The sequence below is a fragment of the Xanthomonas albilineans genome, from assembly GCF_009931595.1.
GTDB classification, from domain to species: domain Bacteria; phylum Pseudomonadota; class Gammaproteobacteria; order Xanthomonadales; family Xanthomonadaceae; genus Xanthomonas_A; species Xanthomonas_A albilineans.
In genome coordinates this window covers 2164030-2279372 of the sequence record NZ_CP046570.1, presented here as the reverse complement: position 1 = coordinate 2279372, position 115343 = coordinate 2164030, and the positions used below count along the sequence as shown (strand labels likewise).

The 115343-nt window shown below is 63.7% G+C and carries 84 protein-coding genes and 2 pseudogenes (2 of these 86 only partly in view); 56 read left to right on the top strand and 30 right to left on the bottom strand.

The genetic code is table 11. From position 1 onward, the window contains the following. From XaFJ1_RS09515 to aptA, 4 genes are all read right to left on the bottom strand, one after another. On the bottom strand, positions 1-1987 hold the start of the coding sequence (locus XaFJ1_RS09515; RefSeq protein WP_012916460.1) for a CHASE domain-containing hybrid sensor histidine kinase/response regulator. Its footprint begins 2126 nt before the window's first position; 1987 of the gene's 4113 nt are visible here — the first part of the coding sequence; its start codon is at positions 1985-1987; its stop codon lies beyond the left edge, outside the window. A 177-nt stretch (positions 1988-2164) separates the two neighbouring features. Further along, complete coding sequence (locus XaFJ1_RS09510) at positions 2165-3466, bottom strand: DUF445 domain-containing protein (protein ID WP_230596774.1); 1302 nt, start codon at positions 3464-3466, stop codon at positions 2165-2167. Between the two features lie 174 nt (positions 3467-3640). Next, a complete protein-coding gene (gene ald / locus XaFJ1_RS09505; RefSeq protein WP_012916458.1) occupies positions 3641-4753 on the bottom strand; it encodes an alanine dehydrogenase in 1113 nt (370 codons plus the stop codon). Positions 4754-4813: 60 nt separating this feature from the next. Continuing rightward, positions 4814-6193, bottom strand: coding sequence for an omega-aminotransferase AptA (gene aptA / locus XaFJ1_RS09500; protein WP_161525172.1), 1380 nt, complete (start codon positions 6191-6193; stop codon positions 4814-4816). 224 nt (positions 6194-6417) lie between these two features. Here aptA and XaFJ1_RS15900 point away from each other — a divergent pair, with 224 nt between their 5' ends. The 3 genes from XaFJ1_RS15900 to XaFJ1_RS09485 all read left to right on the top strand — a co-directional run bounded on the left by XaFJ1_RS15900 (position 6418) and on the right by XaFJ1_RS09485 (position 10875). Next, entirely contained in the window at positions 6418-7275 is an 858-nt protein-coding gene (locus XaFJ1_RS15900; protein WP_012916456.1) for a hypothetical protein, read from the top strand. After that, the gene (locus XaFJ1_RS16185) at positions 7272-10085 is read left to right on the top strand and encodes an XVIPCD domain-containing protein (protein ID WP_012916455.1); all 2814 of its coding nucleotides are present in this window, start codon (positions 7272-7274) and stop codon (positions 10083-10085) included. Before XaFJ1_RS15900 ends, XaFJ1_RS16185 begins: the two co-directional genes overlap by 4 nt. 100 nt (positions 10086-10185) lie before the next feature. Further along, positions 10186-10875, top strand: coding sequence for an HAD family hydrolase (locus XaFJ1_RS09485; RefSeq protein ID WP_012916454.1), 690 nt, complete (start codon positions 10186-10188; stop codon positions 10873-10875). Between the two features lie 78 nt (positions 10876-10953). Here XaFJ1_RS09485 and XaFJ1_RS09480 read toward each other — a convergent pair whose 3' ends face one another. Next, a complete protein-coding gene (locus XaFJ1_RS09480) occupies positions 10954-11661 on the bottom strand; it encodes an AraC family transcriptional regulator (protein ID WP_012916453.1) in 708 nt (235 codons plus the stop codon). 172 nt (positions 11662-11833) lie between these two features. Between XaFJ1_RS09480 and XaFJ1_RS09475 the strand changes: the two genes are divergently transcribed. From XaFJ1_RS09475 to XaFJ1_RS09430, 10 genes are all read left to right on the top strand, one after another. Continuing rightward, entirely contained in the window at positions 11834-12775 is a 942-nt protein-coding gene (locus tag XaFJ1_RS09475; protein ID WP_012916452.1) for a 4-hydroxyproline epimerase, read from the top strand. Next, positions 12772-13872 carry an NAD(P)/FAD-dependent oxidoreductase gene (locus XaFJ1_RS09470; protein WP_012916451.1) on the top strand — a complete coding sequence of 367 codons (1101 nt, stop codon included), beginning with the start codon at positions 12772-12774 and terminating at the stop codon, positions 13870-13872. The genes XaFJ1_RS09475 and XaFJ1_RS09470 overlap by 4 nt, the downstream gene beginning before the upstream one ends. Further along, positions 13869-14117: a (2Fe-2S)-binding protein gene (locus tag XaFJ1_RS09465; RefSeq protein ID WP_012916450.1), complete on the top strand. Its 249-nt coding sequence runs from the start codon at positions 13869-13871 to the stop codon at positions 14115-14117. Before XaFJ1_RS09470 ends, XaFJ1_RS09465 begins: the two co-directional genes overlap by 4 nt. After that, positions 14110-15474, top strand: a complete 1365-nt coding sequence (locus XaFJ1_RS09460; protein ID WP_012916449.1) for an NAD(P)/FAD-dependent oxidoreductase — start codon at positions 14110-14112, stop codon at positions 15472-15474. The genes XaFJ1_RS09465 and XaFJ1_RS09460 overlap by 8 nt, the downstream gene beginning before the upstream one ends. Next, a complete protein-coding gene (locus tag XaFJ1_RS09455; protein ID WP_012916448.1) occupies positions 15471-16376 on the top strand; it encodes a dihydrodipicolinate synthase family protein in 906 nt (301 codons plus the stop codon). Before XaFJ1_RS09460 ends, XaFJ1_RS09455 begins: the two co-directional genes overlap by 4 nt. Position 16377: 1 nt before the next feature. Then, complete coding sequence (locus tag XaFJ1_RS09450; RefSeq protein WP_012916447.1) at positions 16378-17970, top strand: aldehyde dehydrogenase family protein; 1593 nt, start codon at positions 16378-16380, stop codon at positions 17968-17970. Then, positions 17967-19175, top strand: coding sequence for a M24 family metallopeptidase (locus XaFJ1_RS09445; RefSeq protein ID WP_012916446.1), 1209 nt, complete (start codon positions 17967-17969; stop codon positions 19173-19175). The genes XaFJ1_RS09450 and XaFJ1_RS09445 overlap by 4 nt, the downstream gene beginning before the upstream one ends. A gap of 136 nt (positions 19176-19311) precedes the next feature. Then, the gene (locus XaFJ1_RS09440) at positions 19312-21150 is read left to right on the top strand and encodes a DUF885 domain-containing protein (protein WP_012916445.1); all 1839 of its coding nucleotides are present in this window, start codon (positions 19312-19314) and stop codon (positions 21148-21150) included. A gap of 106 nt (positions 21151-21256) precedes the next feature. Further along, a complete protein-coding gene (locus XaFJ1_RS09435) occupies positions 21257-22828 on the top strand; it encodes an APC family permease (RefSeq protein WP_012916444.1) in 1572 nt (523 codons plus the stop codon). 93 nt (positions 22829-22921) lie between these two features. Continuing rightward, positions 22922-25252 (top strand): S9 family peptidase, encoded by a 2331-nt coding sequence (locus XaFJ1_RS09430; RefSeq protein WP_045756917.1) that lies wholly within the window; start codon positions 22922-22924, stop codon positions 25250-25252. A gap of 117 nt (positions 25253-25369) precedes the next feature. Here the strand turns inward: XaFJ1_RS09430 and XaFJ1_RS09425 are convergent, their stop codons facing one another. Beyond that, positions 25370-25783, bottom strand: a complete 414-nt coding sequence (locus tag XaFJ1_RS09425; RefSeq protein ID WP_152625071.1) for a hypothetical protein — start codon at positions 25781-25783, stop codon at positions 25370-25372. Between the two features lie 233 nt (positions 25784-26016). Here XaFJ1_RS09425 and XaFJ1_RS16180 point away from each other — a divergent pair. The 12 genes and pseudogenes from XaFJ1_RS16180 to XaFJ1_RS09365 form a co-directional block, all read left to right on the top strand. Then, a pseudogene (locus XaFJ1_RS16180) lies at positions 26017-26248 on the top strand (hypothetical protein); the annotation flags it as partial. Positions 26249-26380: 132 nt separating this feature from the next. Further along, positions 26381-26689, top strand: coding sequence for a flagellar basal body protein (locus XaFJ1_RS09415; RefSeq protein WP_012916441.1), 309 nt, complete (start codon positions 26381-26383; stop codon positions 26687-26689). 155 nt (positions 26690-26844) lie between these two features. After that, positions 26845-29202 (top strand): glucosidase family protein, encoded by a 2358-nt coding sequence (locus tag XaFJ1_RS09410; protein ID WP_012916440.1) that lies wholly within the window; start codon positions 26845-26847, stop codon positions 29200-29202. 326 nt (positions 29203-29528) lie between these two features. Then, positions 29529-32360, top strand: coding sequence for a TonB-dependent receptor domain-containing protein (locus tag XaFJ1_RS09405; protein WP_012916439.1), 2832 nt, complete (start codon positions 29529-29531; stop codon positions 32358-32360). Between the two features lie 53 nt (positions 32361-32413). Beyond that, a complete protein-coding gene (locus XaFJ1_RS09400) occupies positions 32414-36712 on the top strand; it encodes an Ig-like domain-containing protein (protein WP_012916438.1) in 4299 nt (1432 codons plus the stop codon). Continuing rightward, entirely contained in the window at positions 36709-38313 is a 1605-nt protein-coding gene (locus XaFJ1_RS09395; protein WP_012916437.1) for a family 43 glycosylhydrolase, read from the top strand. Before XaFJ1_RS09400 ends, XaFJ1_RS09395 begins: the two co-directional genes overlap by 4 nt. Positions 38314-38393: 80 nt before the next feature. Beyond that, entirely contained in the window at positions 38394-40703 is a 2310-nt protein-coding gene (locus XaFJ1_RS09390) for a S9 family peptidase (protein ID WP_012916436.1), read from the top strand. Between the two features lie 242 nt (positions 40704-40945). Then, positions 40946-44035: a TonB-dependent receptor gene (locus XaFJ1_RS09385; protein ID WP_155393675.1), complete on the top strand. Its 3090-nt coding sequence runs from the start codon at positions 40946-40948 to the stop codon at positions 44033-44035. 196 nt (positions 44036-44231) lie between these two features. Then, on the top strand, positions 44232-44483 hold the full coding sequence (locus XaFJ1_RS09380; protein WP_045756915.1) for a hypothetical protein: 252 nt from the start codon (positions 44232-44234) through the stop codon (positions 44481-44483). Then, positions 44480-46912 carry a glycoside hydrolase family 127 protein gene (locus tag XaFJ1_RS09375; RefSeq protein WP_012916434.1) on the top strand — a complete coding sequence of 811 codons (2433 nt, stop codon included), beginning with the start codon at positions 44480-44482 and terminating at the stop codon, positions 46910-46912. Before XaFJ1_RS09380 ends, XaFJ1_RS09375 begins: the two co-directional genes overlap by 4 nt. Next, complete coding sequence (locus XaFJ1_RS09370) at positions 46909-48549, top strand: glycoside hydrolase family 27 protein (protein WP_230598075.1); 1641 nt, start codon at positions 46909-46911, stop codon at positions 48547-48549. The genes XaFJ1_RS09375 and XaFJ1_RS09370 overlap by 4 nt, the downstream gene beginning before the upstream one ends. A 541-nt stretch (positions 48550-49090) precedes the next feature. Beyond that, positions 49091-51970 carry a TonB-dependent receptor gene (locus tag XaFJ1_RS09365; protein ID WP_012916432.1) on the top strand — a complete coding sequence of 960 codons (2880 nt, stop codon included), beginning with the start codon at positions 49091-49093 and terminating at the stop codon, positions 51968-51970. Positions 51971-52185: 215 nt separating this feature from the next. On the opposite strand, the gene htpG is transcribed toward XaFJ1_RS09365, so the two are convergent. Next, positions 52186-54090, bottom strand: coding sequence for a molecular chaperone HtpG (htpG, locus tag XaFJ1_RS09360; protein WP_012916431.1), 1905 nt, complete (start codon positions 54088-54090; stop codon positions 52186-52188). Between the two features lie 214 nt (positions 54091-54304). Here htpG and rsmD point away from each other — a divergent pair, with 214 nt between their 5' ends. The 5 genes from rsmD to ggt all read left to right on the top strand — a co-directional run bounded on the left by rsmD (position 54305) and on the right by ggt (position 58143). Then, the gene (gene rsmD / locus XaFJ1_RS09355) at positions 54305-54910 is read left to right on the top strand and encodes a 16S rRNA (guanine(966)-N(2))-methyltransferase RsmD (RefSeq protein WP_012916430.1); all 606 of its coding nucleotides are present in this window, start codon (positions 54305-54307) and stop codon (positions 54908-54910) included. Then, positions 54907-55413, top strand: coding sequence for a pantetheine-phosphate adenylyltransferase (gene coaD, locus XaFJ1_RS09350; protein WP_012916429.1), 507 nt, complete (start codon positions 54907-54909; stop codon positions 55411-55413). The genes rsmD and coaD overlap by 4 nt, the downstream gene beginning before the upstream one ends. A 40-nt stretch (positions 55414-55453) precedes the next feature. Continuing rightward, positions 55454-55948 (top strand): hypothetical protein, encoded by a 495-nt coding sequence (locus tag XaFJ1_RS09345; protein WP_012916428.1) that lies wholly within the window; start codon positions 55454-55456, stop codon positions 55946-55948. A 157-nt stretch (positions 55949-56105) separates the two neighbouring features. Beyond that, a complete protein-coding gene (locus tag XaFJ1_RS09340; protein WP_045756914.1) occupies positions 56106-56399 on the top strand; it encodes a YfhL family 4Fe-4S dicluster ferredoxin in 294 nt (97 codons plus the stop codon). Then, complete coding sequence (gene ggt, locus XaFJ1_RS09335; RefSeq protein WP_012916426.1) at positions 56389-58143, top strand: gamma-glutamyltransferase; 1755 nt, start codon at positions 56389-56391, stop codon at positions 58141-58143. The genes XaFJ1_RS09340 and ggt overlap by 11 nt, the downstream gene beginning before the upstream one ends. A gap of 194 nt (positions 58144-58337) precedes the next feature. Here ggt and XaFJ1_RS09330 read toward each other — a convergent pair whose 3' ends face one another. The 3 genes from XaFJ1_RS09330 to XaFJ1_RS09320 are packed head-to-tail and all read right to left on the bottom strand — an operon-like array spanning position 58338 to position 62561. Further along, positions 58338-59513: an NAD(P)/FAD-dependent oxidoreductase gene (locus tag XaFJ1_RS09330; protein WP_012916425.1), complete on the bottom strand. Its 1176-nt coding sequence runs from the start codon at positions 59511-59513 to the stop codon at positions 58338-58340. Between the two features lie 3 nt (positions 59514-59516). Continuing rightward, entirely contained in the window at positions 59517-61580 is a 2064-nt protein-coding gene (locus tag XaFJ1_RS09325; protein WP_012916424.1) for a LodA/GoxA family CTQ-dependent oxidase, read from the bottom strand. A 9-nt stretch (positions 61581-61589) separates the two neighbouring features. Further along, positions 61590-62561, bottom strand: coding sequence for a ferritin-like domain-containing protein (locus tag XaFJ1_RS09320; protein WP_045756913.1), 972 nt, complete (start codon positions 62559-62561; stop codon positions 61590-61592). Positions 62562-63290: 729 nt separating this feature from the next. Between XaFJ1_RS09320 and XaFJ1_RS09315 the strand changes: the two genes are divergently transcribed. Further along, the gene (locus XaFJ1_RS09315) at positions 63291-64184 is read left to right on the top strand and encodes an MBL fold metallo-hydrolase (RefSeq protein WP_012916422.1); all 894 of its coding nucleotides are present in this window, start codon (positions 63291-63293) and stop codon (positions 64182-64184) included. A gap of 71 nt (positions 64185-64255) precedes the next feature. Continuing rightward, entirely contained in the window at positions 64256-65989 is a 1734-nt protein-coding gene (locus XaFJ1_RS09310; protein WP_012916421.1) for a glycoside hydrolase family 9 protein, read from the top strand. A gap of 152 nt (positions 65990-66141) precedes the next feature. Here the strand turns inward: XaFJ1_RS09310 and XaFJ1_RS09305 are convergent, their stop codons facing one another. After that, positions 66142-67638, bottom strand: a complete 1497-nt coding sequence (locus tag XaFJ1_RS09305) for an aminotransferase class III-fold pyridoxal phosphate-dependent enzyme (RefSeq protein WP_012916420.1) — start codon at positions 67636-67638, stop codon at positions 66142-66144. 129 nt (positions 67639-67767) lie between these two features. Between XaFJ1_RS09305 and XaFJ1_RS09300 the strand changes: the two genes are divergently transcribed. The 6 genes from XaFJ1_RS09300 to secF all read left to right on the top strand — a co-directional run bounded on the left by XaFJ1_RS09300 (position 67768) and on the right by secF (position 74102). Further along, the gene (locus tag XaFJ1_RS09300) at positions 67768-68199 is read left to right on the top strand and encodes an Lrp/AsnC family transcriptional regulator (protein WP_012916419.1); all 432 of its coding nucleotides are present in this window, start codon (positions 67768-67770) and stop codon (positions 68197-68199) included. Between the two features lie 116 nt (positions 68200-68315). Then, the gene (queA, locus tag XaFJ1_RS09295; protein WP_045757315.1) at positions 68316-69368 is read left to right on the top strand and encodes a tRNA preQ1(34) S-adenosylmethionine ribosyltransferase-isomerase QueA; all 1053 of its coding nucleotides are present in this window, start codon (positions 68316-68318) and stop codon (positions 69366-69368) included. A 64-nt stretch (positions 69369-69432) separates the two neighbouring features. Further along, the gene (tgt, locus tag XaFJ1_RS09290) at positions 69433-70572 is read left to right on the top strand and encodes a tRNA guanosine(34) transglycosylase Tgt (protein ID WP_045756912.1); all 1140 of its coding nucleotides are present in this window, start codon (positions 69433-69435) and stop codon (positions 70570-70572) included. Between the two features lie 245 nt (positions 70573-70817). Beyond that, a complete protein-coding gene (gene yajC, locus XaFJ1_RS09285) occupies positions 70818-71162 on the top strand; it encodes a preprotein translocase subunit YajC (protein WP_012916416.1) in 345 nt (114 codons plus the stop codon). 56 nt (positions 71163-71218) lie between these two features. Then, entirely contained in the window at positions 71219-73063 is a 1845-nt protein-coding gene (gene secD, locus XaFJ1_RS09280) for a protein translocase subunit SecD (RefSeq protein WP_012916415.1), read from the top strand. Positions 73064-73136: 73 nt separating this feature from the next. Further along, positions 73137-74102 (top strand): protein translocase subunit SecF, encoded by a 966-nt coding sequence (gene secF / locus XaFJ1_RS09275; RefSeq protein WP_012916414.1) that lies wholly within the window; start codon positions 73137-73139, stop codon positions 74100-74102. Positions 74103-74386: 284 nt separating this feature from the next. Here secF and XaFJ1_RS16375 read toward each other — a convergent pair whose 3' ends face one another. Both XaFJ1_RS16375 and XaFJ1_RS09265 read right to left on the bottom strand, forming a co-directional pair. Beyond that, on the bottom strand, positions 74387-76552 hold the full coding sequence (locus XaFJ1_RS16375) for a methyl-accepting chemotaxis protein (RefSeq protein ID WP_012916413.1): 2166 nt from the start codon (positions 76550-76552) through the stop codon (positions 74387-74389). Positions 76553-77064: 512 nt separating this feature from the next. Next, positions 77065-77892, bottom strand: coding sequence for an inositol monophosphatase family protein (locus tag XaFJ1_RS09265; RefSeq protein WP_012916412.1), 828 nt, complete (start codon positions 77890-77892; stop codon positions 77065-77067). Between the two features lie 120 nt (positions 77893-78012). Between XaFJ1_RS09265 and XaFJ1_RS09260 the strand changes: the two genes are divergently transcribed. Then, on the top strand, positions 78013-78771 hold the full coding sequence (locus XaFJ1_RS09260; RefSeq protein ID WP_012916411.1) for an RNA methyltransferase: 759 nt from the start codon (positions 78013-78015) through the stop codon (positions 78769-78771). Between the two features lie 481 nt (positions 78772-79252). Continuing rightward, a complete protein-coding gene (locus tag XaFJ1_RS09255; protein ID WP_012916410.1) occupies positions 79253-80530 on the top strand; it encodes a lytic murein transglycosylase in 1278 nt (425 codons plus the stop codon). Positions 80531-80724: 194 nt separating this feature from the next. On the opposite strand, the gene epmB is transcribed toward XaFJ1_RS09255, so the two are convergent. Further along, entirely contained in the window at positions 80725-81762 is a 1038-nt protein-coding gene (epmB, locus tag XaFJ1_RS09250) for an EF-P beta-lysylation protein EpmB (protein WP_045756910.1), read from the bottom strand. A 99-nt stretch (positions 81763-81861) separates the two neighbouring features. Here epmB and efp point away from each other — a divergent pair, with 99 nt between their 5' ends. From efp to XaFJ1_RS09225, 5 genes are all read left to right on the top strand, one after another. Beyond that, positions 81862-82428 (top strand): elongation factor P, encoded by a 567-nt coding sequence (gene efp, locus XaFJ1_RS09245; RefSeq protein ID WP_012916408.1) that lies wholly within the window; start codon positions 81862-81864, stop codon positions 82426-82428. Between the two features lie 281 nt (positions 82429-82709). Further along, positions 82710-84047 (top strand): TRZ/ATZ family hydrolase, encoded by a 1338-nt coding sequence (locus tag XaFJ1_RS09240; protein ID WP_012916407.1) that lies wholly within the window; start codon positions 82710-82712, stop codon positions 84045-84047. Between the two features lie 48 nt (positions 84048-84095). After that, a complete protein-coding gene (gene ubiG, locus XaFJ1_RS09235; RefSeq protein WP_012916406.1) occupies positions 84096-84836 on the top strand; it encodes a bifunctional 2-polyprenyl-6-hydroxyphenol methylase/3-demethylubiquinol 3-O-methyltransferase UbiG in 741 nt (246 codons plus the stop codon). Next, a complete protein-coding gene (locus XaFJ1_RS09230; protein ID WP_012916405.1) occupies positions 84823-85530 on the top strand; it encodes a phosphoglycolate phosphatase in 708 nt (235 codons plus the stop codon). Before ubiG ends, XaFJ1_RS09230 begins: the two co-directional genes overlap by 14 nt. Before the next feature lie 20 nt (positions 85531-85550). Then, positions 85551-86255: an isoprenoid biosynthesis enzyme family protein gene (locus XaFJ1_RS09225; RefSeq protein ID WP_012916404.1), complete on the top strand. Its 705-nt coding sequence runs from the start codon at positions 85551-85553 to the stop codon at positions 86253-86255. A 101-nt stretch (positions 86256-86356) separates the two neighbouring features. Here the strand turns inward: XaFJ1_RS09225 and XaFJ1_RS09220 are convergent, their stop codons facing one another. From XaFJ1_RS09220 to yidD, 6 genes are all read right to left on the bottom strand, one after another. Continuing rightward, on the bottom strand, positions 86357-88054 hold the full coding sequence (locus XaFJ1_RS09220; RefSeq protein ID WP_045756909.1) for a glycoside hydrolase family 28 protein: 1698 nt from the start codon (positions 88052-88054) through the stop codon (positions 86357-86359). An 11-nt stretch (positions 88055-88065) separates the two neighbouring features. Beyond that, complete coding sequence (locus XaFJ1_RS09215; protein WP_012916402.1) at positions 88066-89334, bottom strand: putative acyl-CoA thioester hydrolase; 1269 nt, start codon at positions 89332-89334, stop codon at positions 88066-88068. A 66-nt stretch (positions 89335-89400) separates the two neighbouring features. Beyond that, positions 89401-89616 (bottom strand): hypothetical protein, encoded by a 216-nt coding sequence (locus XaFJ1_RS09210; RefSeq protein ID WP_155393674.1) that lies wholly within the window; start codon positions 89614-89616, stop codon positions 89401-89403. A gap of 317 nt (positions 89617-89933) precedes the next feature. After that, positions 89934-90740, bottom strand: coding sequence for a M23 family metallopeptidase (locus XaFJ1_RS09205; RefSeq protein WP_012916401.1), 807 nt, complete (start codon positions 90738-90740; stop codon positions 89934-89936). A 59-nt stretch (positions 90741-90799) separates the two neighbouring features. Further along, positions 90800-92134 (bottom strand): dihydroorotase, encoded by a 1335-nt coding sequence (locus XaFJ1_RS09200; RefSeq protein WP_012916400.1) that lies wholly within the window; start codon positions 92132-92134, stop codon positions 90800-90802. After that, on the bottom strand, positions 92134-92406 hold the full coding sequence (yidD, locus tag XaFJ1_RS09195) for a membrane protein insertion efficiency factor YidD (RefSeq protein ID WP_080929717.1): 273 nt from the start codon (positions 92404-92406) through the stop codon (positions 92134-92136). Before yidD ends, XaFJ1_RS09200 begins: the two co-directional genes overlap by 1 nt. Positions 92407-92520: 114 nt before the next feature. Here yidD and dksA point away from each other — a divergent pair, with 114 nt between their 5' ends. Continuing rightward, positions 92521-93660, top strand: coding sequence for an RNA polymerase-binding protein DksA (gene dksA, locus XaFJ1_RS09190; protein ID WP_080929716.1), 1140 nt, complete (start codon positions 92521-92523; stop codon positions 93658-93660). A 297-nt stretch (positions 93661-93957) separates the two neighbouring features. Here dksA and XaFJ1_RS09185 read toward each other — a convergent pair whose 3' ends face one another. The 7 genes and pseudogenes from XaFJ1_RS09185 to XaFJ1_RS09155 form a co-directional block, all read right to left on the bottom strand. Next, complete coding sequence (locus XaFJ1_RS09185; RefSeq protein WP_012916397.1) at positions 93958-94632, bottom strand: hypothetical protein; 675 nt, start codon at positions 94630-94632, stop codon at positions 93958-93960. A 74-nt stretch (positions 94633-94706) separates the two neighbouring features. After that, complete coding sequence (locus XaFJ1_RS09180; protein ID WP_161525170.1) at positions 94707-95513, bottom strand: hypothetical protein; 807 nt, start codon at positions 95511-95513, stop codon at positions 94707-94709. A gap of 116 nt (positions 95514-95629) precedes the next feature. Further along, positions 95630-97288, bottom strand: coding sequence for an outer membrane protein assembly factor BamB family protein (locus XaFJ1_RS09175; protein WP_230596762.1), 1659 nt, complete (start codon positions 97286-97288; stop codon positions 95630-95632). Between the two features lie 47 nt (positions 97289-97335). Next, positions 97336-98235, bottom strand: coding sequence for a dienelactone hydrolase family protein (locus tag XaFJ1_RS09170; protein ID WP_012916394.1), 900 nt, complete (start codon positions 98233-98235; stop codon positions 97336-97338). A gap of 31 nt (positions 98236-98266) precedes the next feature. Then, complete coding sequence (locus tag XaFJ1_RS09165) at positions 98267-98842, bottom strand: 2OG-Fe(II) oxygenase (RefSeq protein WP_012916393.1); 576 nt, start codon at positions 98840-98842, stop codon at positions 98267-98269. A 60-nt stretch (positions 98843-98902) separates the two neighbouring features. After that, a pseudogene (locus XaFJ1_RS16530) lies at positions 98903-101091 on the bottom strand (peptidase domain-containing ABC transporter). After that, positions 101088-102362, bottom strand: a complete 1275-nt coding sequence (locus XaFJ1_RS09155) for a beta-barrel domain-containing protein (protein ID WP_012916390.1) — start codon at positions 102360-102362, stop codon at positions 101088-101090. The pseudogene XaFJ1_RS16530 and the gene XaFJ1_RS09155 overlap by 4 nt, the downstream one beginning before the upstream one ends. 436 nt (positions 102363-102798) lie before the next feature. Between XaFJ1_RS09155 and XaFJ1_RS09150 the strand changes: the two genes are divergently transcribed. Then, on the top strand, positions 102799-103908 hold the full coding sequence (locus tag XaFJ1_RS09150; RefSeq protein WP_012916389.1) for an alpha/beta hydrolase: 1110 nt from the start codon (positions 102799-102801) through the stop codon (positions 103906-103908). A gap of 22 nt (positions 103909-103930) precedes the next feature. On the opposite strand, the gene XaFJ1_RS09145 is transcribed toward XaFJ1_RS09150, so the two are convergent. From XaFJ1_RS09145 to cysS, 3 genes are read right to left on the bottom strand one after another with little or no spacing between them, the layout of a single operon-like run. Then, positions 103931-105178: an MFS transporter gene (locus tag XaFJ1_RS09145; RefSeq protein ID WP_012916388.1), complete on the bottom strand. Its 1248-nt coding sequence runs from the start codon at positions 105176-105178 to the stop codon at positions 103931-103933. Continuing rightward, entirely contained in the window at positions 105175-105615 is a 441-nt protein-coding gene (locus XaFJ1_RS09140) for a SufE family protein (protein WP_045756907.1), read from the bottom strand. The genes XaFJ1_RS09145 and XaFJ1_RS09140 overlap by 4 nt, the downstream gene beginning before the upstream one ends. Positions 105616-105661: 46 nt before the next feature. Further along, a complete protein-coding gene (gene cysS, locus XaFJ1_RS09135) occupies positions 105662-107056 on the bottom strand; it encodes a cysteine--tRNA ligase (RefSeq protein ID WP_045756906.1) in 1395 nt (464 codons plus the stop codon). Positions 107057-107199: 143 nt separating this feature from the next. Here cysS and XaFJ1_RS09130 point away from each other — a divergent pair, with 143 nt between their 5' ends. The 9 genes from XaFJ1_RS09130 to argH form a co-directional block, all read left to right on the top strand. Next, positions 107200-107730, top strand: a complete 531-nt coding sequence (locus tag XaFJ1_RS09130; protein WP_012916385.1) for a glycine zipper 2TM domain-containing protein — start codon at positions 107200-107202, stop codon at positions 107728-107730. Positions 107731-108029: 299 nt separating this feature from the next. Next, entirely contained in the window at positions 108030-109064 is a 1035-nt protein-coding gene (locus XaFJ1_RS09125) for an N-acetylornithine carbamoyltransferase (RefSeq protein ID WP_012916384.1), read from the top strand. A 66-nt stretch (positions 109065-109130) separates the two neighbouring features. Further along, the gene (locus tag XaFJ1_RS09120; protein ID WP_012916383.1) at positions 109131-110351 is read left to right on the top strand and encodes an argininosuccinate synthase; all 1221 of its coding nucleotides are present in this window, start codon (positions 109131-109133) and stop codon (positions 110349-110351) included. A gap of 134 nt (positions 110352-110485) precedes the next feature. Beyond that, positions 110486-110938 (top strand): GNAT family N-acetyltransferase, encoded by a 453-nt coding sequence (locus XaFJ1_RS09115; protein ID WP_012916382.1) that lies wholly within the window; start codon positions 110486-110488, stop codon positions 110936-110938. A 6-nt stretch (positions 110939-110944) separates the two neighbouring features. Then, on the top strand, positions 110945-112042 hold the full coding sequence (locus XaFJ1_RS09110) for an acetylornithine deacetylase (RefSeq protein WP_012916381.1): 1098 nt from the start codon (positions 110945-110947) through the stop codon (positions 112040-112042). Positions 112043-112098: 56 nt separating this feature from the next. After that, positions 112099-113415, top strand: coding sequence for an acetylglutamate kinase (locus tag XaFJ1_RS09105; RefSeq protein WP_012916380.1), 1317 nt, complete (start codon positions 112099-112101; stop codon positions 113413-113415). 14 nt (positions 113416-113429) lie between these two features. Further along, positions 113430-114047, top strand: a complete 618-nt coding sequence (locus tag XaFJ1_RS09100) for a GNAT family N-acetyltransferase (protein WP_012916379.1) — start codon at positions 113430-113432, stop codon at positions 114045-114047. After that, positions 114044-115015: an N-acetyl-gamma-glutamyl-phosphate reductase gene (gene argC, locus XaFJ1_RS09095; RefSeq protein ID WP_012916378.1), complete on the top strand. Its 972-nt coding sequence runs from the start codon at positions 114044-114046 to the stop codon at positions 115013-115015. The genes XaFJ1_RS09100 and argC overlap by 4 nt, the downstream gene beginning before the upstream one ends. 48 nt (positions 115016-115063) lie before the next feature. Continuing rightward, positions 115064-115343: the 5' portion of an argininosuccinate lyase gene (argH, locus tag XaFJ1_RS09090; RefSeq protein ID WP_012916377.1), read on the top strand. 1019 nt of this gene lie beyond the right edge of the window; 280 of the gene's 1299 nt are visible here — the first part of the coding sequence; the start codon lies at positions 115064-115066; its stop codon lies beyond the right edge, outside the window.

The following is a 115343-nucleotide window of genomic DNA, read 5'->3' as shown; positions in this document are numbered from 1 at the left end:
GCAGGTAGAGCATGCCCAGAATCGCATTCATCGGCGTACGGATTTCGTGACTCATATTGGCCAGGAAATCGCTCTTGGATTGATTAGCGGTCTCTGCCGCGTCGATTGCCAGGCGCAGCTCGCGCTCGCGGCGCATTTGCTCGGTGAGGTCGACGGCGATGCCCAGATAGCCGATCACTCGCTCGTCGTCGTCGCGCAACGTGCTCAGGGTGAGCAGCACCGGCAATGCGAGGCCATCTTTGTTCACGTAGGTCCATTCGCGGGTATCGCTGCGGCCCAGCGTGGACAATGCGGCGATGGATTCGAACGCGGGTTGCACCTTGATTCCGGACTGTATGGTCATGCGCTCGGCACGTTCGGCCAGTTGCTCCGGATCAAGGAATAAGCCGGTAGCTTTACGTCCGATCATCGCCTGCGCCGTATAGCCGAGCAGGGTTTCGGCGGCCGGATTGAATAGGGTGATGGTGCCTTCCGGGTCGGTGGCGATGATTGCATAGCCGGCATGGGCCAGGATCGCGCGCTGTAATGCCGAGTAGGTGACCAGTTCGCTGGTGCGCTGCGCGACCTGTTGTTCCAGTGTGGCGTTGAGCTCCAATACGCGCGCTTCGGCGCGCACCCGTTCGGTCACATCGTGCAACAGGTGCGAGTGGCCGATCGTGTTGCCGTCGACGTCGATGATGGGCGAGACGCTGGCTAGCACGTTGACTGTTTGGCCATTGCGATGATGCAGTTCGCGGACTTGCGTGTCGCCGTTGCTGGCATCGCGCAGGTGTGAGCCGAGCAGCGTGTGCAGCGGCTGGCCGATGGCCTGCGCCGCGGTGTAACCGAAGATGCGCGTGGCGGCGGGATTCCAATGGGTCACACGGCCCTGCAGGTCTTCTGCAACGATCGCCTCGCTGGTGCTGCCAACGAGTGCGGCCAATTGGCTTTGCTCGCGCAGGAACAGGTCGCGACGGTGGCGGTTGGTCAGGGACAGATACAGCAGCGCGGCCAGCAGCATGGAGACACCAGCGACCAGTCCGCCATCGAGCAGTGGCGAGGATTGGTTGAGCGAGCGCACGAAGCTCGGCGTGGCCTGCATGGTTAATCGCCATTGACGACCATACACGGGCAAACTGCGCACTGCGCGCAGGTTGGTGGCGCCCACCGCAGGGCTGGCGTGTCCGCTACTGTCGCCGCGATAGAACGGCTGGTCGGGCGACTGGCTGTCTGCCACTGTCAGGTACAGGTCGCTGCCGTGATAGGGCGAGGAGGCCAGCATCTCGGCAATGTTCAATGGCGCATAGGCCCAGCCCGTGGTGGCTTGCCAGCGCTGTTGCGGGGTCTCCAGTGGCATGCCTGCGCGGTAAATCGGCAACAGGAGCAGGAATTCGCTGTTGTCGTTGCTCGTGGTTTCGAACGGTTGGATCGGCGAGGTGATGGTCGAATTGCCCGAGTAAGCGGCGGCCAGCGCAGCGGCACGTTGTGCCGGTTCGGACGCGATATCGAAGCCTTGCGCGAAGTTGTTTTGCCCTGGCGGTTGGCTATACAGGATGACGAAGTGGTCGCCATCGTGCGGCGCCAATTCGCGGATCTGCAGCGCTGGCATGCCATCCTCGTGAGCTTCACTCAGGAATGCGGTTTCGTCGGCGCGCGCGACCCGGTGGATATAACCGAAGCCATGCACGCCTGGGAACTCACGTTTGTAATCGCGCGAGCCGCTGTAGCGCGCGAAACCCTCGGACGAAATGCGATCGTCACCGGCGACGATCACTGCGCCGCGCATGCCGAGCAGGCCGTGTTCGTAAACGTCCAGGTGCTGCCGCAGCTCTTCGGTGACATGGGTGGTGAGTTGCTGGAACCTGGTCTGGTCCTGCTGACGGTTATGTTTCTGCACGCTGTGCGCGACCAAAGCCGCGGCAACTAGGCCCGTGCCAAGCACGGCCAATGCGGCAAAACGCGCCGATCGTGTAGGGCCGGCGGTGAGTGTCCAGCGGTTATTCGGCATGCACTCCCTTTCCTCTGGTCAACGCTGGTGCGGCGTGAGCATCGGCATCCCCGTCGTCCGTGCGCGATGGCATTCATCCTGACCGTACAGGTCCGCACAACATGTGCGTCCAAGTTAGCGCGAACATTGCGACCGCACCAGCCCCCGTTGCTTGCGCGGGGAGCAACATCTGGACCTTTACGTAAGGAGTGTGACGGTGGCGTGTAGTATCACGCCGATCAGGCCGCCGACCAGGGTACCATTGAAGCGGATGTACTGCAGATCGCGGCCGACGCTCAGCTCCAATTGATCCACCAGGTGGCGCTCGTCCCATCCCTTGACGGTTTGCGCGATATGCGCGGTGACGCTGTTGCGCAGACGCTGGGTGAGTTGTTCGGCGCCGTCGAGCAGATGCTGGTTGAGTGCCTCGCGCAGCGCGCTGTCCTGAGCCAATGACTGGCCCAGCGTGCCCAGCGCGCTCCGCAAGTGTTGCGCCAGTGCGCCATCGTGACGCGATAGATCCTCGCGCAGGCTGGCATGGATCTGGCTCCACAGCCCTTGCACGTAGTCTTGCACGTCGGGGTGTTCGATCAGCCGCTGCTTGAGCGCCTGGACCTTGGCGGCGGTGGCCGGATCGGCGCGCAATTGCTGCACGTAGCCTCCTAGCCAGCGCTCGTAATCCTGGCGTAGCGGATGCTGCGGCTGCGACAGCACCTCCTGCAGTTCGTCCAGCAGCGCCTGCGCCAGGCGCTCGGCCAGGGTATCGGCGATGCCCTCCACCGGCTTCACCCATGCGACCGTGCCGACCAGCTTGGGCCATTCGCGTCGTGCGTATTTGACGATCATCGTCGACACGCGTTGTTTGACCTCGGCATCGTTCAGGTGGTCGCCGAGTCGGGTCAATGCTTCGTCTAGTAGTCTCTGATGGCGGCCGTCGGCGGTGAGCAGGCCGAGAATCTCGCCGACAGTGGCGGCGGCATCCCATTCGTGCAGGCGTGCCACCACGAAGTTGTGGATGCGGCGCCGCACTGCGGCTTCGTCGAGTAGGTTCAGCGCCTGTAACGCCCAGCCGCGGGCCAGCTCGGCCAGTTTGCCCGCCTGCTCCGGCTCGGCCAGCCAATGGCCTAGTCGCGCCGCAGGATCGAATACGGTGAGTTTGGCGAGCAGTGCGTCCGGCTCCAGGAAGTGATCGCGGACGAACACCGCAAGGCTGTCGGCAATGCGCGTCTTGCCGTGCGGGATGATGGCGGTGTGCGGAATCGGCAGACCCAATGGATGTCGAAATAGCGCCACCACCGCGAACCAGTCGGCCAGCGCGCCGACCGTGGCGGCTTCGAAGAACGCGCCGATCCAGGCCCAGGCGCCGTGCATACCCATGGCGTGGCTGAGCAGGAAACCGCATAGCATTGCCAGTAACAGCAATGTGGCCAGTCGTTTCATACGCCGCAACTGCGTATGGCGTGGATCGGGAGGCGATGGGAGATCGGAAGAGACGCTCATGCCGGGTCAGTGTACGCAGCGTAGGGTCAAGCTGGCTTCATTGCAGCACCCATTACCAGGCGGTGGAGTCGATTTGTGGACTCGCGATGCTCTTCGCTCGTGTGGCCTTCGATGCAATGGGGGCGCGTGTGCATATGCCGTCTTTGCGACAGGGAACAGTAGACAGATGCAGCGTCAGCCCAGTGCGTCCAGCGGACGCACGAACTCCAGGCCCAGTGCCTGCGCCACCGCGCGGTGGGTGAGCTTGCCAGCGTGCACGTTGAGGCCGTTGCGCAGGTCCTGATCCTCGCGCAAGGCCTGCACGCCGTGTTCGGCGAGCAGCAGCACGAACGGCAGCGTGGCGTTGGTCAGCGCGAAGGTGGAGGTGCGGGCGACGGCGCCTGGCATGTTGGCCACGCAATAGTGGACGATGCCATCGACCTTGTATGTCGGTTGCTCATGGGTGGTTGCATAGCTGGTCTCGAAGCAGCCGCCCTGGTCGATCGCCACATCCACCAGCACCGAGCCTGGCCGCAGCAGCGCCAGTTGCGCGCGCGAGACCAGTTTGGGCGCGGCAGCGCCGGGGATGAGCACCGCGCCGATCACCAGATCGGCATGCGGCAGGCAGTGTTCGATAGCGTCGTGGGTGGAGTACAGCGTGTTCAGTTGCTGACCGTAGAGTTCGTCCAGGTATTTGAGCCGTTCCAGTGAACGGTCCAGCACCGTCACTCGCGCGTGCAGGCCCATCGCCATGCGTGCGGCGTTGATTCCGACCACGCCGCCGCCGATCACCAGCACCTGCGCTGGCTTGACCCCGGGCACGCCGCCCAGCAGCACCCCGGAGCCGCCCTGGGCTTTTTCCAGCGCGTGCGCGCCGGCCTGGATCGCCATGCGCCCGGCGACCTCGCTCATCGGTGCCAGCAGCGGTAAACCGCCGTGACCATCGGTGACGGTCTCGTAGGCGATCGCGGTGCAGCCGGAGTGCAGTAGCGCGTCGGCCTGTCGCGGATCCGGCGCCAAGTGCAGATAGGTGAACAGCAGTTGCCCAGGGCGCAGTAGCGCGCATTCTTCTGGTTGCGGTTCCTTGACCTTGACGATCAAGTCGGCTTGGGCGAACACGCTAGCTGCGTCCTCGGCAAGGTGCGCGCCGGCGCGCTCGTACTCGGCATCGGTCAGGCCGATGCTCTGGCCGCCGCCACGCTGCACCAGGACGTGGTGTCCGTACAGCACCAACTCGCGGACTCCGGATGGGGTCAAGCCGATCCGGTACTCGTGGTTCTTGATCTCTTTCGGGACGCCGACCAGCATGAGCGGTTCTCCAGTTGGACGCAGCGTGTGGGGAGCGCGGGTGGATGGTTGGGTGGACAGTCAGAACGTGTTGCGGATCATCTCCGCCAGTACCGAAAACATGCGTTCGATGTGCGCGCGCTCGACGATCAGCGGCGGCGACAGCGCGATGGTGTCGCCGTTGACGCGGATCAGCAAGTCGCCCTCGTGGAAGCAGCGTTCGAAGATGTCGTAGGCACGCGCACCGGGCGCGCCCTCGCGCGGGGCCAGTTCGATCGCACCGATCAGGCCGAAGTTGCGGATGTCGATCACATGCGGCAGGCCGCGCAGTGCGTGGATCGCCTGTTCCCAGGCGGCACCCAGTTCGATCGCTTTGTCGAACAGGTTTTCTTCTGCATATGTCTCCAGTGTCGCCAATGCGGCAGCGCAGGCCAACGGATGGCCGGAGTAGGTGTAGCCGTGAAACAGATCGATGGCCGCTGCCGGGCCGTGCGTGAAGGCGTCGTGGATCGCATCCGACACGAACACGGCGCCCATCGGCACGCACCCGTTGGTCAGGCCTTTGGCGGTGGTGATCATGTCCGGTACCACGCCGAAGCGTTGCGCGGCGAACGCGTTGCCGATGCGGCCATAACCTGTGATGACCTCGTCGAAGATCAACACGATGCCATGTTTGTCGCACAACTCGCGGATGCGTTGCAGGTAACCCTGCGGTGGTAGCACCACTCCGGCCGAGCCGGAAATCGGTTCGATGATGAGCGCGGCGATGGTGGAGGCATCGTGTAGCGTGACTAGGCGTTCCAGGTCGTCGGCCAATTCGGCGCCGTGCGTCGGCAGACCGCGCGCGAATGCGTTGCGGCCGATGTCGAGCGTATGTCGCAGATGGTCCACGCCGGGCAGCAGCGGGCCGAACCCTTTGCGATTGTTCGGCAACCCGCCGACCGAGATACCACCGAAGCCGACCCCGTGATAGCCCTTTTCGCGACCGAGCAAGCGCGTACGCTGTCCCTCGCCACGGGCGCGGTGATATGCCAGTGCGATCTTCAACGCCGTATCCACAGATTCGGAGCCAGAGTTGGTGTAGAACACATGATTGAGTCCAGGCGGAGCCAATGCCACCAGTCGTTCTGCAAGCACGAACGGCAGTGGCGAGCCCATCTGGAAGGTCGGCGCGAAATCCAGCGTGGCGATCTGCCGGGCCACCGCCTCGACGATGCGTGGCCGCGCATGACCGGCGTTGCAACACCAAAGCCCGGCGGTGCCATCGAGGATCTGGCGTCCGTCCACGCTGCGGTAATACATGCCTTCTGCCGCGGCCAGCAGCCGCGGTCGTGCCTTGAACTGGCGATTGGCGGTGAATGGCATCCAGAACGCTTCTAAATTCAGAGGCATTTGTGTGGCGTCGTGGTCGGACAGTGCTTGAGGCGGGAGAGTGGACTGAGGATGCATCGCAGGCTCCATGCGAAGGACGTTGAAAAACTTTACCTCATGCCGGTACCGTAGGAGCGCACCAATTAGAACGGCTAATGAAACTGCTGCGTCGCCTCTGGACGTGCGGGAACAGTGCCCGGAATCCTCATATACACATCATGGGCAGTTCGTCAGTTGCGGCATCGGCCCTGTGGCGTAAGATCGCAAGTGCAGTGGGGAGGCTTGGTCAAAATCAAAAGGAGAGGTCACGCGCGATGAGCCAGGACACCGACGATCAAGACGATCACAGCGACAATCCCTATCGCCCGCGCAAACTCAAGGTGCGCGATCCGCTGCACGATCTGCAGCTGCTGCGCGATATGGCGATCATCAATGCGCGGGTGCGCGCCGAGCTGGGGCCGCTGCCACCCGGCGGATTGCCGGTGGAGCCCAAGCGTAAACCTGCGCGGCCACCGTACCTGCCTGCCGCCGTATCCGCGACCCATCCCCCCGAGGACGACCCGATGAAACTGCACCACATGGCCGCCACCGCCATCATGCCGCTGGCCCTGACCGCTGCGGGCTGCTCCAAAGGCATCGATGTCGGCAATGACGGCGCCACCGGCCACCTCAACCCGCACCCGGTCAAACGCTACGAAGTCATCGCCACCTCCCATGCGCCGGGGCCATGGGATACGATCAAGGCGTATATCGGGTATGACGTCATCAATGAGAAATGCGTGCCGATGATGCCGTTCGTTGGTGTACGACAGACGCCTAATACTGGTCTCGATGTTCCCATGACACAGGTGGACGATCACACGTGGAAGGGGTATTTTTATCGCGACGCCTTGCTGGACGAGGATTATTTCAAGCTTGGCGTGTGCCACTGGGATGCGACTAGCATAAGTGCCAATGCTGTCTCGCAAAGCATAAGATTTGGCTGGGGTGGCATGTTGGACGAACTCCTCAGTGGCAGCGCGGAGACTCGCTATTTCAAGAAAAGTGCTTACGGTGACATGTCTTTAGTTTCATCTGGTGCGCCAGACCTAGATCCTGCTGACGATGAAGTTATTAAACACCCGGATGCTTATTTTTCCGTCACCATCGCTGTCAAGGAAGCCAAGCCATGAAATCTACTGATCAAGCGGGTGCCGATGCGGCCATTGATTCTTATTTCAATCGTCTACATGGCGAAAATAAACAGCAAAGACAAGTGCGTCTAGACGGCAAGCCGTACCAAGTCTTTGGCTGCGCGAACGACCCGATTACAGGCTTTCACGCTACCGCTTATAAAAGTCTCGCGCAGCCGTATAACATCATCATCGCCTACCGTGACACCGACACGGATTTATTTACCGGTGAGACTAAGGCTGAAAAAGCGCAACATGCGCTCACCACACTCCAGGACATCGCCGTCGATGCCACGATGGTGCGCGATGCCGTCAATCCGCAAAAAGCTGCTGCCGATGCGTTCACGGCGCAGATGCTCGCCAAGGCCGCTGCACGAGGCATCCCCAAAGACCATGTGACCGTCGCCGGCCACTCCCTCGGCGGCGCACTGGCGCAGATTGAGGCGGCCAAATACGGCCTGGCCGGCTCCACCTACAACGCCTATGGCGCGAGGGGGCTGACCGATGGCACCCCGCAGCCCGGCTGTCACGTCACCAATTACCGCATGGCCGGCGATGTGGTGAGCGCGGCCAGTCCTCACGTCGGCAGCATGGTGCCGTTGGCCAGTCATGACGATGTGCAGAGCCTGCGCGCTGGCCGGTATCTGGATGCGCCCGTCGGTGCGCCGCCCCCGAATGTCCTGCTGGCGATGCGATTTGGCGACCACGGCGGTGCCCAGCACTTCGGCAGCCAAAGTCCGGACAACGTCCTGGCCCCGCATCATTTCAGCGAAGCGTCGCAGCGTTACGCGGACCATCAGAGTGCCTTCGAGCATTTCACCTGGGATGTGTCGCACGAACGTGCCGAACTGTCCCAGGCGCTACGCCAGATGCGCGCGCACCCTGACCAAACCCATCTGCCAGCGGATATCCAGCGGCAAGTGAACGAATACCTGGCGTTGAACTTGGACACGCCGCTGCGCGAGGCCATCGAACATAACGCGCACGTGCAGAGTACAGCACACAGTTTGCACGATGCCGGCGATGCCGCGCGCTCGGTTGGCCATGCTGTACACGACGTGGACGAGCGCATGGCCTCGGCGGCGCATCGGGCGGGCGTCGCGGCTTTCCCATTGAACCCCACGGCGTCGCTGGTCGGCTTGGCGGCGGGCGAAGCAGCGCATCTGCACGGGCGAGTTGCAGATGCTGCGGGCCGCTATGTCGGCGATCAATTCGAGTGGGCGAAAAACGCCGTCGAACAGGGGGCGCACCATGTTGCCGAAGCGGCACAGCGGGCCATCCATGATCCTGACGTCCAGGCGGCAGGGACCAACGTCGTGAATCAGGCGGTCGATCTCTATCATGGCGCGCAGTCCGCCGCACATTCATCCGCCGGACAGGCCGCTGGGCAAGCATACGACGGGATCAAAAACATCGTCTCGCCCGGCATCGAGGTGGTCGAGCACGCAGCCGGGCAAGCCTACGACACGCTGACGCATCCGGGACAGTGGTTCCAGCAGAGCGTACCAGCCGCGTCCATCCCTCCCACATCGACGAACCCGGATACGTCTTCCTCCTCTTCATCATCATCCGCTGCCGCGTCCATGCCGCCGCCGGCCATGGACAGGCACACGGGCCAGCAGGAAGACCACGCCTTCCAGCAGCGCCAGGAACACATACGGCAGGCGCAGCAGCAGGCAGTGCAACTGGCGCAAGCACACCGGCAGACACAACAGCCACCGGCTCACAGCAACCCGGCCCATGAAAAACCGGCCGGCGTGGACATGCAGGAACAGGCGCGGATCGCGCAACTGCAGCAGCAGGAACAGCAAGCGCAGGCAGCGCGCGAGCAACAACACCGCCTCGCGCAGCAACACGTGCAGTTGCACCGCCAAGCCATGGATGCGCAGCAACGCGAACACGAACAGCGCCACAGCCAAGATCCCCGGTCGCATCAACACGAACAGCGCCAAGCTGGCGAGACGATGTTGTACACCCCGCCGACGCGCCCACCGCGTTCGGATGAGCATCTCCAAGACTTCCGTCACCCGGACCACCCGCTCCACGCACGCTATACCCTGTTCAAGGACGCCCTCGCGCAGTCCCACGCCGTACCCAGGAATGGCGACAAATTACCCTACGGCCCGGAGCAGCAGGAACGACTGGCTGCCGCGTTCACCAATACCCTGGGCATCGATAAGAATTTCGAACACAGCATCAAAGGCTTCAAGCAACACGAAGGCCAATTGCTGGCCTACGAAAATCCGTTCTCGGTGTACGAGAAGAACAAAGTGCTGCGGATCGATCCCGAGCATGCGTTGGCGCAATCGCCCGAGCAGCATGCCGCCACCTGGCGTGCACGGGAAGCGACCCATGCACCGGCGCCGCCAAGCCGCGCCATCGCCCCTGTGGCGATCACCGCCGAGGATATGCGCCATCCTGCGCATCCGAGTCATGCGCTGTTCGAACAGGCGCGCGATGCCATCGCCGATGCGCATGAACGCTGGGGTCGTCCCGTGCCGGATGCGGAGCAGTTGGACCGCCATGCGGCACAAGTCGTCGTGGAGACGCGCAAGTTTGGCCATACCGAAGTTGACAAGATCTACCTGGGCCTGCCGCAAGGTCATACGACTCAGACGCCGAATTACGCGGCGAAATCCCACGGACAGATATGGGCAAGAGTCGATGCGCTGCAACTGACGCAAGCGCCGGACGTGGCCCAGGCCAGCCAGCAATTGCAGACGGTGGAGCAGCAGAACCTCGCCGAGCAGGCGATGCAGGCCCAGCGCGCGGCGCAGATGCAAGGGCAGGGGCTGGTCATGAAGCTGTAGGTGGTAATCGAAGCACCTCCCCAGCGCAGCCTTGGTTCTCGGGCATGCCGGCGTACACACGCTACACGGCATAATTGGGGTTTTACGAAGGAGTCCGCTGATGACGGACGCAACCCCGTTTGATTTGTTGATCAGCGACTGCGATGGCGTACTCGTCGACAGCGAGGTGCTGGCTGACCGGGTGATGTTCGACACGCTGAGCACGTATGTCCCTCGCGCCGAGTTGGAGCGCTTTCTCGACGGCAGCTTCGGCCAGACGACGCAGCAAATCGTGCAGCGCGTGCAGCAGCATTTCGCGCTCGACCTGCCGGCGGGGCTATATATCGAGATTCGTCAGCGTTCCGAAGCGCTGATCGCCGCACAGGTGCAGCCCATCGAGGGCGTGCGCGCGGCTTTGTCGGCATTCCCGCTGCCGTTGGCGGTGGCTTCCAACAGCCAGCGCGCGAGTGTGGTCGCGTCGGTGGCGCGCGCCGGGCTGAGCGAGCGGGTGGGCGGCCATCTTTTCAGTGCCGACATGGTGGCGCTGCCCAAGCCTGCGCCGGACCTATACCTGCTGGCCGCACACACCTTGGGCGTGGCTCCGGCGCGTTGTCTGGTGATCGAGGATAGCGTCACCGGCGCCACGGCCGCGCTGGCGGCCGGGATGACGGTGATCGGCTTCACCGGCGCTGGGCACATTCCCGCCGGTCATGCGGCGACACTGCGTCAGCTCGGTGTCGCGGCGGTGATGGAACACATGCGACAGTTGCCACGGATCTATGCCGATTTGTTGCGGGTTGCTGCAGTCTGACCACGATTGGATTACAACGCGTGGCGTGATGGCGATGGAGGGTGACCGCGACCGTGCCACTCCGATGCGTCAATGCCCCTACAGTTTGCCTTTCATCGCGCGGTAGTCGCGTGGGGTCATGCCGACGGTGGCCTTGAACTGGCGGGCGAAGGCGCTCTGATCGGCGAAGCCGCACAACTGGCCGATGCTGGCGATGCTGCTGTCGCCGTGCAACAGACGCATCGCCGCTTCGATGCGCATCTTGGTCAGCAGTTGTTGCGGGGTCAGTTGGAATACGCGACGGAAGTGCCGCTCCAGTTGCGCCACCGACAGTTCTGCCCTGTCGGCGAGGGTCTGTACGCGCAGGTTGTCGCCGTAGTGCGCCTGCATGTGTTCCATCGCGCGGCTGATGCGTTCGTAGGCAGAGTGCCGGCTGTCCGGTTGGCCCAGGTCGCGGGAGATACCGACCACGCCGACCACGTCTTCGTTCTCGCACAGCGGGCGTTTGAAGGTCAGGCACCAGCCAGGGGTGCGGTTTGGGAACAGATGCACTTCCAACTGGTTCTCGATCATCTCCCCGCACAGTACGCGTCGGTCCTGCATCAGGTAACTGCCGCCCAGCGGCAGTGGGAACAGTTCCGCGGCGGATTTGCCGATCAGGTCGCTGCGGGACTTCTTACCCAGTCGCCGCACCAGGGTCAGGTTGACGTGGGTGTAGCGGCCGTTGCGGTCCTTGACGAAGAACACCACGTCCGGCAACGCGTCGAACAGTGTCTGCATTTCCAATGCTGAAATCGAAGTCTCCATGGGGCATCACCAGCGGTTGTGAGCGATTGCGCGGACATGCCGCAGCATGGCCTCGGGGTCACGATGCTAGCCTAAATTGGGATGACGAGCGCGTTTGTGTTGTGCGAATTTCCGCATTGACCATAGGCAAACGCTGCTAGCCGATTCTGGCCCCGAATGTGAGCATGAATGCATGCATACGCTCGATGTCATCGACTCGCACAGTGGCGGCGAACCGACCCGTGTCGTCGTCGCCGGCTTTCCCGATCTAGGCACTGGCACGTTGGCGCAGCGGCGTGGCGTGTTCCGCGACCGTTTCGACCGCTGGCGCAGTGCCATTGCCTGCGAGCCGCGTGGTTCGGACACGATGGTCGGCGCGCTGCTGCTGCCGCCGCTGGATCCCGCCGCCTGCGCGGCGGTGATCTTCTTCAACAACGTTGGCTATCTCGGCATGTGCGGCCACGGCACCATCGGCTTGGTCCGTACCTTGGTCGACCTGGGCCGGTTGGCGCCGGGCGCGCATCGCATCGAAACCCCGGTGGGGACGGTGGGCGTGGCCTTACACGACGATGGTCGGGTTTCGGTGGACAACGTGGAGAGCTACCGATATGCCGCTGGTATCCAGGTGCAGGTGCCGGGATATGGTGCCGTGCGCGGCGATGTCGCCTGGGGCGGCAATTGGTTCTTCATCACCGGGCAGACGCCGTGTGCGCTGGAACTGCGCAACCAGCGTGCGCTGACCGCTTACACCGAAGCGATCCGGTTGGCGCTGGACGCGTCGGGCATCCGTGGCGCCGAGCAGGGCGAGATCGACCACATCGAAATCAACGGGCCAGCGCCGGATACCAGCGCCGATGCGCGCAATTTCGTGTTGTGCCCCGGCCTGGCCTATGACCGCTCGCCGTGCGGCACCGGCACCAGCGCCAAGCTGGCGTGCCTGGCGGCGGACGGCAAGTTGGCACCGGGCCAGGTTTGGCGCCAGCAGGGCATTCTGGGCAGCGTGTTCGAAGGCAGTTACACGGCTGGCGAGCGCGGCGTGCTGCCACGCATCACCGGACAGGCTTACATCACCTCGCGGGCGCAGCTGTTGATCGATCCGCAGGACCCATTCGCTTGGGGTATCGACGCCGGATGAGCGGTTTCGACCTGATCGTTGTTGGTGCCGGTATTGTTGGTGCGGCCTGCGCCGACGCGGCGGCGGCCGCTGGATTGCGTGTGGCGATCGTCGAGTCGGGCAGCATCGGTGGCGGTTCCACCGCTGCGGCGATGGGTCATCTGGTGGCGATGGACGAGGATCCGGCGGAGTTGGCGCTGTCGGCGTATTCGTTGCGGTTATGGGAGGAGTTCGCGCCGTTGCCGGAGGCCGAATTCAGCCGTTGCGGCACGCTGTGGGTGGCGCGCGAGGCGCGCGAACTCGATGCGATTCCGGCCAAGATCCAGCGTCTGGCCGCAGCCGGCGTACACGCCGAGGCGGTCGATGCGCAGCAGTTGTACCAATTGGAGCCGGCGCTGGTGCCGGGCCTGGCGGGCGGCATGCGCGTGGCTGCCGAAGCCGTGGTGTATCCGCCGCGCATGGCGCGTTATTTGGTGGATCGTGCCTGCGGCGCAGGTGCGCGGCTCTATGCCGGACGTCGCGCGCTGGCATTGGTCGATGTCGGGTTGCGCCTGGACGACGGCACCGCGCTGCACGGCCCGGTCTTGGTCGCCACCGGCTGTGCACTGCCGGATCTGTTGCCGGAGTTGCCGATGCGCGCGCGCAAGGGGCAATTGGTCATCACCGACCGCTATCCGGGTTTCGTTGCGCACCAGTTACTGGAATTGGGCTATGCCGATAGTGCCCACGGCAGCGACGGCAGCAGCGTGGCGTTTAACGTGCAGCCGCGCCCGACCGGGCAATTGTTGATCGGTTCCTCGCGCGAATTCGATGCGCGCGACCGCACCGTGTCGATGCCGATGTTGCAGCGCATGTTGGAGCGTGCGTTCGGGTTCTTGCCGGGGTTGCGGCAATTGCAGGCGATCCGCGTGTGGACCGGATTGCGTCCGGCCACGCCGGATGGCCGCCCGTACTTGGGCGCCGTGCCGCAACGTCGCGACGTGTGGGTCGCGGCGGGACATGAGGGCCTGGGTGTGACCACCGCGCTGGGTAGTGCCCGGCTGTTACTGGACCTGTTGCTGCAGCGGCGTCCGGCCCTGGACCCGACGCCGTTCGCGCCGGCGCGGGCGCTGGCATGAGCGCGTCGATGCTGCGCCTGCAGGTCGATGGTCAGCCGGTGAACATTGCCGATGGCAGCAGCGTGGCCGCTGCGGTGGCGCAGGTGACCACGCATTTCCGTCGTTCGCGCAGCGGCCAGCCGCGCGCACCGCTGTGCGGAATGGGAATATGCGGCGAATGCCGGGTGCGTATCGACTGCGTCAGTCAAGTGCGCGCCTGCGTCACTCCGGCGCGCGATGGTATGCAGGTGTGGACAGATGGCTGAGGTGCACGCGCGCTACGATGTGTTGGTTGTTGGCGCTGGCCCGGCCGGCTTGGCGGCGGCGCTGGCAGCGGCCAGCCATGGGTCACGCGTAGCGTTGGTCGATCTGCAGGCGCGGGCCGGTGGACAAATCTGGCGCCACGACGTCACCCACGCGCCGCCGCGTCTGGCTGTGCGCACGCTGGCGCAGTTGGCGGCCAGTGCGGTCGCGTTCCTGCCGCAGACGCAGTTGGTGATGACTCAGGACCGGCAGGTGCTCCTCGACGGTCCGGAGGGGGCACGCTGGTTGGGGTACGACGCGCTGGTGCTGGCTACCGGCGCACGCGAATTGTTGCTGCCGTTCCCCGGTTGGACCTTGCCCGGAGTCACCGGCGCGGGCGGCGCGCAGGCACTGGCCAAGCAGGGCTGGCCGATGGCGGGGCGTCGCGTCGTGGTGGCCGGCAGCGGGCCGCTGTTGCTGGCCTCGGCGGCGACGCTGCGCCGCCATGGCGCGCAGTTGCAGGGCATCGTCGAGCAGGCGCCGCTGCGCGCGCTGGCCGGCTTTGCCGTGCAATTGCCGCTGCGCTGGCCGGACAAGGCATTGCAGGCGCTGGCGCTGCGCGCGCAGTTGGCCGGGGTCGGTTACCACGCAGGTAGCGTGGTGGTAGCTGCGCATGGCCAGGGCCGCGTGCAGTCGGTGGAGATTGAAGGCCCGCGTGGTCGTCGCCAGGTCGATTGCGATCATCTGGCTGTGGGCTATGGTCTGGTGCCGAACGTCGAATTGGCGCAACTGCTCGGCTGCCGTCTGGCGCGCAGCGGCGCGCATCCGTGTGTGGCGGTGGATGCGCAACTTTCCACCACGGTCGATGGCGTCTTCGCCGCAGGCGAAGCACTGGGCATCGGCGGGCGCGACTGCGCACGTGTGGAAGGTGCGATCGCCGGGCACATGGCAGCGGGTCAGCCGGCCGCGGCGCAGGCGTTGCAGCCGCGCCGGATGCGCGCGCGCGCGTTCGCCGCGTTGTTGCAGCGACAGTTCGCGTTGGATCCGCGCATCCACGCTTTGGCCGCGCCGGATACCCTGGTGTGCCGTTGCGAGGATGTGCCGCTGTCGGCGCTGTGCGGCCATGCCGATCTGCGCGACGCCAAGCTGGTCTCGCGTTGCGGCATGGGCGCCTGTCAGGGACGTATCTGCGGCAGTGCGCTGACCGAGCTGGGGTTGACGCCGCGCAGCGACGATTTTTCCGATGACGGTCGTCGGCCGCCACTGTTTCCGGTGCGATTGGACGCGCTGGCTCATCCTGTGCCAGTGTCCGACCCCGTTTCCGTCGCGTGCTCGCACGCGGCATCCTTTCGCAATTCTCCACAAGGTGTAATTCCATGAGCAAGGCTTCCTTCTGGCACGGCGTGTTGCCGGCCATCACCACCCCGTTCAACGCCGACGGCAGCATCGACCATGCGTTCCTGACCAAACATGCGCAGATGATGATCGACGCCGGTTGCACCGCGATTGTGCCGTTGGGGTCGCTCGGCGAAGCGGCTACGCTGAGCTTCGACGACAAGCTGGCGATCCTGAAGACCCTGGTGCAGGCGGTGGCGGGTCGCATTCCGGTGGTGCCGGGCATCGCCGCGCTGTCCACCGATGAAGCCGTGCGTCTGGTTCAGGCGGCCAAGCAGCTCGGCTGCGGTGGTGCCATGGTGCTGCCGCCGTACGTGTACTCCACCGACTGGCGTGAAATGGGCGCGCATGTGCGTGCGGTGATCGCCGCGACCGATCTGCCGGTGATCCTGTACAACAATCCGGTGGCCTACAAGACCGATTTCAGTGCGGCGCAGATCGCCGAGCTGGCCGCCGAGTTCCCGCACCTGGAAGCGGTGAAGGAGTCCTCCGGCGATGTGCGTCGTTTCGCCGCGTTGGGCGAATTGCTCGGCGACCGTCTGGTCCTGCTGGTGGGAATGGACGATGCCATCGTCGAGGGCCTGAGCATGGGCGCCAAGGGTTGGATCGCCGGTCTGGTCAACGCCTATCCGAAGGAGTCGGTGAAGCTGTTCGAACTGGCCCGCGACGGTGGCTATCCGGCGGCCAAGGCGCTGTACGATTGGTTCCTGCCGTTGCTGCGCCTGGATACCGTGCCCAAGTTCGTGCAGTTGATCAAGCTGGTGCAACAGAAGGTCGGTCTCGGCAGCGAACGCGTGCGTGCGCCGCGCCTGATCCTGGAAGGCGTCGAGCGCGAAGCGGCGCTGAAGGTGATCGATCACGCCATTGCCACCCACCCAGGACACTGAGATGAGCATGCAACCGCTGTTGCTCGCTGGCCGCTGGCAGCCTTCGCTGGAAGAGCGTGGTCGTTTCCGCGCCGAGGATCCGCGCGATGGCACGGCGTTCGGTCCGGAGTTTCCCGTCAGCGGCGCCGCCGACCTGGAAGCGGCCTTGAGCGCGGCGACATTGGTTGCCGACGCGCTGGCCGCGGCCGAGCCGGATCGCATCGCCGCGTTCCTGGATGCCTATGCCGCCGCGATCGATGCCGATGGCGAGTGCTTGGTCGCGTTGGCGCATGCCGAGACCGGCTTGCCGGTCGAGCCGCGCCTGGCCAAGGTGGAGTTGCCGCGCGCCAGCGGCCAGTTGCGCCAAGCTGCGCAGGCGGTCCGCAGCCATAGTTGGACACAGCCGGTGATCGATACCGCTGCCGGCTTGCGTGCGCAACTGGGGCCGTTGCACAAGCCGGTGCTGGTGTTCGGCCCGAACAACTTCCCGTTCGCGTTCAACGCGGTGGCCGGCAGCGATTTCGCTTCGGCCATCGCCGCAGGCAATCCGGTCATCGCCAAAGCACATCCCTCGCATCCGTCCACCAGCCAGCGTCTGGCGCAGCTTGCGCACCAGGCGTTGCTGGATCACGACCTGCCGACGGCGTCGGTGCAGTTGCTGTACCACTTCGACACGACCCTGGGCCTGGAATTGGCCGGGGATGCGCGGCTGGGTGCGATCGGTTTCACCGGCAGCCGCGCCGGTGGCCTGGCGCTGAAGGCCGCTGCCGATCGTGCCGGAGTGCCGGCCTATGTCGAACTGTCCAGTGTCAATCCAGTGTTCCTGTTGCCTGGTGCGTTGACCGAGCGCGGTGCGGCGCTGGCGCAGGAGTTCTTTGCCTCATGCACCATGGGCAGCGGCCAGTTCTGTACCAATCCGGGCATTGTGGTGGTGCCGGAAGGCGATGCTGGCGATGCCTTTGTTGCCGCGGCCAGCGCACACTTCGCCGCCGCTGCGCCAGCGCTGCTGTTCTCGCGTGGGGTGTTGGAGCACTTGCAGCGCAGCGTGGCCACGCTGCGCGACGCCGGTGCCGCACTGTTGGCCGGCGGCGAGGCGCCGGCGACACCTGGCTACCGGTATGCACCTACCTTGTTGCAGGTGTCGGCCGAGGTGTTTCTGCAGCAGCCCGAGGCCCTGCAGACCGAGGCGTTCGGGCCGGTCAGTCTGATCGTGCGCAGCAGTCGGCTGGCGCAGCTGACCACGTTGGCGCGCAGCTTCGAAGGCAATCTCACCGGCACGGTGTACCGCGCCGCCGACGGTAGTGACGACCTGGCTTGCGCCGCACTGATCACCGCGTTGCGTCCGCGTGTCGGGCGTTTGATCTGCAACAAGATGCCCACTGGCGTGGCGGTGAGTCCGGCGATGAATCATGGTGGCCCGTATCCGAGCACTGGCCACCCGGGTTTCACTGCGGTCGGCATGCCGGCGGCGATTCGCCGCTTCGCCGCCTTGCATAGCTACGACGGTGTGCCCGACGACATGCTGCCGATCGTCCTGCGCGACCGCAATCCTGGTGGAGTGCAGCGCTTGATCGACGGCTACTGGAGTGTGTCCGACGTGGAGCGCAGTGCATGAGCGACCCGGTGCAAATCGGTGGATTAAGCCTGGAGGCGGCGCACGCGCAGCTGGCGCCGTGGCCGCGCCGTGCGCCGCCGATCCAGGTGCAGGAGTACCGGCAGCGTCTGGCCGATGCGCGCGCATTGATGCGCAACCACGGTGTGGATGCGTTATTGATCGGCGCTGGTGCGTCGTTACGCTATTTCACCGGTGTGCCGTGGGGCGCGAGTGAGCGGCTGGTGGCGATGCTGCTCACCGCCACGGGCGATCCGTTGTTGATCTGTCCGGCGTTCGAGGAAGGTTCGCTGGATGCGGTGCTGTGCCTGCCGGTGCGCAAATGTTTGTGGGAGGAACACGAGGATCCGCACGCACGGGTCGCCGAGGCTCTGGCGCAATGCAATGCGCAGACCCTGGCGTTGGACCCGGGCGTGGCCTTCGCCGTGCATACCGGCTTGTCGGCGGTGCTGGGTACGGTCGCGATCCGCGACGCGGCGCCGATCGTGGACGGCTGTCGCATGCGCAAGTCGGCGGCGGAGTTGGCGCTGATGCAACAGGCGTGCGACATGACCTTGCACGTGCAGCGTCTGGCAGCAGGGTTGATCCGCGAAGGCATCACCACCGCGGAACTGACCCGTTTCATCGACCAGGCGCATCGTGCGCTAGGCGCCGACAACGGATCCACATTCTGCATCGTGCAGTTCGGTCACGCCACCGCGTTTCCGCATGGCATCCCGGGTGTGCAGGCCTTGCGTCCCGGCGAGTTGGTGTTGATCGACACCGGCTGCACCGTGCAGGGCTACCACTCCGATATCACCCGCACCTACATCTTTGGCGAACCCAGCGAAAAACAGCGGCATATCTGGCAACTGGAGCATGCCGCACAGGCGGCGGCGTTCGCTGCCGTGCGTCCCGGCGTGGCCTGTGCCGCGGTGGACGCCGCCGCGCGCGAGGTACTGGAGCGTGCTGGTCTCGGCCCGGATTACCGCTTGCCGGGGCTGCCGCATCGTACCGGTCATGGTTGTGGCATGAGCATCCACGAGGCGCCGTATCTGGTACGCGGCAATGCGCTGGAACTGGCGCCGGGGATGTGTTGCAGCAACGAGCCGATGATCGTGGTGCCGGGCGAATTCGGTGTGCGCCTGGAGGATCACTTTTACGTGACCGACACGGGCGCGCAGTGGTTCACGCCGCCGTCGCTGGCGATCGACCGCCCGTTCGCCTGATGCGGGTGTCGATGCGCGCCATGTGCCGGCGCGGGCTCATGCGACACATGCCGGTGGTGGTTGCTTTTGCCGAACGTTTATCCTTCCTGGCGGTCGCTGGCGCGGCCGATCTGTCTGCTCCATCGGAGAAATCGTAATGCGTCTGAGTCCCCCATTTCGCGCAGCATTGTCGTTGGCGTTGGTCTGCCCTGTTGTTTGCCACAGCGGCATGGCCGTGGCGGCAGCGCCGACGGTGGCGACGCCGGCTCATAATGTCAGTGAGGCCAGTGCGCGCTTCAAGGCGCTGTATCAGCGCGAGTGGGCGTGGCGGCAGGCGCAATCTGCCGGTGCCGACGACGAAAACGGTAAGGCCGCGCCCGCCGACCATTTGCCGAAGGTGGACCTGGCGACGCAGAACCAGCGCACTGCCTATTGGCAGCAGGTGTTGCACGAATTGGACGCGATCAAGCCGGCTGACCTGTCGGCGCAGGAACAGGTCGATTACCAGGTGTATCGCGAGCAGATCGTGGTTCTGCTCGACCAGCAGCGCTTCCATGTCTGGGAGATGCCGTTCAATAGCGATACCTCGTTTTGGAGCGATCTTGGCTTCAGTGCGCGCTCCACCATGCATACCCGTGAGGATTACCAGCGCTACTTGAAGATCCTGGCCGACATTCCGCGCTATTTCGATGACCAGATCGTCAACATGCGCGCCGGTCTGGCGCGTGGCTTCAGTCAGCCACAGGTGACCCTGACCGGCCGCGACCAGTCCATCGCCGACGTGGCGCAGGCCGCAGGCGAGGCCAATCCGTTCTATGCCCCGTTCAAGCAGATGCCGGCCAGCATTCCGGCGCAGGTGCAGGCGAAATTGCGTCAAAAGGCATTGGATGCCATCGCCCACAGCGTGGTGCCGGCGTATGCCGGGCTGCTGCGTTTCATGCGCGAGGAGTACCAGCCCAAGGCGCGCACCACACTGGCCGCCGAGGCGTTGCCGGATGGTGCGGCGTACTACCGCGCGCAGATCCGCGAATTCACCACGCTGGACCTGGCGCCGGAGCAGATTCATGCCATCGGGCTGAAGGAGGTCGCCAAGCTGCGCGCACAGATGGACCAGACCATCGCCGCCAGTGGCTTCGTCGCCCCGGCCGGGCAGGCAACGTTCCCCGCGTTTCTGCACTATCTGCGCACCGATCCCAAGTTCTATGCCAAGACGCCGGAGGAGTTGCTCAAGGATGCGGCATGGATTGCCAAGCGCGTGGATGCCAAGGTTGGCGACTACATCGGTCGATTGCCGCGCCAGCGCTTCGCGATCGAGCCGGTGCCGCCGGAACTGGCGCCGTTCTACACTGGTGGTCGTGGTGGTCCGGGGATTTATCTGGTCAATACCTACGATCTGCCGTCGCGACCGCTGTACAACCTCACTGCGCTGACCCTGCACGAATCCTCGCCCGGACATGCGCTGCAGATGCCGCTGGCCGCCGAGCAACGCGGATTGCCGGACTTCCGTCGTTACAGTTTTATCTCCGCCTATGGAGAAGGTTGGGCGGTGTACTCGGAATATCTGGGGCAGGAGATGGGGATGTACGACACGCCCTATGACCGCTTCGGTTATCTGACCTATCAGATGTGGCGTGCGTGCCGGCTGGTCATCGATACCGGCATTCACCACAAGGGCTGGACCCGCGCGCAGGCGATTGCCTATCTGCGCGACAACACCGCGCTCAGCGAACACGAGATCACCACCGAGGTGGATCGCTATATCGGCTGGCCCGGTCAGGCGTTGTCCTACTATTTGGGCGAATTGAAGATCCTGGAACTGCGGCGCAAGGCCGAGCGGGCGCTCGGCGAGAAATTCGACATCCGCGCTTTCCACGATGCGGTGCTGGAAACCGGCTCGGTGCCGTTGCCGGTCCTGGAGCAGCGCATCGCGCGTTTCATCGCCGAAGGTGGCAAATCGCCGTGGGCCGACGCGGTGGACGCTGCGCCGACACAGTGACGCGTGCGTCACCATGGCGAATGGGGCGTCGCCGCCGTGCGCTGTCGTGTGCAAAGGCGATGCCTCGGTGATTCGCCAATGCAACCGAGATTCAGCGAGGGACACCATGGCCACACAAGGTAAATTCCACAAGCGTTTGAGCCTGACCGATCTGACCTTCATTGGACTCGGTTCGATCTTCGGCTCCGGCTGGTTGTTTTCGGCCAGTCATGTGTCGGCGATGGCCGGCCCGGCCGGCATCGTGTCGTGGATCGCTGGCGGCGTGGCGGTCTTGGTGCTGGGCCTGGTCTATTGCGAGCTGGGCGCGGCCTTGCCGCGCGCCGGTGGCGTGGTGCGTTATCCGGAGTATTCGCACGGCGCCTTGCTCGGCTGGCTGATGGGCTTCATCACCTTGATCGCGTTCTCCAGCCTGATCGCGATCGAAGTGGAAGCGGCGCGGCAGTATGCGGCGGCGTGGTTCCCGTGGCTCAGTCAGGCCGGCAGCACCCATCCCAGCATCGCGGGCTGGCTGTTGCAACTGGCGTTGCTGGTCGCGTTCTTTTTGCTCAACTACTACAGTGTCAAGACCTTCGCCACCGCCAACAATATCGTCAGCGTGTTCAAGTTCCTGGTGCCGGTGCTGGTGATCGTGCTGTTGATGGCGCACTTCGATGCGCGCAACCTGCACGTGCAGGGGTTCGCCCCGTTCGGCGCGGCCGGGGTGGAGATGGCGATCTCCGCTGGCGGCATCATCTTCGCCTACCTCGGTTTGACCCCGATCGTCTCGGTGGCCAGCGAGGTGCGCGATCCGCAGCGTAATATCCCGATCGCGTTGATCCTGTCGGTGGCGCTGTCCACCATCATCTACGTGCTGCTGCAGTTGGCGTTCCTGGGCGGGGTGCCGGCGCAGCACCTGGCGCAGGGGTGGGGCGGCATCGACAAGGTGTTCTCACTGCCGTACCACGATATCGCGCTGGCGCTGGGCATGGGCTGGCTGGCGGCGTTGGTGATCTGCGATGCGATGATCTCGCCCAGCGGCACCGGCAACATCTACATGAATGCCACGCCGCGTGTGGTCTATGGTTGGGCGCGCAGCGGCGGTTTCCTGCCGGTGCTGGCCCGGGTCGATGCGGCGTCCGGCATCCCGCGTCCGGCGTTGTGGCTGAGCCTGGGCCTGTCGGTGTTCTGGACCTTGCCGTTCCCTTCGTGGGAAACCCTCATCCAGGTGGTGTCGGCGGCGCTGGTGCTGAGCTATGCGGTGGCGCCGGTGACGGTGGCCGCGTTGCGGCGCAGCGCACCGGACATGCCACGTCCGTTTCGATTGCGCGGCATGGCGCTGCTCGGCCCGCTGTCGTTCATCGTCGCCGCTTTGATCGTGTACTGGTCCACCTGGAGCACGCTGTCGTGGCTGCTCGGGCTACAGATCGCGATGTTCGTGTTGTACGTGCTCTATCGGCTGCCCGACGCTGCTGGTCGGATGCGTCTGTGGCAACAGGTGCGTGGTGTGTTGTGGTTGATCGCGTTCTTTGCGTTGGTGCTGTTGGTGTCGTTTCTTGGCACGTTCGGTGGCACTGGGCAGATCGCCCATCCCTGGGACACGCTGAGCGTGGCGGTGATCGCGCTGGGCTGCTACTACTGGGGTGCATGTACCGGCCTGCCTAGCGAGGCACTGGCGCTCGAAGAGGACGACGGGGAATAGGCGAGCCGTCTGCATTGCTGCAGCGGCAGATGGCGTCACACTCGGTGCTGCCGTTGCTGTGAGAAAGTGCGAATTCGCTGTGGATTGGAAAGCATGAACAGAGTTGTTGCAATGATCGTAGGCGCCGCCGCGTGCTTCGCCGCCGCCGTGCAGGCCGCGCCGAGCGTGGCCGATTACCAGCGCTCGCTGGGCTTGCGCGAGGCGTGGATCGGCCTGACCGAGAACGTGACCTGGCCGGCGCAGTGGCGCGACGCTGGCGCGTTCTATTACCGCAAGACGGTGCCGGGTGGCTTCGCCTTCGTCCTTGAGGACGTGGTCAGTCAGCGCAAGCAGCCGGCGTTCGACCAGGTGCGGTTGGCGCGCGCGCTGGGTGTTGCGACGGGAACCACGTTTCCGACGCTGAGCCTGCCGTTCGAGCGTTTCGCCTATGTAGCCGAGGGCGACAATGCGCAGGCGGCGATTGCGTTCGAGATCGACGAGACGCCGTGGCGCTGCACCGTGACTACGTATGTCTGCACGCGTGCCGATCGCGGCCCGCAGCCGCGGCCACGCGGTTTTGGCGTGGTGCGCGATCTGACCCGACCGGCCGACGATACCCCGCGGCGTTCGCCCGATGGACGCTGGGAAGCATACGTCCAGGGCAATGCGGTGGTGCTGCGTGCGCGGGCCGATGGACGGGTGTGGCGGCTGGCCGAGGACGGCCGTGCCGACGATTTCTACGACCCGGAGACCATCGCCTGGTCGCCGGATTCGCAACGGTTGGCCTTGTACCGGGTACGCCCCGGCTTTGCGCGGCAGGTGACCCGGGTGGAGGCGGCACCACCGGGCGGCGGTCAGCCGCTGGTGCGCACCCAGCTGTATCCCAAGCCCGGCGATGCGGTGGACATCGAGCGTCCGGTGTTGTTCGACATCGCCGCGGTGGCGAGCGGTGGCGCGGCGCGGCGCACTGTCATCGACAATGCGCTGTTCGCCAATCCCTATCAGTTGTCGCCGATCCAGTGGCGTGGCGATAGTGCCAGCTTCGTCTTCGATGAGGTGCAGCGTGGTTTCCAGCACATGCGCGCGATCGCGGTGGACGCCGCCAGCGGTCGCGCGCATGTGGCGGTGAGCGAGGATGCCAAGACCTTCGTCAATGCCGAGCGCAGCTTTCGCCACGATGTAGATGGGCTGGGCAAGGAGATTTTGTGGGTGTCCGAGCGCGACGGTTGGCGCCATCTGTATCTGTTCGATGGCGTCACCGGCCAGGTCAAGACCCAGATCACTCACGGCGCGTGGATCGTGCGCGATGTGCTGCGGGTGGATGATGCGCAACGGCGCATCTGGTTCAGCGCCAGCGGCATGGATGCGGGCAAGGATCCCTACAACCGGCAGTTGTTCGCGGTGGACTTCGACGGCGGCCGGCTGACGCGCCTGACCGACGCCGATGCCGACCACGACGTGACCATCGCCGAGGATGGCCGCCATTACGTGGACGTGTATTCGCGTCCGGACATGGCGCCGGTGATGGAGCTGCATGCAATCGATGGTGCGCTGCTGCAAGTGGTCGAACGCGGCGACATCGGCAAGTTGCAGGCCGCTGGCTGGCGCGCGCCGCAGACCTTCGTCGCCAAGGGCCGCGATGGGCGCACCGATATCTGGGGCATGGTGGTGCGTCCGCGCGATTACGATCCGCACAAGAAATACCCGGTGATCGAGAACATCTACGCCGGTCCGCACGATTCCTTCGTGCCCAAGACCTTCTGGCCGTTCGGCTATCACTCCGGTGGCGACAAGCAGATCGGCATGCAGGCGCAGGCGGACCTGGGCTTCATCGTGGTGATGATCGACGGCATGGGCACGGCCAACCGTTCCAAGGCCTTCCACGATGTGGCCTGGAAAAACCTCGGCGATTCCGGTTTCCCCGACCGCGTCGCCTGGCACAAGGCGCTGGCCGCGCAGGACCCGTCCTACGATCTCGGTCGCGTCGGCATCTACGGGGCCTCGGCTGGCGGGCAGAGCACGCTTGGTGCGCTGGAGCGGCACCCGGAGTTCTACAAGGTGGGCGTGGCCTATGCCGGCTGCTACGACAACCGCATGGACAAGATCAGTTGGAACGAGCAGTGGATGGGTTGGCCGGTGGACGCCAGCTACGCGCGCGCCTCCGGCGTGGACAATGCGGCCAAGTTACGTGGTGATCTATTGCTGATCGTTGGCGAGCAGGACAGCAATGTCGACCCGGCCTCGACCGCGCAGGTGGTGGATGCGCTGATCAAGGCCGGCAAGGACTTCGACCTGCTCAACGTGCCTGGCGGCGAACATTCCGTCGGCCGTTCCACTGGTCCCATCGATTATGTGCAGCGGCGCCAGTACGACTTCTTCGTGCGGCATCTGCTGGGTGAACCGACGCCGCGGTGGAATGGTCTGGATAGCTGGTCTGCGCGATAAGCCGGCCGTGCCTGCGGAAATTGTCAGTGATGCTCGCCTTGCGTCCAAGTGCGTGCAGACGTGAAGCGCCTGCACGCGGAGACATTGAATCATTTGAAAATTATTAAATTATTTATTTTAATAATATCCGGCGTCACATTGGGTGCCTTTGATAGCTGTGGGTGTTACATTTGTAATGCTGTAGGTTCCGCCGTAAGGGAATCCCACTGCAATTTGGGTGGCATCTTTCACGTAGAACGTCTTTAGATTTTTGTCGTGTATAACATTGCTTTTGTCGTTGGTTTCGACGTATAGCCTTTTTTCTGCTTCAGGCGTACCTGAATATGTGATGATGAATGAAGATTTTGTGGGATTAAATGAGTCGCATCCTGCCTCTATGCCCATATTAAAATATTCTCTTGTTTTGGTGAAGTCATAAGTTACTGTTTCATTCGGCATGAAAAACCAGGATCTTTCACTTATTCCGCAATTGCCTGCTCCAGCAACAGAGAGCAGCGCGCATGCTACGATTGATTTTTTATACATTTTCATTTTTTCTCTCATAGTGATGATGTGTTGAACGCATTGCTAAGCCTTATAAGCACCGACATATTTCCTACATATTTCAAGTACTTATGTTGTTTTTTAGCAACTCATTCCGTAGGCGTCAAGTGACTTGATTGCGCGTCTGTCGAATGGCCTTTCAACCGATCAAACAGAATCGTCGCACTTGGTTGAGCCATAGCGTGGTGGCGATCTATTGCGATCCTCTGCATACAGGTCGCAATGTCGACCAAGCCTCGACCGCGCAGTTGGATGGATGTGTTGATCAAGGCTGGCAAGGACTTCGACGTGCCATACGTGCCATACATGCCGGACGGCGAATATCCCGTCGGCCGTTCCATCGCTTCTATTGATTAAGTGCAACGGCTCCAGCACGACTTCTTCGTGCGGCATCTGCTGGGTGAGCCGACGCCGCGCTGGAATGCTGGGGTGACACGGCCGCTGCCGAAGTGAGGCGCGGGACGCGGGGCGTGCAAACGCGACGGTGCATGGCAGCCTGCTCGCTTCCGCATCCCGCGTTCGCACTCAAGTTGTGGTTGCCGCTGCCGATAGGCTTACAAACTCCCTTCCGCCGGTTGGCATGTCATGACCTCCATCGCCTCGTCGTCTTCGATCGCGCTCTCGGGCATGCGCGCCGCGGCGTCCGGCTTGCAGGTGCGCGCCAACAACATCGCCAATCTCGCCACCGACGGTTTCCAACGCGCGGTGCCGGTGGATCATGAGTCGGCTGGCGGCGGTGTCGTCAGCCAGGTGCAGGTGGCGGACGGGCAGGGCAGCGACATGGTCGATGACATGGTCGGCGGGCTGTCCGCGCGCAACGCGTTCCAGGCTAATGCCCGGGTGTTGCGCGCGGCCGACGACAGCCTCGGGCATCTGCTCGACGTCCTCGCCTGAGACGTCCTGTCGCCTCATCCTGCGCGTGCCGCGTCGCGGTAGCGCGGTGACGTCTGCGGCTATGCGGTTTTCCGCATCGATCCTCGGCACAGCACGCAAGACGCTGCGGCACGCGCAGCGCACGATGCACGATTACCTACATCCGAGGATGGTCGATGGATCGGAGAGATTTCCTGCGTCAGGGACTGGCGGTCGGTGCGGTGGCCGGCGTCCAAGCGCTCGCTGGCACTGCCACGGCGACGCCGACCGCGCGTCCTACGCCGGCGTTGCCGCCGTTGCGTGCGCTGTCCAGCGATGCGCTGGCCGGTCACACCGTGCACTGTCACTTCGATGAGGCGGGTGCGCGCTGGACGGTCTACGAAGATCTGCGTCATCCCGATGGCGATCTGACCCTGCTTGCCCCGGACGGCGCACTGGTGCTGGGCAAGCGCACCGAGCCGGTCTATCCCGCCGCGCAAGCACCGTATTTCGGCATGGCACTGGCCGAGGTGGCGATGGCCGAGGCCGATCTGCTCGCCGACCGCCTGCTGCGCGATGGCGATCCGCGCGCGCACGAGGTGCGCGACGTGGCGCCGCCGCCAGCCTCGCAACTGGACCCGAAGGACTACAACGGGCGCTTGCCATGGACGACCTTCGTCGGCACTCGCGAATGCGCCGATACCATGCCGGTGTATCCGGATGGGCGCACGCGCGGTTACCGGGCGGTGCAGGCGTTTCCGGAACTGGGGAAAGACGCATTGGTGCAGCGCCGTTGCGAAGGCTTGATCGGTGGTTGGATGCCAGCAGTGCGGAAAGTGGTGCCGGCGGGTGAGGGCCGCTATTACGACCTGTTGCTGTTTGCCGATGTGCTGGCCACGGACCGCTTCGTGGTGCAGACCTGGCACCGCAGCGCGCTGATCGAACACGGGAAGGTCAGCAAGGTGGTCTACGGGTATAGCTATCCGGATTACCCACCGCGACGCGGCCCGCGCAGCGCCGAGGATTTCTACCGCGCGCTGCTCGCTTTCGCCGGCTATTGGCACGGCCTGCTCGCCGACATGGCGCAGGCGCAATTGCCCGACTCCAGTTGGAGCGATATGGCGCGTTTCGCCTTCGCGCGCGAATTGGTGGTCCGTCCGGGCGGCACCTATCCCAAGTATGGCGCGGTGGACCGCGACTACTATGGCAACGAGTACGACGGTTTCCAGGACACTTTCACCAGTTCGTTGTACGCCAATCTGGAGTGGGGCCGCTTCGCCCAGGCCGCGGCGGTGCTGGATGGTTACTTCAGCGATTTCGTGCAGGCCGACGGCATGGTCAATATGCGCGGCGCGGAGACCGGGCAGTTCGGCCTGACCTTGTCGTTGTTGGCGCGCTACCTGCGCTATACCGGCGATGTGGCGCTGCTGCGCAAGCATCGCGACAAGATCGCCGCCACCGCGCAGGTGCTGGTGGAACTGCACGATGCCAGCCTGCGTCTGCCGGCATCGGCGCCGGGGCATGGGCTGATCCACGGCTGGAACGAATCCGACGCCTGTCTGTCTCCCGATCCGCAGCTATGGTGGAAACCTTACTACGCCAACAGCGCGCTGGCCGTGCGCGGCTGGCAGGACATCGCCGGGGTCTGGAGTGCGATTGTCGGCGTCGGCGCGTCGGCCAGCACCGCGCAGTGGCAGCGGCGTGCGCGGCAGCTTGCTGCGCGGGTAGAGCGCAGCGTGCGCGACAACATCCGTCGCGATCTGAATCCGCCCTACATCGGCCCGCTGCCGGGAGTGAAGCTCACCTTTCGGCAATCGTTGCAACAGGAGCATCCCAGCGAGCAGGGCTGGCCGCATCGCGCTTATTCCGAACTACTGCAGGCCGACGTGCTGCCCGACGATCTGGCGCACCTAGTCATCGACTGCGTGCGAGGCCATGGCGGCACCAGCCTCGGCGTGGTCGGCAACATCACCGCGCCCACGCCAGAAGGACGCGACCTGCTGGGTTTCATTTCCTACGGCTACGCGCAGCAGTTGCTGCGCCTGGACCGGATCGAAGAATACCTGCTGTTCCTGTACGCGCATCGCTACCAGGTGCATACCCGTGGCAGCTGGACCGCGGGCGAGGTCAGCGGCATCACTGGCGGCATGCCGTTGTTCTGCATCCCGGCGCAACTGACGATCCCGCTGTTGCTGCGCTGGATGCTGGTGTTCGAGGACAGCGCCGGCGAGGAACTGTTCCTGGCGCGGGCGTTGCCGCGCGACTGGTTGGGCAGTGGCCAGACAATCGCCATCGCCGATGCGCCGACGCGCTGGGGCACGGTGTCGTTGAGCTTGTGCGCGGATCCGGCACGGCAACGCATCGATGGGCGTGTGCGCTTGCCGCCGTCGCGTCCGCCGCGCACCTGGTTGACCCTGCGCGTGCCGGCCGGCACGCGCTTGCGCGAGGTGATGTTGGATGGGCAGGCCGTGCCGCTGTCCGGTCCACGCAACGAGCGTGTGCAGGTGCCGGCTGGCCGTGCCGAAACCCTGACGATTGCCGCCGTCTACGCTTGAGTCGCGGAATCGTCTGCAATCTCGGGAGCGTCTCCTGGGTGTCGGGCAGTGCGATATTCCGCACGGTTTCCCGATAAATACGACAAGACGAGATATCGACCATACGCGCACATTGTGTCCGTGTAGTGAATTTTGAGGGTGAAATTCCTGCACGATACAGCGCAACCTCGGGCGTCGTCGTGCGTGCAGTGTCGGGGCGTTTTGGCTCCCGCTGCACGCGTGGACACGTTCGTATCCGTACTCGCCCACATGCGCTGGCGATGAGGTGCAGGCCCGATGAAGGGATCGCCTCACCGATCGCACAGCGTGCAGCCAAGGAGAATCCGATGCCGTCCCTACTCGAATGCGTGGTGCCGCTGTTTCCCCGTTCATGGCGTCACGCGCAGCGGCAAGCCCCGCTGACTGCGGCGATCTGCGCAGCGCTGGCGCTGCTCCCGCTGTCTACAGTGCAGGCACAGGAGGCCCAGACCCAGGACGCCTCGGCGACCACATTGGAGCGGGTCAGCGTAACCGGTAGTCATATCCGCCGCATCGATGCCGAGACCGCCAGCCCGGTCATCACCATCGACCGCCAGCGGATCGAAGATAGCGGCCAGAACACCCTGGGCCAGTTACTGCAGCAACTGCCGGCGATGGCCGGCAATATGCCCAACATCGCGCTCAATTCCGGTTTCAGCCATGGTCGCGCGCTGGTTTCGCTGCGCAATCTCGGTCCCGAGCGCACCTTGGTTCTGGTCAATGGTCACCGCATGGCCGGGCCTGCCAGCAGCGTCGCCGCGGCCCCCGGTGTGGACGTCAACGCGATTCCGGCGGCGATGGTGGAACGGATCGAAGTGCTGACCGACGGCGCTTCTTCGGTCTATGGTTCCGATGCCATCGCCGGGGTGATCAACATCATCCTCAAGGACAAATACGATGGCTTTGCCGCCACTGCGGATTACGGCCAGAGTACGCATGGCGATGGCAATCGCCGTACGTTGGGTGTGGAGTGGGGCAAGAGCTGGGAGCGTGGCGGGCTGATTCTCGGTCTGAGCCAGAATTCCATGAACGCCCTCTACGATGCGGATCGCCCTTACGCCAGGACGGCGTTGCAGTATGTCAACGGCCAGCCGAAGGAAATACGCAGCGGCGGCACCCGCGCGTTTCTGGACGACGGTCGTGTACTGGTTCCGAATCATCCGCTTGCGCCAGGTGCGGTCGGCACCCAGGATTTTCATCCCTACGATCTGACGTTGGATACGCATAACATCTATGACGAGCAGTACCTGATTACCCCGGTGCAGCGCACCAACGCGTCGGCGCATGCCAGTTTCGATTTCACTGCGGACGTGCAGGGGTACCTGGACATGTTCTGGACCCGCAGCCAGACCACCTCGCAACTCGGCGCCTATGGCCTGGAAATGCCCAATGCCGCGCAGAATTACTACAACCCGTTCGGCAGCGCACTGACCCGTTATCTGTTGCGTTCGGTGCAGGCCAATACCCGTGTGTTCACTTCGACGATGTACCAGACCAACATCGTCGCCGGGTTGCGCGGAAAATTCGCCGACACCAGTTGGCAGTGGGATGCGGCGGCGGGGACTGCCCGCTACAAGGACACCCTGATTCGTCATGGCTTCTCGGTCACCTCGCGGCTGGACAACGCGGTGGGTGCTTCGTTCCGCGACAGCGACGGCACGATCAAATGTGGCACGCCCGGCAATGTGATCGCCGACTGCACCCCGATCAACGTGTTCAATCCGGATGACCCGGCCACCATCGCCGGGATCAAGGCCACTCAGAGTGTGGTGGATCTGGTGGACAAGAGCACGATGAAATTCGCCGAGGCCAGCGTCAACGGCGATCTGTTCGCGATGCCCGCCGGATCTGTGCAGGCCGCGTTGGGGCTGTCGCTGCGCAAGGATGGCTTCGCACAGGGAACGAGCAACCCGGTGGCCGCCGCCGATGCGGATGGCAAATGCGACTACAACGACGGCTGCATCATGAACCAGGGCCACGACGAGACGATCAAGGAGGCCTACGCCGAAGTGCTGGTCCCGCTACTCAAGGGCGTGACCGGTGCACAGGCGCTGAACCTCGACCTGGGCACGCGCTATTCCAGGTACGACTATTGGGGCAACACTACCAACAGCAAGGTCGCGCTGGAGTGGCGGCCGCTCGACAATCTGCTGGTCCGTGCCACCGGCTCGCAGGTGTTCCGCGCGCCATCGCTGGGCAACCTGTACGGTTCCCCGTTCAGTGGGGTGATCGACGACACTGGCGACTATAGCGATCCGTGCAATGGCTATACCGGCGGCGGCAATCCTGCGGCCTGCGTCAACGTGCCGCGCAACGGCAGTTTCGTCAACACCTCCGCGTTCAGGGTGATCACCACGGGGTCGGCCAACGCCGGTTTCGCGATCAAGCCCGAGCAAGGGCGCTCCTACGATGTGGGGGTGGTCTACGATCCGGGCTGGGCCGAGGGCCTGTCGTTGAATGTGGACAACTGGCGGGTGTCGCTCGAGGACATGCTCAACGGCACCAGCGTGAGCGAGGTGCTGCAGAATTGCTACGACGGGCAGAATGCGTATTGTCCTTTGATCCAGCGTGATACTGCCGGGCAATTGGTCAGCGTGACCGTGCCGTTTACGATCAACAGCGGCAAGGTCGATATTCGTGGCGACGATGTCGGCATCAAGTACGCGTTGCGCGATACGGCCTGGGGTAGCTTCCATGCCGGTGTCGATGCGACCTACCTGTCCCGTTATACCTTCAGTGGCGATCCCCACAACTACGTTGGCGAGACCTGGATCTACGGCAACACGCCGCGCTGGCGCGCCAACTTCAATCTGAGCTGGGACAACGGACCGTGGCATGCCAGTTGGAACACGCGGCTGATCGGGCGGACCACGGTCGGCAGCGCCTATGAAGATCTTTGCATTAACACCGCCGCCGATGGCAGTTGCGTGTACTTCCACGTCGGCACGGTGACTTATCACGACGTGACCCTGAGCCGGAAGTTCGACCGCCTGCACAGCACCGTGTCGGCTGGCGTGAACAACCTGGGCAACCGCACGCCGCCGCGCTATTACGGCTATTCCAGCGCGGCTAATACCGATGCCTACACATACGACACGTTGGGACGCTATTTCTGGGCGCGGATCAGGACCGAGTTTTGAGGCAGCGGCAAGGCCGGGACGCGCTCCTGCGGCGCTGGCGGCGCGCTGCCAGCATGCTGGTCGGCGCGCCGCTGCTTGGGCTCGCCTTGGTCTGCGCGCAGGCCAGCGCCGCGGCCCTGGCCGATGACGACGAAGGTCTGGATCGCAGCAACGCCGCGCTCGGCATGCCGCGTTTCAAGGGCGATGCGCAGCCCGTCCCGGCCACCGGCGTGGCCTTCGCTCCGGGCACAGGCTATCTGCCTCGGGTCTTCGCGGCCGACCGCGCGGCCGGTGCCGGCAGTGCGTCCGGCAAGGATTTCTGGATCGATCGCATGCTCGCGCGTCGAGGTCGCGGGGGGGGCAGCGATAGTGATAATGAGGACGGCAACCGCTGGTTGTTCACGCGTGGCCGCGCCGCGTACATGTACACCCATCGACCCGAGGTGCCGGGTTTCGTCGGCGATGTCGCCTATGTGCACAAGACCGGCCACGACGCCTTGTTCCGGTTGCAGGTGGACGGCGATGGCGCACCGCTGGCGTTGACCGAGGACAGCGCGCAACGGCGGCAGACACCAAGCTATTTCAGCAGCGTGTACACCGGCGCAGGCGTGCGCCTGCATCTGGTCAAGTTCATCACTGAACACAACGTGGCCGTGGCCGAGATCACCTTGTCCAGTACCGATGGCGTGGCACGCACGTTGCGCGTGCGTGCGATCTCGCCGATGGCCACGCACGCCGATGGCGCGGAATTGATTGGCGCGTTCGTCACCCACAACGCGATCACCACGGTCTTCCCGCGCTTGTCCGGGGATGGTTTTGCGGTCGATGGCGGCGGCCTGGTGCGGCGCGTGGTTGTCCCGGCGACCGGATCGTCGCCCACGTTGAAGGTGCAATTGGGCCTGGTTACACGCGAACTGCCGGCTTCGCGACAGGAGTACCGGCGCATCGCCGCGCAGTCGCCGCAGCAGGCCTACACCGAGCACGTCGTCGCCTATAACCGCTGGTGGGCCGACAACCTGCCGTATCTGGACACGCCCGAGGACAATTTCGACAAGACCCTGTTCTATCGCTGGTGGTTGCTGCGCTTCAATTTCCTCGATGCCGCAGTGCCCGGCAACGACTATCAGTTTCCGGTGGCGATCGAAGGCGTACTCGGCTACAACAACGCGATCGTGCTGACCACCGGCATGTTCATCGACGACCTTAAATACCTGCGCGATCCGACGGCTGCCTACGGTTCCTGGCTCGGTGCGGGCGAGACCGCCGGCGGCGGCAAGTACGTGGACAACCCCGGTGCGCCGGAAAACTGGTCCAACTCCTACGCCCAGTATCTCAGCGCCGCGGCGTGGCGGGCCTATCAGGTGCATGGCGGGCCGCCGGCGATCGCCGCGCAACTGGCGCGCTACGCCAGCGCCGACGTGGACGCGTTGCTGCGTGCCTACGATCGCAACGGCAACGGGTTGATCGAGTACGACTGGGCGGCGATGACCGGCAACGATGCCGATGCGGTTTCTTTCGACTGGGCCAAGCGCCATGGCCAGGCGCGCATGGACCGCAGCGAGAGCGCCTATGTGTACGCCAACGCGCAGGCGGCCGCGCAGGCGTCGCAACTGGCGGGCGACACCGCCACCGCGGTGCGGATGCAGGCACTGGCGGCGAAGATCCGCCATGCCGTGCTGCAGGTGCTGTGGCAGGACCACAGCGCCAGCGCCGACAGCATGGGCTTGCATGGCGACCTGCTCAAGCAACGTCAGGCCGAGGGGGCGCGCTTGCCGGTGGATTGGAAGGAAACCAATAACTATTACCCCTTCAGTGTCGGCTTGATGCCCAAGCGCGGCGACCCGGATGACGCCGCCAAGTACGTGCGCGCGTTGCGCCTGTTCGCCGACGCCCGGCAGTTTCCGCTGTTCCCGTTCTACACCGCCAACCAGGCCGACCTGCGCGCGCGTGGCGGTGGCGGTAGCAATAACTTCTCGGTGATCAATGCCACCGTCGCCTTTCGCTTGCTCGGCAGCGTGCTGCGCGATTATCACAGCCCCTATCTGGACGCTGACAGTTATCGCAAGCTGCTGTACTGGAATGCCTGGGCGCATTATGTCGATGGTGACAATCGTTATCCCGATCAGAACGAGTTCTGGGCCGAGGGCAGTGCCGCCGATGGTGGCCGGATCGGCTACCGTTCGTGGATCCACCATACCCAGCTCGGCGCTACCAACTTCACTGTGATCGAGGACGCGATGGGCCTGCGTCCGCGCAGCGACGCCATGATCGAGCTGTATCCCATCGACATCGGCTGGGATCACTTCGCCGCCGATCGCCTGCGTTATCGCAATCGCGATTTGAGCATCGTCTGGGACCGCGATGGCCGTCATTACGCGGGCGCTGCGCCCAAGGGGTATTCGCTGTATCTGGATGGCAAGCTCGCCTTCACCGTCGACCGCCTGGCGCACGTGCTCTACGATCCGGCAAGTGGTCGCGTGCAGGTGGCGCCGGATGCGGTCAATGCCGACGCCGCGCAGGTGCAGGTGTTGGCCGCGCACGCGCTGGCGTTGCAGACACCGCAGCAGGTGCGTTTCCCCGCAGGGGCGCGGATTGGCGCGGTCCTGGCGGACGCCGGGGTGGACATCGGCCTACCGGCCACTGCACGCAACCTGGCGCAAGGCGCGGCGGTCAGCGCCAGCTTCGCCGCCGAGGGCTTCCCGGCCACGGCGGCGGTGGATGGCAGCACCGCCAACGAACCATTCTGGGGTACTGTCGGATCGGCGACGCACAGCGATTGGATCGCCTTGGATCTAGGCCAACCGCAGACGTTGGATGACGTGCGTGTGTATTTTTATCGGAGTTCATCGCCGCCAGGCGAGCAGCACGGCTTCCCTTCCGGCACGCGCGCCGGCTACGCGCCGCCGTGGTTGTATGTGTTGCAGTACTTCGACGACGGCGTCTGGAAAACCGTGCCGGGCCAGGTGCGCGACAGGCCGATCGCACAGGGCAATCGCAACCGCATCCGTTTCCCGCCCTTGCGCGCGCAGCGCTGGCGCGTGCAGGTGACCCACGCTGGCCCGCAGCGCACTGGCATCAAAGAGATCCAGGCCTACGCCACGGGCATCGCGGCGCCTGTGGCGAGCGCCAATCAGGCGCCGCAAGTCGATGCCTGGCAGGAGGATGCTGTTGCGGCCGACGGTGCCGTGCGTCTGACCGGTCGGGTTGGCGACGACGCGCGACCGAACGGTACGCTGGCGTTGCAGTGGCGGGTACTGCGCACGCCGCCTGGCGGCGCGGCGATCTTCGCGCAAGCGCAGGACGCCAGCAGTACAGTGCGCTTCACTGTGCCCGGTGCTTACACGCTGCGCTTGCAGGCCGACGACGGTGCATTGCAGGGGCATGCGGATGTCGAGGTGATCGCTCCAGCATTGCCCGCCGAGCAGGCATTGCAGGTGCAGAGCGAGGCCGAACCCAGCGCGCAGTTCACCGCGGCCCATCACCGTCTGCAGGCGCTCAACGATGGGTGGAGGCCGGCATCGGGGCAGGTGCCGGCGGCGGATCGGCGCTGGGGCAGTTGGGGGCGCGCGCAGCCGGCGTCGGTGTGGGTGCAATACCAATGGCCGCAGCCGCAACGCTTGAATGCGACGGCGCTGTATTTTTGGGACGATCAGCCGCACGGCGGTGTGGATTTGCCGCGCGGCTGGACGTTGCAGTATCGCGATGGCACGCAGTGGCGCGATGTGGTCGTGCGCGGTGGCTATCCGGTGCTAGGTGGCGGCGCCGCGAGTCGGGTCGCATTCGCGCCGGTGACCACCACCGCGCTGCGCGTGATCCTGCAGACGGCTGTGCAGGGCGAAGGACATGCGGCGGTTGGCATCGACGAATGGCAAGTGTTCGCCGAGCGCGCGGTGGGCACCGAGGCGGTGGATGTGCGTGTGGCGCCGGGGCAACTGCCGGCATTGCCGGAACGGATCGCCGGCTATTTCGCCGATGGCAGCTGGGCCTGGTTGGGGGTGCGCTGGTCGCCGCTCGATCCGGCCGCGTTGGCCGCCGAGGGCCGTGTCCAAGTGCAGGGTCTGGCCGATGGCGCCGTGCCGGTGAGCGCCAGCCTCTGGGTGCGCGCGAATCCGCCGGGCCAGATCAACACGGTGCAGGCGCCGCCGCCGTTGCATGTGCGTGTCGGGCAAACGCCGGTGCTGCCGGCCTTCGTCGGCGTGCAGTACAACGACGGCTCGCGCGAGCGCGTGCCGGTGCGTTGGTCGCCGTTGGCGCCGATGGCCGATGCCATGCCGGGCAGCGTGAGCGTCGAGGGACAGGTACAAGGGCGCGACGGTCGCGGTGGCCTGCCGGTCCGTGTGCAATTGCTGATCGACCCGGCGTTGGCGCCATGAACGGGCAGTACGCGCGGGCGCTGTTGCTGCTGGCGGCATGCTGCGCGACGACTGGCGCCGTGCCAGCGTCGCCAGCGGCGCTACGTTCGCGTCAGGTGCATGCGGTCGGCAATCCGATCCTGGCCGACGGCCGCGATTACTCCGCCGACCCAGCGCCGCTGGTGGCCGACGGCAAGCTGTATATCATCGCCGGTCGCGACGAAGCGCCACCGGAGGTCAACGACTTCGTCATCCCGCGTTGGCAACTGCTGGTCACCGACGATGTCGGCCGTGGTCGCTGGACCTATTATCCCGCTTTGCTGCGCCCGGAGCAGGTGTTCGCCTGGGCGGCGCCGGGGCACGCTTACGCCGCGCAGATCGTGCAGGGCACGGATCGACGTTACTACCTGTATGCCCCGGTGCAAGAAGCGCACTCGCGCAATGCCGATCCGTTCGCGATCGGCGTGGCGGTGGCCGACAGTCCGCTGGGGCCGTGGCGCGACGCGCATCCGCAAGGGCCGATCCTGTCGCAGTCGCTGCCGGTGCGCAACACGATTCAGAACATCGACCCGACCGTGTTGGTCGACGACGATGGTCGCGTCTATGTGTATTGGGGCACCTTCGGGAAATTGTTCGGCATCGAACTGGAACGCGACATGGTCACGCCGAAGGGGCCGGTGGTCGCGGTGAACACCTTGGATGGATATTTCGAGGCGCCATGGTTGTTCAAGCGTCGTGATACTTACTACATGGCCTACGCCGCCAACAACGCCGGCCTCGGCTCGGCGTGTACGCCGACGCTGTATCACGCGTGCATCGCCTACGGCACTGCGCCATCGCCGCTGGGGCCGTGGACGTATCGCGGCGTGGTGCTGGATCCGGTGTCCTCGACCACCTCGCACCCCGGCATCGTCCAGTTCAAGGGCCAGTGGTACCTCGTCTATCACACCGCCGATGCCAAGGGCGGTGGTCATTTTCGCCGTAGCGTCGCCATCGATGCATTGCAGTGGGACGACAGCGTCACGCCGGCGCGCATGCGCAAGGTGGTGCCCACGCGCCCGCACAGGCCAACGCCGTCGCCGTCGCGCAACCTCGCCGCAGCGGCCATCGCCACCGCGTCCAATGGCCCCGCCATTCCGGTGCAGTACTGGATCGCCGCGCTCAACGATGGCGTGGTGAAGGCGCATCCGTTGCCGCCGCAGATGTGGGGGAGCTGGACCTCGCACAATCCGCCGCAGCAATGGATCCAGTACAGCTGGGACGTGCCGGTGACCTTGAACGGCAGTCGCATCGTGTTCTTCGCCGACCAGCTCGCCGGCGCCGCCATCGGTGTGGCGCCGCCACGCGCCTGGCACCTGGAATACCGCACGCAGGGGCGCTGGTTGCCGGTGCCGGGAGCCAGCCAATACCGATCCGCGCCGGGACGATTCCAGCAGGTCGCCTTCGCACCGGTGCGCACGCGCTGCGTGCGCGCGGTGTTCGATGCCTCAGGCGATGGCCGCACATATGCCGCGGTGGCGGTGCAGGAGTGGGAAATGCTCGCACCGCGAGCGCAGATTTTACCGCCGCGTGCGCCGCCGCACGCGGACGCATCTTGTGATACGAGAGTAGACATGCCATGAAATCAAAACGTGAGTCCATGAAGACGGCGGCTGCCGCACGATGGTTGCAGCAGGCATGGAGGTCCCCGCAGGCGGTCGCCATGGGAGTGCGCGGCTGCCTGATGCTGTTGCTGACGGCAATCCCCTTGTGGGCGTTGGCGGCCAGCGCTCCCAGCGAGGCCGATTACCGGAACGCGCAGTCCTTGCGCGCACGCTATGCCGCGCTGGTGGATCAGCAACCGTCCAATCCCGTCTGGGTCGATGGCGAACACTTTCTCTACCGCATTGGCCGGATGCGCGCGGGCAAGGCGCCACGGCAGGACTATCTGTTGGTGGATGTGCGTAGCGGCGAGCAACATCCCCTGTTCGATCCGCAGCGGCTGGCCGACGCGCTGACGCACGGCGGGGACGGCACGGTTGCCGCCGACGATCTGGAATTGCGTCAGGTGAGCATGCGCGCCGATGGCATGCTGTCTTTTGCGCGCGGTACCGCGACACACTGGCGTTGCGATCTGCACGCGTATCGCTGCGAACGGCAGCGCGACAGTGCTGCGGAGGCGGAGGATTCCTACGATTTGAACCCGCTACGCCAGGAAGGCCCGGAACATGCGCAATTGTCTCCGGATGGCCGCCAGCGTGCGTGGGTGGAGCAGGGTAATCTGGTGGTGGATCGCGCCGATGGCAGCGGCAAGGTTCAGCTCAGCCGCGATGGCGGCAAGGACGACTACTACGCCGCCGACAGCATTGCCTGGTCACCGGATTCCAGCCGGCTGGTCGCTTGGCGGGTCACGCCCGCCCCGCCGCACGTGGTGTATTACATCGAATCGGCGCCAGCCGATCAGTTGCAACCGAAGTTGCATCAACAAGTCTATGCCAAGCCCGGCGATCCACTGGCTGTCATCCGTCCGGTGTTGTTCGAGGTCGCCTCCCGGCGTGCGATCCAGATCGACAACGCCCTGTTTCCCAATCCGTTCGAGCTCAGCCCGCCACGCTGGCGAGACGATGGCCGCAGCTTCACCTTCGAGTACAACCAGCGCGGCCACCAGCTGTATCGAGTGATCGAAGCCGATGGCCACAGCGGCCACACGCGCACCTTGATCGAGGAAACCTCGCCCACCTTCATCGAATATTCCGACCTCAGTGGCGACCACATCAACGGCGGCAAGCACTTCCGCCAGGATCTGGACGACGGCAAGCAACTCCTGTGGGCCTCCGAGCGCGATGGCTGGGAACACCTGTACCTGTACGACGGCAAGAGCGGGCGCGTCGTGCGGCAAGTCACGCGCGGGCCGTGGGTGGTGCGCAAGGTCGATCGCGTCGATCAGACGACGCGCCAGGTCTGGTTCACCGCTGCGGGGATGAACCCTGGCGAGGATCCGTACTACCGCCATGCCTACCGCATCGGCCTGGACGGCGGCGAGCCGGTGGCGTTGACCCCGGAGGCGTCCGACCACCAGGTGTTCCCATCGCCGGACGGACACTGGTTGCTGGACCTGTATTCGCGTGTGGATCAGGCGCCGGTGCTGGTATTGCGTCGTGGCGAGGACGGCACGGTGGTGCGCACCATCGCGCATGCCGATATTTCCCGCCTGCTCGCCGCCGGCTGGCAGCAGCCGTTGCCGTTCCATGCGCCCGGGCGCGACGGCCACACCGAGATATGGGGCGTGATTCACCGTCCGCAAACACTGGATCCGGCGCACAAGTATCCGGTGGTGGAGGACATTTATGCCGGGCCGCAGGGCTCGTTCGTGCCGAAGACGTTCACCACGTGGGTCCCTGCGCTGACTGCGCTGGGGTTTGCGGTTGCGCAGATTGACGGCATGGGCACCAACAACCGGTCGCGCGCCTTCCACGACGTAGCCTGGCACAACCTCAAGGATGGCGGTTTCCCCGATCGCATTCTGTGGCACCAGGCCGCTGCGGCCCGTTATCCCTGGTATGCGATCGAGGGCGGCATCGGCGTGTTCGGTACTTCCGCCGGTGGTCAGAATGCGCTGGGCGCGCTGCTGTTCCATCCCGAGTTCTACCGCGTTGGCGTGGCCAATTCCGGCAGCCACGACAATCGCATGGACAAAATCTGGTGGAACGAGCAGTGGATGGGCTGGCCGATCGGGCCGTGGTACGCGGCCTCGTCCAATGTCGACAACGCTTGGCGTTTGCAGGGACATCTGCTGCTGGTGACCGGCGACATGGACCAGAACGTCGATCCGGCCAGTACCTTCCAGGTGGTCGATCGGCTGATCAAGGCCGGCAAGGAGTTCGATTTGTTGCTGGTGCCCGGTGGCGACCACGGCGCCGGTGGCGCATATGGCGAGCGTCGCTTGTTGGATTTCTTCGTGCGTTGGATGCAGCATGCGCCGACCCCCGATTGGAACCGTTCGCCCACCACCCAGCGCGCCGGACATCCGTGAGGCCGCAGGTGCGCGCGGGCAGGGCTGTGGGACGTTGCGTCCGGCGAGTCGGGATGCAACCGGTTTGCGAACAGGACGCTGCCGCCATCTGTTGATTGCGGTAAAGGCGGCGGATGTCGTTGGCCCGTTCCTCGTGCGATGAGCGGGAGCGGGTGTTCTGCCGCGCCTAGTCGCGGATGTGGCAATCGTGCCCGGTTTCCATGCCGGATGTTCCTACGCGTCAAGGATCACGGAGATTTTCAATGAGCGAGATCGTCTGTCGAAACTCCTGTCGTCGCGGCCGTATGGCCCGGTCGTTGCTGTTCGGTGCCATCGTCGCGGCGGCGGTGGCGCTTCCCGCCCTGCATGCGCAGGAATCCAGCGGCGGCCTGTACGGCGCCGTCGGCATGTATGCGCGCGATGCCGGCGCACAGGTCGTCATCCGCAACGTCAACACCAACGCCACGCAGCGCCGCAAGCCCGATGCGTCCGGCAAGTACGCGATCAGCGGGTTGAGTCCGGGGGAGTACGAGATCGCCCTGGTGTCCGGCGAGCAGACCGTAGCGAGCACACGGGCGGTGGTGCGCCCGGGCAGTTCCACCGCGGTGGCGCAACTGGATGGGCGACAGGCCGCCGCCACCGATCTGGGCGAGGTCAAGGTCACCGCCAGGGGGATCAACAACGCCACCGACAACACCGCGCCGATCGACGTCAGCACGCCGGAATTGGTGCGGCAATATTCCCAGGAGCTGTTCCGCAAGACCGGCGTGGACACCAGCGGCAACAACGGCACGGGCGGGCCGTACAGCAATCTGCTGACCGCGCTCCCGCAGCAATTCATGTCGCAGGTCGCTTCGCAGCCCTATGGCGGTTCCGGCTACGCGTCCTTCGGTGGCGGTTCCGGCACCGAGACGCGCTATTACGTCAACGAATTCGATACCACGTTCGATTACAACGGCGCTGGCGCCAATATGGTGCCAGGGGAGATGATCGGCTACGCCACGGTGATCGCCAATGGCGCTTCGGCCAAGTATTCCAATGCGATGGGCGGCTCGGTGTCGGCCGCGACAAAGTCGGGTGACAACACCTGGCGTGCCGGTTTTTCTTCCTATATCGTCCCGCCTTACTCGAGGCTGCTCAGGCGCCATACCGAGGACTATGCGCTGATCGACGCCGACGGCAACAGGACCTGGTTCCTGGAGGGCGGCAGCGCCACCAACGGGCAGCAGCAGACCGCGTTCAACAATACCTTCTGGGTTTCCGGCCCGCTGGTGCAGGACCGCCTGTTTGTCAATCTGGCCTACCAAGATGCCGAGCCGGCCTCGCGTAGCCGTTATATGTATGGCAGCACGCTGGGCTATTTCGCGCAGTTCATGCACACCTACCACAACCCCGCAGCGACGCTGACCTGGAACATCACCGAGAATCAGACACTGGACCTGGTGGCGGCGAGGAACAAGACCAAGGACTACACCACGATCTGGAAATTGGAAGTGCCTGGAAACCCGCAGTCGTCGAGGGACTATTTCCGCAACGTGCTGTTCAACATGAAGGAAGACTTCTACGTCGGACGCTACCGCTGGCACATGAACGACAGCATGGACCTGTCGCTGATGGGGGGCTATTTCACCCATTCCGAGCAGAACCTGTTCGCCGGCTCGGACATCTTCGCGCAGCGGATCAGTCACGATTCGGCTGGGAAAAACATCTACAACGTGCTCTCCGATGGCTCCCCCGACAGCGAAACTCCTTTCCAATACTCCAAACGTGGGTTCCGCGCGGACTGGGTCTGGCAACTGGGTGCGCACAAGATCGGCGCGGGTGCCGAGCATTATAGGTTCTACGAAAACAACCAAAGCACGTACGGCAAGAGCGGCCACTACACCTACTTCGACTACGCCGTGGCATCGCCGAGCAGAGACGACGTCAGCGGCATCGCCATTCCCGCCAATACGCCGTATTTGCGTTCCTTCGTGTCCTATTACGGTGGGCCGCTGACCCAGGCGAATCGTGGTACTTACGTGGAGGATTACTGGCAGGCGCTGGACGATCTGGTCGTGTATGCGGGCGTGCGCCGCGACAACAATCAGTCGATGCTCGACACCGGTCAGAGGGCATTGAATTTCTGGACCACGTCCCCGCGGTTCGGGCTGTCGTGGGACGTCAGGGGCGACAGTTCGATGAAGGCCGGTTTTACCTATGGTCTGTACAGCATGGCGGTGCCAGGGGTGATTCTGGACAACGCCCTGAACGATTCCATACAGCAGTACACCTACTACACCTATGCCGGTATCCATGCCGATGGGACGCCGGTCGATCCACGACAGTTCGGCAGCTACACCGTCGCCAGCAAGGTCTCCGACCCGCGTGTGGTGGCGTCGCGTAACATCAAGACCTCGCAGCAGCAGAACATCGGGCTGTATTTCCAGGACAACGGAACGTTCCCGAATTGGTCGCAAACGGTTGAGCTGAACTATTCGAACGTCAAGCGTGCGATTTCAGCCTGGCGCGACCTCAGCACGCCGGGCCATGGCAGCGCCGCCGAGCGCTACCTGCGATCGTTGGGTGATGCAGATCCTCACATCGATAACGTCGTGCTGGTCAATCCGGGGCGGGATCTCGTCCTGACCAACGACTTCGATCACGACGGCACGCTGAAAACCGTTGTCGTTCCGGCCTGGGCCTCGGGCTTGCCCAAGCCCAAGCGCAAGGCGTATACCTTCGTCGTCGAGATGGTCCATCCGGAAACCCCGGAACAGCCCTTCTTTCTACAGGCGAGCTACACCTGGAAGCATGTCTGGGGCAATTACGAAGGCTATTACGCCGAAGGCGACCCGGCCAGCAATATGCTCGGATCGCAGGTCTTCCAGTACGCCGCGCTGACCCAGGGGGCGAGCGGCAACCTGCCGCAGGACATCCGCCACGCGTTTGTGCTCAATACCGCGCATACGTTTGGCAGTAGCGGATTCAGCGCCGGACTGGGGGTGAACTGGCAGAGCGGTGCGAACAAATCCTGTTATTCGCAGTATCCCATCCTGACCGATGCCGCCAGCACCGCGGGCGAACATGCCTATTACTGTGGGGGCGTCGCGGTGAGTCGCGGCAGTCTGGGGCGCTTGCCGAGCTGGTGGCTACTCAACGCCAATACCGCCTGGGAGCATGCCTGGGGGCCGCACCGGCTGCGCCTGGAGTTCAACATCGGCAATCTCCTGAACAAGCAAACGCTTGTATTCGTCGACCCGTATTACGGTTACTACAACGGCTCGACCCTGGTCAGAGAGAACCGGTACGGCGGGCAGGCCTACCTGGCACCGCGATCGGCAAGCTTTGCGATCCGTTATAACTGGAATTGAGCCGAGCGTGGCCGGGTTTGCCTCGGTAGCGGCTGGCGCGGCACGTCGCTTCCGACATCGACTGTCAACCTCATGCGGAACGCAGCGCTGGCGAGAACACCGCGTAATGCGCTGGGGTCGCGCTTGCGATACCGCACGTTGGGGGCAGGCGGTGTCGGTTGCTGGCATGGTCGACGCAGCGCCGAGGAGGCGGACGATGGTCGAAATTCGTGCCAACTTCCGCATGCATTGCCGCCGTCGCCGACAAGACAGTGTGCTGGTGCGATGGGATAGTCCAAGCAGCGTGCGGGGCGTTGTGCCGGGTGATGCGCTGTTGCTGTGTCTGGGTCATTCCGAAATGCACGTGCGTCATCCCATCCGTGCTGTGCGGGTGGTCGTCGAGGAGGAGTGCCAGATGCCGATGTTGAGCCGTGTATCGTTCGTCAGTCTGGAAGAGGGCGCGCGATGAGCAAAACACCCTGGAGCTGCGATGGCGCAATAGGCGATAGCTTCGGGCGTCATCGCGATCACGCCGCAGGCGCGGCGCTGGATCCGTCGCGGCGTCGTTTCCTGCAATGGAGCGCGTTGGCGATGGCGGCCGGATTGCTGCGCTTTCCGCAAGATGCCGCCGCCTCCACCCCTGGGCGGGTGCAGGCATTGCCGCTGCGGCAGGTCACGCTCAAGCCGTCGCTGTTTCTGGATTCGCTGCAAACCAACCGCCGCTACCTGCTGGAACTGGAGCCGGACCGCCTGCTGCACAACTTCCTGCAGTATGCCGGGTTGCCGCCGAAGGGGGCGGTCTACGGCGGCTGGGAGGGCGATACCATCGCCGGGCATACCCTGGGGCATTACCTCAGCGCGTTGTCCAAGATGCACGCGCAGACCCGCGATAGCAGCTTGCGCACGCGCATCGACTACATCGTCGCCGAGTTGGCGCGCGCGCAGGCGCAGGACCCGGACGGCTATGTCGGCGGCTTTACCCGCAAGAACGACAACGGCAAGATCGAGGGCGGCAAGGCGGTGCTGGAGGATCTGCGCCGCGGCATCATCAAGGGCGGCAAGTTCAATCTCAACGGCAGTTGGTCGCCGCTGTACACCCAGCACAAGCTGTTCGCCGGCCTGCTCGACGCGCATGCACTGGGCGGTAACGCGCAGGCGCTGACGGTGCTGGTGAAGGTGGCCGGCTACTTCGCCGGGGTGTTCGACGCGCTCGACCATGCGCAGATGCAGACCTTGCTGGACACCGAGTTCGGTGGGCTCAACGAATCCTTCATCGAGCTGGGCGCGCGCACCGGTCAGGAGCGCTGGATTGCGATCGGCAAGCGCCTGCGCCACGAGAAGATCATCGACCCGCTGGCGGCCGGGCACGATGTGCTGCCGCACATCCACGCCAATACTCAGGTGCCCAAGTTCATCGGCGAGGCGCGCCAGTTCGAAGTCGCAGGCGATGCCGATGCGGCGGCGGCGGCGCGCTTTTTCTGGGAGACGGTGACCGCGCACTACAGTTATGTGATCGGTGGGAATTCGGACCGCGAGTATTTTCAGGAGCCGGACAGCATCGCCGGGTTCCTCACCGAGCAGACCTGCGAGCATTGCAACAGCTACAACATGCTCAAGCTGACCCGGCACCTGTACCAATGGACGCCGCAGGCGCGCTATTTCGACTACTACGAACGCACCTTGCACAATCACACGATGGCCGCGCAGCATCCGGCCACCGGCATGTTTACTTACATGACGCCGATGATCAGCGGTGGCGAGCGCGGGTTTTCCGAGAAGTTCGATTCGTTTTGGTGCTGCGTGGGCAGCGGCATGGAGGCGCATGCGCAGTTCGGCGACGCGATTTACTGGCAGGATGAGGCGGCGTTGTATGTCAACCTGTACATTCCCTCGCGGCTGGATTGGAGCGAGCGCGATCTGGCGCTGGAACTGGACAGCGGCGTGCCCGAAAACGGCAAGGTGCGTTTGCAGGTGCTGCGTGCCGGCGCGCGCGCGCCGCGGCGCCTGCTGTTGCGGGTGCCCGCCTGGTGCCAGGGAAGCTATACGCTGCGTCTCAATGGCAAGCCGCTGCGGCGCACGCCCATCGATGGCTATCTGGCGTTGGAGCGCGACTGGCGCAGTGGCGACGTGATCGAACTGGAACTGGCGACGCCGCTGCGGCTGGAGCATGCGGCGGGCGATCCCGAGAGCGTGGTGGTGATGCGCGGTCCGCTGGCCTTGGCCGCCGATCTCGGGCCGGTCAGTACGCCTTACGATGCACCGGATCCGGCGCTGGTGGCGACGGCCGATCCGCTGGCCGGTTTTGTCGAACTGCCGCAGCCGGGGCATTTTCTCGCCAGCGACACCCAGCCGCCGGGCCTGACCTTCGTGCCGTTCTATGCCCAGTACGAACGGCGCAGTGCGCTGTACTTCAAGCGCATGCAGCCGGCCCAGTGGACACAGGAAGCGGCGCGGCGCGCGCGCCGGCAGGCCGAGCAGGATAGTCTGCGCGCGATTGCGGTGGACATGATTCAGTTCGGCGACGAAGCGTCGGAGAAAGCGCACAAACTGCGCAGCGACACCTCCTTCGGTGGCGCCTACCGCCGCCAGCAATGTCGCGATGTGCGTGGCAAGGGCTTCGTCGAATTTCAGATGCGAGGTAGTCAACAGCCGTTGGCGCTGCGCCTGCGGTTCTGGGGCAGCGACAAGGGCCGCTTCAATATTCTGGTGAACGGCAAGCTGGCCGTCGAGGTCCAGGTGGAAGGCGGGCAGGTGATCGATTTCGTCGATCGCAACTATTCGCTGCCGCCGGCGTTGACCCTCGATGCCGCAGTGCTGACCTTCCGCTTCGAACCGCAGCATGGCGATACCGCCGGGCCGCTGTTCGGCGGTTGGCTGATCCCAGCCGCCCGCGCATGACCACCCGCGTTGCACCGGGCGGCGTGTTCGAACGGGACTCGATGGCCGCCTCGCGCGTGCGCGCCGTGCCCTCCGCCAGTCGCTGGCTGTGGCGGTGCCTGTTCGCTCTGGCCGCACTTGGCGGTGCGGGTTGCGCGCATGCGCCGCCTTCAGCCGCCGCGATGGTGGCGGCCAGTCCGTTGCAGGGAGTGTGGGTGATTGCTCAGGGGGCAGCGTTTCCGGGTCTGCGTTATCTGCGCATCGCCCAGCGCGACGGTCATGCGCAGGGCAGCATCACCACCGACTGGTACGGCGATCTGCCGATGCAGCTGTTGCGCCTGGACGGCACAGTGGCCCGGTTCGCGATCGACAACGGCAATACGCGCTTGCCGGCGCAGCCATGGACCGCAACACTGGAACACGGCCAACTGCATCTGGTCGGCCGCATCTGGTACCAACAGATCGACCTGCGTGCTACCCGCGGCAGCGAGGCCGACGCAGCGCGGCTGGCGTTCCAATTCGCACCGCTGCCGGCTTACACGCCGTTGCCGAGCGATGGCCTGGCGCGAACCCCGCCACTGGGCTGGAACAGTTGGAACCGCTTCGGTGAGCATATCGACGACGCTACGGTGCGCCGCATCGCCGATGCCATGGTCGCGTCCGGCTTGCGCGATGCCGGTTACGTCTACGTCAACATCGACGACGGTTGGCAGGGCCAGCGCGACCGTGACGGCGTATTGCAGCCGAACGCACGTTTCCCCGACATGCGTGCGTTGGCCGACTACGTGCATGCCAAGGGGCTCAAGCTCGGCCTGTACAGTTCGCCGGGGCCGAAGAGTTGCGCTGGCTATACCGGCAGCTACGGCCACGTCGAACAGGACGCGCGCACCTGGGCGGGCTGGGGCATCGACTATCTCAAATACGACCTGTGCTCGGGCGAAGGCATCTTCCGCGAACCGCAGCAGGTGCGCCGCGCCTACTTGCAGATGGGCCAGGCGTTGCGCGCCAGTGGGCGACCCATCGTTTATAGCCTGTGCGAGTACGGGCGCGATCATGTCGGCCAATGGGGCCGCGAGGTCGGCGGGCATTTGTGGCGCACCACCGGCGACATCGAGGACACCTACGCGAAAATGGCCGCCAACGGCTTCGACCACAACGGCGATCCGGCCGATGCCGGCCCTGGTGGCTGGAACGATCCGGATATGCTCGAGGTCGGCAACGGCGGCATGAGCGAGGACGAATACCGCACGCATCTGGCGCTGTGGGCCATGTCGGCGGCGCCGTTGCTGTTGGGTAACGACCTGCGGCAGATGACCCCGGTCACGGTGGCGTTATTGCGCAACCGGGCGGTGTTGGCGATCGATCAGGATGCGTTGGGCGTGCAGGGCAGGGCGGTGCGCAAGGACGGCGCGATCGAAATTTGGCGCAAGCCGTTGGCCGATGGCGGCGTTGCGTTGGGCGTGTTCAACCGCGACGCGCAGCCGCACCTGGTGGTGCTGACCGCGCAGGACGCCGGAACCGCATTGCAGGGCCGGCGCTGGCGCGATCTATGGCAGGGCCAGACGCGCCCGGCGCGCCAACTGCGCAGCGTGCAGGTCGCTGCGCATGGCGTGGTATTGCTGCGGCTGTCGCCGCCGCAGGTTGCACGCAGGCATTGAGTCGGCAGCCAAGGTGGATGCAGTGTCGTGCGCGGCATCGGCGACGCCACGCATTCGCTTGTGTGTTGCGCGTGTGCTCCGATAGAGCGGTCGATGGCTGCTGTGTCTGCTCTGATCGGACACATTGCGCATGCCTGCCGGTCGCTTGCACCGTCGTGCCGCGTCATCACGACCATGCGTTATTCCGCATGCGAAACCGCTAATTGCGACAAGACGCGAATGCGTGATCCGGTGCAAATTGTGACCAGGTTATAAAGATTTGATCTCAGTTTTGTCGGTTTATCCGCCTGCACGCGGGATTGCAGCGTGCAGACGGTCTGGTTCGTCCTTCATGCACGCGTCGGGATTTACGCGGCGCGATGGAGGTTTTGCATCCCGCATGCGGCCGGTCGACGGACTGAACCCGCCGTAGCGTCTCCGGTGCCCTCCAGGTGCCATGTTCGTTATGTGGTCCGTCCGCTGGCGCAGCGCTGGTGTGGTGCCGTTCGGCCTGCGTTTTTCCAATGCTGTTTTGCTTCGTCATCACCCAAGGAGATTTTCCATGCCGTTTCCGCCGCCATACCCTTCTTCTCATCGTCATGTCGTATCGCCGTTGGCACTGGCGGTCGCCGTCGCCTCCTCGCTGGGGAGTGTGTGGTCGGTGCAAGCGCAACAGATGCCTGCCGACGGTGCACCGCAGACCTTGGATAGTGTTGTGGTGACCGGCTCGCGGTTGCGTCGGGTCGATGCGGAGACCGCCAATCCGGTGGTGACGATCAACCGTGCGCAGATCGAGGCGACCGGCAAGGCCACGCTCGGCGACCTGGTGCAGGAACTGCCGTCGATCGCCGGCAACGCGACCAACCCCAATACCAACAATGGTGGCGGTACCGGTGCTTCGGTGGTTTCGTTGCGCGGTCTCGGCGACAAGCGCACGTTGATTCTGGTCAACGGCACGCGTCTGGCCAACAACGATGTCAACGCGATTCCCGCGACGATGATCGAGCGAGTGGAGGTGCTCAGCGACGGTGCTTCGGCGGTATACGGTTCGGATGCGATCGGTGGGGTGGTCAACTTCATTCTGCGCAAGGGCTTCGATGGCATCGAATTCAGTAGCGACTTCGGTACCAGCGCGCGCAGCGATGGCAACCGGCGCAATTTTTCGCTCACAGCGGGCAAGACCGGCGAGCGCAGCAGTCTCGTCGCGGGGCTGTCCTATCACGACATCGATCCGGTCTCTGCCGGGGAACGTAGTTACTCCAGGAACGCGCTGTCGCTGATCAATGGCAAGTCGGTGAAGCAGGGTTCCTCGGCCACGCCCACCGGCAGCGTCAGCTTCAACGATGGCTCGCCCGCCGCCGATGCGCTGGCGGCCAGCAACGGCTGTTCGCGGGTGACCTTCAATGGAGGCAGCAGCAGCCCGACCAACCCCAGCCAGTATCACTGCTACGTCGCTTCCACCGATTCCTACAACTATCAGCCGTACAACCTGTTGCAGACGCCACAGAAGCGCACCAATGCCTTTGTGATCGGCACGTTTCGCTTCGACGATCACCTGGAAGGCTACGTCAACACGTACTTCAGCAAGACCTCCTCGGCCTCGGTGATCGCGCCGATCCCACTCTTCGCCAACGGCGACAATTTTCTAGTTTCGGCGAACAGCTACTACAACCCATTCGGCATCGACTTCGGCACCGACCGCAGTACCGGCAACTCCTACAGCAGCTTCAATACCCGTGCCACGGTGCTGGGCAACCGCCGCTATGAATACAACACTTACAATTTCCAGATCACTCCCGGTCTGCGCGGCAGCTTCGGCGACAGTTCCTGGCAGTGGGATGCCAGCGTCACTTACGGCAAGGTCAAGCAGAAATCGATCAATGAGGGCTTCTTGGACTACGCCGGTTTCAATGCCGCGGTCGGGCCGTCGTTTCTGGATCGCGACGGCACGGTCAAGTGCGGCAGCGCCGGTGCGGTGATCGCCGGCTGCACCCCGATCGACGTGTTCAACCTCAACAACCCAGGGAACCAGGCCGGGTTGCGGGCGCTGCAAGTCAATCCGATGGTGACCAACGTGTACACCGTCAAACAGTTCGAAGCCAACGTCAACGGCAACCTGTTCGATCTGCCGGCCGGTGCGGTGAGTCTGGCGGCCGGTGTGGCCTACCGCAAGGAACGCACCTCGACCGCCGCCGATCCGCTGTGGACGGGCGACGAGAACGGCATCTGCGGGGTGCTCGAATACTGCGCCAGCGTGCTCGGTGGCAGTTTCAGCGTCAAGGAAGCCTATGCCGAGGCGTTGTTCCCGTTGCTGGCGGGGCTGCCTGGCGTGCATTCGCTGAACCTGACCGTCGGCAGCCGCTTTTCCGATTACGACACGGTCGGCAGCAAGACCAACAGCAAACTGGCGTTGGAGTACCGTCCGGTCGAGAACCTGTTGCTGCGCGGCACGGTCTCGCAGGTGTTCCGTGCGCCCAACATCAGCGAGCTTTACTCCGGTGTGGTCGGTGATGCCCCGGCGGTCAACGATCCGTGCGACGGCTACAGTGGCGGACACGCGGCGGCCTGTGCCCACGTACCCACCGATGGCAGCTACCAGCAGGAGAACAATCAGGTGTCCGCCAAGGCTTCAGGCGCGGTGGTGGCCGGCTACCGGCTCAAACCGGAAACCGGCAAGTCCTACGATTTCGGCATGGTTTACGACCCGGGTTGGGTGGACGGTCTGTCGCTGAGCACGGACCTGTGGAAGATCGACTTGAAGGACACCATCACCCAGGTGTCGGCGCAGACCGTGCTGAACCAGTGCTACGCCAACGACGCGAGTCCGTTCTGTCCGCTGATCCATCGCAACGACAATGGCACGATCAACTATATCGCCGAGCCGACCGTGAATTTGGGCAAGTTGTGGGCCAGCGGTGCCGATTTCAGCCTGAACTATCGCTTGCCGCAGACCGCCTGGGGTAGCTTCAATGCCAGCCTCAACGGCACCTATGTGATCCGCTACGATATTAATCCGAATACCGCCGATCCCGACACCGTCACCATCCACAATGCCGGCAAGTACACCTACGCTTACGGCAATTTCCCGCGCTGGCGTGGCCTCGGCACGTTGAGCTGGAATCTGGGCGACTGGAGTGCGTCTTGGCGCGTGCGTTATGTCGGCCGCACCGAGATTGGCAGTGCCGACGCGCGTCAGGGGTTGTCGGCCGATATCGGCCAGGCCAATGTGGTGCGCGACATCGGCGCCTATGTCTATCACAGCGTGCAGGTCGGCTATCAGGTCAAGCCGTGGCACACTCGCTTCGAAGTGGGCGTGGACAACCTGACCGACCGACAGCCGCCACTGTACTACGCCAACAACGTCGTCAATGCCAACACCGATGTGGCGACCTACGATCTACTCGGGCGTTACTACTGGGCGCGGGCGACGGTGAAGTTCTAAGCTGGTGAGGTTTTAAGTTAATGCAGGCGTGAGTGCTGCTGGTCGCGTCGGGAGCGTGATGCACCGGCGCATTGCAGCGTTTCGTGCGCTGCAAGCCGATGTCGACGATGGACGAAAAAAGGGCCCGTAGGCCCTTTTTTCGTTTCCGCTTTTCTTTGCAATGTCGGTGCGCTGTGGCCTGCGTCGCGCGGTGCGACGCGCAGGTGCGTCACTGCTTACGCCGACAGCTCCAGCAACAGCTTGTTGAGCCGACGCACGTAGGCGGCCGGGTCCTTGAGGCTGTCGCCGGCGGCCAGCGCGGCCTGATCGAACAGCACCCGCGCCAGATCACCGAAACGATCGACATCGGGTTCCGCATCCAGTTTCTCGATCAGCGGATGCGCGGGGTTGAACTCGAACACCGGCTTGCTCTCCGGCAGCTTCTGCCCGCTGGCTTCCAGGATCTGCCGCATTTGCAGACCCATGTCGCCCTGGCCGATGGCAAGAATCGCCGGCGAATCGGTCAGCCGGTGCGAGACCCGCACCTCGGCGACCTCGTCCTTGAGTACCTGCTGGATGCGCTCGGCCAGCCCTTGCTTGGCCTTGGCGGCTTCTTCCTGCGCCTGCTTTTCTTCTTCGCTGTCCAGCTTGCCCAGGTCCAGGTCGCCGCGCGCCACATCGACGAAGGATTTGCTGTCGAACTCGGTGAGATAGCTCATCAGCCACTCGTCGATGCGGTCGGTGAGCAGGAGCACCTCGATGCCCTTCTTGCGGAACACCTCTAGGTGCGGGCTGTCCTTGATTTGCGCGTAGCTTTCGCCGGTCAGGTAGTACAGCTTGTCCTGGCCGTCTTTCATCCGCGCCACGTAGTCGGCCAGTGACACGTTCTGGGCGTCGTCGCCGCTGTGGGTGGACGCGAAGCGCAGCAGGCCGGCGATCTTTTCGCGGTTGCCGAAGTCCTGGGCCGGGCCTTCCTTCAGCACCTGGCCGAAGTTCTTCCACACGCCCTTGTAGCGTTCGGGATCGTCTTTGGCCAGCTTTTCCAGCATGTCCAGTGCGCGCTTGGTCAGCGCCGATTTCATCGAGTCGATCACCGGGCCTGATTGCAGGATTTCGCGCGAGACGTTCAGCGGCAGATCGCTGGAATCGACGATGCCCTTGATGAAGCGCAGGTACAGCGGCAGGAACTGGTCGGCCTGGTCCATGATGAAGACGCGCTGCACGTATAGCTTGAGCCCGCGCGAGGCATCGCGCTGGTACAGGTCGAACGGGGCGCGGCCGGGCAGGTACAGCAGCGAGGTGTATTCCAGTTTGCCTTCGACCTTGTTATGGCTCCACGCCACCGGGTTTTCGTGGTCGTGGGCAATGTGCTTGTACAGTTCCTGGTATTCCTCGTCCTTGATCTCGGTGCGCGGCCGTGTCCACAGCGCGCTGGCGCGATTGACGGTCTCCCACTCGGGGGTTTCCGGCTTGTCCTTGTCCTCGCCGTAGTGTTCCTTGATTAGCTCGATCGGCAAGGCGATGTGGTCGGAGTACTTGCGCACGATGCTGCGCAACTTCCAACCGTCGGCGAAGCCTTTCTCTTCCTCCTTCAGTTGCAGCACGATGCGGGTGCCGCGCTCGGGCTTGTCGATGGTGGCGACCTCGAACTCGCCTTCGCCACGCGAGGACCAGTGCACGCCGTCGCTGGCCGGCAGCCCGGCGCGGCGGCTGTACACGTCCACTTGATCGGCGACGATGAAGGCGCTGTAGAAGCCGACACCGAACTGGCCGATCAGATGCGAATCCTTCTTCTGATCGCCGGACAGATGCTTGAGGAAATCGGAGGTGCCGGATTTGGCGATGGTGCCCAGGTGCGCGACGATCTCCTCGCGGCTCATGCCGATGCCGTTGTCGTCGATGGTGACGGTGCCGGCGTCCTTGTCGAAGCCGATGCGGATGCGCAGTTGCGCATCGCCGTCCAGAAGTTCCGGCTTGACCAGTGCCTCGAAGCGCAGTTTGTCGGCCGCGTCGGAGGCATTGGAGATCAGCTCGCGCAGGAAGATCTCCTTGTTGGAATACAACGAATGGATCATCAGCTGCAGCAGCTGTTTGACCTCGGTCTGAAAGCCCAGGGTTTCTTTTTGGGTTTCCACGCTCATCGGTAGGTGCTCCATGGAGGACGGATGGCCGTGCGCGGGGGCGCGCGGCTCTGTCAGCGGACATGGTGGCGGCAGAGGCCGGCTTCAAGCCGTGCCCGATGCATACGCCGCAGAGGGGGCTGGTCTATCATCTCGGTTCCGTTCCGCAACGTTTGCCGTCGATGCCGCCCCTGTGCCTGGTTTCTGTTGCCGTCCGACCCGCGCGAGGCTGCCGATGAACCGTCCCGGTGCGGGGCAGGTACGCATCATCGGCGGGCGTTGGCGCAATACGCGCTTGCCGGTGCCCGACCTGGCCGGGCTGCGCCCGACGTCCGACCGGGTCCGCGAGACACTGTTCAATTGGTTGCAGCCGATACTGCCCGGTGCGCGCGTGTTGGACCTGTTCGCAGGCAGCGGTGCGCTGGGGCTGGAGGCGGTGTCGCGCGGCGCGCACAGCGCTTGTCTGATCGAACGCGACCCGGCCCAGGCGGCACAGTTGCGCGCCACCGTCGCCAGATTGCAGGCCCAGACTCAGGTGGAGGTGGTGCAGGGCGATGCGCTGCGCTGGCTGGCCGAACACGATGGCGCCGCGCTGGCCGACATCGCCTTCGTCGACCCGCCTTTCACGGCCGGTCTGTGGGAGACGGCGTTGCAGCGTTTGCCGGCACGCCTGGCGGTCGATGCCTGGTTGTACTTGGAATCGCCCGCCGGGCAGGCGCCAGCGCTGCCGGTCGGCTGGGCGTTGTACCGCGAGGGCGGTAGCCGCGAGGTCCGTGCTGCCCTGTACCGACGCACCGCTGCTAAACTGCCCGGCGACTTTCACGCGGTATCCTACGCATGACCGTGGCCAATAGCCGCATCGCCGTCTATCCCGGCACCTTCGATCCGATCACCAACGGGCATATCGATTTGGTCAATCGGGCCGCACCGCTGTTCGAGCAGGTGGTGGTCGGGGTGGCGCAGAGTCCGTCCAAGGGGCCTACCCTGTCGCTGGAATTGCGCGTGGCCCTGGCCCGCGAGGCGCTGGCTGGACACCGCAACGTGGAGGTGATCGGCTTCGACACGCTGTTGGCGCATTTCGTGCGTTCGGTCGGTGGTGGGGTTCTGCTGCGCGGCCTGCGCGCGGTGTCCGATTTCGAGTACGAGTTCCAGATGGCGAGCATGAACCGGCATCTGATCCCCGAGGTGGAGACGCTGTTCCTCACCCCGGCTGAGCAACACAGTTTCATCTCGTCCTCGCTGGTGCGCGAGATTGCGCGCCTCGGCGGGGACGTGTCCGGCTTCGTTCCGCCGTCGGTGTTGCAGGCGCTGGTTCAGGCCCGCCAGGCCGCGACGCGGGGCTGAGCCGCCCGTCATTCATCGACTACACAGAGGAAACCGTTCCATGAAGACCACCGCACGCGCGTTGTTGATTGTCTCGTTGGCCCTGGGCGTGAGCGCCTGCAAAAAGGAAGAGGCGGCCAAACCGGTCGCCGATGCGCAACCGGCGCTGACTGCCCCGGCCAAGGACGACGATGCCGGTTGGAAAAAATACCTGCAGCAAGTGGCGATCCAGAACATGGGCAACGTCACCAACAGCCCGTTCCTGTACTACTTGCCGCCGGAGTCGGATGCGGAGTTCCAGGCCAAGTACGAGCGTCAGGTCGAAAGCGCCACCACCGCCGTCGGTCGTGGCATTCAGCCGGGGAACATGCTGGCGTTCGGTTCTTCGGCATCGTCCAAGATGGCCGACCTGATCGCGGCGGCCTTCGCCAAGGTCGAGCCGAACAGCATGAAGGGCGTGCGCGTGGTCTATATCGGCGCCCCAGCCGACAATGCCCGTGTCGAGGCGGTGGTCAAGCCGACCGGCGCCGATTACATCTTCGTCGAAGCCAAGTAGGTCGTGCATCGCCGGCGCGCGTTGCGCGCGCCGGCGTCCTCACGCACGCGTCGCCCGCAGCGGCGAGGCGTAGGCGGTGGCGCCGTTGTACAGGTCAATGCATGGTCGTGTCATCACGATCCGGTAAGATGCGCTGGTCAGGGTCCGATGGCGCACTATGTCCCTCAAGATCAACGCGCTCTGCGTCAACTGCGACGTTTGCGAACCGGCCTGCCCAAACCAGGCCATCTCCATGGGCGAGACGATCTACGTGATCGACCCGGCCCGCTGCACCGAATGCGTCGGTCATTTCGATGAGCCGCAGTGCGTGGTGGTGTGCCCCGTGGAGTGCATCGATCCGGATCCGGCGATTCCGGAAACCCATCCGCAGTTGCTGGCCAAGCTGGCGCGGTTGCGCCGCGACCACCCCGAGTTGTACCCACACGGAGCGGGGGCTGCGCATGAGGCGTAGCGTTCGCTGTGTCCTGTTGCTTGCCTGGGTGCTGATGTCATCGGCGTGGGCCCAGGCCCCGCTCGGTGCGAGCGCCGCTGCGCCCACGTCGCATCCGCCCGGTGACGCAATCGCCAGCGGCCACCGCCTCGCCACCGAGGCGGGCTTGCAGATCCTGCGCGAGGGCGGCAATGCCTTCGATGCGGCGGTGGCGGTGTCCTCGACGCTGTCGGTGGTCGAACCGATCAGCTCCGGTCTCGGCGGCGGCGGTTTCTTTCTCCTGCACGATGCCAGGACGGGCCAGGACACGATGCTGGACGCGCGCGAAGTGGCGCCGGAATCGGCGACGCCCGACACGTTCCTCGACGCCAAGGGCGCACTGGACCACGACCGCGCGGTCAACGGCCCATGGTCCGCTGGCATTCCCGGTCTGCCTGCGGCGCTGGTGGAGTTGGCGACCCGGCATGGTCGGTTGCCGCTGCGGCAGTCGCTGGCGCCGGCGATCCGCATCGCCCGCGACGGCTTCCCGGTGTATGCGCGCATGGCCGAGGGCTATCAGGCCCGGCGTAAGGTGATGGAGCGTTATCCAGGCACGCGCGAGGTTTATCTGCGCCATGGCCGGCCGATCGCCGAGGGCGACCTGTTCAAGCAGCCGGAACTGGCCGTCACTCTGCAGTTGCTGGCCGACAAGGGCTTCGACGGCTTTTATCGCGGCGTCACCGCCAGGAAGCTGCTGGCTGGGGTCAAGCAGGCCGGTGGCCGCTGGACCGCTGACGAGTTGGCCGGCTACACGGTCAAGCAGCGCACGCCGATCCGCTTCGACTACAAGGGCTGGACGATCACCACGGCGCCGCCACCGTCCTCCGGCGGCATTGCGCTGGCCAGCATGCTGCAGATCCTGGAAGCCTACGATCTCAAGGCGATGGACCCGGTGCACCGGATCCATCTGACCGTGGAAGCGATGCGCCGTGCCTACCGCGACCGCACCTTCTTCCTGGGCGACCCGGATTTCACCGTTGTGCCGCAGCGCATTTTATTGAGCAAGGACTATGCGGTGGGCCTGCGTTCGACCATCAACCCGGACAAGGCCACGCCCAGCGACTTGCTGTCGGGTCAGCCGACCCCGCTGGAAGACGATGAGACCACGCATTTTTCGATCATCGACCGTGAAGGCAATCGTGTCGGCGCGACCCAGACGGTCAATCTGTTGTACGGCTCGGGACTGATCCCCAAGGGCACCGGCGTGCTGCTCAACGATGAGATGGACGACTTCGCCTTGCGTCCGGGTACGCCCAACGTATTCGGGGTGATGGGCTATGCGGCCAATGCACCCAAACCGGGCAAGCGCCCGCTCAGCTCGATGACGCCGACCTTCATGGAGAACGCGGACAAGGCGATCGTGCTCGGTACTCCGGGCGGTAGTCGTATCATCACCATGGTTCTGCTTGGCATCCTCGGCTACGACGACGGTCTGGATCCGCAACAGGTCGCCGCGCTGAAGCGCTACCACCACCAGTGGTTGCCGGACGTGATCGAGGCCGAGACCGGTACCTTCGATGCAGCCACCGTGCAGGGGCTGAAGGCGATGGGCCATCCGCTCAAGTTGCCTGGCGACAGCGCCAAGGACGGGCGCGGTTCCAGCCATGTCTGGGGCAACCTGCAGACGGTGGAATGGGACAAACGCCGCGATGAGCTAGGTGCCGCCAGCGACCCGCGCAACAAGGTCGGTAGTGCCGAGGTGCAACTGGCAATGCCGGCGCACTGACCACGCGATGCGCGCGTCGGCGATCCTGGTGCCGCGCTGCACGTCGTGCATCCGGGCGGGCTTGCGTGCTGCGCGGGCGGCAGCGCTGTTCAGGATGCGGTCCTGCTAGCCGAACATCGGCATGTGGCTCAGGTGCAGTGTCGTCGTCCCAGCATGAACCTATGTCGTGGGTATTTGGGTGTATTGATGATCGCTCAAGGCGATACGTTCATGCGGTGGGTTTTTATAGGGGAATGGTCCGTGGGGGGCGGGGCAGGTATTTGCGCGGCACGGCGCCGGCGCCAGAATGGCGCATCCAGCCAGCGTGCTTCCTGTCGATAGAAATGCTCGCGCATGCGCTGGTAGCCTTCGAAACGCGCCAGCATCTGCTGTGCCTGTTCCATCACCGCAGTGTCTTGGTGTCGTTCTAGCACGGCGCAAATGCGCGGGGCGGCTGCGAGCGCATCGGCCAATGCCTTATGCACGCCTTGTGAGGACAGCGGATCGTAGCTGGACGCTGCATCGCCGATCGCCAGCCAGTGCGCTCCACAGCAGTGGCTCAATCGTGCAGAGCGCGCCTGGCGCGTGGACAGGCAGTATGGTGGTGCCCTGCGCATCCAGCCGACGGTGGCGCCGATATGGTGGGTTTGTGCCAACCGCGCCGACCATCGCGCGGGTTCTTGCAGACGTTGTTCGCGCAGGACCGCGGCATCGGTGGCGAGGACGACGATGGCTTCGCCGGATGTCAGCGGTGCCGCATACCACCAGCCATAGTCGACTGCTTCGAGCAGCGAGCGTTGCCCGAGCCGACTCGTGGTGTCCACCGGCAACAGCGCGGCAAGGCAGACCAAGCGATCACCGGTGACGCGTTCGGCGCCCAGCGCCTGTGCCAGCCGTGCGCGTTGGCCGCTGGCATCGACGGCGAAACGGGCATGCAGCGTGGTCAGTGCCGCGCCGTGCGAGCGCAAGCGCAGTCGCAGGCCATCCGGGTCCGCGTCGGAGGCACTCTCCAGGCGGGTGTGCAAGCGCACGCTGGTACCGCCGCTGCGCGCCTGTTGCAGCAGGAACGCATCGAAATCGCGGCGATCCACCTGCCAACCGGGCCCGTGTGGATCGAACAGGAAGTCGTTGTAGCCCAACGTTTGCGCCCCCCATGACGAGGCGTTGCCGATGCATCTGCGTACATTGAGCGCAGCGAAGGCATCGGCCACGCCCAGTGCATGCAGCAGCAGGCCGGTCGCCGGAGGCAGGCTCTCGCCGTAACGCGGGCGCTGACCGTCGCCGGCATCGATCAGTACCACGCTGCCGACGCCGGCACGGCGCAATGCGATGGCTGCCGCGCATCCCGCCGGCCCTGCGCCGATGACCGCCACGTCGCAGTGGGTATTCATGCTTCAAGTGTCCGCGCTGTTGGCATTCATCGGCCAGGGCGCGATCTCCGGTTCGTCCAGTTGACTGGCCACTTCCAGGTACATGTCCGGGCTGTAGCGAATATCGCCGTCGATCGCGCTGCCCTGGATGACGAAGCCGATGCGGTGCCAGTTGTTCACCATGTCGATATGGTTTTGGAAACGGCCAGCGTTACTCAGATCGTCGGATGTGGTGCCCGCACCGCGAATGGAATAGCGTTGCGGGCCTGGCTTGCCGTCCCTGACATCGGTGGCCACATGCACGGTGAATGGGCGCTGTGCTGGCCAGGCCCAATAAAGTGTGGTGCTGTTGTCCGGATTCGGGTCGGCAGTGAACGTCGCGCAGGCGTTGTAGTCGGTTTGCCAAGGAATCGACATAAACTTGGAGAGGTCGCCTGGCTCCAGCGGCGCGGGGTCGATGCCATCCGGACCGGGTTGGTAGGGGAGATAGCCAACGCTCAGAAATGGCTGGCCGTATTGCACGCTGGCGTAGTCCAACGCACGTCCTCGGATTCGGAATGGTCCGCAGCCGCTGCTTTGCCAGTCGGCGCGGTAGAGCGCCGGATCGCGCACGACGAACGTCATCTCGATGCCGGGAGCGAAGCTTCCACCCTGGCAGTTGACCATCACAGCGCGGTCCAAGTACTCGCCAGGTCCGAATTCGATCTGTGCCTCGGCCTCGAACTCGCCGCGGTTCCACTGGCTGAGGAAAAAGTATTGGGTCCGCGTCACCGTCAGGAACGCTTTGCCAACGTCACCCATCGCCAAGGGCATGAACGGTGCGCCGATGTTCGATTGCGCCGCTGGGTTTGGATCGCGGACGTAGGCCAGCCCATTCATGATCGTCTCGGCCGGTGTGTTGTGCGCGCTGATCGCGCCGACGGCGTCGTGCGCGGCGATCGCGCGCTGCGGCAGATTGCTATTCCAGCGTTGCAGTGCCGGCGCGCGGAAGATCGGTTGCAAGTGATCTGCGAATGATGGCCGGAACGTGGAGTCGAAGCGATTCTTGAACAGAGTCGGCACTAATTTCATGCGCCTGACCCAGGTGTCGTAGATGTCGTCCCACAGGCTCACCACGTTCAGTGCCTGGGGGGCGTAGCTCGGGTCGGTGGTGATAGCCCAGGCAGGTACCACCTCGGCGATGCTGTCGTCATCGAACACGATCAGCGCCGAGACTGGGCCGTCGCCGGTGTCGTCGAACCAGCCGTCGGCATTGACGTCGCCATATTCGTGTGGGGCGATCATGCCGCTGAGCAACGGGAACGGCGTGCCGTCCTGCTGTAGCCAACTGCAGGCGCGCCCAAAGCCCGGCAGCACCAACAAGCGGCCCCGCGCGTCGGTGCGCAGCTCGCCCAGTGTCTCGATTTTGCCCGTGGGGGTATAGAGCTTGGCGAACCCATCGTCCGGAAACGATTTGGGGTAGTAGGGCATCGGCCGGATGGTCGTGTCGGTATCTGCATAGCTGGCGACGGTCGCCTTGTCCAGGTGCACGCCCTCGGATTGTGTGCCACGAATGGCCCGCGGACCGGGATCGATCACAAGCTTCTTCAGGCGCGCGGCGTTGTTCGGATCGCTGCCCTCGGCGGTATTGCGCAGGCGCAGCTGCGCGGCGTTGGCCGATTCGTAGACCGCGATGCCGAGCTCGTCATTGAGTACGTGCGCGTTGGCTTTCTTGTTGGCAAGGTGCACTGTCCAGACGATATCGCGCACCCGTTTGCTGCCCACTTTCGTGCCCACGATTACTTCGGTGCCGGCGCCACTGGGATAGTTGTCGCTGCTGCCGGATGGATAGTGGTAGATGCGGAACCGCGCTGCCTGCCGCTTCATGCGGCCGCTGCGGTCGCGCAGATCGTTGCTGGAGATGACCTCGGCCTCGGTATCGGGCTTGATCGGCAGGCCACCGCTGACATGCGGATTGCCGGTGTCGATCCCTTCGGGGATAGGCAGGCCCGCCATTGTTTCTGGTCCGAGATAAAACTCTTCGCTGTTGCCTACCCGCGCGATGCCGAACGCCGGATGGATGCGAAACACTGCCTTGGATATCGACATGGGCGCCTCTTAGGAGAAACGTGGGATTGCGTTGTGTTGCCAGCATGACAGCACGTCGCCGCCGAGCTTGGCCATTTGCACGCCGAATGCGGTGGGGATCTGTTCGCCGCGGAAAATCCCATTCAATGTCCCAAGGAACGAAGCGAAATCTCGGATCAGTATCTGCTGCGCCGCATATCCCGGCGTATCTTCTGCGGGGTTGGCTTGCCCGCTATAGGTGTCTGGACGTTGTGGCAAGCAGCGCACGTAGTCGAACTTCTGGAAGTGCGACCACGCGTTGTGGAAGCTGTCGGCGGTACTCTGGTATGGCAGGTCCACGGTTTCGGTTGCCTCACTCTGGCCTTCGCCCTGGTCCATAATGATGTCGGTCAGGGTCAGTGCCTGACGAAAGCCGGCGTCGCCATATTCGCTCACCGTCAGGTCGCCGGCTTTCTGGTAGAACGGGCCGAACTCGTCCATCTGGCGCACGCCGCCCTGCACATGCTGGCGAAGTTCCGCCATGCCGTTGCGCAGTGCAGCGTAGAACTCGCCGATCGAACCGTATTTCTGTTGTGTGTCGGACAGGTCCGGCTCGCGTTCTGTCAGCCATTGCGGATACTCGATCATGCACATGGTGTTGATGCGCGCTGCGTCCAGTGGCCCCAGTTCGGCGCTATATGGGGTGAATTCCTCGGTAGGGTTGGGCGTGTCTAAGTTGAAGTCCAGGTGCGGGACCGCAGTGCCTTGATAGACAGGTGTGGTCAGCGTCGGTGAATAGCCGTAGGCATTGGCGATGTTGCTGACCAGTTGTACATGCAGCATTTCCTGGTATACCGCAGATTGGATCAGCCGGTAGGGGGCCGAACTGATGTCCTTGATCGAGTAAAGCACGGTCATGTAGTAAGGAATGGTCCACAGTTCCAGATCCATCGCACCTTGCAGGTGCTGATACAACAATGGCTTGTTCCAAGTCAGTGGCGTCGCGAGCGTTCGTTGTTTCATGGGGTCTCTTTGGAGCTTTGGTTGAGCGTTGGGGGATCGCTTAGCCGGCTGAACGCGAAGTTGTAGTCGCTGTGGCTATCCTGGAAATAGGTTTCCAGCTTGGTATTTGCCAAGCCGCTGGGGCCGGCCGGCGATTGCGGATTGGTGCCGGACAGCGGTGTCAGCGGCGTATCGGTGATCGTCGTGGACTAGCATCACGTTACGCTGACCAATTAAATATTCAGTATGCTGAGTATCGTCGGCGCTAGGTAGACAATGTGAGCAGGGCAAGTTCAACTCTGGATCGCAACAGCGGTGTTTGTGACGTGCTCCGGGCGACCTGATCTGGACGACTTCGCGGCCGAGTGGAGTGGCTCATGTCATCCAGACGCCGGAATCTGTCAGCGCCATACTTTCTCCATGCGCTCTCCGTGCGCTGTAAAAATCGGCATGTCGATGCGTGCCATCGCTGAGGTATTTGAATGTGCCTCCCTAGCACGATCAGCCACCAACTGCGTCGCAACCAGCACGTGCGGTACCATTTCAAAACGTGCTTCGCAGCTTTCGCCGAGGGCTTGCTCAACTGCGTTGAGAATCAGACTTGAGTCCGCTCACTGTGGCGGTCACTGTATTTTGTTACGCAAGCCATGCGCCATTGAGGCCAGTGTGGATTGGGTGCCGGCCCGCCGCGATGGGAGGGGAGTCCGCATCGGTGCAGATGCGCGGATGTCGATGCGTTAGCATTGGGCAATGAAACTGTGGTCCATCCTAGGCAATTCCCAGAAACTCGATGGCGGTGCCATGTTCGGCAACGCGCCCAAGGCGATGTGGCAGCAATGGGCGATGCCCGACGAAAGTAACCGCATTGCCTTGGCCTGCCGCGCGTTGTTGGCCAGTCCGCTGGCCGGCAAGACCGTGCTGTTCGAGACCGGCATCGGTGCGTTCTTCCCGCCCGCGTTGCGCGAGCGCTACGGCGTGCAGGAGGCGGGCCATGTACTGCTGGAGTCGTTACAGGTGGCCGGCTTCGCGCATGCCGATATCGACGTTGTGGTGCTGAGTCATCTGCATTTCGACCATGCTGGCGGGCTGCTGGCGCCGTGGCGCGAGGGCGTCGCACCGGAGTTGCTGTTTCCCAACGCGCGCTTCCTGGTTGGTGCGGCGCACTGGCAGCGCGCGCTGCAGCCGCATCCGCGCGACCGCGCCAGTTTCATCCCCGAGCTGCCGGAATTGCTCCAGGCCAGCGGCCGCCTGGAACTGGTCGATGGCGCGTACTCGCGCACGCTCGGCGAGGCGGTGCGGTTCCGTTTCAGCGACGGGCACACGCCGGGGCTGATGCTGGCCGAGATCGTCGGCTCCACCAATGGCGGCGATGGCCGGGCGCATAGCGGAGTTGCGTTCTGTGCCGACCTGATCCCGGGCCGTGCCTGGGTGCATGTGCCGATCACCATGGGGTACGACCGCAACGCCGAGTTGCTGATCGATGAGAAGCGCGCGTTCCTGGAGGATGCGTTCGCGCGCGATGTGCATCTGTTCTTCACCCACGATCCAGATTGTGCACTGGCGCAGTTGCAGCGCGACCCCAAGGGCCGGTTCGTCACCACGCACGCACTGTCGGCGTTACAGGCGCACGCGCTGGCAGGCTGAACGTCGCCGTGGCAGGGGAGGGCCGCGACGCCGTGCTTGCAGCCGTCATCGTGGCCGGCGAGTATCGGCATATGAAACGATCCCATCCTCTGTGGTCCCTGTCTCTGGTGTGCCTGCTCGTTGGCGGTTGCGCGTCGCGCGCCGATGAGGATGCCTTACCATCGCCGATCCGGCTCAACCAGGTCGGTTTCTTGCCGGCTGCCAGTAAGCTGGCGGTAGTACCGGATGGTCACGGCACCGCGTTCGCGGTGGAGCGGGCCGACTCGGGCGAGGTGGTGTTGCGCGGTACCCTCGGCGCGGCGGCGCTCTGGCCACCGGCGCAAGAGACGGTGCGGATCGCCGATTTTTCCGCCTTGCGCGCCCCAGGCCACTACCGGCTGCGGGTGGATGGCTTAACCCCATCGGACGATTTCGCCATCGCCGAGAACGCCTACGACGCGCTGTCGCGTGCCGCGCTCAAAGCCTATTACTACAACCGCGCCAGCACTGCGTTGTCCGGCAAGTACGCCGGCCGTCACGCGCGCGCCGCCGGCCATCCCGACGACCACGTGCTGATCCACGCCTCGGCAGCGTCGCCCGCGCGTCCGGCTGGTACCGTGATCGCCGCGCCCAAGGGCTGGTACGACGCTGGCGACTACAACAAGTACGTGGTCAATTCCGGTATCACCGTCTACACATTGCTGGCCGCCTACGAGCAGTTCCCAGGGTATTTCGCTACGCACAAGGAAGGGATTCCCGGCAGCGGCGGCGGTGTGCCGGATATCCTGCGCGAGGTCGACTGGAACCTGCAGTGGCTGTTGGCGATGCAGGACCCGCACGATGGCGGTGTGTACCACAAACTGACCAACCTGGAGTTCTCCGGCATGCAGATGCCGGATCAGGCGAATGCGCCGCGCTATGTGGTACAGAAAAGCACCGCGGCCACGCTCGATTTCGCCGCGGTGATGGCGCAGGCCAGTCGCATTTATGCGCCGTTCGATGCGCAGTTCGGTGGAGTGTCCGCGCGCATGCTCAAGGCCGCGCATCGCGCCTGGGCCTGGGCGCAGGCGCATCCGGATGCGATCTATCGGCAACCGCCCGATGTGCACACCGGCGCCTACGCGGACGACCACCTCGACGACGAGTTTGCCTGGGCCGCCACGGAGTTGTATCTGGCCACCGCCGACAACGCGTATTACGACGCGGCGATGGCGCGCCATGTGCCGATCAACGTGCCGTATTGGGGCAATGTCGGCGGTTTGGCCTGGATGTCGTTGGCGCAGCATCGCGCGCGGTTGACCCGGCATGCCGACCAGGCGCGCATCGCCCGTGAGATCGAGGGTCTGGCCGACCATCTGACACAGGTCTGGCAACACTCGGCCTGGCGGGTCGCGATGACCTCGCAGGATTTCCAGTGGGGCAGCAACAGCGCCGTGCTGGGGCAGGCGATGCTGTTACTGCAGGCCTATCAGGTGCAGCCCAAGCCAGAGTATCTGCAGGCCGCACAGTCGCAATTGGACTACGTGCTCGGGCGTAACCCACTTGGCATGTCGTTCGTCACCGGCATCGGCGCGCGTTCGCCGATGCACATTCATCACCGTATCTCCATTGCAGACGGCCTCGCCACGCCGGTGCCCGGTTTGTTGGTCGGCGGTCCGCAGCCGGGTCAGCAGGATGCAGAGGTGTGCAAGCATGCTTACACCTCGACGCTGCCGGCGCTGTCCTACCTGGACAAGGAGTGTAGCTACGCGACCAACGAAGTGGCGATCAACTGGAACGCCCCGCTGGTCTACGTCAGCACGGCGTTGCAGGTGTTGCAACGCTGAATGACGATTGGGCGCCAACGTCGCGCTGCCGCAGCAGCGCGTGCGTGGTGATCTGTGCCGTCGCGTGTGACCTCAGCCCGAACGGATGACGAAGCGGCAGGCGCCGGCGTGGCTCGGATCGCGCGCGGGCCGAGTGTATGTTGCACGTGGGCTCAGGCCGCCGCGGCCTGCGCCAGTCGAGGTCCCTCGCGCAGCGCGCGGCCGATCAGCCCGACCAGCAGGTCCAGCTCCTCGCTGTCCATCGCGAAATGCGGGGTGAAGCGTAGCGAATTCTCGCCGCCGTGAATGACGTTGACGCCGTGCTGGCGTAGCCATTGCTCGGTGGAGTCGGCGCCGTAACACTTGAACTGCGGTGCCAGCGCACAGGAGAACAGCAGGCCGGTACCCTGCACATGCGTGATCGCACCGCCGAGTTGCGCCTTGAGCGTCTCCAGTTTTCGCACAGCTTCGGCCCCGCGTTCGCGGATGTTGGCGCGCAATTGCGGGGTCAGTTGCGTCAGGGTGGCGGTGGCCACGTCCAACGCGCGTGGATTGGTGGTCATGGTGTTGCCGTAGGTCCCCTTGCGGTACAGCTGGGCGGCGGACTGGGTGAGCGCCAGCACCGACAGCGGATATTGCGCGGCGTTGAGCGCCTTGGAATAGGTTTCCATGTCCGGCGGATCGAGCCGCTCGAAGCCGGGATAGTCCACCATCGACAGCACGCCGTGCGCGCGCAGCCCGGCCTGGATCGAATCGATGAGTAACAGGCTGCCGTGTGCGCGGGTGAGTTCGCGCGCGGCGGCGTAGAAGTCCTGCGGTAGTGCGCGTCCGGGGTCGCCTTCGCCCATCACCGGTTCGAGGAATACCGCCTCGACGAACCAGCCGTGCTGCGCGGCGTCGGCAAAGACGCGACGCAGTGCGTCCACGTCGTAGGGGGCGATCGCGATCAGCGAGTCCTCGCCGCGATAGCTGGCCAGGTGGTGCAGGTAGATCTTGCGGCTGGAATCGGAGTACAGCCCGGGGCGGTCGGTGCGGCCGTGGAAACTGCCCTTCACCACGACACGCTTGATCTTGGCCCCGGCATGGCGTGCGCCGGGATCGGTTTGCAGTTTGGCGTTGATGTCGGCGATGCGTGCGGCCAAGCCGACGGCCTCGGAGCCGGAATTGAGGCACATGAACTTGCTGTACGGGCAGCCGCCGCGGCGGTGGCCGATCTCCGTACGCAGTGCCCGCTCCAGTCGCAGTTGCGACACGCTGGGTGTCATCACGTTGGCCATCATCTGCGGCCGCGCCATCGCCTCCAGTACCGCTTCGGGGGTATGGCCGAAGCCGAGCATGCCGTAGCCTCCGGTGTCGTACAGAACCGCGCCCTTCAGGGTGATGACCCAAGGGCCGCGCGCGGTCAGTGGCACATAGGGGGTTACCACATCGTCGGCGTAAAAATTCACGAAGCCCGCTTGCACGGTGCAAATCTGCGCCGCCTCGTCGAGATCGAGCAGATCGCCGAATTCCCTGGCAAGGTGAGCATGTTCGAGCACCGCGGCCTCGATCGCTGCGCTAAGCTGCGGATGCGAGGTGGCCAGACGGAGGATGTCGGCATCGTCCAGGCCGTGGGTCAGACGTTCGCCGGCATGGGCGCGGAGCGAGGCGAGAAGGCTGAGTACGCTCATGAAGTTCTCCTGATGACGGATCGCCCAGGGATTGGCCTTGAATCCATTATCGGAACGTGGCGGTCGAGTGACAGCGTTGATTTGCACGGGAAATAATGTAATTTCGTCGAATCGACGAAATGGGCTGCCATGAAGATCACGGCCTCCGACGAACGCCTGCTGTCGCTTCTGCGCGAGGATGCGCGCGCATCCACCGCGCAGATCGCGCGTCGGCTCGGCGTGTCGCGCACCACGGTGCAGAGCCGGATCGAGCGCCTGGAGCGCGAGGGGGTGATTTGCGGCTATGCCGTACGCACCCGCGATGACTACGAACAGGGTTCTATCCGCGCGCATATCCTCATCACCGTGTCGCCGAAGAAAATGATCTCGGTAGTCAAGGCCTTGCGCGAGATCGATGCGCTACGGGTATTGCATTCGGTCAGTGGTTCCTACGATCTGATCGCGCTGGCCGTGGTGCCGGGGGTCAACGACATGGACGCGTTGACCGACCGCATCGGCGCGCTGGATGGGGTGGAGCGCACTACCTCATCGATCATCCTGGCGACCAAGTTCGAGCGTTGAGTGGGGGTGGCTGGCGCTGCGGTTGCGGTTAAAACCGCTCCGGTGCGGGAGCGGTGCCCAGCGGGGATGGCGTTGCCGGCTACAATGCCCGGCCCTGGTTCTGCGATCCGCCGGCCTTGAAGAAGTCCGATTTCCACTACGACCTGCCCGACGACCTGATCGCGCAGGCCCCCCTGGCCGAGCGCTCGGCCAGCCGTCTGCTGTGGGTGCCGCCGGCCCCAGCGCCATTCCAGGATCGTCAGGTGCGCGATTTGCCGCAGTTGCTGCGCGTGGGCGACCTGTTGATCTTCAACGATACGCGGGTGATCCCTGCGCGTTTGTTCGGGCAGAAGCAGACCGGCGGGCGGGTCGAGATCCTGATCGAGCGCCTGCTCGGCGGTCAGTGCGCGCGCGCGCAACTGGGCGTGAGCAAGTCGCCGCAGGTCGGTGCGCGCATCGCCCTGGATGCCGGCGGCGAAGCGGAGGTGCTGAGCCGCGATGGCGCGTTCTACCAGTTGCAGTTCCATGTCGACGGCACGTTGGAGCATTGGCTGCAGCAGGCCGGACGGTTGCCGCTGCCGCCGTATATCCGGCGCGAGCCGGGGCTGGAGGATCGCGAGCGCTATCAGACGGTATTTGCGCGCGAGGCCGGCGCGGTCGCCGCGCCGACCGCCGGGCTGCATTTCGATGTGCCGCTGCTACAGGCGCTGCACGAGCGTGGGGTCGAGGTCGGCCATATCACCCTGCATGTCGGTGCCGGAACTTTTCAGCCGGTGCGTGTGGAGGCGCTGGAACAGCATCAGATGCACCACGAGTGGCTCAACGTCGGTGCCAGCCTGGTCGAGCAGGTCCGCCGTACCCGCGCCGCCGGCGGGCGCGTGATCGCGGTCGGAACCACGGTGGTGCGCGCGCTGGAAAGCGCGTCCAAGGACGGCGAGCTGTATCCGTTCGCCGGCGAGACGCAGCTCTTCATCCTGCCCGGTTACCGCATCCGCAGCGTCGATGCCATGGTGACCAATTTCCACTTGCCGGAAAGCACGTTGTTGATGATGGTTGCGGCTTTCGCTGGCCGCGAGCGGATTTTCGCCGCTTACCGCCACGCGATCGCGCAGCGCTACCGCTTTTTCAGCTACGGCGATGCCATGCTGTTGTGGAGTGCGCAGGCGACCCTTGCCGAGGTCGAGTCCTAGCACCGCGCCGTCGTTGCGGTGTCCCTTGTCGTTTTCCATTTCCGATTTCTCGCCTTTCAGCGCCATGTCCCGATTGCAGTTTCAGCTACACACCACCGATGGCGCCGCGCGCCGCGGTCGCCTGACCTTCCCGCGCGGGGCCGTGGAGACGCCCGCGTTCATGCCGGTCGGCACCTACGGCTCGGTCAAGGGCGTGCTGCCCGAGCAGATCAAGGCGCTGGGTGCGCAGATCATTCTCGGCAATACCTTCCACTTGTATCTGCGCCCGGGGTTGGAGGTGATCGGCGACCACGGCGGCCTGCACGGCTTCGCCCGTTGGGATGGTCCGATCCTGACCGATTCCGGTGGATTCCAAGTGTTCTCGCTGGCACATCGGCGCAAGATCAGCGAGCAGGGCGTGACCTTCGCCGCGCCGACCGATGGCGCCAAGGTGTTCCTCGGGCCGGAGGAGAGCATGCAGATTCAGAAGGTGCTCGACGCGGACATCGTGATGATCTTCGACGAGTGCACGCCGTACCCGGCCACCGAGGAGGTGGCGCGGCGCTCGATGGAACTGAGCCTGCGCTGGGCACGGCGCTCGCGCAATGCGCACGATGCGCTGGGGAACGATGCGGCGTTGTTCGGCATCGTCCAGGGCGGCGTGCATGCGGACCTGCGCAGCCGTTCGATCGAGGGGCTGCGGACCATCGGGTTCGATGGCTACGCGATCGGCGGCTTGGCGGTGGGCGAGCCGGAGCACGAGCGCAATGCCATGCTCGAACATCTGCACCCGCAGTTGCCGGCCGACCGTCCGCGTTATTTGATGGGCGTGGGACGCCCGGAGGATCTGGTCGAGGGCGTGGCCCGTGGCGTGGACATGTTCGATTGCGTGATGCCGACCCGCAATGCGCGCAATGGCCATTACTTCACGTCCTTCGGCACGGTGCGCATCCGCAACGCCAAATACGAGCGCGACCTGGACCCGATCGAGCCAGGCTGTGGCTGCTACGCCTGCAGCAGCGGCTATACCCGCGCCTATCTGCGCCATCTGGATCGCTGCAACGAGATGCTGGCGCCGATGTTGGGAACCTTGCATAACCTCTGGTACTACCAAAATCTCATGGCGCAGATGCGCGCGGCCATCGCGGCGGGAACCTTTGCCCAATTCCGACGGTCCTTCTATGCGGCGCGCGGGGTCGAGGCAACGCTGCTTCCATCGGAGTAGTCGGTCACGCTTTTCGTCGCGCGCGCGTTGCCAGGGGGAATGCTGCTTTGCGGCGTTTGGTCATCTGGGACGCCGCGTTTCTGCGGAACTGCATTCACCGTTGTGCCGGGGTAGGGAAGGCGCTGGTGGCGGTTTGGGAGAGTGAAGGCAGATCGTGGCATAATCGGCGGCTGCTTGCTGCTTCCCGGCAAATCAGTGGCCCGTCCCCCAGGGTGCGGGCTGCACGAACCCATAGGACATACCCGATGAATCCGCTCGATTTCCTGATTCCCGTCGCCCAGGCACAGACCGCTGGCGGCACTGCTTCGGCCGGTGGTGGCCTGCAGATGTTCCTCTTGCCCGTCATCCTGATCGCGGTGATGTACTTCGCGATGATCCGCCCGCAGATGAAGAAGCAAAAGGAGCACAAGTCGATGCTGGACAAGCTTGGTCGCGGGGACGAGGTCATCACTTCCGGCGGCGTGGCCGGCGTGGTCACCGACATCGGCGACAACTTCATCACTGTGGAAGTTGCCGAAAACGTGCGCATCCGTGTGCAGAAAGGCGCCATCGGCAACGTGCTGCCGAAGGGCACGCTGAAGTCCGCCTGATCCATTCCTCCTACTGCTAGGCGCGGCGCCGGCGTGGCGTCGTGCGGGGTTCCGCAATGCTCGAGTTTCCGCGCTGGAAATATGTCCTCATTCTGATCGTGCTTGGGTTGAGCGCGTTGTACGCGCTGCCGAACGTGTACCAGAAGGATCCGTCGGTCCAGATCACCGCCAGCCGCGGCGGCAAGCTCGACGATGCCCTGCGCGAACGGGTCCTCGCCGACCTGAAGGCGGCCGGGATCACTCCCAAGTCGGTGGCCAACGAAGGCGACAGCCTGATGGTGCGGTTGCCGACCCTGCAGGCGCAGACCCGCGCCAACGACATCCTGCGCGAGCAGGTGGGCGAAAACTACACGGTGGCGCTGAACCTGGCCTCGACCGTGCCAGGTTGGCTGTCCAAGCTCGGCGGCAAGCCGATGGTGTTGGGCCTAGACCTGGTCGGCGGTGTGCATTTCGCGTTGCAGGTGGATCAGAAGGCTGCGCTGGAGAAGCGCCTGGACGCCTTCGCCGAAGACCTCCGCACCACGTTGCGCGATAACCGCATTCCCTACCGTTCGGTGGAACGTCGGCCAGACAACAGCATCCAGGCCAACCTGGGCGAAGGCGCCGATGCCAGCGCCGCACGCGCCCTTCTGGCCAAGGCGCAGCCAACGTTGAGCTACGCCGTGTCCGGGCAGACCATCGCGGTGACTGTGCCCGATGCCGAGCTGAAGCAGATCGCCGCTGGCGCCATCGAGCAGAACCTGACCACTTTACGCAACCGCGTCAACCAGTTGGGCGTGGCCGAGCCGATCATCCAGCGCCAGGGCGAGGACCGTATCGTGGTCGAGTTGCCGGGCGTACAGGACACCGCCGAGGCCAAGCGCATGATCGGTGCCACCGCTACCTTGGAGTTCCGTGGCGTGGTCGATGGCAATGCCGAGGATGCGGTGCGCTCCGGCAACATTCCGGCCGAGGCCAAAGTTTACTATCGGCGCGACAATGGCGCGCCGGTGCTGCTGAACAAGCGTGTGCTGGTGTCAGGCGATCAAATGGTCAACGCCAGCGTCAGCATCGATCAGAATGGCTTGCCGGCGGTGGCGGTGACGCTCAATAACGTCGCCGGTCAGCGCATGTTCGATTACACCAGCGCCAACACCGGCAAGCTGATGTCGGTGGTCTACATCGAACGCATTCCGACCGTCACCATGGTCGATGGCAAGGAAGTGCGCAGCGTTCGGGTCAAGGAAGAGGCATTGGCGCCGACCCGCATCGCTGGTGTGTTCGGCAAGAATTTCCAGACCACCGGCCTGGAGAAGACCGAGGCAGAGAATCTGGCCAAGTTGCTGCGTGCTGGTTCGCTGGCTGCGCCGATGGACTTCGTCGAGGAATATGTCATCGGTCCCAGCCTGGGCGCCGAGAACGTGGAGCGGGGCATCACCGCTGTGGTCTATGCGTTCCTGTTCACCCTGGTGTTCTTCGGCGTGTACTACCGCATGTTCGGTGCGATCACCTCGGTAGCCTTGCTGATGAACCTGCTGATCGTGGTTTCGGTGATGTCGCTGTTCGGTGCCACCATGACGTTGCCGGGCTTCGCCGGTCTGGCTCTGTCGGTGGGCTTGTCGGTGGACGCCAACGTGCTGATCAATGAGCGTATCCGCGAAGAGTTGCGTTTGGGCGTGCCGCCCAAGTCGGCGATTGCGTCTGGTTACGAAAAGGCCGGCGGCACCATCCTCGACGCCAACCTCACCGGCCTGATCGTGGGCGTGGCGCTGTACGCGTTCGGCACCGGTCCGTTGAAGGGCTTTGCGTTGACCATGATCATCGGCATCTTCGCCTCGATGTTCACCGCGATCACCGTGTCGCGTGCGCTGGCGGTGCTGATCTACGGCCGTCGCAAGAAGCTCAAGTCCGTGGCGATTTGAGCCGCGCACGCCATCCTTCGCAAGAACCCGCGCCGGCCGGCGCGGGCTCCAAAAAAACGCAGAGCGGCATCCTATGAAAATCTTCCCGCTTCACCTGATCCCGAACGACACCAAGATCGACTTCATGCGCTGGCGGCACCCGACCTTGGCGCTGATGGTGGTGCTGGCGCTGGCCTCGTTGGGCGTGATCTTCGCCAAGGGCTTCAATTACGCGTTGGAATTCACCGGCGGCGCGCTAGTGCAGACCAGTTTCCAGAAAACGGTCGATGTGGATCAGGTGCGCGCGCAGTTGGCCAAGGCCGGCTTCGAGAACGTGCAGGTGCAGAATGTCGGTAGCGGTAACCAGGTGGTCATCCGCCTGCAGCCGCAGGGCGAACACAATAACGAGGACATCACCAAGAACTTGGCCGAACAGGTTCGCAAGGCGGTGACGACGCCGGAGAATCCGGCGACGGTGCAGCCGGGCGAATTCGTCGGGCCGCAGGTCGGCAAGGACCTGGCGTTGAATGGCGTCTATGCGACGGTGTTCATGCTGATCGGTTTCCTGATCTACATCGCGTTCCGTTTCGAATGGAAATTCGCGGTCGTGGCCAGCATGACAGCGTTGTTCGATCTGCTGGTGACCGTTGCCTATGTCTCGGTGACCGGTCGCGAGTTCGATCTCACCGTGCTTGCCGGTCTGTTGTCTGTGATGGGTTTTGCGATCAACGACATCATCGTGGTGTTCGATCGCGTGCGCGAAAATTTCCGCAGCCTGCGTGTGGAGCCGACCGAGGTGTTGAATCGTTCGATCAATCAGACCCTGTCGCGCACGGTGATCACGGCGGTGATGTTCTTCCTGTCGGCGTTGGCGTTGTACTTGTACGGTGGCGCATCGATGCAAGGTTTGGCGCTGACCCACATGATCGGCGCGGTGATCGTGGTGGTGTCCTCGGTGATCGTGGCGGTGCCGTTGTTGTCGATCGGTCCGTTCCAGGTCACCAAGCAGGATCTGTTGCCGAAGGCCAAGGACGTGGAGGCGCTGGCGCGCAGGCCGTAAGCTGGGCACCCGTGAGGGGCCGGAGCGCGAGGAATGCGCGATTCTCCTGTTTTCGTCAGTTTGCAAGAGCCGCGCGAATGCGCGGCTTTTCTTTTGGGTGCAGGGTCACAGCGCCTGTTGAGGTGTCATGTGTGGTGTGACGGCGGCGACCGATGTGCCCACGCAGTGCACATTGTCTGTAGCGGAGAGGGTCAAGGTGCGAGTGCCTTCCTGTGTCCTTGCAGCGGCGCGCTGCGTTCTCCCCTGAAACACGGGGCCGGCCAGGGCCGCCCCGTGCGTGTTGATCAGGAGACAACGTGCATGGCAGGGGCCACGTGTGAGGTGACGCGCGCCACCATCTTTGCCACTGTCGGATAGGTTTCGCTTTGCACATGGAACTGTCCGACGATCTCGACCAACTGGTTTGCCTGCTGTTCCATGGAGCGTGCTGCGGCGGTCGCCTCCTCGACCATCGAGGCGTTTTGCTGGGTCGCTTCGTCCATTTGGGTGATGGTCTTATTGACTTGCTCGATCCCAGCCGACTGTTCCTGCGAGGCCGCGGAGATCTCGCTCATGATGTCGGTGACGCGCTGTACCGAGGCCACGACCTCCTGCATGGTCGTGCCTGCGCGGGCAACCAGGACCGAGCCTTCGGCGATGCGGTTCACCGAGTCGTCGATCAGGTCCTTGATTTCCTTGGCGGCATTGGCCGAGCGTTGTGCGAGGGTGCGTACTTCGCTGGCGACCACAGCGAACCCGCGGCCTTGTTCGCCGGCACGTGCCGCTTCCACCGCTGCGTTGAGTGCGAGAATATTCGTCTGAAAGGCAATGCCGTCGATGACGCCAATGATGTCGGCGATGCGCTTTGAGGAGGATTCGATACCACTCATCGTGGTGACGACTTGGCCGACCACCTGGCCACCTTGCGAAGCGACCGATGCGGCGCTAACCGCCAACTGGTTGGCCTGGCGTGCATTGTCGGCGTTCTGCTTCACGGTGGAGGTGAGTTCTTCCATCGAGGCGGCGGTTTCCTCCAGGCTGGCGGCCTGCTGTTCGGTGCGGTGCGACAGGTCGTTGTTGCCGGTGGCGATCTCGCTGGCGGCGCTGTCGATGCTCGTGGATGCTTTTTGGATGCGACCTACCATTTCGGTCAATTGCCCGACTGTGGCGTTGGCGTCGTCGCGCATGCGTGCGAAAACGCCGTGGAACTCTCCCTGCATTTGTTGGGTGAGATCGCCGGCGGCGATCGCACGTAGCAACTGCGACAGCGCCGCCAGATTCGTCTCGGTGCCAGTCATCATGTGATTGAGGTTGGTCACCATGGAACGGAAGGCATGGCGAAAACGCGTTTCTTCGCCGCGACGGGAGAAATCGCCCTGCGCGGCCGCGCGGACCAGCAGATCGATCTCGCTGTTGATCGCACCCAGGTTGCTTTTCACCTTGTACATGGTCTCGGTCAGGATCGCCATTTCGCCCTGGAATTGCTCCAAGTCGCCGCTCAGGTCGCCCTCGGCGTATTCGCCCATCAGTGCGATCACCCGCTGATTCACATCAATGTGGCGATGCACCAGCGCATTGGCGTCGCGCACCATGCGTCCATAATCACCTGGAAAGTGTGTCTCGTTCATGCGGAAGCTGATTTGTCCGGCTGCGTGATGGTCTGCCATCTCGGTCTGTGCCTGGATCACTGCGCGCAACTGCTCTTGCATCTGTCGCATGTCGTTCAGTAGCGATGGCGATGTCGCATCGAGTTCCACGTCCCGCGACAGGTCGCCATTGGCGATGCGGCGGACGACCTCGGCAGCATAGGCTGGCTCGCCACCAAGCTGGCGCATCAGACTGTTGCGGACTAGTAGGCCAAGCGATACCGCAGCCAGAATGCCGATCAGCATGCCGCCGATGTTGGTCCACTCGCCCGTCCGCGCACGCGCCTCGCTTGCGGCTCGGCGCACTTTCAACAATCCTTGCTCGGTGTCTTCGTAATGCCTGATACTGTCCCGCAGTGTATCCATCTGCTGCTTGCCTTGCGTGTTGAGCGTTGACAGACTGGAGGTGCTGCCGCTCGCGTTGCCACGGATCTGATCGATTGTCTTTTCCTGGATTGCGAGGAATTGTTCGTAGGACTGCGCGATTGTTTGCAGACGCGTCTGCTGCATCGGGTTGTCTGCGGTCAACTGTTTGGATTGCTGCAATTGCGTGTCGAATTCGCGTTTTCCCAGTTCGAACGGCTCAAGATAGGTGGGGTCCTTTGTGAGGCCGAAGCCACGCGCGCCGCTTTCGATATTGAGCAGGCTCAACAGCATGTGGTCGCCCATGGTGATGACCTGATAGGTATGCGCGTCCATTGCAGCGGCTGCGGTAAACTTGCGGAACCCGATCAGGCTGGCGATGCCGACCAGCAGCAGCATGGCGATCACGCCGCAGAAGCCGATCGCCAAGCGTTTGCTGACGGTAAGATGATTGAACGACATTTGGTAAAATCTCCGGAACGGAAGGTGCGAGCTACCGACTGCGTGATCGGGATGAGCCGGCAACGCGGTGTCGGGTGAGCGCTGGTGGGGAGGCGAGGCTATGGGCAAAGGCCCGCACCGATATCGACCATCTATTGCTAGTCTTGAGGCAGACTATCGATGACTGCCATCGGCGGTTAAGCGGCACCTGACGTATTGGTGTGATTTCGGAGACGTATCCATCATTTTCTGGATGCATGCCGATCGGTTTCTACGCACCCGGCGATCATTTTTTCGTGAAATTTTGATGTCAATCTTGTGGCGCATGTTCGCCATGACTGCGGTGCAATCGGAAGAAGGCGCTTTGTTGGCATATCCACGCGTTACACCGCCTTGTCCGCAAGCGCTTCGTGTCAGGACCGGTCGATATGGCGCCGATTGTGCGCATGTTGGAAACAAAAAAGCCGCGCAATCGCGCGGCTTTCGGTTTTCTGAGGGGGGCTCGGTTCTCCGGTTCCCTGCACCTGGTTTTTTTAGAGCTTGGCGTCGAACTCGCCGGCATACCCGCTGTTGACGATCAGCTTCTGTAGCGCGTCGCTGACCTTGAGATTACCGGCGACAATCTGGAATTGAGGGGCGCCGCGGTCGTCGATGCGGCCTGGCGTGGCGCCCTTGAAGTCGGTGACGCGACCGCCGGCTTCGCGCACCAGCAACACGCCAGCGGCGATATCCCACGCTTTTACGCCGGCCTCGAAATAGGCATCGGCACGACCGCAGGCGACATAAGCTAAGTCCAATGCGGCCGAACCGGTACGGCGGATGTCCTCGGCTTGCACCATCAACGCGTCCACGCATTTGAGCTGCGCGCTGGTGCGCTTGCGTTCGCGTGGGGCGAAGCCGGTATTGACGATGGCGCCATCGAGTTCCTTGCGTTCGCTGACGCGGATGCGGCGGTCGTTGAGTACAGCGCCGTTGCCGCGGCTGGCGGTGAACAGCTCGTTGCGCAGTGGATCGAAGATCACCGCATCGATTGGCTCGCCGTTTTCGACCAAGGCGATGGACACACAATAATGTGGGAATCCACGCAGATAGTTGCTGGTGCCGTCCAGTGGATCGATTACCCACATGTAGCGACCGCCGCCCTGTACGCCGCTTTCCTCGCCCATCACGCCGTAGTCTGGGTAGGCGCGGCGCAGTTCCTTGACGATCACCTTCTCCGCATCGGCATCGACTTCGCTGGCGTAGTCCATGCGGTCCTTCTGCACCACGTTCAGTGCCTCGAGACGGTTGATGTGGCGCAACAGCACGTTGCCGGCGAGACGGGCGGCCTTGACCATGACGGTAACGACGGGTTTTTGCACGGCAACGGTTCCCCGAAAGGGCGGAGGTAGGGCTGAAGGAGGAAAAGAGCACTCCGGCGCGAAGGCCGGCTGCACAGTTTACCATCTACGCCCCCATTCGCTTCCCTCTGCTGCGCTGCCATGACCGATCCTGCCCGCATTCGCTTCGTCCTAGTGGGAACCCAGCACCCAGGCAACATCGGTGCCGCGGCGCGGGCGATGAAGACCATGGGCCTGGCACGGCTGGTGTTGGTGGCGCCGGAATGCAGCGTGGACGTCGACGCTTACCGGCGTTCGGCTGGCGCCGAAGACGTGTTGCAACAGGCGCCGGTGTTGCCGACGCTGGCCGATGCGCTGGCCGATTGCCGGCTGGTGTTGGGTTGTACTGCGCGGAGTCGCCGGGTCGCGTTGCAGGAATTGTTGCCCGCGGACGCCGCGCAGCGTCTGGCGGCGACAGTGGCCGATGCGGCCGAGGTGGCGGTGGTGTTCGGGCGCGAACGCACCGGCTTGACCAACGAGGAACTGCAACAATGCCATGCGGCGGTGCATATCCCCTCCGACCCGGCGTTCAGTTCGCTCAACCTGGCCGCGGCGGTGCAGGTGTTGGCCTATGAAGTGCGGCTGACCCAGTTGCGCAGCGAGGCCGCCGTGCCCGCTGCGGCGCCTGGGTTGCGCGAAGCGCCGGCCAGCCACGCGCAACTGGAAGGCCTGTTCGGGCAGTTGGCCGAGACTCTGGATGACATCGATTTCCACAAGGGCCGCGCGCCAGAGTCGGCGATGCGCAAACTGCGTCGGTTGTTCCTGCGCAACGCGCTCAGCGAGCAGGAAGTGCGGCTGTTGCGCGGGGTGCTGTCCGACGCACAGCGTATGGCGCGCCTGGCGGGGCAGAGCAAGCATTAATTGCGGTGCCGTCGTGACCCCTGCCAGTTGATTTGTTGCGCGCGTCCAGCGTGCCGGCGTTTGGGGTCGGCACCAGGCGGTGCAATATAGTGCAGCACGGGGTAGCAATGTCGTTTCCCGCCTTCGCCTTTCGCTGGAGCCTTCTCGCCTCTATTCGTGGATAACGGGTTGTCTACTTTTTTGTAGTGTTCAGTTCCAGCACCGGCGCGGCATTGTTGGGGGGGCGGGGTGTACTGCCTGAACTGCACCAGACTGGACTTGAGCCGGCTCAGGCGTGATAACAAGGAGGGCTTGAATAAGTCAGGTCTTCCAAAATCAATGATTTGTGCCAAAAACAGGGGGGATGGGCTTGTTCGTGCCTTCCCTAAGTGGGATAGATTGCCCAAGAGTTGTTCAATAAAAGTACGGCCGCAATACTTTTATCCAAGGAACACGAGGACTATGCTGAATTCGCATCCCCTCACTGCAGGTATCGCTAGCCATGATTATGCCTTCGCGTATTTTGCGTTTATCGTTCTGTGTCAGCGTATGTGTGGTTGCCACCAGTGCAGCAGCGCAAACCACAGATCCCGAAACAGCCTCATTCTCCCCAACCACCGCCACCGCGCAACAAAAACCCTTACCCACTGCCAGCTTCGAACAGTGGCTTGCCGATTTCCGCCAGCGTGCGCTTGCCGCCGGCATCGAAGCAACCACGCTGGATAAGGCATTCGCTGGCGTCACACCCGATCCATCGGTGCAGGCACTGGATCAGCAGCAACCCGAATTTACCCTTGCTCTGTGGGACTATCTCGATGGCCGTATCACACCTTCCATCATCCAGAAAGGACAGCAACTGCTGAAGAGCAATCACGCTCTCTTTCAGAAATTGAGGCAGCAGTACGGTGTGGATCCGGGCATACTGACCGCCATCTGGAGCATGGAAAGCGAGTACGGCAAAAATATCGGGGACCTTTATGTGATCCGCTCGCTGGCGACGCTGGCGCATGAGGGGCGGCGCACCACATATGGCAACACGCAACTGCTTGCGGCCTTGCAGATTCTACAGACGGAAAAAGGCATTGATCGCTCGCGGTTGATTGGCTCGTGGGCCGGCGCCATGGGGCAGACGCAATTTATTCCGACCACCTATCGCGAATACGCCGTCGACGAGGATGGCGACCATAAACGGGATGTCTGGAATTCCGATGCGGACGCTTTGGGTTCTGCGGCGAATTATCTCAAGCAGAGCAATTGGACCCGCGATATTCCTTGGGGCCAGGAGGTCCATCTGCCAGCCGGCTTCGACTACGCGCAAGCCGACCTGACGATCAAGAAAACCGTAGCCGAATGGCTGCGCCTGGGGGTGAGGTGTGCTGGCAAACCGATTGCGGGCGCACTGGCTCAGCAGCAGGCATCGGTGCTGTTGCCCACCGGGTACCGCGGCCCGGCGTTTTTGGTGTTCGACAATTTCCGCAGCATTCTGCGCTACAACAGTTCCAACGCCTATGCCTTGGCGGTCGGTTTGCTGGCCGATGGCTATGCGGGCGGTGCCGGGGTAGAGCACTCATGGCCCAAAGATGATCCTCCGCTCAATAGCGTGGCCGAGATCACCGAGTTGCAGAAGCGGCTGAACGAAAAGGGATTCGACGTAGGCAGCGTCGACGGTACGTTGGGGCCGCGAACTCGTCAGGCAATCCGTGCATTCCAGCGCAGCCAGCAATTGCCGCAGGATGGTTACGCTAGCACTTCGTTGCTGGCGCGTCTGCGGGCCCTCTAATCGGCGCTGTATGCCGGAACCAAGCCGGAGGCTTTGGAGGGTCTGCAGGAATTCCATGAAAAGTTCTTGGCTGATAGCGAGTTAGCTCGCTTTTGGCTCTTTTCTGCACGAATCCTTGCCGACCCTCTATGCGGGCAATTGAGACAGGTCTTGGGCGTAGTTGCGGTGCGCCAGGTGCGCGGCGATGGTACCGATCAGGGCATCAGCGGGCGCTTGCTGCTGTCGCCGGGGATTTCGCGCACCAGCTTCGGTACCAAGTAGCCGGATAGCCGCGAGGCCAGCGCTCGATGCAAATCCAATGCGGTGGCATCGTCCACTTCGAAATGGGCCACGCCCTCGACCCGGTCCAACTGGTGCAGGTAATAGGGCAGCACCCCGGCGGCGAAGCTGCGTTCGCTCAGTTTGGCCAGTGCCTCCACGGTGTCGTTGACGCCGCGCAACAGCACCGCCTGGTTGAGCAACTGCGCGCCGGCATCGCGCAGGCGCGCCAGCGCGGCATCCACCGCAGCGTCGAATTCGTTGGCATGATTGGCGTGGATTACCACGGCCAGCGGCCAGGGCAGGGCGCGTAGCCACGCCAGCAGTGGGGCATCGATACGCTCGGGCAATACCACCGGCAGCCGACTATGCAAGCGCAGGCGCTTGATCTGCGGTAACGCCGTGAGCGCCTCGGTCAGTTCGACCAGTTTCGGCGTGGCCAGCGAGAGCGGATCGCCGCCGGACAGGATCACTTCCTCGATGCTGGGATCGGCGGCGATGGCTGCCACCGCATCGCGCCAGCCATCGCGTGCGGCGCTCTCCTCGGCATAGGGAAAGTGGCGGCGGAAGCAATAGCGGCAGTGCACCGCGCAACTGCCGGTCGCCACCAGCAGGGCGCGGCCGCGATACTTGTGGATGACTCCATCGGCCTTTTTCGCTGCGCCGTCCCCCACTGCATCCAGGGCGAAGCCCGGCACCCGGTGCAATTCGGCATCCAGCGGCAGCACTTGACGCAGTAGTGGGTCGTGCGGATCGCCATGCCGCATCCGTGCGACGAAGCCGCGCGGCACGCGCAGCGCGAACTGCGTCGCCGCCTCGGTGGAAATGCCCAGTCCCTGCGGATCCAGCCCCAGCAGTGCCAGCAGTTCGTGCGGATCGCGCACGGCGTCGCGCCAAATCTGCTGCCAGCGTGGCGATGCGACGACGGGGGGGCTCGGTGACGGCTGCATCGAGGGTAGGGCTGCGGTTATCATAGGCGGTCATCAAACGAGTGCCCGCCGCTGTGGCGGGGCGTCCATTCTATCCGGCCGGCCGCCGAACGCGGCGGGTTTGCCTTACCCGAGGAGTTTCAGATGGCCAGCTATGGCATGAACGATGTCAAGAACGGGATGAAGATCCTGGTCAACAGCGAACCGGCGATCATCACCGATACCGAATACGTGAAGCCGGGCAAGGGCCAGGCCTTCACCCGGGTCAAATATCGTTTCATCAAATCCGGGCGCGTGGTCGAAATGACCATGAAGGCCACCGACAGCGTGGAAGCGGCCGATGTGGTCGATACCAACATGCAGTATCTGTATACCGATGGCGAATACTGGCACTTCATGCAGCAGGAGACCTTCGAGCAGGTGCAGGCCGACAAGGCCGGCGTCGGCGATGCCGCCAAATGGATCAAGGGGGAGGAAGACTGCGTGGTGACGTTGTGGAACGGTACCCCGATCCAGGTCACCCCGCCGAATTTCGTCGAGCTGAAGATCGTCCAGACCGATCCGGGCGTGCGTGGCGATACCTCTGGCGGCGGCGGCAAGCCGGCCACGCTGGAGACCGGCGCGGTGGTGCGGGTGCCCTTGTTCGTTGGCCAGGACGAAGTGATCAAGGTCGATACGCGCTCGGGCGAATATTTCTCGCGCGTCAAGTAAGCGTGTCCGTGCAGGGGCGCAGCGTGCGTCCCCTGGCTGGGCGGCCGGAGCGGTGTTGTATCCGGTCTGGCGCGCGGTGCAAACGGCGGCCTGTGGCGCATCCGTGCGCAATTGGAAGGCGCGATTTGCCGGCTGTGCTGGCGCGCGACGCCCCCCCAACCGGCCAGGTCCGCTATTGCGCGTGGCAGACGCTATGCTAAGACGGGCAAGGCGATTGTCCCGTCGCCCTCGACAAGGCGCCATTTCAGGCGCTGCCACCTTGATGCCTGCCAAGACGCACCATGACCGTCCCCACGATTGAATCCTGCGACCTGCTGATCGAAGCCGGTTACGTCATCCCGATCGAACCGCATGCTGTGGTTCTGGAGGACCACGCGGTCGCGGTGCGCGGCAGCGAGATTCTCGCCGTGCTGCCCACCGCCCAGGCGCGCACGCGCTTCGCCGCCGCACATACCGTCTCGCGTCCCGATGCGGCGTTGCTGCCGGGCTTGGTCAATGCGCATACCCACAACCCGATGACGCTGCTGCGCGGTATCGCCGACGACCTGCCGTTGATGGTGTGGTTGCAGCAGCACATCTGGCCGGTGGAGACCGCGGTGATCGGCCCGGAGTTCGTTGCCGACGGTACCGTGCTGGCGATTGCCGAGATGCTGCGCGGTGGCACCACCTGCGCCAACGAAAATTACTTCTTCGCCGATGTGCAGGCCGCGGTGTACAAGCGGCACGGCTTCCGCGCGCGGGTCGGTACGGTGATCATCGATTTTCCCACGGCCTGGGCCAAGACCGCCGACGAATACTTCGCCCGCGCCTGCGAGGTGCACGATCAATGGCGCGACGATCCGCTGGTCGGCATCGCCTTCGCCCCGCATGCGCCGTACACGGTGAACGATGTCAACTTCGAGCGGGTGCGCATGCTGTCCGACCAGCTCGATGTGCCGGTCCACCTGCACACCCACGAGACGGCGCAGGAGATCGCCGATTCGCTTAAGCAATACGGCCAGCGTCCGCTGGCGCGGCTGGACCGGCTCGGCTTGGTCAACGACCGCCTGATCGCGGTGCACATGACCCAACTGACCGACGCGGAGATCCATCTGTGCGCCGAGCGCGGTGTCAGCGTCGTGCATTGCCCCGAATCCAACCTCAAACTCGCCTCCGGTTTCTGCCCGGCTTGCGCGCTACAGCGCGCCGGGGTGAATCTGGCGATCGGCACCGACGGTTGCGCCAGCAACAACGATCTGGACATGTTCAGCGAGAACCGCACCGCGGCGCTCCTGGCCAAGGCGGTGGCCAATGACGCCACCGCGCTGGATGCGGCCAGCACGCTGCGTGCGGCGACCCTGGGCGGCGCGCGTGCGCTGGGTTTCGGCGATAAGATTGGTTCGATCGAACCCGGCAAGCAGGCCGACCTGATCTGCGTGGACTTGTCGGCCTTGGAGACCCAGCCGTTGCACAACGTACTCTCACAGCTGGTGTATGCGGCTGGCCGGCAGCAAGTGAGCGATGTGTGGATCGCCGGCCAGCCCAAACTGACGCAGCGGGTGTTGGTGGACATGGACGTCGAGGCACTGCTCGCCAATGCGCGGGAATGGCGCGAACGTATCCGCAGCGTGCGCGCCTGACCTGTTTTTCCCGTGCCGCGCAGTGCGTGGCCCTATCGAGATGCCGTCATGATCGCTCCCGTCGCCCACGCTTCCGCCAATTTCGATCAGGCCGAACTGGACAAGTTCGGCGCCCTTGCCACCCGCTGGTGGGATGCCGACGGCCCGCAGAAGCCGCTGCATGTACTCAATCCGGTGCGCCTGCGCTACGTCGCCGAGCGGGTGCCGCTACGTGGCGCCACGGTGCTGGACGTGGGCTGTGGAGGCGGCCTGCTCAGCGAGGCGCTGGCCAAGGAAGGTGCGCAGGTCACTGCCATCGATCTGGCACCGGAGCTGATCAAGGTGGCGCGGCTGCATCGGTTCGAATCCGCGGTCGAGGTCGATTACCGAGTGCAGTCGGTGGAGGAGCTGGCGGCGACGCAGCCGGCCAGTTTCGATGCGATCACCTGCATGGAGATGCTCGAACACGTGCCGGATCCGGCGGCAATCGTCGCTGCATGTGCACGCTTGCTTAAGCCGGGTGGTCAACTGTTCCTGTCTACCCTCAATCGTACCCCGGCCGCGTTCGCACTGGCTATCGTCGGCGCCGAATACGTGGCGCGTCTGCTGCCCGCCGGCACCCACCGCTATCAAGATTTCATCAAGCCGGCGGAACTGGCCGCCTGGTTGCGCCAAGTGCAATTGCAGTTGCGCGATGTCACTGGCCTGCGCTATGAGCCATGGCGCAACCGCGCGCGTCTGTCCACTCGCACCGAAGTCAACTATCTGGCCTGCGCGGTCAAGCCGGACGCGCTGGATGCGCAGCAGTAGTCAGCTACCACCGCGCCGTGGGTTCCCGCGCGCGGTGCTATTCGATCTGGACGGCACCTTGCTGGATAGTGCGCCGGACCTGCTGGCCGCGACCAATGTGCTATTGGCCGAACATGGTCGTGCCGCTCTGACGTTGGAGCAACTGCGTCCGGTGGTGTCCAAAGGCGCGCGGGCGATGCTCTGTGTCGCCTTCCCGGACCTGGCCGCCGATGTCCGCGATGCGCTGATTCCGGTGTTCCTGAGCCACTACGAGGCGCTGATCGGCCGTTATTCGTGTCCGTTCGATGGGATCGCCGGGTTGCTGCAACGGCTGGAGGAGGCTGGTAGCATTTGGGGGATCGTCACCAACAAGCCCGAGTTCCTGGCCCGGCTGATCCTGCCGCAACTGCACTGGGAGCAGCGCTGTGCGGTGCTGATCGGCGGCGACTCGTTGCCCGAGCGCAAGCCGCATCCGCTGCCGCTGCAGGTCGCCGCGCAGCGGCTGGCGATGGCGCCGCAGGATGTGGTCTACGTCGGTGACGATGAGCGCGACATCCTCGCCGCGCGCGCCGCCGGCATGGCTTCGGTGGCGGTATTGTGGGGTTATCGCCTGCACGACGACGAGCCGTTGGCCTGGCGTGCCGACGCGCTGGTGGCCGACCCGCTCGATCTGTACACGGCTGCAGCGTGGCCGCTGGCTGCGCCGTCTTCCTGATTTTCCGAATCCTCGATCGCATGAGCAGCTCGTCAGCACTGGAGGCTTTTCTCGACAAATGGCACCGCCGTTGGCCGGAATGGGCCGTGGCCGAGACCTTTGTGCCTGCCCCTCAGCGCGCCCGCACCGTGGCCTGGTTCGCCTTGCTGCAGGAGTTCGACGACATCCTCAACATCGCGGGCGATCCGCTGCCAGCCGATGCCAAGCTGGCATGGTGGGGAGAAGAATTACGCAGTTGGGCCGGACGGCGCTCGCGGCATCCGTTGGGGCGGGTTCTGGAACCGGTCGATGCGCCTTGGGCGCAGTTAGCCGATGCGCTGCTGACCTTGCCGGATTCGCGCGCCGCCGCTGCCGATGTGGCGCATGCGCTGGAACGCCTGCAACCGTTCGCCCAGGCAGTGGTTGCGGTCGAGCGTGTACTGTTCGATGCCGTCACCGATGGCGCCGCCGGCCCTGTCGCGGCCCAGGTGCTGGCGCAGCGGTTGGCCGAGGCCGGCACTGCCGCGTTGCCGTTGTCGCTGCGCAGTGGCGAGGAGGCGCAAGCGCAACAGCGCTGGGCGCAGGCCATCTTGCAGGGCTGGCCGCAGCGCGTGCAGGGTGCGCGGCCACGGCGCATCGTTTCGACGTTGGCGCGGGCACGGCTTGCACAGCGTGCACGCCTTAGACGTTCCTCGCCGAGCGCGATGTCCATACTATGGCGTGCCTGGTGGGCGGGTCTGGGATGAGGGTGGAACCCAGCGCATCCGCCGGGGCCATATCGAAAACGCAGCGCTGGCATGATGGCTCCAGCGCTGCGGGGTGACGAGAGCGGTGCGAGTTGGATCGATCAGATCGGCGAATCGGGCAACACGCTGCTGTAGGTGACGAAAGCGTTGCTGCAGTCCAATGGCGTGCCTTGTCCAGGTGTGCCATTCAACTGCACGTCGTACTGATTGGAGGGCGATAGCAAACTGGCGAAGCTGACCGGCCCGCCGGTAAAACTGAAGTGAGTGGCCGCCGGATTGGCGTTCGGTCCACCATTGTGCGGGAAGGCGAAGGAGACATTGCCGCCGTCGATTACGACATTATCCAGGGAAATCGTGATTGGATAGGACAAATTTTTCCCCATGTAGCCGTAAAAACTCAATTGACCAGCGCCTAAATTGCTCAAGCCCAGCGAGTGCACGTTGTGCAAGGTGATTCCATTGAGGCGCGGATAAGATGCGTTTTTGGCGCTGCTCGCCGGCTTGCTATAGAATGCGTCGAACACTAGTGGGTGTGCCACGCTGCGCATGCAGACATTCTCGAACAGTACATCGGAAACCTGTCCGCCACGGGTGCTGTCGGATTTGATCCGTAGTCCATTACCAGACGTACTGTCTTTGTTTGGATTAAAGGAATTTAATCCGTCGATGCTCAGGTTGCGCACCACGATATTGTTCATGCCGGAGTCGGTCTCGCTACCCAGCGACATGCCATGGCCATAATAAAAATGGTTATTGACGAAGGCCATATATGTTGACGGAATGCTCGATGTGTCAGTGGCATGAGCTTTGATGGCGACGTGGTCGTCGCCGGTGCTGATATAGGAATATGCCAATAGGACATTCCTGGACTGGCCTGGATCGAAGCCATCGGTGTTTTTGACGTTTTCCGGAGTGAAGCAAGTGGCGGGCGTTTGCATATCCGGCGTGGTGCCGGCTGGGCAGTTATAGCCTGGCTGTGTGTAGACAAGGCTCGGGCTGAGGATCTTCAGGCCCCAGGCGGTCATGCCTGTCACATTGTTGGTGAGCACGTGAAAATTCGGCGAGTTCTCCAGGGTTAACCGATACATGACGATATTGCTGCTGTTATCGATTTGTAGCAGACGCGGAGCGTGCTGGATGAGTCCCTGGCTCACGGTCTGATAGGCCACATCCCACCAACTACGCTTGCCCGCGTTTGGGCCTGCGGTCAGGACGCTGCCGCCACGCCCGTCGATCTTGCCGTCGCCGACGATGCCGTTGCCACTGAGCGAGTTGCCGTAAATGAGTGGTTTGCAGGTTTTGGTTTTGTCGCTATTTGCGGTGCCACAACTCCCTACGCCGGTATCGTAATCTTGTGGATTGCGCGAAGCGAATAAGGTGACGCCCTCGTCGATCCATAGGGTCACCCCGCTCTTGAGGGTCAGCGGGCCGGTAAGGAAGCCGGATTCGCCATAGCTTCCCTGTGCCAGTTTCACCGCACTGCCGACGGGGCAGTCGTTGATGGCATCCTGGATGCGCAACGTATCCGGTGCCGAGTAGGTAGGGTCCGCATCGATGCTATCCAGCGAGCCATTGAGCGGTTGCAGCGTTGCGTTTAATGTCGTGCAGACGTTCGACGGAAGTTTTGGTTCGTCGATAGTTCCCCAGGCGGTCACGATAGAGCTTGTATTGTCTTGGTCATGGTATGTTTTTTTTCGTATTGGATGCTCATGGAGTGAAGTCGCACCGGCATGGAGTGATAAGAATGCGAGGAGTGGTAAGCCGTATACAGGCAAGGAGGATGAAGTTGTAGTCGTCATTATTGATTTTCTCAGGAAGAAAGATGGGCAGCATATGTATCGGCTTGCTGATTGGAACGGCCGCCACCGCGATTCGATCGATACCCGTGGGGGTGATGGAAATCGGCACTGCCTGGGCCGCTGTTGGAATATTCGTAGAAACGGTTTGCGGAATAGGTGCAGCTTTCACTGCAATAAGGGCGTTTGGCAGTAGAGTTGCTCCATGGCGCGTCTTTGCGTATATGTGCGCCGAGTATCGAATTGCGGATTGTCAATTGTCCATTGGGTGATTTGCCATTGACATAGTTGGGAAGATTGGGGGTGCTCTGGTCCCAGGCGCGGCCAAGATAAATAGTGTTGCCGACGGCATCACCGACGACGTCGAAGATGCTGTCGATGACAAGAAAACCGTATGGGTTGCCGGGATGGGTGCTTGGAGCGAATAGATAGGCTTTGCCGCTGCCGTTCAAACGTCTGGCATCATAGCGGATAATGCTGTGGTAAAAGACTGCGATACCTGCGCCGAAGATGAAGTCGGTGTCGCCTTGTACCACGCTGTCCTTGAAGTATGTGCGTTTCACCAATGTTGTGTCGACGGGGCCGACCAGCAGAGTGTCCTGATTGCCCAGTACCGCGATTTTTTCGAAAACCGCCTTGTCGCCGCGTACGGCCAGGGCGACCGCCGATTGGTTGGTGCCTGGGTAGGTCCCCTCCACATAATCGTTGGCGAAGGTCAGATTGCGCGCCTGGAATGCGTCAGCGCTTACTGTGAATGTGGCGCTACCGAAAGTACCAATGACGGCCGCATCGGCATTGCTAGCGCATGGAGTGGTGGGGGTACCGACTGGTTTTGGCGTCAGATTGGCATTGTTGAAGGTGATTAGCGTGTTGCTGGGGGTTTGGCCCATGCCGAACAGCGTGATCGGCGGCGCCGTTTCAGGGATGCATACCACTTCTCTGTAGACCCCTGGTTCGATGCCGATGTAGCGGCGCATTGTGCCTCCGTCCGCCACTGCCTTGTCCACCGCTGCCTGAACACTGGCGAATGGTGCGGAGCCGTCGGCAGCGACGTGATAGCTGGGGCTCAGCAGTGCCACGCCCGCGCTTGGGTTCCAATTGTCGGTGACCATCGAACCGATCTTGCCGGCTCGGGCAAGGTAGGTGGAGGCCGTATAGTTCTTCGCATCGGCGTTGCTTAATTGTGGTCTGTCGGCAGTGCCTATCAACTTTTGTGCATTGCAAGCGAGGGGCTGAAAAAGCGCCAGTAATGCATAGGCGTACAGCCAAGTTGGAAGTCGCATATGGATTTTCTCTTTCAAGAAGATGGATTTTTTCTCAAAGGGGGTGCAGGGGGTATGTCGAAATTTTTATGCGGATTTCCATTGCGCATAATGATAGGTTCGGTTTTGTATTTCCGATGATTTTTTATAAAAAAATATGGGAATATAGATGGTGAAATTTCGGGGGGTTGCCGTGTCGCGGTCAATAATTCGGATAGATTGCTCGCAGTAATCTTGCTGGTTGCTGAGTGCGGCTGTGTTGATGGTTGTGTCGCCGCGAGCTTTGTCATTGGCATGTGTCATGCGTATTCCATTCATGCAAGAATGCTTGCATCGTATTGTTATTATTGGAATGGAGATATTTTTAATATTGTGCTGGCTCGATCAGTGGGGGATTATGCTGTCGCCAGTATGATCAATGGTGTGAGTCCGATTACAAGCGAAGACTCGTAGCATGTTGATGCATGTACGCCAGTTGGCGTGCTGTGTCGTACGTCGCCGCTTTATCGACGTCGGTGTCTCGTGCCGGCATCTGTGCCCATCGAATTGCATCGATGCGCTGGCTTGCTGTCATCTTGGATGACGAATCCGCTGCTGTGTCGCCATGAATGTGGGGGCCGTCAATGTGACTTCGTGCGTTCAAGTACCAGCAGCGGGTCGATACGGACATCGAACCAGTTCATTCCCCAATGCAGATGCGGTCCGGTCACGAGTCCGGTGGCGCCGGTCGCGCCGATTATCTGGCCTTGAACGATCCGGTCGCCGACTTTCACGTCGATCCGCGATAGATGCAGGAAGTTGGAGCTGACGCCGTAGCCGTGATCGAGCAGTATGGTGCCTCCGGTCAGGTACATATCCGGTGCGGCGAAGGTGATCACACCGGCCGCTGGTGCTTTGACGGGGGTGCCAGTGGGCACGGCGATATCCATGCCGGAATGGCCGGCGCCGGGTTGACCGTTATAGACGCGGGCATTGCCGAAGCGGCCACTGATCCGGCCTTGTACTGGCCAGATGAAGGGCGCGGCGAAGTCGGTACGCGGATCATCGCGGTTGCGCGCGGCGCTGACCTGGGCCTGTTCGCGCTTGATTCGCTCAGAGATTGCCGCGGGCGGGTTGACGGTCTTTGGTGGAACGCCGTTGACGTATTCCAGCGGCCAGTCGCGCGCTGTCACTGCGATCTCGATTGTCTCGCTGGTGCCGCCGGCAGGTTGCACCACGATCCGCAGCGGCCCGCGTTCGTCGCGGCCGATACCGAACACCACGCTGCCGTCGTCGCTGACACGTAGCGTTCTTCCGGCGTATTTGACTTGGCTGCCGGGCGGCACCTTGCCGATCACCAGCGCGCCTTGCGATGCGCTATGCGGGAATACGCTGCGTGTTTCGGTGCCGATGGCCGCTGCTGGCTGCGCCCATAATGGAAGGGCCATCGCAGCAACCAGCAGGCCGAACGCCCACCATGCGCGGCTCTGCAAGATGCAGCGGGACATCAGCGGTCGAAGATCAGACGTTGCCCGTTCGGATGGCCGACCAAGCGCTTTCCATCCCAGGCCAACTCGCCGTTGACCCAGGTCGTGGCGATCTTCGAACGGAAGCGGCGGCCCTCGAATGGCGACCAGCCGCATTTGGATAGTACATCCTCGCGCCGCACGGTGAAGGTGTTGTCGTCGATCAGGACTAGGTCGGCGTGGTAACCCTCGCGCAGGAAACCGCGTTCGTGCACGTCGAACAGTAGCGCAGGCGCGTGCGCGAACTTGTGCACCACCTGTGCCGCGCTGAGCTGGCCTTCATGGACCAGTTCCAGCGCCGCGACCAGCGCGTACTGCACCAGCGGCAACCCCGATGGTGCCTGTGCATACGGCTTGTTCTTTTCTTCCAAGGTATGCGGGGCGTGATCGGTGGCGAGCACGTCGATCACATCCTCGGTCAGTGCGCGGATCAGCGCCTCACGGTCGCTGGCGTCCTTGATCGACGGATTGCACTTGATCAGGTTGCCGAGCGTGGCGTAGTCGGCGCGGTCGAAGCGCAGGAAGTGGATACAGGTCTCGGCGGTGATGCGCTTGCCCTGGATCGGGCCGGGCGCGAACAGCGCCAGTTCGTCTGCAGTGGAAATGTGCAGCACGTGTAGGCGGGTGCCATGCTTCTTTGCCAGCGATACCGCTAGCTGCGAGGATTTCAGGCAGGCCTCGCGCGAGCGGATGTCCGCATGCATCTGCGCGGTCAGCGCTTCGCCATATTGCTGCTTGAACGTGGTCAAGGTTGCATCGATGGTCGGGGTGTCCTCGCAGTGGGTGATGATCGGCGTCGGCGCGTCGCGGAAGATCGCATCCAGCGTGCGCGGATCGTCCACCAGCATGTTGCCGGTGGAGGCGCCCATGAACACTTTGATGCCAGGCGCAGTCTTCGGATCCAGCGTTTGTATCGCGGCCAGATTGTCGTTGCTGGCGCCCAGGTAGAAGCCGTAGTTGCCCCAAGCGCGGCCGCGCGCGGCGTCGTACTTGGCCTGTAAGGCGGCCGCGTCCAGGGTCGGCGGATTGGTATTGGGCATGTCCATGAAGCTGGTCAGGCCGCCGGCCACCGCGGCCGCCGATTCGCTGGCGATGTCGCCCTTGTGGGTCAGGCCGGGTTCGCGGAAATGCACCTGATCGTCAATCATGCCGGGTAGCAGCCAGCGCCCCTTGGCATCGACCACCCTCTCGCCCTCGCGTGCGCCCAGTTGCGAGGCGATCGCGGCGATGCGGCCGTCAGCGATGCGCAGGTCGCCCTGGGTTTCATGGCCTTCGTTGACCAGGCGCGCGTTGACGATGAGTGTGGAAGCGGACATCAGGATTTTCCTCGGCAGCGGCAGGTTGTGGGAGTGGTGGGGTCTGGCACCGGATCGAACCCGCCGGGATGGAAGGGATGGCAGCGACTGACGCGGCAAACGGCCATCCAGCCGCCACGCAGCGCACCATAACGGGCGATAGCGGTCATTGCGTAGGCCGAGCAACTGGGCACGAAACGGCAGCGCGGCCCCAGCAGCGGACTGATGAAGTGCTTGTACAAGCGCAGCAGGACAATGAGGGCGCGGGCGATCACGCCATCATGATATGCCACCTGCTGGACTAGGCGGTGTTGGTCGGCGTATACGCTGCGTTGTTGCCGCTAAGGGTAGGGTAGGCTATAAAGGCCCGCTTTCCCGGGCCCCGGGAAGAATCAAGGAAGCGTTTCGTGGCTGCTAAAAAACCTGCAAAGAAGGCCGTTAAGGCCGTCAAAAAGCCCGCCAAGCCTGTCGCCAAGAAAGCGACGGGGGGCGTGGCTGCTGCCAAGCCGTCGAAAAAAACGTCGGCCAAGCCAGTGGCAAAGGCAGCGCCTGCGAAGCAGCCCGCCAGCAAACCAGCGGTCAAAAAAACGGCGGGCAAGCCTGCCGTGGTGGCCGCCAAATCCGCAGCCGTCAAGAAAACGCCGGCAAAGCCGGCGACAAAATCGGTCAAACCTGTTGCCAAGTCTGGCGGCAAGTCTGCGCCTGTCCCCAAGCCGGTAGTGAAGTCGGCGGCGAAGCCTGTTGCCAAGACGGTTGCGCCTGTCGCCAAATCCCAACCAGCCGTCAAATCCAAACCGGTCGCCGCGCCTGCGCCGTCCACCTCCGTACCGACGCCGGCATCCAAGCCGGCTGCGGCCAAGCCTGTCCAGGCCAAGTCTGTCGCGCCTGCCCCGGTACCGGCTCCCAAGCCCGTCGCTGCCGCGCCCGTCACGTCTTCGGCCCCGCCACAAAAGAATCCTGTGTCCGTTTCGAAATCTTCCGCGAAAACCCCCACCAAATCCGAACCCGCCCCGAAGCCGCCGGTGACCAGACCCACTGGTAAGGTCGCTGTGGCCGTGACCGCGAATAAGTCCAACGCACCGGCCAAGCCAGCCAAGTACAAAGTGGTCGAATACAAGACCGACGAGGCGACCGGTCGCCCGATCCTGCCCAAAGGCTACAAACCGACGGCGGACGAGGAATACATGAATGCGTTGCAGCAGGAATACTTCCGTCAACGCCTGCTCAGCTGGCGCGCCGATCTGGTGGAGGAATCCAAGCAAACCATCGAGAACCTACGCGACGAGGTCCGCGACATCGGCGACGAAGCCGAGCGTGCAACCCGCGAAACCGAGAACTCGCTGGAACTGCGTACACGCGACCGTTACCGCAAGCTGATCGGCAAGATCGACAGCACGATCAAGCGCCTGGATGCGGGCGATTACGGCTACTGCGTGGACACGGGCGAGGAAATTGGCCTGGAACGCTTGGAAGCGCGCCTGACCGCCGAGCGCACGATCGACGCGCAGGAACGCTGGGAGCATTTGCAGAAGCAGCAGGGCGACTGATCCCCGCCTCTTCTGCGTCGCCAGGGCCCCGCTCGTGCGGGGCCTTGCGTTTTCTGGTGGATCGTGCCGATCCGGCGGGGGCGCCTGCCGCCAAACGGTGCGATCCGCTGATGCAGCGGCGGGCAAGGTGACGCGTGGCGATGACGTCTGCGCCACGCACTGTCGCTGTGTCTGCTGCCATTCGCTGTGGCGCGTGCGCATGTTTCGCCGGTGATGCCGATGCTGTCTGTGCTGTCGGGGTCTCGCGCTGCGCTGCCAAGCATGCCCCGTACCACGGCGCAGGGACGACGTCGAGATTCAACGTACCCCGTTGATCAGGCCGCTTTTGGGATCCTTGAGCAAATTTAAGTTGAACATGCCGAAGTTGTACAGGTCGTCCTTGTTGGCTGCGATGTCTAACCCGACGATGGCCGAGGTGTCCGGATCCACCTCCAAGCTCAGTGGCATGGCCGAGAACTGGATATAGTCGCGGCTGGCGTTCCATTGCGGACTGCCACCGATCGCCTGGAGGATGCGATCGACATGAGTGCCGACTGGCTTGCCGAGCAGATCGAAAGGCAAGGGAACGCTCAGACAGACGAAGATATCGACATTGATGACACGGTCGTTGCGGAAGCTTACGGTTAGGCTAGTGAACCCGAGCATCTGGAGCGGAAGAGGATGTTGCGCCAATCGTGCTTTGAAATCGCGCGGGTACAGGTACATCACGCGGAGCGTGTCCGGATGCTTGGCATCGCTGCGGGTGGCGTCCGGCTGGCCGAGCGCGGCGAGAACCTCGTCCTTGCGCATGCCAAGCGCGACCGGGCCGATGTGTCTGCATGGAGCGGGCAGGATGGCCGCGTTGGGCGAGGCGGCGAAGGCCTGGTGCAGGGCGTGCGTGCAGGCAGCGCCGTCGGTGCCGGTGGCGTGGGCCTGCCTGACGGCCATGCTGAAGGCGAGCAGGCCGAGCAACGAAATGAAGCGGTGGTGCATGGGATAGCTCCGGGAGTCGATTGTGCGTGGGCAAGGCTGGGAGTTTTCCCGGCCTTGCCACAGGTTGAATTGAATTAGTGCGTTATGGGCTTCCAGCCTTCTCTTTTGCCGTAAGCATTTATGAACGCGTTCTGCTGATCGCTGTTCAATGTCCCCCAGTGATCGGACGGGTTCAGGCCCGAACCGTTGGTGATATCGGTGATCATTTGCGATGTATTGTTTTCGCCCGGTGGTGACCAGGTGGTGATGAGCTGGCTTAGCGTGGCGTTGCCGCCCATATTATTGTTGAGGCGGTTCATGTTGGCCATTGCAGCATCCCGTCCAGCCTGAGGATTGGAGAAGATCGCGAAGCCGCCATCGTTGCCGATCGAACCATGGTTGTCCGCGAAGGTGCCCGAGCGGATGTTGAGCGGATTGTTGTCGCGCGTCGGGTGCGCGCCCCAGATTTCGTTCGTAGAGCCATCTGCCGCTGTATAGGTTACCGTGGGGCCCCTGATGGTTTTGATGACAGAGGCGGACGTGCCGGGTTTGTCGCTGGTGCCGGCCCCGCTGGTGTCTTGAGCACCGTCAGCGCCTTCACCACCTTCACCACCTTCACCGCCTTCACCACCTTCACCACCTTCACCACCTTCACCACCTTCACCACCGCCTTCGGCGATTTCCGAGTCGAGTTGCGCGTCGAGCGCGCTGGTTGAGGTGATATGCGAAGCGGCGGACTTGTGTAGCGCCATCTGGTGATGATGATGGGTCTTGGCCTTGGCGTGATGCGTTTTATTGTGCGCCTTGGCGTGGTGGATCGAGCTGGACAATGGGTGGGTGCCCATGGATTTACGTGTGCCGCCTGCGACCATATCGATTTCGATGATATCGAGCGTTCTCATGTTGATCCTTTTTATCCTTTGACATGTATGCGGGGAAGGCCGTCCCCGCTTCGGTTGATCCGGCGCGTGCAGCCCAGTGCTGGACGCGCGAACCAATCCCGGACACGCGTCGTGCGTCAGGGTGCAGGGAGGGCCGGGAGGGCGTCTTGGTTCTGCATGCCGCTCAGGCGCTCGAACGCATAAAGATGATTCATGTAGGTGGACACGTAGATACGCTGGCCGTCCGGTGAGACGGCGACGCCGTTGGTGACCGCGTCCGGCAGTTGCAGCATGCCCACGGTCTCGAGCGTGTCGATGTCGATCTCGACGACGCGGCCGCCGTTGCTGCCGACGATCACGCGGTTGCCGATGCGCTTGGGCGAGGCGTATACCCGCGAGCGCAGGTTGATCTTCTTGATCAGTTGCATCGTGTCAATGTCGATCACATACAGGTGGCGATCGCCCGATCCGCAAAACAGCTTGTTTCCTGCAAATAGTGGTGTGGTGTAGCAAATTTCCTCGGTTTGCCACTCGCCGCGCTTCTCGCCGCTTGCCACGTCCAGGAGATAGATCGACTTGTCGAACGAGGCGAAAGCGGTCAACCGGCGTTGTTCGTCCACGGCGGGTGCGTATTTCACCGAGCGTCTGGTCTTGAAACGCCAGGCGATGTGTCCGGTTCTTGCATCGAGGGCGAGGGTCTCGTGATCCGCGCTTCCCCAGATCACCAGGTCGCCCCCCTCCCAATAGCCCGGCGAGCCGTGTTGCAGCTTTTGTACCTGGTGTTCCCAGACCTTTTCGCCGGTGTCCATGGTGTAGGCGGCGAGACTGCCTTGTGCCCAGGGGCGGACGTATTCGATTCCGACGTACATCAGATTGTGCCTTGGCACCAGCAGCGGGGAGGCACCGACCCAGTCGCCGTCCGGATGGGTCCAGATCTCCTCGCCATTGGCTGCGTCCAGGCAATAGACGGTGCCGTTGTAGGCGCCGAAGTACAGGCGCCCATCGTGGTAGGCCGGGCACGACCAGATGCCCTTCTTGGTGTACGCCGCGCCGGTCACCGGGTATTCCCAGAGCAGTCCACCGGTCTCGGCCGAGAATGCTTGCATTTTGGCTGCGTCGCAGCCGCGGAAAATCCTGTCGCCGACCAGGAGCGGTGCGGATTTAGGGACCACGTGGTAGGCGAAACCGCCCGGTGTCGCCGTCCGCCACAGCTCTCGATACACCTGGGTGGGATGCGGGGTCTGCTGTTCTTGCGGTAGCTTGAAGTCCTTGAGTGTGAACAGCGATTGCACGATGATCCCGTGCGCGTTGCGCCACTGCATGCCGGCCTTGGACAGGAAGTCGACCACCACGAACATCTCCTTGAGCATGTGCCCAGCCATCGCGATCACTGCGCGGGCCTTCTCTGCGCTGTTGCCCGAATTGAGCGAGTCGTCGACCAGGATGACGGGCAGGTCGAGTACCTCGCCTTCGATGGCATTGCCCATACCGGTCGTCTTGCGATCCTTGCGAATGATGAAACCGTTGATCTGCCGGTGTTGCTTGGGCGCGGTTAACAGCAATGCGGTGAGTAATGGAATTGCGGCCGTCTCCAACCCGCCGAGCTGGAACGGTGGGCGCGCGGAATTGCGCTCCCAGAAGGCCAGGGCGATCTGCTCGAGTGCCCCACGTTGCATGAAGATACGGCGCAGATCGAATAGCCAGCTGTAGGTGCCGCCTTTCTTGGTGATGAGGTGGATGTTCTCGGCACTGGTGTGCAGACCGATGGTCTGGATGAGGTCCCGGAGCGATTGCATGGTCATCGTGTGCCTTGCATGGGAGTGGAATGATGGTGGATGGTGTGTCACTGGGATTCGTTGGTATCTACCGATGCGAGGTAGCGCTCCACGGAAGGTCCCCAAATGGCGGAAGCGCCGTGACCGAAGAAAAGATGGTGTCCGTCTTCGCCATATGCGCCTGGCGTCACCATCACCGCGCGACCGCCGGCTTCGGTGAAGGCGCGATGCAGTGCGGTGACCAATGGGGGACCGAAGAAGCTGTCGTTGGCCGTGTAGATCCAGAGCATCGGCGTGCTCGCGCTCTTGCCGAACGTGGCCGCTGCTTTGATCAGTTTGTCCGGATGGCAGTTGCTGTTCGGAAGGTTGTGGAAGTGGCCGCCACGGCCACCGGCCATGTTGACGAACGCGCTGACATTGGGGTGTGGCAGGCTGTTGTAGGCCAGGGTGCCCCAGCCGCCGGCCGACTGCCCGACCACGATAGCGCCGTTCGGGCTGTTGCCGGGGAGGGCGGTCACGAACGCCACGATGGTCTTGAGCTGGCGCGCGGTTTCCAGTCCGGCCTTGACGTAGTCGGCGCGCTCGCAGCCCTCGTAACCCTCACTCCAGGGACCGCCGGTCGCGCCGTAGCCCAGACGCAGTACCAGGGCGACGGCATAGTGCCGGTGCAAGAACCAGCGCGCCGATTCGCCGTCGCAGGTTTCCAGGGTCATGCCGGGCCGGTCGGCGGCATTTGCCGGCGAGCCGTGCGCGATCACCACCACGCGCGGGCGGTGGACGCCCACGGGATGGCAGAGGCGGCCTTGCAAGATCCAGGGGTGTCCGTCGGGATCGGCGATGGGAATGTGCAGTTGTTCGCCGAGGTTGGCATGTCCGCCGCCGAGCCCGGTTGCCGAGGCGGCCCAGGGCGTTGCGCCGCAGAGCAGCAGCGCTGTTGTGGCCAGCATGTTGTGCAGGGAGAGGATCATGATGCGTGCTCCTGTTGCGGTTGCGGCGGCGTCAGCGGCGCAGACGCCGCATGTGGAAGGTGATGGTCGAGCACAGCGTTGGGCACTCACGCGTGGGAGCGCGCGAGGCGCGGACGACGGTGCCGTCGAATAGCACCAGTCGGCCGGGACGCGGACGGATGGAAATGCATTCGCGGGCGTTGTCGTAGAACACGGTTTCGCCGGCCCAATCGTCTTTCCATTCGGCACTGGTGTAGAGCAGGGCGACGCGTTCCTGGTCCGATGGCTTGGCGTAGTAGTGGGCCGTCCCCTCCTGTCCATGCGTGTGGCCGGTGGCGTAGGCGCGAACCAAGCCGTAGTCCTGCGCCAGATCTTCCTTGATCTGCATCCATATCTCGTGCAGCGGTTCCAGTCCCGGCGTCGCGGCTAGCACATCGTCGTGAATGGCGCGCTCGTGCGGCTTGCGACTGCCACAAAGGTGGAGGTGCCAGGATGGCGCGGTTTGTCCGAGTAGCCCTGGATAGATGCCGTAGGACCAGCCGCCGCGACCGCGTATCAGCGCCGTCAGATGCTGTACTTCGACGAAATTGTTGACGATCTGGAGGGATGACGCTTCCGGCGCTGACACGATGGTGACCTCACGATGGAAGAAGGGGGTGGGAAACGACGCGGTTGCGCCGGCAGTGGACTAGGACGTGGCAGGAATGTGAGTCGTCTGTGCGGACGGCTGGCGTGTGCTCAGTGCTCCCTCGAACAGTTCGATGACGCGATCGGCGTGGGCGATCGTCTCGGGTCGGTGGGCGATGACGATGCGGGTGATGTTCAGCGCCTTGATCGCCTGGTTGAGCTTGCGTTCCAGGGCGACATCGAGATGGCTGGTGGCCTCGTCTAGCACCAGGATCTGTTGGTACCGGTACAGCGCGCGGGCCAGGAACAAGCGCTGTTGCTGGCCGCCGGATAGCGAAGATCCCATGTCGCCCACCAGGCTGTGATAGCCCATCGGCATGGCCATAATGTCCTCGTGTATGCCGGCCAGGCGCGCCGCGTCCTCGATTTGCGCAGGCGTGGCGAGCGCGTCGAACAGGCTGATGTTCTCGGCGATCGAGCCGCTGAACAGGTGGTCGTCTTGCATCACGCTGGCGGTCATCGCGCGATAGCGCGATTTGCCGAGCCGGCGCAGATCGATGCCGCCGATCTCGATGGTGCCCTGCTGCGGATCGAGCAGACCAAGCAGCAGCCGGACCAGCGTGCTCTTGCCGCAGCCCGATGGACCGACGATGGCGACCGATTCCCCCGGATGCACCGCGAAACTGCAATCGCGCAGGATCCACGGTTCACCCTCGGCGTAGCGGAAGCTGACCTTGTGGAGGGCGACGCCAGGTTCCGGCAGCGGGCCGGCATGCGCGCTGATGGCGTGCGCTTCGGGGGGTGTCAGCACGATATCAGCTAGCCGCTCGGCTTGCAGGCGCAGCATGCGCAGTTCGATCGCATAGTCGACCAGACTGGCGACGCGGCTACTGAATTGGTCACCGTAGGCGACGAAGGCGGTCAGCATGCCGACGGTGAACTGGCCTTTCAGCCCCAGCCACGCGCCAAGCCACAGCACGCCCAGACGCTGCGCGCCGGTCGCCAAGTTCTGCAGCGCGGTGAACAGCATGTCCAGGCGCTGTACGGCGATCGAGGTGTTGAGCGTGTCCGTTGCTGCGTTGAGATAGCGCGCGGTCTGCTCCGCTTCCTGATTGTGGAGGCGGATCGTCTGCACGCCGCGTACCGCTTCCAGAAATCGGCTGTGCTGCCTGGCGGTGACGGTGATCTGACTGAGGTTGGCCTCGCGGTAGATACGGAAGTACAGCACTCGCAGCGCCGCGTAGAGCGCCACCGCACCGAGCACGATGACCGACAGCAGTGGGCTGTAGAGGCGAACAGCACGACCAGGGTGATGCTGGCCAGCAGGCCATCGAGCAGGATTTCGACGAAGCGGGTGGTCAGGGTCTGCTGGATCGTGTCGATCGCGCCGAAGCGCGAGACGATGTCGCCGAGATGGCGTGCGCCGAAGTAGGATTGCGGCAGGCGCATCAGGTGCTGGAACACGTTGCCGGTCCAGCCGAGGTTGAAGTGCGTGCTGAGCCACATCACGGTCCAACTGCGCAGGGCCGACACCAGCGTCTCGAGCACGATCAGCAGGGCGAAGCTCAAGCCGAGGAAGGTCAGCAGGTCGTGGTCGCCATCGGCGATGACCTGATCCACCACGAGTTGCATGAACAGCGGTGCGAGCAGGGCGAATATCTCCAGCACCAGCGCCAGGCCGAAGATCTGCGTCAGCCCACGGCCGAGGCCGCGAACCGAGCCGGCGAGCGCGCGCAACGAGATAGGGGGTGTCTCGCGCTGGCGTTGGAAGCTGGGTCCTTTGGAGAATTCGATGGCGACGCCGGTGAAATGTCGACCGATCTCGACCAGGCTCAGGCTGCGCACGCCCACTGCCGGATCGTGCACGACCGCCTTGTGCTTGCCGACGCTGCGCAGCACGACGAAGTGGTCCAGGTCCCAGTGCAGCACGCAGGGCGTCGGCAGTTGGCCGAGCTCTTCCATGTCCAGGCGCAGTGGCCGGCATTGCAGTCCGAGTACGTGTGCGACCTCGATCAGGCGTCGCGCGGTCATGCCCTTCAGCGACAGGCTGAAGCGCCGCCGTAGTGCGGGCAGATCGGTGTGGTGACCATGGTAGCCGGCGATCATGGCGATGCAGGCCAGTCCGCACTCGGCTGTTTCCGATTGCAACACATTCGGCAAGCTGCGCGCCTGCCAGAACCGCAGTCGCCCGCTGCGGTCCTCGCGCAGATCGGAGGTTTCCGGCGGATGCTCGATTGGTGACGTGCTCATGCGCCGCCGCTCCAGCGGCGACCGATGCCGTACAGGGGCTCGAAGATCCATTCGACGATTCGCCGGCGATCCAGCAACATGTCCGCGTCCAGCGCCATGCCAGGGCGTAACGGCTCCTTGTGCCCGTATGCCTGCACGGATTGGTCCGCCAACTCCACCTGTGCCAGGTAGAGCGGATCCGAGGACGCAGACGTGCCGCCACCCAGCAGCACCGTGACCTCGCCAGGAGTCAGTGCACTGCGCGAGACGCTGCGGACCACGCCATGCTGCAGGCCGAACTTCTGGTATGGGAACGCCTGGTAGTGCAGGGTGACTTCAGTACCAATATGCACAAAGCCGACTGCATGGCTGGGAACCAGAATCTGCGCTTGCAGGGATGAGCCGTCCGGTACGATGGCGAGCAAGGGCTGACCCAGTGCGACCGAGGCGCCGGCCTTGACCAGGAGCGAGGAAATGGTGCCGCTGGCCGGCGCGCGGAGTTCACTGGCGCGTGTAGCTTCGTTCTGCGCCAGCGTCTGCTCGACCTGGGCGAGTTGCCGGCGCAGTTCGTTGAGTTTGGCCGACACCGATAATGGGAGTTGCGCGAGTTGATCGTTGAGGACACTCAGTTGCTGTCGCGTGCTGCTACGCTGTTGTTGCAGCGATCGCAATTGGGATTCGTCGGCGAGCAGCGCCGATTGTTCCTGTTCGACCTGGATGGCGGGGATGTAACCGCCGGCGACCAGGCCGGACCATTTGTTCACCAGTTCCTGGACGAGCGCCATCTGCTTCTTTTCGATGGTGATTTGCGCATCGATCTGTGTGAGCTGTTCTTTCAGCGCTGTCTGCTGCATGCGGTTGTCCTCGGCCTGCTTGTTTTGCAGTTCGACGGCGTCGCCCATGTCCTGGCGCAGGCTGCTAGCTTGCCGTTGCAGTTGTGTGCTGATGCTCGCCGAGGTGTTGCCGAGCGCTTTGCTGGTGTGTTCGCCGGACAGCGAGACCAGGCTCTGCCCTGCCTCTACGCGTTCGCCTTCGGTGATATCGACGTGATCGACCACGCCGAGCGTATTGGCGGTCAGGCTGATGAGGCCGGCGCGTGGCACCAGCAGGCCGGTCACGTGGACGCGCTGTGTGTAGTGACCGAAGCACAACCACACCAGGATGGCAGTGACAATGCCGAGCGCGACGAGGGTCCAGACCTGGGTGGAGAGCGGGGTTGCCAGTCTTACAGTGCCTAGCCATGCCTGACTGGGGGCGTCCGACACATCGCGTCGGAAAAGCGAATGTTCCATTTCGACGTCGTCCATTCAAATGTCGCACGGGAAACTCCACATGCGATGACACTGTTGCCTTGCATCCAAGGCGCCGCTACTTTCTATCGTATCAGGATCGCATAGTGATGGTTTCGTCAGCCTTTCCCATTTGGCATGGTGATTCTTTTGTCTACAAATCGCGCCATGGGTGTGGGTGGGTATGCAGACATACCCCTGTGGAGAGGGGGGTGCACATGACCTTGCGAAAATCAGTGCCTCGGCGCACGGGCATGGTGGATGCCAGATGCGATGCGGCATGCGCTGCCCACGTCGTACATGCCCTTGTCATGCCGGTACCGCATGCTGAGCGGATGGCGGCATCGCCATGTGATCGTTACGCGTTCATGCTATCCAATGGTCGTTTCTGTTTGATCGTCATCGTGATGGTTGGTGTGCAGTGGGGAAGTTGAAGTCAATGCGTGATGCCTTCGGACGCGCCACGGCGCGGCAGCAACCGCGCCGCCTTGGCAAATGGCGCTGGCTGTTGTCCAGCGTGCTATTGCTGCTGGCGATTGTTGCGCTGGGCCCGCGGGTCAGTGTGGTCTTGCCCCAGGTTGTGGCACCGGCGGTGCCGCAGGATCCGCTTGTGCTGCAGGCGTGGATCGATGCGCGCGAACGCGCCACGCCAGGGCTGCGTCCGGACAATCAGGCGCGCATCGTCTGGGCCGACCCGGCGCATCCGGGGCGGCGTGGCTGTGCGATGGTCTATCTGCATGGTTTCACCGCCAGCCAAGGCGAAGGGGCGCCCACGCATGTGCGTCTGGCGCGCAGCTTTGGTTGCAATCTATATCTGCCGCGGCTGCCGGGGCATGGGCTGGTTGCGGCCGATGCGTTGCGTGGTGTCGATGCCGGTGGCCTGCTCGTCGGGGCCGCCGAGGCGCTGGCGGTGACGCGGGTGCTGGGCGAGCGGGTGGTAGTGATCGGCAATTCGATGGGGGGCGCCCTGGCGGTGCAAGCGGTGGCCGCGAATCCGCGCCAAGTGCAGGCCTTGGTGCTGTGGTCGCCGTTGGTGCGCGAACGCGACGCGCAATTGCAACCGATGCTGTGGCCATGGGGAGCACAGGTGTTGGTGTGGATGCGCAACGGCGGCGATCCGATCCTGCGCCATCCGGTCGAGAACGCGTACTGGGCCGATGCGACGCATCTGGATGGCTATCGCGCGCTGGCCGCGCTCACCCGCGGCGGCATGCAGCCGGCGACCTACGCCCGGATCCACGTGCCGGTGTTCCTGGGGTATTACTACCGCGACGCGCAACGCCAGGACAAGGCAGTTTCGGTAGCGGCCATGCAGGCGATGTTCAAACAGTTGGGGACGCCGCCTGCGCTGCGCCAGGCGGTGAATTTTCCGACGGCGGACGACCATGTGCTGGCTTCGCCGATCCGTTCCAGAGCGGTGTCGGCGGTGTTCGTGGCGACGTGTCGGTTTCTGGTCACTCGGGGAGGGTTGGTGCAAGCGCACGGTGTGCCCGATTGCGCACATGCGTGGAGCCAGTACATTGCGCAGCCATCTTCCGTCGCGCGTTGAGCGCGGCGGCGCACGCGATGGGCTACTGCAGGTCGCGCAGATCCAACCTGCGCAGCTTCGGCGCCTTCCAGGCGGTGATGCCGACCACGCCCAGGGTGATGCAGCCTCCCAGGACCACCGCCGGCACCAAGTGGATCAGCCGGGCCATGACTCCGTCGTAGAAGGCGCCAAGCTCGTTTGACGAACCGATGAAAATGCCACTGATCGACGACACCCGGCCACGCATCGCATCTGGCGTGACCAGTTGCAGGATGGTCGAGCGCACGATCACTGAAACCCCATCGCACATGCCGTAGACCAGCAGGATCGCGGCCGACAGCCAGAAGTGCCGCGACAAGCCGAAGGCGATGGTGCATAGGCCAAAGCCGGCCACTGCCAGCAGCAGCACGCGTCCGGCATTGCGCTGCAATGGATGCCGCGCCAGCCACACGCCGATCAGGATTGAGCCCAGCGCTGGCGCGCCGCGCAGGATGCCCAGGCCGGTGGGGCCATGGTGCAGAATGTCGTGGATGAAGGCCGGCAGCATCGACACCGCGCCGCCCAGCAGGACCGAGAACATGTCCAGGGCCATTGCGCCGAGCATGATCTGATTGGAAAACACGAATTGCGCGCCTTCGGCGATGCTGCGGAAGATCGGTGCGCGTGGGCCGTCATGGATCGGCTCGGCGACGCGCAACAACCACAGCGCCAGCAGTGACAGGGTGGCCGCGCCCATGGCGGTGCCGTAGGCCAGGCTTTTGCCGCCCCAGCCGACCAGCACGCCACCCAGCGCCGGCCCGATCACCATGCCGGCCTGGAACGCGACGCTGCCGACCCCGGCGCCGCGCGCATACGCTGCGCGCGGCAGCGCATGCGCGAACAACGCGTTGTAGACCGGTGTCAGGAACGCGCGCGCTGCGCCGGTCAGCGCGATCGCCGCGTAGATCGGCCACACCCCGTGCATGGGCAGCCAGTCGCGGCTCACGGCGGTCAGCACGCCGGCGGTGGCGATCAGGCCCAGGCAGGAGAGCATGCCCAGCCGGCGTCGCGGCAGGTGATCAACCAGATAGCCGGCGAACGGGGCTATGCAGAAGAACGGCAGAATTTCGGCCAACCCGATCAGCCCCAGCGAGAACGTATTATGGGTGATCTCGTAGATGTGCCAGCCGACTGTGACGGCGACGATCTGGTAGGACAGCATGGTGCAGATGCGATAGGCCAGCACCAGGGCAAAGCCGGGATGCGCCAGCAGGGTGCGCAGCGTATGCGGCGTGGGCAGCGATGCGCTCATGTCTGTTGCGCGCGGGCGGTGTCCTGGATGAAGGCCAGCAGGGCGGCCAGGCCGTTGCTGCGGGTCGGCGAGAGATGCTTGCCCAGGCCGATGGCGGCGACGAAGTCCGGCGTCGTGGCCAGGATGTCGGCGGCGCTGCGTCCGGAGTAAATCCGCAGTACCAGGTAGATCAGCCCGGAGACGATGGCCGAATCGCTGATGGCATGGAACACCAAGCGTTGGGTATTGCCTTCGGGCACGATCCACACCATCGACTGGCAGCCGTGCAGGCGATGTTCTTCGGTCTTCCATACCTCGGGAAAGGCGGGCAACTTGCGCCCCAGGTCGATGAGGTATTGGTAACGCTCGGACCAGTCGCCGAAGAAACCGAATTCCTCGGCGATGGCGGCCTGGGCGGCGGCGGGTGTGGGTTCGAGCGGGAAGTCGGTGTCGGTCACGGGTAATACAATAAGGTTCTGGATAGAGCGCAGCGCGAGATGCCGATCAGCCACGCTTCCAGCGAATGCCTTGCGGTGTGTCTTCGAGCACGATGCCGGTGTCGGCGAGTTGTTGGCGGATGGCGTCGGCACGGGCGAAGTCGCGACGTTGTTTGGCTGCGCTGCGTTCGTCGATCAAGGCCTGGATGGACGCATCGTCGGCATTGTCGGCGCCTTGGAACCAGACGTTGGGATCTTGTTGCAACAGGCCCAGGGCGAGCCCGGCGCCGAGCAGGTTGGCTTTTACATGGGCAAGCTCGGCGTGTTCGGCTGGACCAATGTGCTCGGGTTTGGACAGGAGCGTGCGGGCGCGCGAGGCGAGTGCGGAAAGCTCGGCCAGCGCCTTTGGGGTATTGAGGTCATCGTCGAGCGCGATGTCCACTTCGGCGGGGATATCCGGCTCGGCGGAATAGCCGGACAGATCGCGCAGCGTCCCATACAACCGATCCAGCGTGTTCTTCGATTGCGTGATCAGCGCCTCCGACCAGTCTAGCGGTTGTCGATAATGCGCGCTCAGCAGCGCGTAGCGCAGTGCTTCTGGCGGATGCTTGGCGATCAGCTCGTGCACCGTTTCGATGTTGCCCAGCGACTTGCTCATCTTGGCGCCGCTGAAGGTGAGCATGCCGTTGTGCAGCCAGAAGCGGGCAAAGGTGGCGCCGCCGTGGGCGCACTGGCTCTGCGCGATTTCGTTCTCGTGATGCGGGAACTGCAGATCCACGCCGCCGGCATGGATGTCGATGGTCTCGCCCAGGTGCGCGGCGGCCATCGCCGAGCACTCGATGTGCCAACCCGGGCGGCCACGGCCCCACGGCGAGTCCCAGCCAGGCAGGTCGTCGCTGGAGGGCTTCCACAGGACGAAGTCACCCGGGTCGCGTTTGTACGGCGCCACGTCGACGCGGGCGCCGGCCAACAGTTCTTCCGGGTCGCGCCGCGAGAGTTTGCCGTAGTCGGCGAAGCTGGCCACCGCGAACAACACGTGACCCTCGGCGGGGTAGGCGTGGCCGTTGTCGATCAGTCGCTGGATCATCGCCACGATCTGCGGGATGTGGGTGGTCGCCTGCGGCTCGATGTCCGGCGGGGCGACGCCCAGCGCGGCCATGTCCTGCCGGTAGATGGCGGCGAAGCGGTCGGTGATCGCGCTGATCGGCACGCCCTGGGCCTGCGCGGCAGCATTGATCTTGTCGTCCACATCGGTGATGTTGCGCGCGTAGCGCAGCCGCCCGTACCGCCGCCGCAGCAGCTTGGCCAGCACGTCGAACACCACCGGGCCGCGCGCGTTGCCGATGTGCGCGTAGTTGTACACGGTCGGGCCGCAGACGTAGAAGGTCGGGCCGGCATGCGGATCGAGCGGTTCGAAGGCGTCGAGCTGGCGAGTCAGGTTGTTGTACAGGCGCAGGCGCATCGGCATCGGGCATGAAGAGGCTGTTCGATTCTACCGGTAGTAGTTGTGGACTGGGTGGGTCATGCTGGCCTGGACATGCATTCAGCCCGACGCAAGCCGCAATGCCTACACTGACCAGTCTGCCACCGCAAAGCCCGCTGCCAATGCGTCCAAAGTTGTTGTCGCCGCTGCTCGGCATGCTTGTTTGCGTTGCGACGGTGTCCGCAGCGCAGGACAACGAGGAGCATAATCGGGTGGTGGTGATCGAGAACGTCAGGCTGGAGTACGCGCAGGTGCTTAACGTGGAGCCGGTCTATCAGACCTTGCGTGCCACTCGCACCGAACAGCGGTGCGACCCAGCGCCGGCGATGGAGGCGGCGCCGGAGCTGCCCAAGCCCGTTCAGGACGATAGCCGGATCGGCAGGATGATGGATTCGGTGAAGGATATCTTCAGTCGCCGGCATGAGGAGCTCCCAGTCGCTCCGGCGCCTGCGGCCGCGCCATCGAGCGGACGCAATTGCACGACGGTGACAGTCGGTCGGGAGTTCCGTCGGCCGATCGCCTACGACGTGGATTATGTCTATAAGGGCACCAAGTATCGTTCGCGCCTGCCGGAAGACCCGGGCAACCGCCTGCGCATCCGCGTGTCGGTGGTGCCCTACGTCCCGGACGCGGTGGTGGTGCCGCCGCGATGAGCCCGGCTTGCGCCTGCGTCGCGCGCGTGCGACGATGCGCGCCAGTGAAAGCGAACCTGCTCCAGCATGCACTCAGTGCCGCTCGTCTTGCCTCTGGCATGACCTCGCGTGCGCGTCGACCGGAATCCCACATTTTGGCTGGGTAACCGGAGCGTCGTTGTGCTCGTTCTGAAAACCCAGCTAGAGGCTGGGTTTTTTCGTTTTCATTGTCCGGAAAGGTTTCACCCGTAAAGAAGCTATCGCGCGTCCCGCGCATGCCATCGATTTCCGGTGGTTCCCCGCAGCAAAGGTATGGATCGATGTCTCTGAAGCACTTTTTGAACACCCAGGACTGGAGCCGCACCGACCTGGATGCGTTGCTGACCCAGGCGGCGCTGTTCAAGCGCAATCGTCTTGGCAGTGAGCTCAAGGGCAGATCGATCGCGCTGGTGTTCTTCAATCCGTCCATGCGTACCCGCACCAGCTTCGAGCTGGGGGCGTTCCAGTTGGGTGGGCACGCGGTGGTGTTGCAGCCGGGCAAGGATGCCTGGCCGATCGAGTTCGATCTGGGCACGGTGATGGATGGCGAGACCGAGGAGCACATCGCCGAGGTCGCGCGGGTGCTCGGACGCTACGTGGACCTGATCGGCGTACGCGCCTTTCCGAAGTTCGTCGACTGGGCCAAGGACCGCGAGGATCAGGTGCTCAAGAGCTTCGCCAAATACTCGCCGGTGCCGGTGATCAACATGGAAACCATCACCCATCCCTGCCAGGAGCTGGCCCACGCGCTGGCACTGCAGGAACATTTCGGCACCCAGGACCTGCGCGGCAAGAAATACGTGCTGACCTGGACTTACCATCCCAAGCCGCTGAACACGGCGGTGGCCAATTCCGCACTGACCATCGCCACCCGTTTGGGCATGGAGGTGACCTTGCTGTGCCCGACGCCGGATTATCTGCTCGACGAACGCTACATGGGCTGGGCCGCGCAGAATGTGGCCGAGAGCGGTGGTTCGCTGACCATCAGCCACGACATCGACAGCGCCTATGCCGGTGCCGACGTGGTCTACGCCAAGAGCTGGGGCGCCTTGCCGTTCTTCGGCAACTGGGGGCCGGAGAAACCGATTCGCGACCAGTATCAGCACTTCATCGTCGACGAACGCAAGATGGCGCTGACCAACAACGGTGTGTTTTCCCATTGCCTGCCGTTGCGCCGCAACGTCAAGGCCACCGACGCGGTGATGGACTCGCCCAATTGCATCGCCATCGACGAGGCCGAAAATCGGTTGCATGTGCAGAAGGCGGTGATGGCCGCGTTGGTGCGCGATGCCGGACGCGACACCCGGGACGCGTAACGCGCCACGTCGACGCCGCAGATTTTCTTTATTTCATCGATTCAGCCTTCCCCCAGGAGTTCCCTCATGTCGCACCCCAATGCTGCTTCGCGTCCAGGCGCCATCGACATCGTCCTTGCCTTTTCCGGCGGCCTTGATACCAGTTTCTGCATTCCTTATTTGCAAGAGCAGGGCTATGCGGTGCATACGGTGTTCGCCGATACCGGTGGCGTGGACGAGGATGAGCGCGATTTCATCGAGAAGCGCGCGGCGGAACTAGGGGCGGCCAGCCATGTCACCGTGGATGGGGGCCCGGCGATCTGGAACGGTTTCGTCAAGCCGTTCGTGCAGGCGGGCGAGGGGTACCAGGGCCAGTATCCGTTGTTGGTTTCCGACCGCTATTTGATCGTCGATGCCGCGCTCAAGCGCGCCGACGAACTGGGCACCAAGCACATCGCGCACGGCTGCACCGGCATGGGCAACGACCAGGTGCGCTTCGATCTAGCGGTCAAAGCCCTGGGCGACTACACCATTGTGGCGCCGATTCGCGAAATCCAGAAGGAGCACACCCAGACCCGCGCCTACGAGCAAAAATACCTGGAGGAGCGCGGCTTCGGCGTGCGCGCCAAGCAGAAGGCGTACACCATCAACGAAAACCTGCTCGGCGTGACAATGTCCGGCGGCGAGATCGACCGCTGGGAGGCGCCGGGCGAGGGCACCCGTGGTTGGTGCGCGCCGCGCAGCGCCTGGCCGACCGAGCCGTTGATGGTGACGCTGACGTTCGAACACGGCGAGGCGGTGGCGCTGGACGGCAAGCCGTTGGAAGGCGCCAAGTTGCTGGCCAAGCTCAACAAATTGTTCGCCCAATATGGCGTGGGCCGTGGCATGTACACCGGTGATACCGTGATCGGCCTGAAGGGCCGCATTGTCTTCGAGGCGCCGGGTCTGGTCGCACTGCTGGCCGCGCACCGCGCGCTGGAGGACGCGGTGCTGACCAAACAGCAGAATCGCTTCAAGCCGGACGTGGCACGCAAGTGGGTGGAGTTGGTTTACGAAGGCTTCTACCACGATCCGCTGAAGACCGATCTGGAGGCGTTCCTGCATTCCTCGCAGTCCATGGTCAATGGCGAGGTGATGCTGGAGACGCGCGGCGGTCGCGTCGATGCGGTGGCGGTGAAGTCGCCGCATCTGCTCAATGCCAAGGGCGCGACCTACGCGCAGTCGGCGGACTGGGGCGTGGCCGAGGCCGAGGGCTTCATCAAGCTGTTCGGGATGAGCTCCACGTTGTATGCGCAGGTGAATCGCTGAGCGCAAGGCCCCTTTCCCCTCGGGAGATGGGTGAGGGTACGGCAACGAAGCCCTCGCGCAGCTCACGGCACGAGGCTTCGCCCCCCCTCATCCGCTCCCTTCGGGGGCATTCTCCCGCTGGAAGTGTTGTTCTGATGGAATCCATGGCCGCACTGCGCATCAGCACCGACAACGAGGAACTGGATCTGCCCTTGATCCACCGCTTTCTCAGCGAGCAGGCTTACTGGTGCCTGGGCATTCCGCTGGAGACGGTGCGACGGGCGATCGCCGGTTCGCTGTGCTTCGGCGGCTACCTCGGCGCAGTGGGGCAGGTGGTGTTTGCTCGCGTGATCACCGATGGCGCGACTTTCGGCTATCTCGCCGACGTGTTCGTGCTGCCGGAACACCGCGGCCATGGCTACAGCAAGCAGTTGATGGCAGCGGTCATGGCCCACCCGCAACTGCAAGGCCTGCGCCGTTTCATGCTGGCGACCTCCGACGCGCATGCGTTGTACGCCCGGCACGGCTTCGCCGCGCCGGAGCGGCCGCAATCGCTGATGGAAATCGCCCACACCGACCTCTATCGCACCAGTACCACGGCTGCCTGACCCACCATGACCGATCTGCTCACCTCCACCCTCGATCACCTGCAGGCGCTAGTCGCCTTCGACACCCGCAACCCGCCGCGCGCGATCACCACTGCTGGCATCTTCGATTATCTGCGCGCGAAACTGCCTGGCTTCCGGGTCGAGGTGATCGATCACGGCGCCGGCGCGGTCAGCCTGTACGCGGTGCGGGGTACGCCGAAGTATCTGTTCAACGTCCATCTGGACACGGTGCCGGATTCGCCGCACTGGAGCGCCGACCCGCACGTGATGCGTCGTACCGAGGATCGGGTGATCGGCCTGGGCGTGTGCGATATCAAGGGCGCGGCGGCGGCGCTGATTGCCGCAGCCAACGCCGGCGATGGCGATGCGGCGTTCCTGTTTTCCAGTGACGAGGAAGCCAACGATCCGCGTTGCATCGCCGCGTTTCTGGCGCGTGGCATCGCCTATGAGGCGGTGCTGGTGGCCGAGCCGACGATGAGCGATGCGGTGCTGGCGCATCGTGGCATCAGTTCGGTGCTGATGCGTTTCGCTGGCCGTGCCGGTCATGCGTCCGGCAAGCAGGATCCGTCCGCCAGCGCGCTGCACCAGGCGATCCGCTGGGGTGGCCGCGCATTGGATCATGTGGAATCGCTGGCGCATGCCCGCTTCGGTGGCCTCACCGGGCTGCGCTTCAACATCGGTCGGGTCGAGGGTGGAATCAAGGCCAACATGATCGCGCCGGCGACCGAAGTGCGCTTCGGTTTCCGTCCGTTGCCGTCAATGGACGTGGACGCATTGCTGGGGAGCTTCGCTGGCTTCGCCGATCCGGCCGCGGCGCATTTCGAGGAAACCTTTCGTGGGCCGAGCCTGCCGTCCGGCGACATCGCCCGTGCCGAGGAACGTCGACTGGCCGCGCGGGATGTCGCCGATGCGCTGGAGCTGCCGATCGGCAACGCAGTGGATTTCTGGACCGAGGCCTCGCTGTTCTCCGCGGGTGGTTATACCGCGTTGGTGTACGGCCCGGGCGATATTGCCCAGGCGCACACTGCCGACGAGTTCGTGACGCTGGAGCAGTTGCAGCGCTACGCCACGTCGGTGCATCGCATCCTCAACGGTGTGCGCTGACCCGCGCGTCTGCTGCGCCTGACCATCTTGGATTTTTTCGGACATTTTCTCCTGCCATGCACGCCAACCGTCAAACCCGTCAGACCATCGTGCGCCTGCTTTCGAGCATGGCCAGCGCCAAGGAAATCAGCCAGTATCTGAAGCGCTTTTCGCAACTGGATGCCAAGCGTTTCGCCGTGGTCAAGGTCGGTGGCGCGGTGCTGCGCGACGACCTGGAAGCGCTGACCTCATCGCTGTCGTTCCTGCAAGAAGTAGGGCTGACCCCAATCGTGCTGCACGGCGCCGGCCCGCAATTGGATGCGGAACTGGCCGCGGCGGGGATCGAGAAGCGCACCGTCAACGGACTGCGCGTGACTTCGCCGGAAGCGCTGGCGATCGTGCGCCGGGTGTTCCAGACCTCCAACCTGAAATTGGTCGAGGCGTTGCAGCAGAACGGTGCGCGCGCCACCTCGATCACCGGCGGGGTGTTCGAGGCGCAGTACCTGGATCAGGCCACTTACGGCCTGGTCGGCGAGGTCACTGCGGTGAATTTGGCGCCGATCGAGGCCAGCCTGCAAGCCGGCTCGATTCCAGTCATCACCAGCCTGGGCGAAACCCCCAGCGGCCAGATCCTCAACGTCAACGCCGATATCGCCGCCAACGAACTGGTGCGGGAATTGCAGCCGTACAAGATCATCTTCCTCACCGGTACCGGCGGCTTGCTCGACGAGCGCGGTACGGTGATCGACTCCATCAATCTGTCCACCGAGTACGCGCACCTGATGCAGCAGCCGTGGATCAATGGCGGCATGCGGCTGAAGATCGAACAGATCAAGGATCTGCTGGACCGGCTGCCGCTGGAATCGTCGGTGTCGATCACCCGCCCGGCCGACCTGGCCAAGGAACTGTTCACCCATAAGGGCTCCGGCACGCTGGTGCGACGTGGTGAGAGGGTGTTGCGTGCGACCTCGTGGCGCGAGTTGGACATGGCGCGCTTGAGGACGCTGATCGAATCCAGTTTCGGTCGCACCCTGGTGCCGGACTATTTCGACACGACTCGATTGCTGCGCGCCTACGTCAGCGAGAACTACCGTACTGCGGTCATCCTGACCAACGAGGACGGCTACACTTATCTGGACAAGTTTGCGGTACTCGACGACGCGCAGGGCGAAGGCCTTGGCCGCGCGGTGTGGAACGTGATGCGCGAGGAAACGCCGCAGCTGTTCTGGCGTTCGCGGCACAATAACCAGGTCAACATTTTCTATTACGCCGAATCCGACGGCTGCTTCAAGCAGGAGAAGTGGAAGGTGTTCTGGTACGGGCTGGAGAATTTCGAGCAGATCCAGCACTGCGTGGCACATTGCGCCGGTCGCACGCCGACCTTGCTGGGTTGAAATTCACCGCTGCCATGTTTGCATCCTCTTGCGATCTTACCGAGGCTTGGCGCCGTGTACCCACCTTGCGCGGGCGCCACGTTAGCCTAGAGCCGCTGCAGCCTGCGCATGCTCAAGGCTTGCGTGCCGCGCTGGCCGGCAGTGGCCTGGACACGCTGTGGTACACCAGCGTGCCGGCGTCGGAGCGGGTGGATGCCTATGTCGCAGGTGTTCTGGAGTTGCAGGAGCTTGGCTGCGTGCTGCCGTTCGTAGTGCGCGACGCGCACGGCGAGATTGTCGGCAGCACGCGCTTTTACGGCCTGGACCCGCAGGTGCCGACGCTGTCGATCGGTTACACCTGGTATGCGCCGCGCGTGCAGCGCACCGGCGTCAATACCGAGGCCAAGCTGCTGTTGCTCGGTCATGCCTTCGATACCCTCGGCTGTCTCAGCGTGGCGTTCGAGACAAGCTGGTTCAACCATGCTTCGCGCGCGGCGATCGCACGGCTGGGCGCCAAGCAGGATGGGGTGCTGCGCAACCACAAACGCCATCCCGATGGCACGCCGCGCGACACCGTGGTCTTCTCCATCATCGATACGGAATGGGCCGGGGTGAAACGTCACCTGCAGTTCCGCCTGGATTCGCACGCATGAGCACTTCCGTTTACTCCATCTGCATCGTCGGCGCGCGCGGTCATACCGGCGCCGAACTGATCCGCCTGATCGCTGCGCATCCGCAATTGTGCTTGGCCTTCGTGTCCTCGCGCGAATTGGACGGTCAGCGCGTCGACGTGCATCACGACGCCTACCAGGGCGAGCTGCGCTACGAAAACCTGGATCCGGAGGCGGTCGCGGCCAAGCGCGCAGACGTGGTCGTGCTGGCGCTGCCCAACGGCAAGGCCGCGCCCTACGTGGCCGCGCTGGAGGCGGCGCAACAGGCGGACGCGACGGCGGTGGATCCGGTGATCGTGGATCTGTCCGCGGACTATCGCTTCGATCCTAGTTGGTACTACGGCCTGCCGGAACTGACCCGGACGCGCTATGCCGGGCAGCGGCGGATCAGCAATCCCGGTTGCTACGCCACCGCGATGCAGTTGGCGGTCGCGCCGTTGTGCGAGCAACTGGCCGGCCCGCCGCAGTGCTTCGGTGTCTCCGGCTACTCCGGTGCTGGCACCACGCCGTCGGACAAGAACGACCCGGCGCTGCTGCGCGACAACCTGATGCCGTATGCGCTGACCGACCACCTGCACGAGCGCGAAGTGTCCGCGCAACTCGGCCTGCCGGTGGAGTTCATGCCGCACGTGGCGGCGCATTTTCGCGGCATCACCATGACCGTGAACCTATGGCTGCAGCAGCCGATGACGCTGGATGCGGTGCAGCGTCGCTACCGCGAGCGCTATGCCGGCGAAGCCTTGATCGAGGTGCTGGACACCGCACCGTGGGTGAGTCGCATCGCTGGTCGCCATGGCGTGCAGATCGGCGGCTTCACCCTGGCGCCGGGCAACAAGCGGCTGGTGCTGGTGGCGACGCTGGACAATCTGCTCAAGGGCGCGGCGACGCAGGCGATGCAAAATCTCAACCTGGCGCTGGGATTGGACGAATTGACGTCGATTCCGGTGTGACATCATCTGGACCCGCAACCTGGGTCCCACACAAGAGCCTCTCTCCCCATGACCAATCTCCTGTGGCAAAAACCCGGCGTTGCCGTCGATGCGCAGATCCAGGCATTTCTGGCTGGCGACGACGTGCTGCTGGATCGCGAATTCTTCCTGCACGACATCGCCGCCAGCGGCGCGCATGCCGAAGGCCTGCAGCGCATCGGCATCCTCTCGGTGGACGAACTGGCTGGATTGCAACGCGAGCTGGCGATGCTGGCCGAAGACTTTCGCCGCGGCGCATTCGTCCTCGATGCGCGCTTCGAAGACGGGCATTCGGCGATCGAAACGCGGC

Bases quoted from the DNA above. Each gene is read 5' to 3' on its own strand.
- XaFJ1_RS09105 (WP_012916380.1), top strand. From the start codon at position 112,099: ATGCACGCCAACCGTCAAACCCGTCAGACCATCGTGCGCCTGCTTTCG.
- XaFJ1_RS09180 (WP_161525170.1), bottom strand. From the start codon at position 95,513: ATGAGAACGCTCGATATCATCGAAATCGATATGGTCGCAGGCGGCACA.
- XaFJ1_RS09155 (WP_012916390.1), bottom strand. From the start codon at position 102,362: ATGGAACATTCGCTTTTCCGACGCGATGTGTCGGACGCCCCCAGTCAG.
- XaFJ1_RS09400 (WP_012916438.1), top strand. From the start codon at position 32,414: ATGCTGGTCGGCGCGCCGCTGCTTGGGCTCGCCTTGGTCTGCGCGCAG.
- tgt (WP_045756912.1), top strand. From the start codon at position 69,433: ATGTCCCGATTGCAGTTTCAGCTACACACCACCGATGGCGCCGCGCGC.
- XaFJ1_RS15900 (WP_012916456.1), top strand. From the start codon at position 6,418: ATGAGCCAGGACACCGACGATCAAGACGATCACAGCGACAATCCCTAT.
- XaFJ1_RS09345 (WP_012916428.1), top strand. From the start codon at position 55,454: ATGAAGACCACCGCACGCGCGTTGTTGATTGTCTCGTTGGCCCTGGGC.
- ubiG (WP_012916406.1), top strand. From the start codon at position 84,096: ATGATCGCTCCCGTCGCCCACGCTTCCGCCAATTTCGATCAGGCCGAA.
- coaD (WP_012916429.1), top strand. From the start codon at position 54,907: ATGACCGTGGCCAATAGCCGCATCGCCGTCTATCCCGGCACCTTCGAT.
- XaFJ1_RS09485 (WP_012916454.1), top strand. From the start codon at position 10,186: ATGACGGACGCAACCCCGTTTGATTTGTTGATCAGCGACTGCGATGGC.
- XaFJ1_RS09380 (WP_045756915.1), top strand. From the start codon at position 44,232: ATGGTCGAAATTCGTGCCAACTTCCGCATGCATTGCCGCCGTCGCCGA.
- XaFJ1_RS16185 (WP_012916455.1), top strand. From the start codon at position 7,272: ATGAAATCTACTGATCAAGCGGGTGCCGATGCGGCCATTGATTCTTAT.
- efp (WP_012916408.1), top strand. From the start codon at position 81,862: ATGGCCAGCTATGGCATGAACGATGTCAAGAACGGGATGAAGATCCTG.
- secF (WP_012916414.1), top strand. From the start codon at position 73,137: ATGAAAATCTTCCCGCTTCACCTGATCCCGAACGACACCAAGATCGAC.
- XaFJ1_RS09210 (WP_155393674.1), bottom strand. From the start codon at position 89,616: ATGACACATGCCAATGACAAAGCTCGCGGCGACACAACCATCAACACA.
- XaFJ1_RS09435 (WP_012916444.1), top strand. From the start codon at position 21,257: ATGGCCACACAAGGTAAATTCCACAAGCGTTTGAGCCTGACCGATCTG.
- XaFJ1_RS09320 (WP_045756913.1), bottom strand. From the start codon at position 62,561: ATGAAACAACGAACGCTCGCGACGCCACTGACTTGGAACAAGCCATTG.
- XaFJ1_RS09150 (WP_012916389.1), top strand. From the start codon at position 102,799: ATGCGTGATGCCTTCGGACGCGCCACGGCGCGGCAGCAACCGCGCCGC.
- XaFJ1_RS09390 (WP_012916436.1), top strand. From the start codon at position 38,394: ATGGGAGTGCGCGGCTGCCTGATGCTGTTGCTGACGGCAATCCCCTTG.
- XaFJ1_RS09370 (WP_230598075.1), top strand. From the start codon at position 46,909: ATGACCACCCGCGTTGCACCGGGCGGCGTGTTCGAACGGGACTCGATG.
- XaFJ1_RS09300 (WP_012916419.1), top strand. From the start codon at position 67,768: ATGAAGATCACGGCCTCCGACGAACGCCTGCTGTCGCTTCTGCGCGAG.
- XaFJ1_RS09205 (WP_012916401.1), bottom strand. From the start codon at position 90,740: ATGGCCCTTCCATTATGGGCGCAGCCAGCAGCGGCCATCGGCACCGAA.
- XaFJ1_RS09340 (WP_045756914.1), top strand. From the start codon at position 56,106: ATGTCCCTCAAGATCAACGCGCTCTGCGTCAACTGCGACGTTTGCGAA.
- XaFJ1_RS09170 (WP_012916394.1), bottom strand. From the start codon at position 98,235: ATGATCCTCTCCCTGCACAACATGCTGGCCACAACAGCGCTGCTGCTC.
- XaFJ1_RS09230 (WP_012916405.1), top strand. From the start codon at position 84,823: ATGCGCAGCAGTAGTCAGCTACCACCGCGCCGTGGGTTCCCGCGCGCG.
- XaFJ1_RS09415 (WP_012916441.1), top strand. From the start codon at position 26,381: ATGACCTCCATCGCCTCGTCGTCTTCGATCGCGCTCTCGGGCATGCGC.
- XaFJ1_RS09100 (WP_012916379.1), top strand. From the start codon at position 113,430: ATGTTTGCATCCTCTTGCGATCTTACCGAGGCTTGGCGCCGTGTACCC.
- XaFJ1_RS09450 (WP_012916447.1), top strand. From the start codon at position 16,378: ATGAGCATGCAACCGCTGTTGCTCGCTGGCCGCTGGCAGCCTTCGCTG.
- XaFJ1_RS09175 (WP_230596762.1), bottom strand. From the start codon at position 97,288: ATGCAATCGCTCCGGGACCTCATCCAGACCATCGGTCTGCACACCAGT.
- XaFJ1_RS09225 (WP_012916404.1), top strand. From the start codon at position 85,551: ATGAGCAGCTCGTCAGCACTGGAGGCTTTTCTCGACAAATGGCACCGC.
- secD (WP_012916415.1), top strand. From the start codon at position 71,219: ATGCTCGAGTTTCCGCGCTGGAAATATGTCCTCATTCTGATCGTGCTT.
- XaFJ1_RS09375 (WP_012916434.1), top strand. From the start codon at position 44,480: ATGAGCAAAACACCCTGGAGCTGCGATGGCGCAATAGGCGATAGCTTC.
- htpG (WP_012916431.1), bottom strand. From the start codon at position 54,090: ATGAGCGTGGAAACCCAAAAAGAAACCCTGGGCTTTCAGACCGAGGTC.
- XaFJ1_RS09120 (WP_012916383.1), top strand. From the start codon at position 109,131: ATGTCGCACCCCAATGCTGCTTCGCGTCCAGGCGCCATCGACATCGTC.
- XaFJ1_RS09455 (WP_012916448.1), top strand. From the start codon at position 15,471: ATGAGCAAGGCTTCCTTCTGGCACGGCGTGTTGCCGGCCATCACCACC.
- XaFJ1_RS09430 (WP_045756917.1), top strand. From the start codon at position 22,922: ATGAACAGAGTTGTTGCAATGATCGTAGGCGCCGCCGCGTGCTTCGCC.
- XaFJ1_RS09425 (WP_152625071.1), bottom strand. From the start codon at position 25,783: ATGAAAATGTATAAAAAATCAATCGTAGCATGCGCGCTGCTCTCTGTT.
- aptA (WP_161525172.1), bottom strand. From the start codon at position 6,193: ATGGAGCCTGCGATGCATCCTCAGTCCACTCTCCCGCCTCAAGCACTG.
- XaFJ1_RS09470 (WP_012916451.1), top strand. From the start codon at position 12,772: ATGAGCGGTTTCGACCTGATCGTTGTTGGTGCCGGTATTGTTGGTGCG.
- XaFJ1_RS09125 (WP_012916384.1), top strand. From the start codon at position 108,030: ATGTCTCTGAAGCACTTTTTGAACACCCAGGACTGGAGCCGCACCGAC.
- ald (WP_012916458.1), bottom strand. From the start codon at position 4,753: ATGCTGGTCGGCGTCCCGAAAGAGATCAAGAACCACGAGTACCGGATC.
- XaFJ1_RS09510 (WP_230596774.1), bottom strand. From the start codon at position 3,466: ATGAGCGTCTCTTCCGATCTCCCATCGCCTCCCGATCCACGCCATACG.
- XaFJ1_RS09445 (WP_012916446.1), top strand. From the start codon at position 17,967: ATGAGCGACCCGGTGCAAATCGGTGGATTAAGCCTGGAGGCGGCGCAC.
- XaFJ1_RS09405 (WP_012916439.1), top strand. From the start codon at position 29,529: ATGCCGTCCCTACTCGAATGCGTGGTGCCGCTGTTTCCCCGTTCATGG.
- XaFJ1_RS09330 (WP_012916425.1), bottom strand. From the start codon at position 59,513: ATGAATACCCACTGCGACGTGGCGGTCATCGGCGCAGGGCCGGCGGGA.
- XaFJ1_RS09260 (WP_012916411.1), top strand. From the start codon at position 78,013: ATGACCGATCCTGCCCGCATTCGCTTCGTCCTAGTGGGAACCCAGCAC.
- cysS (WP_045756906.1), bottom strand. From the start codon at position 107,056: ATGCGCCTGCGCCTGTACAACAACCTGACTCGCCAGCTCGACGCCTTC.
- XaFJ1_RS09385 (WP_155393675.1), top strand. From the start codon at position 40,946: ATGAGCGAGATCGTCTGTCGAAACTCCTGTCGTCGCGGCCGTATGGCC.
- XaFJ1_RS09480 (WP_012916453.1), bottom strand. From the start codon at position 11,661: ATGGAGACTTCGATTTCAGCATTGGAAATGCAGACACTGTTCGACGCG.
- XaFJ1_RS09365 (WP_012916432.1), top strand. From the start codon at position 49,091: ATGCCGTTTCCGCCGCCATACCCTTCTTCTCATCGTCATGTCGTATCG.
- XaFJ1_RS09240 (WP_012916407.1), top strand. From the start codon at position 82,710: ATGACCGTCCCCACGATTGAATCCTGCGACCTGCTGATCGAAGCCGGT.
- XaFJ1_RS09325 (WP_012916424.1), bottom strand. From the start codon at position 61,580: ATGTCGATATCCAAGGCAGTGTTTCGCATCCATCCGGCGTTCGGCATC.
- XaFJ1_RS16375 (WP_012916413.1), bottom strand. From the start codon at position 76,552: ATGTCGTTCAATCATCTTACCGTCAGCAAACGCTTGGCGATCGGCTTC.
- rsmD (WP_012916430.1), top strand. From the start codon at position 54,305: ATGAACCGTCCCGGTGCGGGGCAGGTACGCATCATCGGCGGGCGTTGG.
- XaFJ1_RS09475 (WP_012916452.1), top strand. From the start codon at position 11,834: ATGCATACGCTCGATGTCATCGACTCGCACAGTGGCGGCGAACCGACC.
- XaFJ1_RS09460 (WP_012916449.1), top strand. From the start codon at position 14,110: ATGGCTGAGGTGCACGCGCGCTACGATGTGTTGGTTGTTGGCGCTGGC.
- XaFJ1_RS09215 (WP_012916402.1), bottom strand. From the start codon at position 89,334: ATGCGACTTCCAACTTGGCTGTACGCCTATGCATTACTGGCGCTTTTT.
- XaFJ1_RS09465 (WP_012916450.1), top strand. From the start codon at position 13,869: ATGAGCGCGTCGATGCTGCGCCTGCAGGTCGATGGTCAGCCGGTGAAC.
- XaFJ1_RS09305 (WP_012916420.1), bottom strand. From the start codon at position 67,638: ATGAGCGTACTCAGCCTTCTCGCCTCGCTCCGCGCCCATGCCGGCGAA.
- XaFJ1_RS09145 (WP_012916388.1), bottom strand. From the start codon at position 105,178: ATGAGCGCATCGCTGCCCACGCCGCATACGCTGCGCACCCTGCTGGCG.
- XaFJ1_RS09110 (WP_012916381.1), top strand. From the start codon at position 110,945: ATGACCGATCTGCTCACCTCCACCCTCGATCACCTGCAGGCGCTAGTC.
- XaFJ1_RS09255 (WP_012916410.1), top strand. From the start codon at position 79,253: ATGATTATGCCTTCGCGTATTTTGCGTTTATCGTTCTGTGTCAGCGTA.
- XaFJ1_RS09185 (WP_012916397.1), bottom strand. From the start codon at position 94,632: ATGCACCACCGCTTCATTTCGTTGCTCGGCCTGCTCGCCTTCAGCATG.
- XaFJ1_RS09310 (WP_012916421.1), top strand. From the start codon at position 64,256: ATGAAACGATCCCATCCTCTGTGGTCCCTGTCTCTGGTGTGCCTGCTC.
- XaFJ1_RS09410 (WP_012916440.1), top strand. From the start codon at position 26,845: ATGGATCGGAGAGATTTCCTGCGTCAGGGACTGGCGGTCGGTGCGGTG.
- XaFJ1_RS09440 (WP_012916445.1), top strand. From the start codon at position 19,312: ATGCGTCTGAGTCCCCCATTTCGCGCAGCATTGTCGTTGGCGTTGGTC.
- XaFJ1_RS09130 (WP_012916385.1), top strand. From the start codon at position 107,200: ATGCGTCCAAAGTTGTTGTCGCCGCTGCTCGGCATGCTTGTTTGCGTT.
- XaFJ1_RS09115 (WP_012916382.1), top strand. From the start codon at position 110,486: ATGGAATCCATGGCCGCACTGCGCATCAGCACCGACAACGAGGAACTG.
- epmB (WP_045756910.1), bottom strand. From the start codon at position 81,762: ATGATAACCGCAGCCCTACCCTCGATGCAGCCGTCACCGAGCCCCCCC.
- XaFJ1_RS09315 (WP_012916422.1), top strand. From the start codon at position 63,291: ATGAAACTGTGGTCCATCCTAGGCAATTCCCAGAAACTCGATGGCGGT.
- XaFJ1_RS09200 (WP_012916400.1), bottom strand. From the start codon at position 92,134: ATGTCCGCTTCCACACTCATCGTCAACGCGCGCCTGGTCAACGAAGGC.
- yajC (WP_012916416.1), top strand. From the start codon at position 70,818: ATGAATCCGCTCGATTTCCTGATTCCCGTCGCCCAGGCACAGACCGCT.
- XaFJ1_RS09395 (WP_012916437.1), top strand. From the start codon at position 36,709: ATGAACGGGCAGTACGCGCGGGCGCTGTTGCTGCTGGCGGCATGCTGC.
- ggt (WP_012916426.1), top strand. From the start codon at position 56,389: ATGAGGCGTAGCGTTCGCTGTGTCCTGTTGCTTGCCTGGGTGCTGATG.
- XaFJ1_RS09220 (WP_045756909.1), bottom strand. From the start codon at position 88,054: ATGACGACTACAACTTCATCCTCCTTGCCTGTATACGGCTTACCACTC.
- argC (WP_012916378.1), top strand. From the start codon at position 114,044: ATGAGCACTTCCGTTTACTCCATCTGCATCGTCGGCGCGCGCGGTCAT.